This is a genomic window from Serratia sp. LACPHL-BACT-2024-00286 (assembly GCF_043109535.1).
In the GTDB taxonomy this organism is placed as follows: domain Bacteria; phylum Pseudomonadota; class Gammaproteobacteria; order Enterobacterales; family Enterobacteriaceae; genus Serratia; species Serratia sarumanii.
The window spans coordinates 55,995-168,312 of sequence record NZ_JBICNA010000006.1 but is presented as its reverse complement, the minus strand read 5'-3'; the positions used below and the strand labels follow the sequence as shown (position 1 = coordinate 168,312).

The following is a 112,318-nucleotide window of genomic DNA, read 5'->3' as shown; positions in this document are numbered from 1 at the left end:
GCCCGATATCTCAGTGCGACCCGCGGTTAGCAGCTGCGGTTGCAAATAAGATGGGGCCATCCAATCCGGCATCAAGGGGCAAGGCGAAAAAAATTTCTTTTTTTTATCGTCATTCAGATCATTGTTTCCGGCTGCGGGGATCATTATGATGCGCGCGCTCTGGTGGAAAACTTCGATTTTTTGGCCATTCAGACCATTTATTATTTTACTTCGCTGTTTCCGTTAATTTTCTGTTATCGCAGAGGACTTATGCACACCAACAAGTTGGCGAATCCCGGCCCTCTCGGCCTGATGGGCTTCGGGATGACCACCGTCTTGCTGAACCTGCACAACGCGGGCTTTTTCCCACTGAACTCCGCCATCATCAGCATGGGGATTTTCTTCGGTGGCCTGGCCCAGATCCTGGCCGGTCTGCTGGAATACAAGAAGGGCAACACCTTCGGCATGACCGCCTTCACCGCCTACGGCAGCTTCTGGCTGAGCCTGGTCGGCCTGCTGCTGCTGCCGCGTCTGGGCCTGGCTGAGGCCACCGAGGCGCACGTGCTGGGCATCTACCTGGCGCTGTGGGGCATCTTCACCCTGTTCATGTTCTTTGGCACCCTGGGCGCCAACCGCGTACTGCAGTTCGTGTTCGCCAGCCTGACGCTGCTGTTCGCCCTGCTGGCCGTCGGCAACATCACCGGCAACCACGCGCTGCTGACCTTCGCCGGTTATGAAGGCATCATCTGCGGCGCCAGCGCCATTTACCTGGCGATGGCCGAAGTGCTCAACGAGCAATACGGCCGCACCGTGCTGCCGATTGGCGAACCGGCCCCGGCACGCGTCGCGACCTCACCGGTCACCGCATAATCGCCCTTCCCTGACGAAAAAGCCCTGCATTGCAGGGCTTTTTTTTAGCTGTAGGAATCGGCTTGCCGCTCCCCGGCTTCGCTGTTCAGGTCGCGATGCAGGTAGACGCCGAGCAGCAGCCCGATGAGCGACAGCGCCAGCACGTAGTAAGCGGGTGCTAACGGGGTTAATTTCATGATCAGCGTCACAAAAATAGGGGTTAAACCGCCAAAAATAGCGTACGAGACGTTATATGAGAACGAGATACCGGTAAACCGCACTTCCGCCGGGAAAGCCCGCACCATCACGTACGGCACGGCCCCCACCACGCCTACGCTGAACCCCACCAGGGCATAGCAGGCGAACAGCATTTCCGGGCGCACGCCCACCGTTTGATAGAACAGCCAGCTGCAGCCGGCCAGCAGCACGCTGCCGACCACCAGCGTTTTGCTGGCGCCGAAGCGATCGGCCGACAAACCGGCGACGATGCAGCCGGCGATCAGCATGATGGTGGCGATGCTGTTGGCCTGCAGCGTCAAGGCCGGCGCGATGCCGAACTGCTTTTGCAGATAGGTCGGGGTCATCAGGATCACCACCACGATGCCGGCGGAGAGCAGCCAGGTCAGCAACATCGACACCGCCACCTCCCGTTTGTGGTTGAGCACCACCGACTTCAGCGGCAGCTCTTCGGCCAGCGCTTTACGCGCCTGCATCTCGATGAAGATCGGCGTTTCCTGCAGCCAACGGCGCAGGTACATCGCCACCAGGCCGAACATGCCGCCCAACAGGAAAGGAATGCGCCAGCCGCCGCCGGCAATGCTCTGCGGGCTGAGCGTGGTGTTGATCACCGTCGCCACCACCGAGCCCAGCAGGATTCCTACCGTCAGCCCGGCGGTCAGCGTGCCGCAGGCGAAGCCGATGCGCCGGCGCGGCACGTGTTCGGCGACGAAGACCCAGGCGCCCGGCACCTCACCGCCGATCGCCGCCCCCTGCAGCACGCGCATCAACAGCAGCAGCAGCGGCGCAGCGATGCCGATGCTGGCGTAGGTCGGCAGCAGGCCCATCGCCAGCGTCGGCAACGCCATCAGCAGAATGCTCAGGGTAAACATCTTTTTGCGGCCGACCAGATCGCCAAAGTGCGCCATCACGATGCCGCCCAGCGGACGGGCCAGATAGCCGGCGGCGAAGATGCCGAAGGTTTGCACCAGCCGCAGCCATTCCGGCATGTCCGCCGGGAAGAACAGATCGCCGACCACGGCGGCAAAGAACACGAAGATGATGAAGTCGTAAAACTCCAGCGCGCCGCCCAACGCGGCCAACGTCAGCGTTTTGTAGTCTTGCCGGTTCAGCCGGCGATTATTGTCGTGAGGCATAGGGCACCGTCGGTAAAGGCTGTAAAAATAAAAGCCGCAGGCTTTCTGTAAAAGAATCCTTACTATAGCGGCAAATTATTTTCACACCAGACGTGCTGAAGCCGATCTCGCAGAACGCTGAAATTTAGAGGTTTATCTCGCGACGCGCGCTCTTTGGCCGAAATGCTGCTACCACCGCGGCGTGCGTTTCGACGTAAGGCCCGTCGAGCAGTTGAATGCAATAAGGCACGCTGGCGAAGATGCCGTGCACCACCGCATTGCCCTGCTCATCTTTTACCCCTTCCAGCGTTTCCTTGATCGACTTCGGCTGGCCGGGCAGGTTGATGATCAGCGCCTGCTTGCGGATCGCCCCCACCTGGCGAGAAAGAATTGCCGTTGGCACATAGTGTAGGCTGATCTGACGCATTTGCTCGCCGAAGCCAGGCATCACGCGATCGGCGATCGCCAGCGTGGCGTCGGGGGTGACGTCGCGTCGCGCCGGCCCGGTGCCGCCGGTGGTCAGCACCAGATGGCAACCCATTTCGTCCACCAGCTCGCACAGCGTCTGTTCAATTTGCGTCTGCTCATCGGGGATCAGCCGGGTTTCCAGCTTGAACGGCGTCGCCAGCGCGCCGCTCAGCCATTCCTCCAGCGCCGGAATGCCTTTATCCTGATAAACGCCGCCGGAAGCGCGGTCGGAAACGGAAACCAAACCAATACGTAAAATATCCATGCGTAACCTCTACAGCCTGATGGGGTCCGAACGGGTTCGTCCCCGTTCTGTTGTCATTGCCGAGAGTATAAGGGCTTCCCCCGCCGGCGGGAGCGTCGGGCATAAAAAAAGGTGGCCTGAGCCACCTTTTTACTGCGCGATCTGCCGGAATTACAGCAGGTCGGCGATCATTTTTTCCAGTTTGCCCTGGTCTACGGCGAACTTGCGGATGCCGTCGGTCAGTTTCTCAACCGCCATCGGATCCTGGTTGTGCTGCCAGTAGAACTCAGGTTCGGTCAGTGCGGCAGGACGCGCCTTCACTTCACCGGTGTAAGACAGTTTACGCTCCAGCGCGCCTTCGCTCTCCGCCAGCTCTTTCAGCAGCGCAGGGGCGATGGTCAGACGGTCGCAGCCGGCCAGTTCGATGATTTCGCCAACGTTACGGAAGCTGGCGCCCATCACCACGGTGTTGTAACCGTGCTGTTTGTAGTACTGGTAAATCTCGGTCACGGAGATCACGCCCGGATCTTCATGCGGGGCGAACTCTTTCTTGTCGCCGTTGGCTTTGTACCAGTCGAGGATACGGCCGACGAACGGCGAGATCAGGTAAACGCCGGCTTCGGCACAGGCGCGAGCCTGAGCGAAGGAGAACAGCAGCGTCAGGTTACAGTTGATGCCTTCTTTCTCCAGCTGCTCCGCCGCGCGGATGCCCTGCCAGGTCGAGGCCAGTTTGATCAGAATGCGATCGTTGCTGATGCCGGCTTCGTTGTACAGCTTGATCAGGCGCTTGGCCTTGGCCACGCTGGCATCGGTGTCGTAAGACAGACGTGCATCCACTTCGGTGGAGATGCGGCCCGGAACCAGTTTGAGGATTTCCAGACCGATGTTGACCGCCAGCTTGTCGGCGGCGTCGGCGATTTGCTGCTCGCGATCGCTGCTCTGGCCGCGCGCCCAGGCGATGGCTTCGTCAATCAGTTTACGGTATTCAGGAATTTGGGCTGCATTGAGGATCAGCGAAGGGTTGGTTGTGGCGTCCTGCGGTTGATACAGCTTCATTGCCGCGATATCACCCGTATCTGCAACCACCGTGGTCAGCTGGCGCAGGGAAGTTAATTTGTCGGTCATGTTGGCATTATCTCATCGTTTGTGCATGAACTTTTGGCATCGTTCAACCATGCCCTGCCCTGATAATAACATGCGCCAAGCCCGGTGCAAGGCTGGAAAACCGCGGCGCGCAGGCATCTGTTTTATCCTTGGGCGAGCAACCGTTTACGCCGATATCTTTCGCCATTACCGAGCGGATGGAAAGGCAATAACGTGCTATTGTCCGAATAAATTATGTTAAATTCGAAAAAATTGATGCAATTCGTCCGCTAATCTGCGAAAAATCTTAATCGACTGACGCCGGACAGATTCCAGCTAAGCTCTTGTAAAAAATAGGCCAATGTTTTTCACCTGCGGTGGATGCTGCAAGGTGCGCATTAAATTTCGATAAAAGGAGGGATCCCTTGACGGACCTGATGAATTTTATAAACAACATTTTGTGGGGGTCGGTACTGATTTATCTGCTGCTCGGCACCGGCATCTACTTCACGTTGCGCACCCGCTTTATCCAGCTCCGCCACTTCAGCCACATGTTCTCGGTGTTGAAAAACAGCAATAAGAGCGACAGCGCCGGCATCTCCTCTTTCCAGGCGCTGTGCACCACGCTGGCGGCGCGCGTCGGCACCGGCAACCTGACCGGCGTCGCCATCGCCCTGACCGCCGGCGGCCCCGGCGCCATCTTCTGGATGTGGGTGGTGGCGTTTATCGGCATGGCCACCTCCTTTGTGGAAAGCTCGCTGGCGCAGCTCTACAAAACCAAAGACGATAACGGCAACTACCGCGGCGGCCCGGCCTACTACATGGAAAAGGGCCTCGGCATGCGCTGGATGGGCGTGCTGTTCTCGATCTTCCTGATCATCGCTTTCGGCCTGGTGTTCAACGCCGTGCAGGCCAACTCCATCGCGCAGGCCTCCGCCGTCGCCTTCCATTTGCAGCCGCTGCACGTCGGCATCGGCCTGGTGCTGCTGAGCGGCGTGGTGATCTTCGGCGGCATCCGCTCCATCGCCAAAGTGGCCGAGCTGGTGGTGCCGCTGATGGCCGGCGCCTACCTGTTGCTGGCCCTCTGGGTGATTGGCCATAACATCGAACACATGCCGGCGATCCTGACGCTGATCTTCAAAAGCGCCTTCGGCCTGCAGGAAGCCGCGGCCGGCGCCGTCGGTTACGGCATCTCCCAGGCGATGACCCAGGGCGTGCAGCGCGGCCTGTTCTCCAACGAAGCCGGCATGGGCTCGGCGCCCAACGCGGCGGCGTCCGCTTCGCCTTATCCGCCGCATCCGGCCTCACAGGGCTATGTGCAAATGCTCGGTGTGTTTATCGATACCATCGTCATCTGCAGCGCCACTGCGGCGATCATCCTCTCCTCCGGCATTCTCGATCAGCCGACCGACAGCATCAGCGGCATCGATCTGACCCAGCGCGCGCTGTCGACCGCCGTCGGCAGCTGGGGGGCGCCGTTCGTCGCCATCGCCATTTTCTTCTTCGCCTTCACCTCGATCATCGCCAACTACGCCTATGCCGAGAGCAACCTGGTGTTCCTCGAGCACAACCATCCGGGCGGCCTGCTGATTTTCCGCTGCGTGGCGTTGGGCATGGTGATGTTCGGCGCGCTGGCGGAGCTGCCGCTGGTGTGGAAAATGGCGGATACCTCCATGGCGCTGATGGCCATCACCAACCTGACGGCCATCCTGTTGCTGTCGCGGGTGGCGCTTAAGCTGGCCGACGACTACCATCGCCAACGCCGTCTGGGCAAGCTGCCGACCTTCGACGCCAACCGTTATCCGGAGCTGAAGTCGCAGCTGGAGCCGGGCGTGTGGGACGACCAAAAGCCGCCGCGCTGAGTTTTCCGGGGCGCGTGCGGTGCGCGCCCCTGCCTATTGGACCGATTGCCCCTTTTTCCCGCGCTTTTTGCTACAGTATCCGCACTTGGATAAACAGGATCTGGCCATGCTCGTTATTATTTCCCCTGCAAAAACTCTCGATTACGACAGCCCGCTGGCGACAGAACGCTTCACGCAGCCCGAAATGCTGGACAAGTCGAAACAGCTGATCAAAATTTGCCGCGAGCTGACACCGGCGCAAATCGCCAGCCTGATGAGCATCAGCGACAAGCTGGCCGGGCTGAACGCCGCGCGCTTTAGCGAGTGGCAGCCGAAATTTACCCCAGACAATGCCCGTCAGGCGCTGCTGGCGTTCAAGGGCGACGTTTACACCGGCCTGCAGGCGCAGGATTTCAGCGAAGCCGATTTCGACTTCGCCCAGCAGCATCTGCGCATGCTGTCCGGCCTGTATGGCGTGCTGCGCCCGCTCGATCTGATGATGCCGTACCGGCTGGAGATGGGCATCAGGCTTGAAAACCCGAAAGGCAAAGACCTGTACAGCTTCTGGGGCGATAAAATCACCCAAAAACTCAACGAAGCGCTGGAGCAGCAGGGCGACGACGTGGTGGTCAACCTGGCGTCCGACGAGTATTTCAAGGCGGTGAAGCCGGCCAAACTGCACGGCGCGCTGATCAAACCGGTGTTCCTCGACGAGAAGAACGGCAAGTACAAGGTCATCAGCTTCTACGCCAAGAAAGCGCGCGGGTTGATGAGCCGCTTTATCATCAAAAATCGCCTGACGCGCAGCGAGCAGCTGGTGGACTTCAACCTGGAAGGCTACGCCTTCGACGAAGCCGCCTCGCAGGGCAATGAACTGGTGTTCAAACGCCCGGAGCAGGCATAAAAAAAGCCGTCGCAAGACGGCTTTTCGCATTCTAGCCTGCCGAACCTCAGGCCGGCAGCGCCATCAGGAACTTGCGCAGCTCGGCAAAGCCGGCCGGCAGCGTGTGCGACAGCAGCGGCAGATCGGCCCGCAGCGCCAGCGCTTTCGGCAACGGCAGCTCCTGGCCGAGGATCGCTTCTACGCTCTCTTTAAACTTGGCCGGGTGCGCGGTGCCGAGGAACAGACCGAACTCCCCTTCCTGCAGCCTATCGCGCAGCGCGCGATAGGCAATGGCCGCGTGCGGTTCGGAGATATAACCCAGCTCGGCCAGTTCACGCATCGTTTCCCGGGTGGTCTCATCGCTGACCGCCGCGTGGCCCAGCTCTTTCAGCTGCCAGACCTTACGACGGAACAGCTCTTCCACGCGCGGCCAGTTGTTCGGCTGGCTGACGTCCATGGCGTTGGACAGCGTCGCGACCGTGGCGTGCGGCTGCCACTGGCCGCTGGTCAGGAAGCGCGGCACGGTGTCGTTGGCGTTGGTGGCGGCAATAAAGCGCTTCACCGGCAGGCCCAGCGACTTGGCCAGCAGCCCGGCGGTCAGATCGCCGAAGTTGCCGCTCGGCACCGAAATCACCAGCTGATTGCGCGCTTCCTGCGGCAGCTGCGCCACCGCTTCGAAGTAGTAGCAGATCTGCGCCAGCAAGCGGCTGATGTTGATCGAGTTGGCCGAGTTCAGGTGCAGCGCGTCCTTCAATTCCCGATCGTCGAACGCCTGCTTCACCAGCGCCTGGCAAGCATCGAAGTCGCCGTCGATCGCTACGGTGTGAATGTTGCCGCCCAGAGTACAGAACAGCTTCTCCTGCAGCGGACTGATTTTGCCCTGCGGATAGAGGATCACCACCCGGACGTTTTTCAGGCCGTAGAAGGCGTGCGCCACGGCGGCGCCGGTGTCGCCGGAGGTGGCGGTCAAAATGGTCACCGGCTGATCGCCGGCCACTTCCGCCAGCATCTGCGCCATAAAGCGGCCGCCGAAGTCTTTGAACGCCAGCGTCGGGCCGTGGAACAGCTCCAGGCAGGAGACGTCTTCGGTCACTTTCGCCACCGGCGCCGGGAACTCAAAAGCGGCCTGCACGCGTTTCTTCAGCGCCGCTTCCGGCACCTCTTCGCCGATAAAGGCCGACAGAATGCGGCTGCTGCGGGTGACAAAGTCCTGCTCCAGCAGCTGGTCTATCTCGGTCAGTTCGAACTCCGGCAGCTCCAGCGGGAAGAACAGCCCCTGCTGCTTGCCCAGGCCTTGTTTTATCGCCTGCGCGAAGCTGACCTGCTCGTTGTGATCCTTAAGGTTGTACAGTTTCATGCGTTATCCCAGTAGTCGAGCGCCTGCGGTATCCAGACGGCAAATATGAACAAAACCTTCGTCGTTTTGCAGATAGTGTTGTTGCAGCCAGGCGGCCATGCGCTGCGCGGTGGCGCCGTCGTTGCAGACGGCGAACAGCGTCGGGCCGGAGCCGGAGATGCCGCAGGCCAGCGCGCCGATGTCCTGCGCCGCCTTGCGCGCTTCGGCGAAGCCCGGCAGCAGCCGGGTGCGGTACGGTTCGGCGATCACGTCCTGCATCAATTTGGCGGCCAGCTGCGGCTGACGGGTGTGGCAGGCATGGATAAAGCCGGCCAGATAGCGACCGTGGCTGATGCAATCCTGACGACGGTATTGCGCGGGTAAAATGGCGCGCGCTTCGGCGGTGGAGACCTTGATGCCCGGATAGGCCATGACCCACAGCCAATCGTCGAAGCACGGCACCTCCTGGCTGATGATGCCTTCTTCTTCCAGCATCAGCTGCAGGCCGCCAAGGTAGCAAGGCGCCACGTTATCGTAATGCACGCTGCCGGAAATGCGGCCTTCCAGCTCGCCCATCAGGCCGAGCAGCGTCGTCTCATCCAGCGGCCGATCGCAGAATTCGTTCATCGCCATCAGCCCGGCCACCACCGAACAGGCGCTGGAGCCCAGCCCCGATCCGATCGGCATGTTCTTTTCCAACCGCATCGCCACCGGCACTTCGCGGCCGATCTCTTGGCAGAAGCGCTCCCAGCATTGATAAACGATGTTCTCTTTCGGCTCGGCCGGCAGCTTGCTGACGAAGCGCCCGGCATTCTGCAAACTGAACGTCTCGGCGGCTTCTACGCTGACGCAGTCGCCCAGCAGCGTGCCGTCGATCGGCGAAACCGCCGCGCCCAGCACATCGAAACCGACGCTGACGTTACCGATCGAGGCCGGTGCATACACCTTAACCATATTAAACTCCCAACTTCCATGACAGTGTGCGCAGCAGATCGGCGAACACGCCCGCTGCGGTCACATCGTTACCGGCGCCGTAGCCGCGCAGCACCAGCGGCAGCGGCTGATAGTAGCGGCTGTAGAAGGCCAGCGCGTTCTCGCCGTTCTTCACTTTATACAACGGATCGTTGCCGTCCACCGCCTCGATGCGCACCTTGCAGCGGCCTTCGTCGATCAGGCCGACATAGCGCAGCACCTTGCCTTGCTCGGCGGCGTTGGCCACGTTGCGCGCGAACTCTTTATCCAGCTCCGGCAGGCGCGCCAGGAACTGATCCACGTCGCCCGACGCGTCGAAGGACGGCGGCAGCACCGACTCGACCTCGATATCGCTCAGCTCCAGCTTGTAACCGGCCTCACGCGCCAGGATCAGCAGCTTGCGCGCCACGTCCATACCGGACAGATCGTCGCGCGGATCCGGCTCGGTGTAGCCGTTGGCCCGGGCCTGCAGGGTCGCCGCCGACAGCGATAGCCCTTCGTCCAGCTTGCCGAAGATAAAGGACAGCGAGCCGGACAGGATGCCGGAGAAGCGCACCAGCTCATCGCCGGCGTTCAGCAGGTTTTGCAGGTTCTCAATCACCGGCAAACCGGCGCCGACGTTGGTGTCGTAGAGGAACTTGCGGTGCGAACCGGCGGCCGCCGCGCGCAGTTGCTGATAATAGTTCATCGACGAGGTGTTGGCCTTTTTGTTCGGCGTCACCACGTGGAAACCGTCCGCCAGGAAGTCCACATACTGATCGGCCACCGCCTGGCTGGAAGTGCAGTCGACGATCACCGGGTTCAGCAGGTGATACTCCTTCACCAGCCGGATCAGGCGGCCGAGATTGAACGGCTCCTGCGCGCCGGCCAGCTCGTCGCGCCAGCTGTCCAGCGCGATGCCGTGCACGTTGGTCAGCATCACGCGTGAATTGGCGATGCCGCACACCCGCAGGTCGATATGCTTTTGCTTCAGCCACGGCTGCTGGCGGTAGATCTGCTCGATCAGCGCTCCGCCAACGCCGCCGACGCCGATGACGAACACTTCGATCACCTGATCGGTGTTGAACAGCATCTGGTGACTGACGCGCACGCCGGTGGTGGCGGATTCATTGCTGACCACCACCGAGATTGAACGCTCGGAAGAGCCCTGGGCGATGGCGACGATATTGATGTTGGCGCGCGCCAGCGCGGAGAAGAAGCGCGCGGAGATGCCGCGCAGGGTGCGCATGCCGTCGCCGACTACCGAGATGATCGCCAGGCGTTCCATCACGTCCAGCGGATCCAGCACGCCGTCTTTCAACTCCAGATAGAACTCCTCCTCCAGCGCGCGGCGCGCGCGCAGCAGTTCGCCCTGCGGCACGCAGAAGCTGATGCTGTATTCGGAAGAGGATTGGGTGATCAGCACCACCGAAATGCCGGCGCGCGACATCACGGCGAACACTCGCGCGGCCATGCCGACCATGCCTTTCATGCCCGGGCCGGAGACGTTGATCATCGCCATGTTGTTCAGGTTGGTGATGCCTTTCACCGGCATCGCGTCATCGGTGCTGTCTTTGCCGATCAGCGTGCCGGGGGCCTGCGGGTTGGAGGTGTTTTTAATCAGGCAAGGGATTTGGAATTGGGCAATCGGCGTGATGGTGCGAGGGTGCAGCACTTTGGCGCCGAAATAGGAGAGTTCCATCGCCTCCTGATACGACATCGACTTCAGCAGCCTGGCGTCCGGTACGGTGCGCGGATCGCAGGTATACACGCCGTCGACGTCGGTCCAGATCTCGCAACAGTCGGCGCGCAGGCAGGCGGCCAGCACCGCGGCGGAATAGTCGGAGCCGTTGCGGCCCAGCACCACCAGTTCACCCTTGTCGTTACCGGCGGTGAAACCGGCCATCAGCACGATGTGGTCGGCCGGGATCGCCGCCGCGGCGATGCGTAGCGTGGACTCGGCGATGTCCACCGTGGACTCCAGGTAGTGGCCCTGCGCCAGCAGTTTCTCCACCGGGTTGATCACCGTGACCGGGTAGCCCTTGGCGCGGAACACCCCTTCCATGATGGCGATGGAGAGCTTTTCGCCGCGGCAGATGATCGCCGCGTTCACGCTGTCCGGGCACTGCCCCAGCAGCGAAACGCCGTGCAGCACCTGTTTGAGCTGCGCGAACTCCTGATCGACCACGCCTTTCAAGCGATCGTATTCAAAGCCCGGCAGCGCCTGCGCCAGGCCGCTCAGCAGATCGGCAAAGATCCGCTCGGCGTCGCTGATATTCGGCAGAATGTCCTGGCCCGCCACCGTTTTGTCGATCATCGCCACCAGATGGTTGGTGATCTTTGCGGGGGCGGACAAGACCGTGGCTACCTGTCCCTGACGCGCATTACTCTCCATGATGTCGGCAACGCGCAGAAAACGTTCTGCATTCGCCACCGAGGTTCCGCCAAATTTCAGCACTCGCATGTGTAATCTCTCCGAATTTAAGCCGAAAAAAAAGCCCGCACTGATTAGGTGCGGGCTTTTTTCTGTGTTTCCTGTGCGCGTCAGCCCGCCCCGTTACCTGTGGTATCGGTGGTGGTAATAATTGTGGTTTTCAGGCTGATGTTGCGCATGTTGTCTGTCTGTCTCATGAAATACTCTGTCCCCTCTATTGGTTAAAGCAATCGCTATCCCAAGTCAAACTATTTCTTTTTTTTGCTTATTTTCCGTTCAGCGACGGTAATGCGCGATGCAACAGGTGAAAAGCAAAACGACAGAACAAAAAAACAGCTTAAAGCCGATTTACCAGTGGATCACGCTGGGTAACCGTCTGATGGAGCCGCTATCACTTGGCGAGTTTTTTTTCGATGTCGTGCAGCAGCGTATGCAACATCGCCGTATCGCGCTGTTGCAGCACGCCGAGTCGCTGGTGCAGCCAGTCGCGCAATTTTTGGTCATCGCCGACATCCAATGCGTTCAACAAGGCATCGGCGCGGTGGCGCAGCGCCTTGAGCTGCCCTTCCGACGCCACCGTTTCCTGCGGCGTGCTGACGCCCATCAAGCTCGCCAACTGGTAGCAGTACACCATCACCGCCTGGCCCAGGTTAAGCGACGGATAGTCCGCCTGCATCGGCACGCCGGTCAGCAAATCCGCCAGCGCCAGTTCTTCGTTGGTCAGGCCGGAATCTTCGCGGCCGAACACCAGCGCGGCCTGGCCGACCCACTGCTTGCGCTCGCTCAGCTGTTCCAGCAGCTCGGGCGGCGTGCAGTAGTAGTGAAAACGCGCGCGGCTGCGGGCGGTAGTGGCGACGGTGAAATCCACGTCCGCCAGCGCCTGTTCCAGCGTGGCGAACGTTTGCACGCCGTCGAGGATCTCGCCGGCCCCGTGTGCCACCCAGCGCGCCGCCGGCTGCAGGTGCGCCTCGCTGTCAACGATGCGCAACGACGTGAAGCCCATGGTTTTCATCGCGCGCGCCGCCGCGCCGACATTTTCCGGCCGCGCCGGAGCCACTAAAACAATATGAAGTTGCATCACTCTTCCACCGAAGGCAGGCCTGCGTTTTGACGGTGGCGCAGCGCCCGCTTATATTTACAATTGCGTAACAATAAACGCGTTAATAGCAACAAACAAGATTAAACGGCTCGTTGAGCTAATAAACCCGTCGTAATAGTCATTATTCGTGCTTATGTTTTACTGCATTTATTTATCAATGAGTTAAAACAAAGCGATGATCAATAAACGAATAATTGTATCCTATCGGGCCGGATAATGCTGAATCGTTCACAGAATTTGAGGTTCTGTGACTTAAACTGGCATTTCTGTAAGTGTTTTTCACAAATCTGTTAACGTGCTACAATTGAATTTGATATATGTCAACAAAGCGTAGTTTTGTTGGGTGATGAATTCGGCACGCGCTGTTATATTGCTGTTAATGGGGTTAGGATATGCGCCAATTTGGCACCCCAGGGGTTGTAGGGAACAGCATCCCCACCAGGCTAGCGATCTTGTTGACATGAGATGGAAAGTGCATCAAGAACGAGTTTACGTACTTTAGTCATTTGCTGAGAGGGAACGTGGCGCTATCTCTGCCCTCCTCTAAGAAAACAAAGACTTCTGTACTTCCGATTTTCTATTTTGTTGGCAATTTTAGGTAGCAAATATGCAGACCCCGCACATTCTGATTGTCGAAGACGAGTTAGTCACTCGTAACACCCTGAAGAGCATTTTCGAGGCGGAAGGCTACATTGTTCATGAAGCCAATGATGGTGCAGAGATGCACAATATCCTGTCTGAAAATGATATCAATCTGGTCATCATGGACATCAACCTGCCAGGCAAAAACGGCCTGCTGTTGGCGCGCGAACTGCGTGAACAGGCCAGCGTCGCCTTGATGTTCCTGACCGGTCGCGATAACGAAGTGGACAAAATCCTCGGCCTGGAAATCGGCGCCGACGATTACATCACCAAGCCGTTCAACCCGCGTGAGCTGACCATCCGCGCGCGCAACCTGCTGTCGCGCACCATGAACCTGGGCAGCCTCGGCGAAGAGCGCCGCCTGGTCGAGAGCTACAAGTTCAACGGTTGGGAGCTGGACATCAACAGCCGCTCGCTGATCAGCCCGGCCGGCGAACAGTACAAGCTGCCGCGCAGCGAATTCCGCGCCATGCTGCACTTCTGCGAAAACCCGGGCAAGATCCAGTCCCGCGGCGAACTGCTGAAGAAAATGACCGGCCGCGAGCTGAAGCCGCATGACCGCACAGTGGACGTCACCATCCGTCGCATTCGCAAACACTTCGAATCGACGCCGGACACGCCGGAAATCATCGCCACCATTCACGGCGAAGGCTACCGCTTCTGCGGCGATCTGGAAGAGTAATTCCGGCCTGCCGTCATGAAAACGGGGTTCAGCATGCTGAACCCCGTTTTTTTATTTCGTCTCAGCCCACGGCATGATCGGCACCGCGCTCAGGGCATTCTTCGGCGAACCGTCGATCACCTTGTCGGAGTAGCTCAGGTAAATAAGCGAATTGCGCTTGGCGTCGTAGAAGCGCACCACCTGCAGCTTCTTGAACACCAGCGAGGTGCGTTTCTGGAATACCACCTCGCCTTCCGACTTGCCGTTTTTGATCTTGTCGCTCAGTTCGATAGGCCCCACCTGCTGGCAGGAAATGGCCGCGTCGGCGGTGTCTTCCGCCAGCCCCAGACCGCCTTTGATGCCGCCGGTTTTGGCGCGGCTGATATAACAAGTTACATTTTTAACATCCGGATCGTCGAACGCTTCCACCACGATTTTGTGGTCCGGCCCCAACAATTTAAACACGGTATCAACGGAGCCCACCTGCTCCGCCTGCGCGCTGCCAACGGTTGCGCAAACCAAACCGAATAAAAATATCCAGCCTTTTTTCATTTACTTAACTCCGATATAACCTTGCCGCAAAAATAGGTTCGGCGATCGCCATTATTTATGTCTAAGCTCACGGAATCGGTTTTTTACGGGTCCGCACCGTCCGTTTTAGCACAGAGCGTGACAAAAATCTTTGAGAGTCGCGGAGTAAAAAAATTGCTATGATGCGGCGTCGTTATTTCTTTGCGCCCACTACGGTGTACCCCAATCCAACTCTGGCGCGGCAAGCGCAGCAGAGGCAAAGAGTGCAACGCATAATGGCTCATGGATCGGTCTGATAGCGCAGCACCAGCGTGACGAATCAACAGTTCGGGTTCCTACCCCCAAGCTTTACGAGGAAGATCTATGGATCAAGCCGGTATCATTCGTGATCTGCTTAGCTGGCTGGAAAGCCATTTGGACCAACCCTTGTCGCTGGATAACGTGGCGGCCAAGGCCGGCTACTCCAAATGGCACCTGCAACGGATGTTCAAAGATATTACCGGTAACGCCATCGGTGCTTACATCCGGGCAAGGAGGCTGTCCAAAGCCGCCGTCGCGCTGCGTTTGACCAGCCGGCCGATTTTGGATATCGCCCTGCAGTATCGCTTCGACTCGCAGCAGACCTTCACCCGCGCCTTCAAAAAACAGTTTGCGCAAACGCCGGCGCTGTACCGCCGCGCCGAGGACTGGAACGCATTCGGCATCTGCCCGCCGATCCGTCTGGGGGCTTTCACCCTGCCGCAGCCGGAATTCGTCTCGCTGCCGGACAAGCGCCTGGTCGGCCTGACCCAAAGCTACTCCTGTACGCTGGAACAGATCACCACCGTGAGCACCGAGCTGCGCTCGCAGTTCTGGCGTCAGTTCCTCGGTGACGTCGAAACCCTGCCGCCGGTGCTGTACGGGCTGCACCACTCGCGGCCGAGCCAGGAAAAGGACGACGAACAGGAAGTGCTGTACACCACGGCGCTGGAGCCGGATCAGGTGCCTGACAAGGCGCAGGAAGGCCAGCCGCTGGTGTTGCCGGGCGGTGAGTTTGCGATGTTCAGCTACGAAGGGCCCACTGAGGGCCTGCAAGACTTTATTCTGACGGTCTACGGCACCTGCCTGCCGGCGCTCCAGCTGACGCGCCGCAAAGGGCACGACATCGAACGTTTCTACCCGAAAGGCGAGCGCCGTCCGCATCAGGCGCCTATCGAGATCAAGTGCGACTACCTGATCCCGATTCGGCGTTAACGCTGCAGTTCGTCCAACGCGGGCATGTCCAGATGCGTGACATCGCCCGCGGTCTCCACGATCCAGCCGGAAGCCAGCCACGGGCTCTGCTGGTGATCGACGCGCGACAGTGAACAGTTGCGCAAGCGCAAACGGCGTTCCGCATAGGCCGGCAGCCCCAGCACCGTACTGATCAAACACCCCAACGCGATGCCATGGCTGACGAGCAGCGGTTTGCTGCCTTCCGGCAGCATCAGGCAGCTCTCCAGCGCGGCGCGCATGCGCTCGCCCAGTTCCTCCATGGATTCGCCTTGAGGGATACGGCCGTCAGGAGTACCATCGACCATCTGTTTGCGCCACTGCTCTTCCTGCGGCGTCAAACTGTCGATCAGGCGTTCTTCCAGAACCCCCATGTGCAGCTCACGCAAACGCGGATCGCCTATCACTTCGCAGCCACAGGCTTCGGCGATGATCTGCGCGGTGCGGCGCGTGCGCCCCAGATCGCTGGTAATGATGTGCGTAATGCCTTCCTTACTGACGCGCCTGGCGACCAGACGGGCCTGGTGTTCACCCATGGCGGTTAACGGGCTGTCGGACTGACCCTGGATGCGGCGAGCCGCGTTCCATTCCGTTTCGCCATGGCGAACGAGGTATACCTGTAACATTTTTGTTTTCCGTTATACTGCGTGAAATTTGCGTTTATCCCCGGCCCGGCGGCGCTTTTGCCGCTGCCCGGCGTATCGGCCAGAAGGATATCAAACCCGTTATGTACCATGTTGTCGCTGCAACTACCAACCCGGCAAAGATCAAGGCTATTCAACTCGCCTTCGATGACGTCTTTGGCGCGAACCAATACCGCATTGAATCCGTTGACGTCGCCAGCGGCGTCTCGCTGCAGCCGATAGGCAACCACGAAACCCGCACCGGCTCGCGTCAACGCGTCATGGAAGCGCGCCAGGTCAGGCCCGAGGCCGATTTTTGGGTCGGCGTGGAAGCCGGGATTGAAGAGAATATGACCTTCGCCTGGATGACCATCGAGAACCCGCACATCCGCGGCGAATCCCGCTCGGCGAGCCTGATGCTGCCGGAAGTCATCTTACAAGGTATTCGCGCCGGTCGCGAATTGGGCAGCGAAATGGCGGCGATCACCGGCAATGCCGAGGTGAAGCGCCAGGGCGGCGCCATCGGCGTCTTCACCGACGGCCGGCTGAGCCGCACCAGCGTTTACCACCAGGCGCTGCTGCTGGCGCTGGTGCCGTTTCACAACGCCATCTATCAGCAATAGCACCGATCCCGCTAGGGCGCGTCGTGCAACAGCTGCTGCTCAAGCCACTGTTTCAGCTCGGGTGAAGCCGCTTTCAGGCTGTTCGAGCCGCGGGTGATGGTGGCGATCCCCGCGCCCAGTTCATTTTTCAGCTCGCGCTGGCTCATCTCGCCGCGCATCAGTTCCTGAATGATCCGCACCCGGGTGCCCAGCGCGGTGCGCTCGTCCGGCGTCAGCATCAGCTGCAGCAACGGTTGATGCAGCTCTTGCGCAAACGAATTCTGCAGCAGCGCGACGAAGCGCAGCCAATCCTCATTGCCTTGTTCTGAAAGAGCGGGGTCGTTTAACGATAATTGCGTCATGGCAGCCACCATACTATTTAACTAGTACAGCAGCATACCATAGGGCCGTCAAAATCAATAACGTCTCTGCCACTCGGCGTCGGTCAGCACCTTGGCCGGCCGGTGCGTCAGATAACGGTAAAACGCATCGTAGGCCAGCACATTCTTGACGTAGCCGCGGGTTTCAGAGAACGGAATGCTTTCGATGAACGCCACCGGATCGATACGCCCCGCGCTGTTGCCCAGCCACGTGTTCACCCGTGACGGGCCGGCGTTATAGGCGGCGCTCGACAGGATGCGGTTGCGGCCGAACTGCTGATAGACCGACTCCAGATAGCTGGTGCCGATGGTGATGTTGGTCTGCGGATCGAACAGCTGGCTCGGGCCGACGTAGCCGGGAATATTGAACATCTGCACCGTATGCTGCGCGGTGCGCGGCATCACCTGCATCAGGCCGGAAGCGCCAACCGGCGACTGCGCCTTCGGATTCCAGGCGCTCTCCTGGCGCGCTATCGCCATCGCGTAGCTGGTGGTGATCCCCTTGTCATCGGTGGCGCGGCGGAACTCCTGCGGCCAGGCGACCGGGAAGCGCTCCTCCAGATGATCCCACAGCTTGCCGACGATGGTCGCCTGCACGCTCAGATCGGCCCATTTTTGCTCAAAGGCGTAGCGCGCCAGCGCCTCTTGTTCCGGCCGGCTGCGGCTGGCGACGTAGGAGCCCCACTCGCTGCGGGCCAGGTTGTCCATGTTCCAGTACATCAGCTCGCGCACCCGGGCAACCTCCGGCCCGTCGACCAGCGACGCGCGCGGCTTGGCCGCCACCGCCACCATCACCGGATAAGTGGCGTTCAGCTTCTGCGCCGCCGCCATCGGATAGAAGCCGCGTTCGGTCATCAGGTTACGCAATATCTCCTCGCCTTCGGCGCGTTTGCCTTCGTCCATCAACTGACTGGCGCGCCAGTAGCGCCACTCATCCTTGTTGCGCGACGCCTCCGGCAGGCGGGCCAGCCAGGTCGCCACGCCCTGCCGATCGCCGTTGCCCAACGCCATGCGCACCCGGCGCTCCAGCAGCGAAGGCGAACGGCTGCGCAGAATCACCCGATCGCGCCACTGCGCCTGTTCATAGGTGGCATCGCTGCCCATCAGGCGCCAGGCCACCGCCTCTTCCAGCCCCAGCCGCTCGTCGTCGCTCATTTTCTGCAGCCGCGCGAGCGTCGGGATCATCGCCCGCGCGTTTTCCACATCCTGCCGCGCCAGGCGTTCAAAGGCGATGCCGGTGGCGGCGCGGGTAAAGTCGGTCGGCCCCACGCTGCGGGCGAAGGCTTCCACGGTGGTCGGATCGTTTTGCAAGCGCACCAGGGCGTTGCCCATGGTTTGGTAGTCGGCCGGCAGCTGGCTGTAGAGGTTGCTGACCAGCGAACTGTTGCCCTCCTTCAACGCCAGCTTCATGCGCGCCAGAATATCCAGCGGCGTCTGCTTGCCTGCGCCGCGCCAGACGCTGAACAGCCGATCGCAGGCGCCCGGCAGCGTTTTGCCGTTCAGCCACAGTTCGTCGGCGCCGCTCCAGGCCGCCTGCTGATCGCCGGTGGCCCACTTGGCGTAGTAATAATTGCAGCGCGCCGCCACCGGTTTGGGCGGCTGCGGGCTGAAGGCCAACAGGGTGCGCCAGTCTTCGCGCCGCGCCAGCTCATTGACGAAGCGCGGGGCCAGTGATTTCGCCGGCGGCAGCGTCGGGTTGCGTTTGATAAAGTCGTTCACCTCGGAGAACCCCGCCTGGCTCAGATCCTGTGTCAGCTCGCGGTATTCCAGGTAAGGATAAAGCGGATAATCGCGCAGCGTCGGCATCAGCTGCGCCACCACGCCCATCTGATTGCCGTCCCATGCCTGTTTGATCTGCTGGTAGCGCTGACGTTGCGCATCCAGAGAATCCGCCAGCGCCGCGCCTGAAAACGCCGTCAGGCACAGGCCCATTGCCAACAGCCGTCGCTTGTCCACCTTGACCATCCTCGCTCTTTCCTCACTGGTTGGACCGCAGGAGCCGCCCAGCTCCCCGGTGACCGCCGCGCCACGGCGCAGCGGGACAAAATAAAGCCGGGCGCACGGCCCGGACGCAGATATCTACCATAGACAGCGCAATCGCTCATCCATTCAATACTGTAGAAGAAGAAGTGTATCGCCATGACGGGAGCCAGGTAAAAAACGTTTACTTTGGCTGACAAATCAGGCCGACGGGATATTTCCAGCCACCGGATTTTTATTAGCCACCCCGGCATTTATAAGAGAAGTAAAATAATTTTTAATTATTAGCTATGACATTATTGCATTTTCGAGATGACGCCGCCGTTGCGCAAATCGCCTGACAGCTGGCCAAACGCGCCAACTTTGCAGAAAAGCGGTGGCAAACCCGGGTAGGCATTTTTATACTATCAAAAATAAGTAGGATAATTCCGAGAAAACAGCACATAAAGCGCCCAACGAAGACATCTTATAATACAATCCGCGCCAATTATGGGTGAGATAGTGTTCATTAGGCAGTGCGACTGACAGCTTTCAGCAAAACGATTGTCCCTTCAAGCGGGCCGAACTTTTCCTTGTCAGGCCACGGCCTGCGGGCGGTGGAGCAGGCCGGAATGGCGGGTGAAGATGGCGAATAAGACCGCGATAGCGATGCGTTGCGCAAAAAGCCCCGTGCCGGGCTTCCTTGGCGCACGTCTGAATATCGGTCGCCTGCTGCTGATCGTGTTGTTGGTGCTGCTGACGTTGTCCGGGCCTGCGCGCGCCGCCGATGATCCCTATCAAAAACGCACGCACGCCGTGACGACCGTGGTGGTAGGCATCATCAGCTACGCCCGCTGGTCGCGTGAACCCAATCCGATCCGCTTGTGCGTGACCGCACCCACCCAGTATGCCGAAGGGCTGTTCGATCCGATCCTGCTGAGCGCGCCGCGTCCGATTAAAGCCGAGCGTGTGCCGTTCGACAGCCCAACGCTGAGTACCGGCTGCGATGTCATCTACTTAGGGAACATCACCGCCGCGCAGAGACAAAATTTCATGCAGCGCATTTCCGGCAACTCCATTCTCAGCATCAGCGAGAACGATAGCGAATGCTCCGCCGGCAGCGCATTTTGCCTGCAGATCGATGGGGACCAGGCCAGTTTCAAGGTCAACCTGGACGCTCTGGCGCGCAGCGGCGTGCGCGTTCACCCCAACGTGCTGCAGCTGGCACGCAAACAGGCGCCGCCGCTATGAGGCTGTTGCACAGAAACCGCGCCGGCAATGCGCGCCCGACGCTGGGCCGAGTGCTGCAGCGGGTACATCTTGGGCTGGCGCTGATCGCCGTCGGCACCGCCGGCATCTTTTTGACGCTGGTGGCGCTGTTTGCGCTGCGCGCCTATGCCGACCACAACCTGCACCTGATCGCGCGCTCCATCAGCTATACCGTCGAGGCCGCCGTGGTGTTTGAAGACGGCGTCGCCGCGCGTGAGGCGCTGATGTTGATCGCCTCCAACGAAGAGATCCTGGAGGCACGCATTCTGGATAATAAAGGCAAGATGCTGGCCAGCTGGCGCCATCCCTCCGACAGCCCGCTGCACGGTCTGGAGCAGATGGTTGCGCACTGGGCGCTGCCCGAGCCGGTCATCCTGCCTATTTCTCACGGGGGCAAACAGGTCGGCCAGGTCTGGTTGAGCGGCAACGGCGGCAGCCTGTTGCGTTTCCTGTTGCGCGGCCTGGTCGGCATGCTCGCCTGCATGGTGCTCAGCACCCTGTGCGCCCTGGTGTTGTCGCGCCGTATGCTGGTCGGCATCGTCAGTTCGCTGGACGACATCGCCAACGTGGCGCACGCGGTGCGCCGCGATCGCACCTTCGGCCTGCGGGTGCCGTCGGCGCCGATCGCCGAGCTGCATGAGCTCAGCAACGATTTCAACGGCTTGCTCGACGAGCTGGAGGCCTGGCAGGCCCATCTGAAGCAGGAGAACGACTCGCTGGCTCACCGGGCGACGCACGACAGCCTGACCGGCTTGCCGAACCGCGCCTTCTTCGAAGGGCGGCTGAGCCGGGCGCTGGGCGATATCGAACCGCCGGCGAAATTGGCGGTGCTGTTTATCGACGGCGATCGCTTCAAGGAGGTGAACGACAGTTACGGCCACGCCGCAGGCGATGCGGTGCTGACCACCATTGCCGGGCGCATTCGCGCGCAGCTGCGCGAGACCGATCTGGTCGCGCGTCTGGGCGGGGATGAATTCGCCGTGCTGCTGGCGCCGGTACACGGCACGGAAGATGTCCTGCAGATCGCTGACAACATCATCGATTGCATGACGCAACCGGTCATTTTGCCGAACGACGAGGCGGTCATTACCTCTCTGAGTATCGGTATTGCGCTGTACCCTGATCACGCGTCGACGCCTCAGGGTCTTTTGCACGAAGCTGACGATGCGATGTATCAGGCAAAGCATCGTTATAACGGAGGCTGGCGGCTGGCTATACATAAATAAGAGCCCCGGCTATAACACTTGAACTAGGGATTTTGACTATGATACAGCAACTGTTTAAAGGTCGTTTTTCACTGCTGACGATGGTGTTCGTCGCCCTGCTGGCGCTCGCCGGCTGCCAGAGCAAACCGCAGGGCCTGACGGCCGAGCAGATCGCGCTGCTGCAATCGCAGGGCTTCAAACTGACCGATAACGGCTGGGAGTTCGGCCTGTCGGATAAAGTGCTGTTCGGCAACAACATCGGCAAGCTGAACCCGGAAAGCACCGAGACGGTGCAGAAGATGGGCCGCGCGCTGCTGAGCGTCGGCATCACCAAGTTCCGCCTGGACGGTCATACCGACAACTACGGTGAAGACAGCTATAACGACCAGCTCTCCCTGCGCCGCGCCGATGCGGTGGCCGATCTGCTGGCCAGCGTCGGCATTCCGCGCGCCAATATCGAAACCCGCGGCATGGGCAAACGCGATCCCGTTGCCGACAACCGCACCTCCAGCGGCCGCGCGGAAAACCGCCGCGTCGCGATCGTCGTCACGCCATAAGCCACCAATATGCGCCTTTATCGGCGCATAAACGGTTATACTTAGCGATCGCTGAGCGATGTCTGGGATCCGAGATCGAAACGGGCTACACTCATGCCGCCAGACATCCTATAAATACTGATATAGAGAGGCTTAGAGCAACGTGGCTCAATACGTCTATACCATGCACCGCGTCGGCAAGGTGGTACCGCCGAAGCGTCATATTTTGAAAAACATCTCCCTGAGCTTCTTCCCCGGGGCCAAAATCGGCGTACTGGGCCTGAACGGCGCCGGTAAGTCCACCCTGCTGCGCATCATGGCCGGCATCGATACCGATATCGAAGGGGAAGCGCGCCCGCAGCCGGGCATCAAGATCGGTTACCTGCCGCAGGAGCCGCAGCTTAACCTCGAACACACCGTGCGTGAGTCGGTGGAAGAAGCGCTGGCGGAAGTGGTCGGCGCGCTGAAGCGCCTGGACGAAGTGTACGCGCTGTACGCCGAAGAAGGCGCAGACTTCGACAAGCTGGCCGCCGAACAGGGCCGCCTGGAAGAGATCATTCAGGCGCACGACGGTCACAACCTCAACGCCCAACTGGAACGCGCCGCCGACGCGCTGCGCCTGCCGGACTGGGACGCCAAAATCGCCCACCTGTCCGGGGGTGAACGCCGCCGCGTCGCGCTGTGCCGCCTGCTGCTGGAAAAACCGGACATGCTGCTGCTTGACGAACCGACCAACCACCTGGACGCCGAGTCCGTGGCCTGGCTGGAACGCTTCCTGCACGACTTCGAAGGCACCGTGGTAGCGATCACCCACGACCGTTACTTCCTGGATAACGTGGCCGGCTGGATCCTCGAACTGGACCGCGGCGAGGGCATTCCATGGGAAGGCAACTACTCTTCCTGGCTGGAGCAGAAAGACGCGCGTCTGGCGCAGGAAGCGTCCGCCGAAGCCGCTCGCCGCAAGTCGATCGAGAAAGAGCTGGAGTGGGTGCGTCAGGGCGCCAAAGGCCGTCAGTCCAAAGGCAAGGCCCGTTTGGCCCGCTTCGAAGAGCTGAACAACACCGAATACCAGAAACGTAACGAAACCAACGAACTGTTCATTCCACCTGGCGCACGCCTGGGCGACAAAGTGGTCGAAGTCAGCAACCTGCGCAAGTCCTACGGCGACCGCCTGCTGATCGACGACCTGTCGTTCTCGGTGCCGAAAGGGGCAATCGTCGGCATCATCGGCCCGAACGGCGCGGGTAAATCCACGCTGTTCCGCATGATGTCCGGCCAGGAACAGCCTGATTCCGGCAGCATCGTGCTGGGCGACACCGTCAAGCTGGCCTCCGTCGATCAGTTCCGCGACAGCATGGACGGTTCGAAAACCGTGTGGGAAGAAGTCTCCGGCGGGCAGGACATCATGCGCATCGGCAACACCGAGATGCCGAGCCGCGCCTATGTCGGCCGCTTCAACTTCAAGGGCGTCGATCAGGGCAAACGCGTGGGCGAGCTGTCCGGCGGTGAGCGTGGCCGTCTGCACCTGGCCAAGCTGCTGCAGGTTGGCGGCAACGTGCTGCTGCTCGATGAACCGACCAACGACCTGGATATCGAAACCCTGCGCGCGCTGGAAAACGCCCTGCTGGAATTCCCTGGCTGCGCCATGGTGATCTCGCACGACCGTTGGTTCCTCGACCGTATCGCCACCCACATCCTGGACTACCAGGATGAAGGCAAGGTGGAATTCTTCGAAGGCAACTTCACCGAGTACGAAGAGTACAAGAAGCGTACGCTGGGCGCCGACGCGCTCGAGCCGCACCGCATCAAGTACAAGAAGATCGCCAAGTAATCCCCAAGGCGCCGCATGCGGCGCCTTTTTTTATGCCCGCGCCCGACGATAGTCGCGCGGTGAGCATGCCATCACGCGCTTGAACGCGTGGCTGAAAGCGCTGTCGGAATCGTACCCCAAACGCTGCGCGATAGCGGAGACCGGTTCGCCGCCGGTACGCAGCGCCCGCGCCGCCAGCAGCATGCGCCAACGCGACACATACTCAAGCGGCGCCATTCCCGCCTTCTGCTTGAAGCGCAGCGCCAACGTCGAACGGGAAACGCTCGCCGCATCGGCCAATGACGCCACCGTCCAGCGCCGGGCTGGATCGGCGTGTACTGCCTGCATCGCGGCGCCGATGCGCGGATCGAACAAGGCGGGCAGCCAGCCGGAGGCCGCGCCCTCCTCCCTCGTCAGGTAAATCCGCAGCGCCTGGGTCAACATGATTTGCCCCAGGTGATGCGTCATCAGCGCGCTACCCGGCGAAGGCTTTAACAGCTCGTCCGCCAGCCGCTGCAGCGCCCATTGCAACACGGCGGCCTCTTCGGTGCCGCCTCGGATCACCATCAACGCCGGTAAACTCCCCAACAACCGCTCCACTTCCTCACCGAAGGTAAAACTCCCGCCGATAAACAGGCACGTGTCTCCCTCGCCGCAGCGCGCCACGCCGTTTTGCGCCTGCAGATAAAGCGCATCGGCGTCGAGCGCCGGCAGTGACAAGTCGCTGCCGACGGTCAGCGGCAGGCTGCGAGTCAGCAGTAAACAGTCGCCGGCCGCCAGCCACAGCGGTTCTGCCAGCCCTTCCGCCGCCAACCAACAGCCGCCGCGCACCACCGCGTTGAACTTCCCGCCTTGCGGAGCGGGAAAATGAACGGCCCAGTCGCCGCCGGCCTTCAGGCCGCCGAAAAACGCATTCTGGCTGTTCAGTGGCGCCAGCACTTCCGATAAAGGATCCATACCCTCTCCCCATAAAGATCTTGCAAGAGCATAACCCGCGCGATGCGCTGGCCGAAGACTTTAGGACGATGGCGACAGAAATTAGGTTTTTGTTGCATTCATCCGCCGGATAACGCCGATTTACACTCCCTGTGTCACAGCCAACCACAGCGAGGAATCCCCAATGAACAAACAAACGCCCATCGGCTCTGGCTTCAACGCCACCACCACCGCCGCCGACGTGCTCAAAGATCGTCAACTGGCCGGCATGACGGCGCTGGTCACCGGCGGCCATTCCGGCCTGGGGTTGGAAACGACTCGCGCATTGACGCAGGCGGGAGCACAGGTGATTGTCGCCGCCCGCGATCCCGTCATCGCCCGCACTCGTCTGGCCCTCGCCGGTATCAGCAACGTCGACATTTATGAGCTTGATTTGGCCGATCTGAACAACATTAGAGAGTTCGCGCAACATCTTCTGGCGACCGGCGTCCACCTCGATATGGTGATCTGCGGCGCCGGCATCATGGCCTGTCCTGAAACCCGCATCGGCCCAGGCTGGGAGGCTCAATTCGCGATCAACCACCTGGGGCATTACGCGCTGGTGAACCACCTCTGGCCGGCATTGGCGGGCGGCGCCCGCGTTGTCGTCATCTCCTCTTCCGGCCACCATGCCAGCGCCATACGCTGGAATGACGTGCAGTTTCACAGCGGCTATGACAAGTGGCGGGCCTACGGCCAGTCGAAAACCGCTAATGCGTTATTCGCCGTGCACCTCGACAAACGAGGACGAGCCGCCGGTGTACGCGCCTTCACGCTGCATCCCGGCATGATCCCCACGCCACTGCAGCGTTACCTCTCGCAGGAAGAGATGCTCGCATTGGACTGGATCGACGCCGACGGCAAACCCGCCCACCCGGAAATGCTGAAAACGCCGCAACAGGGTGCGGCAACCCAGGTGTGGGCGGCGACATCGCCTCAACTCAATGGCCTTGGCGGATTGTATTGCGAAGACTGCGATATCGCCCGGCGCAACGATGACGAGGGCCTTTCCTTCAGCGGCGTAAAAAGCTACGCCGTCGATCCTGAACAGGCCCAACGCCTGTGGGAATTGTCGGCGCAACTCACCGGCATCGACATCTTCGGCAAGATTTAAACAGGAGCCCCCTATGCAGAATCGCCAAATCATCCTCGGCAAACTCCCACAGGGAAAGCTGACCGTCGATTGTTTTCAGACTCGCGAGACCCCGATGCCGATCCCCGGCCCCGGAGAGGTTCTGTTGCGCACGCTTTACGTGCCTTTGGATGCGGCCAGCAGAGCCTGGATGCAGGGCGTCACCTATCGTTCCGGATTGCAGCCAGGAGACATCATGGCCGCGACGACGCTGGCCGAAGTCGTCACGTCGCGCTCTCCCCTGCTGGCCGCCGGCGATATCGTGTTGGCGGAAACCGGCTGGCAAACCTTCACGGCCCTGCCGGCGGCTGAGGCGCTCAAACAGCCGGACATCGTTCCGCATACGCACTTGCTCAGCGTTTACGGCGTACCCGGACTCACCGCTTACTTCGGCCTGCTGGAATGCGGACGCCCCAAGGCCGGTGAAACCGTCGTCATTTCCGCCGCCGCAGGGGCGGTAGGCATGTTCGCCGGACAAATCGCCCGGCTCCACGGCTGCCGCACGGTGGGCATTGCCGGCGGCGCCGCCAAAACGGCTCTGCTGACGGACAGGCTGGGTTTCGACGCGGCGATAGATTATAAGGCGGGGAATCTGCATGACGGCCTGCGCCGCTCGTGCCCCAACGGCATTGACGTGCTGTTCGACAACGTCGGCGGCGATATTTTGGCGGCCTGCCTGCCGCACATGGCGAAACAGGGGCGCATTGTTTGCTGCGGCGCGGTGTCGCAGTACGATACGGCCTCCCCACCGGCCGCGCCGGCCGGGATCCCCGGTTTGCTGATCGTCAACAGCTTGACGATGCGGGGGTTCCTGTTGGCCGACTTCCTTCACCGACAAGAACAGGCGCTGACGGCGCTCACGGCCTGGGTCGCGGAGAAGAAATTAGCGGTCATCGAAGATCTGATCGCCGGTTTTGAGCTGCTGCCCGCGGCCCTGGTTGGCCTGCTGGCGGGGGAAAACACAGGAAAGCGCATCGTGCAAGTGACGTAATATCTTGTTTAACCCAGGAGCGGCCTGGGCTTCCTTGGTTCTTATTCCCGCGGCAGCTCGCGGGCGTAGTCGTCGAACGCCGGATGCTGCAGCACCACATCGATGAAGCAGGCCAGCGCCGGGGAATTCAGCTTGCGGCTCGGGTAAACCAGATACAGCTCGTTGCCCTCCGCGCGCCACGCCGGCAAGACTTCCACCAACAGCTTCTGCGCCACCACCTCGCGGCTGAGAAACGCCGGCAACAGCGTGATCCCCGCGCCGGCGATAGCGCATTCACGCGCATACAGCAGGTTGTCGGTGGTGTGCGCCAGCGGCAGCTGCCAGCGGTAATAGTCATCGCCGCAGCGCAGGTTCCAGGCCGTCCAGGCGCGGTGGGCAATGCAGCGATGCTGTTGCAGCTGCTGCGGGTGTTCGATCGGCGGATGCTGCGCCAGATAAGACGGCGCGGCCAACAGATAGCGCGGCGCATACCCGAGACGGCGACCGATCAGCGAAGAATCCTGCGGCTTGCCGGTGCGCAGCGCGGCATCGTAACCTTCCTGCACCAGATCCACCATGGCGTCGGACACCGACACCTCCAGCGAAACGTCCGGATACTGGCGCTGAAAATCCGCCGCCAGCCGCGCCACTAGGGTCGCCCCCAGCCCGGCGGGCGTTGAAATGCGCAGGCGGCCGCTCGGGTTATCGCGCAGCCGCTGCAACGCCAGATCGGCGCGTTCCGCGGCGGACATCATCGCCTGACAATGTTCCAGATAGCGCTCACCGGCGAAGGTCAGGTTCAGCTGGCGCGTGGTGCGATTGAGCAAGCGCAGCCCCAGCGTCTGTTCGAGCTGGCTGATGCGCTGGCTGACGCTGGATTTCGGCAACCCGACGCGCTGCGCGGCGGCGGTGAAGCTGCCGCACTCCGCCACCAGCGCGAACAGCGCCATGTCCTGCAGCTGTTTGAATTCCATTGTTCACCTTAAACGAACACTCTGTTAGATATTGTCCATCTTATCACCCCACTGCCGCGGGTCTACACTGGGGACATCATTTAAAAGGAGCACAATCATGTCGATAAAAGCCATTGCCGTAGACCCGCAGAACCCCGCCGGTTTCATCGAAATCTCACCGGAGATGCCGGTTCCCGGCCAGTACGATCTGCTGGTGGCAGTGAAAGCGGCGTCGGTCAACCCGGTGGACACCAAAGTGCACGCCGGTCTGCAAAAGAGCGGCCTGCAGCAGCCGCGCATCCTCGGCTGGGACGCCAGCGGCGTGGTGGTAGACGTGGGCAGCGGCGTCAGCGGCTTCAAGCCCGGCGATGAAGTGTGGTACGCCGGCGACATCACCCGCCCCGGCAGCAACAGCAGCCACCAGCTGATCGACTCACGCATCGCCGCGCACAAGCCGCGCAGCCTGAACTGGGCCGAGTCCGCCGCCCTGCCGCTCACCGCCCTCACCGCCTGGGAAGCGCTGTTCGAACACCTGAACATTCAGGATGCGCCGGAGCACAAGACGCTACTGATCATCGGCGGCGCCGGCGGCGTCGGCTCGCTGGCCATTCCGCTGGCCGCGCTGCGCAGCAAGGTGAAAGTGATCGCCACCGCCTCAAGGCCGGAATCCGCCGCCTGGTGCCGTGAGCGCGGCGCCGATCTGGTGGTGGACTACCGCGATCTGAAGGGCGAGCTGGCGCAGCACGGCATCGAGCAGGTGGATTACATCCTGTGCCTGAACGATACCGACGGCCACTGGCCGGCGATGGCCGAGCTGGTCGCGCCGCTGGGCCATATCTGCACCATCGTCGAGAACGCGCAGCCGTTGGATCAAAACGCGCTGAAGCTGAAGAGCGCCGCGCTGCATTGGGAGTTCATGTTCACCCGCAGCATGTTCACCACCCCGGACATCGCGCAGCAGGGCCAGATCCTCCAACAGGTGGCGCAGCTGCTGGACGAGGGCAAGTTGAGCACCACGCTGAGCGAAACCCTGCACGGGCTGTCGGTAGAAACGCTGACCGCCGCGCATCAACGGCTGCTCGGCGGCCATATGCAAGGCAAGCTGGTTATCGCTTACTAAGCCTGAATCGCGGCGGCGTTTTGCGCCGCCGTTACTGCGGACGAACGAAGCCGACGCACAGCGCTTGCTCGTCGGCATGCGGATCGGCGCGGAACGTCAGCGTCTGCTGCCAATCGAGGCGCATCTTCGGCCAGTGGGCCAACTCGCCGCCGAAGTCGCTGCGCGCGCAGTCTTCACCCAACCGCCCGAACAGGGCGACGCCGTGCTGCGCAATCTGCGGATAGCTGATGTTGACGTTGTAGATATTCGGGCGCGTATGATTAGACCAGCGCGTAATGGTCTGCGGCCGGGAGCCGGCGTACACCGTCATCCACTGCGACAGGTATTCGCCGCCGACGTAGCGCAGGCTGACGCCATACCGCTCCTGCCACAGCCGCTCCACTCCGACGCTGAACGCCTTGATACCCACCATTTTCTGGCCGGCGTTGCGCACGTTGCCCAGCATCACCGCGGCATACCCCAGATAGACCGCCAGCGCCGCGCACATCAGCCCGATGGTCGCCGCGCGCAGCGAACGCACCGGCGGCTGGCGCACGCAGCCGACCAGCAGCGCGGGCGCCAGCATGAAGAACGGCTGCAGCCACTCGGTCAGCCGGCCGCCGACGTTGAAAGAGAACCAGAAGGTAATGATGCCGAGCGGCAACAGGTAGACCCACAGCAACACCCGCATCGGCAACGCCGCTGGCCAGGCCATCACCGCCCCGCTGCGCCGCAGGATCACCCACAGCGCGAGCGACGGATAGAACACCAGCAGCAGCGACTGCAGCATATCGAGGTTGAGCTGCATCTTGATCTGCGAATCCACCCACTTGAAGGCGGCGAAGTCATGGTTCCACAGCCAGAACAGGTTCGGCAGCACCAGCGCCAACCAGATCGCCACCGCCAGATAGAACTGCGGCTGGCGATAGCAGCGGCGGATCTGCGGTACGAACAGCGTCGACAGCGCCGCGAAATAGACGAAGGCGAAGGTCGAGTATTTCGCCATCATCGCCAGACCGGCCACCAATGCGAAAGCCGGCCACCAGTTGGCCGAACGCGAGATCGCCAGGTGGAAGAACAGCGCCATCCACGGCCACAGCATCACCAACAGGTAATTGTCGTTGTAGGGAATGATGTCGAAATTGATGATGCCGGACAGGTTGAGCGTCAGCAGCGCCATCCAGGCCAGCGAGGTGCTGCCGCTCAGGCGGCGCGCCAATAGCCAGACGCCCAACATGCCGATGGCGATGGCGATGAAGTGCCCGCCATACCAGTACAGGTTCAGCGGCAGCCACGGGAGCCAGATCGCCGGCTGCATCGCCGCACCGACCAGCCAAGGATTTTTCGGTGAGCCCCACTCGGCGTTGAGGCCCCAGTTGAGCGCCTCGACGGCGTCGTAAGGCAGAGTGGGATCGAGATGAACGGTCAGCAGCGTCCAGGCTGCGGCATAGCAGATCAACCAGAGAACGAGTAAGCGATAAGACATGTCTTCTTCTGAGCGTTATTGTAAAGAAAATCTTAACCTAGTCGCTACCGAATGAACCATGTTTAAACAAGCCGTTAAATGTGCGCCACAGAGGCGTTTCTGCCGCCGCGACCGCACATTCCGCTAATTTTCTCAGCCTGCGGCGTGGCGATGGGCGGGCGCATTCGCCAACCGGCCGGCGTCCGCCGCCAGCAGCTGCTGCACCAGCTCGACGCAGCGCAGGAAACGCTCTTCGTAATCGCTGGACTCGACGTGCACATACTCGATGTTGTTGGCGCGCAACATCTCCTCCAGCAAATGCTGGAACGCCAGGCGATCGGCGACGCTGCCAAGGCTGCGCAGGCCGTCCGCCACCCACGGCGTGTTGTTTTCCAACAGGATCACCAGATCGAAACGGTATTCGTCGATCAGCGCCTGCACGAAGGGGTGTTCACGCCCCTCGTACTTTTTGCAAAACGCCTGGGTGGTGACGAAATCGGTATCGATAAACGCCACCTTGTTGGCGTACTTAACCGCGAAATCCACGTATTGCGCCTGCCCGAGAGCGATTTTGTCGTAGTCGGAGTACTGCAGCGCCATCTCGTCGCCGCCCAGGTGCGAAAACACGTAATCGCGGCCATATTCCCAGGCGCTGGTGGTGTTGAAGATGTTGGCCAGCTTGTTGACCAGCGTCGACTTGCCGCTCGACTCGCCGCCGAGGATCGCCACGGTGCGCACGAAGAACGGCTTCACCTCGGTCGGGATGTAGTCCCAATAGCGGAACGGATCCTGGCGGATCTGATTGCCGCTGATGTTCATGAACGAACGCTCGGGATCGACCAAGATGGTTTCGATGCCCAGATGCTCGCGGTAGCGCGGCGCATCCTGCGCTTCGCTGGAATAGATGAAGCTCGGCACGATGCCCTTTTGTTCCATAAAGGCCTTCATGCCGTCGCTCCACACGTTCCAGCCGTGCGGATAGGGTTCGATGCCCTGCTCGTCGAACGAGTGGATATGGATGTTTTTCTGGTACTTGAAGGTCTGCAGCAGCCAGCGCAGGCGATCGCTGACCGTTGGCTGTTGCGACATCGAACTGTTCTCGAACAGCTCGCGATCGCGCGGTTCATCGTGGCACAAGATAACGTGAAGTTCGTCCACCTGACTGCAGGCGCGCTGGATCAGATAGATGTGGCCGGTGTGCAGCGGGTAAAATTTACCAAACACCACGCCGACTTTGACCTCTTTACGCGGGAACTCCAGCCCGAGAAAACGGTGCAGCGCCTCGAGCTTTTGCGCGCTCGGGCTTTTGATTTTGTCGTTCAACAGCTGGCTCAGATAGCCCTTGGTCATGCCGCTGGCATCCGCCACCTGCTGCAAAGTACAGCCCTTTTGCTTAATGGACGTCTTCAGGTAATCAAATTGCGGCATGGCCACCTCCGTTTAGTATGCTAAACAAAATAGCATATCTTACTCGCCGTCGGCGACATTAATAAAACTCTTCCAGCACGTCGAGCGCGTCCGCCAGCTTCTTGACCCCAAACACCTGCATGTTGGCCGGCGGCTTCTTCGGCATGTTGCCGTGCGGCACGATGGCGCGCTTGAAACCGTGCTTGGCCGCTTCGGAGATGCGCTCCTGGCCGCTCGGCACCGGACGGATTTCTCCCGCCAGCCCCACTTCGCCGAACACCACCAGATCGTTCGGCAGCGGCCGATCGCGCAGGCTCGACACCAACGACATCAGCAGCGCCAAATCGGCGCTGGTCTCGCTGACCTTCACCCCGCCGACCACGTTGACGAACACGTCCTGATCCGACATCTGCAGCCCGCCGTGCCGGTGCAGCACCGCCAGCAGGATCGCCAACCGGTTCTGCTCCAGGCCCACCGCCACGCGGCGCGGGTTGGACATCATCGAGTGATCCACCAGCGCCTGGATCTCCACCAGCAGCGGCCGGGTGCCTTCCCACACCACCATCACCGAACTGCCGGAAGTGACTTCATCGCCGCGGCTGAGGAAGATCGCCGAAGGGTTGCTGACTTCGCGCAGCCCCTGTTCGGTCATGGCGAACACCCCCAGCTCGTTGACCGCGCCGAAGCGGTTCTTGTGGCTGCGCAGGGTGCGGAAGCGGGAATCGGCGTCGCCGTCCAGCAGCACCGAACAGTCGATGCAGTGTTCCAGCACTTTCGGCCCGGCCAGCGAGCCGTCTTTGGTGACGTGGCCGACCATGACGATCGCCACGCCGCGCGTCTTGGCGAAGCGCGTCAGGTAGGCGGCGGTTTCGCGCACCTGGGCCACGCTGCCCGGCGAAGACTGAATGTCCGCCATGTGCATCACCTGGATCGAGTCGATCACCATCAGCTTCGGCTGTTCCTGCTCGGCGATCAGGCAGATCTGCTCGATGCTGGTTTCCGACAGCATGTTCAGGCCGCCGGTCGGCAGCCCCAGACGGTGAGCGCGCATCGCCACCTGCTGCAGCGACTCCTCGCCGGTGACGTACAGGGTTTTCATCTGTTCGGACAGTTTGCACAGCACCTGCAGCAACAGGGTGCTCTTGCCGGCGCCGGGGTTGCCGCCGATCAGAATGGCGCTGCCGGGCACCACGCCGCCGCCCAGCACGCGATCGAACTCGAGAAAGCCGGTGGTGAAGCGCGGCAGCGCCTCAAGGCTGATTTCCGACAGCTTCTGCACCTTGCTGACGCCGGCGTCGCCGGCATAGCCGCTGAGGCGATCGTTGCGCGCCGCTGCGGGCGACGCGGCCAAACGCACTTCCGTGATGGTGTTCCAGGCATGACAGGCGCTGCACTGCCCCTGCCAACGCGGATAGTCCGCCCCGCACTCATTGCACACAAATGCCCGTTTTGCCGCTTTTGCCACGTCTACCTCAATCTTTCGTTATCGCACTTCGTGTTTCAGGCTGCCGGTGAGAATGCACAGCACGCCCATCAGATCCGCATGCCGGATCGCCACCTGCGCTTTTTCATACACTTTCGGCTTGGCGTGGTAGGCGATGCCCAACCCCGCCGCCTGCATCATTTTCAAATCGTTGGCGCCGTCGCCGATGGCTACGGTCTGCGCCAGCGGGATCTCCAGCTTCTCCGCCAGCCGCAGCAGCGTATCGGCTTTGAACTGCGCGTCCACCACCGGCCCCAGCACTTCGCCGGTCAGCTTGCCGTCGCGGATCTCCAGCTCATTGGCCGCCGCCGCCACCAGCCGCAGCCGGTTGCGCAGGTATTCGGCGTAGTAGGTGAAGCCGCCGGAGGCGATCGCCACATGCCAGCCCATCGCCTGCAGCTTGCCCACCAGGCTGGTCAGCCCCGGCATCAGCGGCAGCTCGTCGCGCACCTGCTTGAGGATGTTGGCGTCGGCTCCTTTCAGCGTGCCGACGCGCTGGCGCAGGCTGGCGGTAAAGTCCAGCTCGCCGCGCATCGCGCGTTCGGTGACTTCCGCCACCTGTTCGCCGACGCCCGCCAGCTTGGCGATCTCGTCGATGCACTCGATCTCGATCGCCGTCGAATCCATGTCCATCACCAGCAGCCCCGGCGTGCGCAGGTGCGGGATCTTGCCGAGCGGCGCCACGTCCAGCCCGCTCTCCGCCGCCAGCAGCTTGGCGCGCGGCGTCAAGGTGCCCGCCAGGCGCACCACCTGATAGTCGTCCACGCCCCAGGCGGTGACGATCACCATCGCCGCGCCCAGCTTGCGTTGGAATTGTGTAATGCGCGCCTTGTCCAGCTTTCTGCCGTATAACAGCCATCCGGTATTGCCCGCCCGGTAGTCCAGCGGCATCACTTCGTCGCCGCTGAGCGAAAGGGGAAGACCCGGCCATTGAGAGATCTCCGCCGGAAGATCGCAATAGGTCAGACTGTTTGACATCATTGACTCCTGAATGGACAAAAACGCTGCATGATAAAACGACGCATCAAGCTATCCTATCGCCAGCGGTTCTGGCAACATAAAGTGTCCCCGATGCCCAAGGAACCTGCATGGCTCGCGCTAAACTGAAATTTCGCCTGCACCGTACCGCTATTATCCTGATTTGCCTGGCTTTGCTGGTGCTGCTGATGCAGGGTGCCTCTTATTTTAGCCTGAGTCACCAAATGGCGCGATCCGAACAGGTCGAAGAGCTGGCGCAGACGCTGACCAAACAGGTCGCCTACAGCCTGGCGCCGCTGCTGGACGACGACGGCAACAACCCGCGCATCGACGCCATCCTCAAGCAGCTCACCGATCACAGCCGCATTCTCGACGTCAGCGTGTATCAGTTGGACGGCACGCTGGTCTCCCACGCCGGGGAGCAGATAAGTATACGCGATCGCCTGTCGCTCGACGGCAAACGCGCCGGCAGCTACTTCAACCACCAGTTGGTCGAATCCATTCAGGGCAAAGACGGCCCGATCGGCTTTATCCGCATCACCCTCGACACCCACGTGCTGGCGACCGAGTCCAAGCAGGTGGACAACACCACCAACCTGCTGCGCCTGATGATCCTGCTGGCGCTGGCGATCGGCATCATTCTGGCGCGCACCCTGCTGCAACACCGCCGCAGCCGCTGGCAGCAGTCGCCGTACCTGTTGACCGCCAACACGCCGTTGGCAGAAGGCAATACGGTGGAAGACGACGAAGAGGATGCGCCTGAGGCAAAACAGGAAGCGCCGAAGCAGGGGTAACTCAGGCCAGGCGCTGAATGTGATCGTGCCGTTTATTGTCCTTTCGGTGAATAGATTGCCCGTAACGGCTTCATCAATAACCAGTTGAAAGGTAAAGCGTTAGCCAAAACTGGCCAAGCGGAATGAATAGATTGATGGGCGGGCGCCATGATGACGCCCGCCGGGGTATTACGCTTTGTCGCCCAGCAGCACGGATTCCAGCGCGATAACGATCATTTCGTTAAAGGTGGTCTGGCGTTCCGCCGCCGTGGTCGCTTCGTGACGCAGGATGTGGTCGGACACGGTGCAGATGGTCAGCGCCTTGCAGCCGAACTCTTCGTACAGCTCTGCCGCCACGCCGTAGATGCCGGCCGCTTCCATTTCCACGCCCAGGATGCCGTACTTCTTCATCACCTGGAACATGTCCGGATCCGGGGTGTAGAACAGATCGGCGGAGAAGATGTTGCCCACGCGCGCCGGGATGCCCTGCGCCGCCGCCGCGTCGACCGCGTTGCGCACCATGTCGAAGTCGGCGATCGCCGCGTAGTCGTTGTCCTTGAAGCGCAGACGGTTCACCTTGGAGTCGGTGCACGCGCCCATGCCGATCACCACGTCACGCAGTTTGATATCGTCACGCACCGCGCCGCAGGAGCCCACGCGAATGATCTTCTTCACGCCGAATTCTGCGATCAGCTCGCGCGCATAGATGGAGCAGGATGGGATACCCATGCCGTGGCCCATTACGGAGATGCGGCGGCCTTTATAGGTGCCGGTGAAGCCCAACATGCCGCGCACGTTGTTCACTTCCACCGCGCCTTCCAGGAAGGTTTCGGCGATGTATTTTGCACGCAGCGGATCGCCCGGCATCAGTACTACGTCAGCGAAATCACCCATCTCAGCATTAATGTGCGGCGTAGCCATAATTTTCTTCCTTTAGAAATCTTATTTAATAAAAACGTCAAACATCTAAGCCTTGAATTTCGAGTTGCAGCTAGGCAGCTAGCGGGTGAATCCCCAGGAGCTTACTTGAGTAAGTGACTGGGGTTCACGCGTGAAGCTAACAACGCTGCGGCTTGAAAGACAGGGCTTAGAACATGCTCTTACCGTAATCCATCGGCGACAGGCCAAAGTAATTGGCAACGGTCTGGCCGATGTCGGCGAAGGTCTCGCGGTGGCCCAGCGAGCCCGGTTTCACTTTCGGGCCGTAAACCAGCACCGGGATGTGCTCGCGGGTGTGGTCGGTGCCCGGCCAGGTCGGGTCGCAGCCGTGGTCGGCGGTGAAGATGATGATGTCTTCGTCTTTCACCAGCTTCAGCAGCTCCGGCAGGCGGCGGTCGAACAGCTCCAGCGCGGCGGCGTAGCCCGCCACGTCGCGGCGGTGGCCATAGGAGGAGTCGAAGTCCACGAAGTTGGTGAACACGATGGTGTTGTCGCCGGCCTTTTCCATTTCGATCAGGGTCGCGTCGAACAGCGCGTCGATGCCGGTCGCCTTCACCTTCTTGGTGATGCCGACGTTGGCGTAGATGTCGGCGATTTTACCGATCGACACCACTTCGCCGCCCTTCTCGTCCACCAGCTTTTTCAGCACGGTCGGCGCCGGCGGCTCTACCGCCAGATCGTGACGGTTGCCGGTGCGCTGGAAGTTGCCCGGCTTGTCGCCGACGAACGGACGCGCGATCACGCGGCCGATGTTATACCCGCCTTCGGTCAGCTCTTCACGCGCGATTTCGCACAGCTCGTACAGGCGATCCAGGCCGAAGGTTTCTTCATGGCAGGCGATCTGGAATACCGAGTCGGCGGAGGTGTAGAAAATCGGCTTGCCGGTTTTCATGTGCTCTTCACCCAGTTGATCGAGGATCACGGTGCCGGATGAGTGGCAGTTGCCCAGGTAGCCCGGCAGCTTGGCGCGTTCGACCAGTTTGTCCAGCAGTGCCTGCGGGAAGCTGTTGTGCTCGTCCTTGAAATAGCCCCAGTCGAACAGCACCGGCACGCCGGCGATTTCCCAGTGGCCCGACGGCGTGTCTTTACCGGAAGAGAGTTCGCTGGCGTAAGCGTAAGCGCCGATGATGTCGGCGTTGCGATCCAACCCCTGCGGGAAGTTGCCGGTGGACTCTTCCGCCGCTTTGCCGAGGCCCAGACGGCTCAGGTTAGGCAGCGTCAGCGGGCCCTGGCGGCCCACGTTGGCCTCACCGCGCGCGCAAACCTCGGCGATGTGGCCCAGGGTGTCGGAACCCTGATCGCCAAAACGTTCGGCGTCTTCGCTGGCGCCGATGCCGAAGGAGTCCAATACCATAATAAATGTGCGTTTCATCTGTGCTCTCCTGCGTGTTCTCACGCTTTGGACGGCCGCGAAAAAGCCGCGACCGTTCCTGATTCTTGGGTTATTCCGTGATGCGCTTATACACCACCGGCGTCGCTTCCGGCGCCTTGTCGCTCAGCGTCATCGCGCTGCGCACCGCATCGGCCGCCTGCTGCCAGCTCTCTTCATCGTTGGCGTGGATCATCGCCAGCGGCTGCTGGGCATCCACTTTCTCGCCCAGGCGCGCCACCTCGGTCAGGCCAACGCTGTAATCGATGGCGTCGCTCGCCCGGCGACGGCCGCCACCCAGCGAAACCACCGCCATGCCCAGCGCGCGGGTATCCATGGCGCTGACGATGCCCGGCTTTTCAGCATACACCGGCTTGCTCAGCGTTGCCGCCGGCAGATAGCTATCGTAGCGTTCGACGAAGTCTATCGGCCCCTGCTGCGCCGCCACCATGCGGCCAAACACCTCCGCCGCCTTGCCGTTGTCCAGCACCGCCTGCAGTTTGGCGCGCGCGTCGGCCTCGTCTTGCGCCAGGCCGCCGGACAGCAGCATCTCCACGCACAGCGCCAGCGTCACTTCCAGCAGGCGCGGGTTGCGGTATTCGCCGGTCAGGAAGCGCACCGCTTCACGCACTTCCACCGCGTTGCCGGCGCTGGAGGCCAGCACCTGGTTCATGTCGGTCAGCAGCGCGGTGGTCTTGCAGCCCGCGCCGTTGGCCACGCCGACGATCGCCTGCGCCAAATCTTGCGACAGCGCATAGGTCGGCATAAAGGCGCCGGAGCCAACCTTCACGTCCATCACCAGCGCATCCAGCCCTTCCGCCAGCTTCTTGGCCAGAATGGAGGCGGTGATCAGCGGGATCGAATCCACGGTGGCGGTGATGTCGCGGGTGGCGTAAAAACGTTTGTCCGCCGGCGCCAGCGAGCTGGTCTGGCCGATGATCGCCACGCCGACGTCCTGAATGATTTTGCGGAAGGCGTTATCGTCCGGGAAAATATTGAAGCCCGGAATGGCTTCCAGCTTGTCCAGCGTGCCGCCGGTATGCCCCAGGCCGCGGCCGGAGATCATCGGCACATAGCCGCCGCAGGCCGCCACCATCGGGCCGAGCATCAGCGAGGTCACGTCGCCCACGCCGCCGGTCGAATGCTTGTCGACGATCGGGCCGTTCAGCGCCAGGCTTTTCCAGTCCAACACGGTGCCGGAATCGCGCATCGCCATGGTGAGCGCCACGCGCTCCGGCATGCTCATGTCATGGAAATAAATGGTCATCGCCAGCGCGGCGATCTGCCCTTCCGACACCACGTTGTCGCGAATGCCGTTGATGAAAAAGCGGATTTCCGCTTCGCTTAACGGCTGGCCGTCGCGTTTCTTACGAATAATTTCTTGAGCCAGGAACAAGGCATCCCCCTGTGTCGCCGAGAGTCGGTGCAGACGGGCGCGCCTGGCGCCCGCCAACGAAATCGATCAGTAGCCGCCGCCGGCGGTCTGGGTCTGGTGGCCCAGCGCGGCCAGCAAGCTGGCCAGCAGGCTGGAAGCGCCAAAGCGGAAATGCCGCGCATCGGCCCAGCCTTCGCCCAGAATACGATCGGCAAGCTGCAGATAATGCAGCGCATCCTCTGCGGTGCGCACGCCGCCGGCCGGCTTGAAGCCCACCGTCTTCGCCACGCCCATATCGCGGATCACCGACATCATCAGCTCGGCGCTTTCCAGCGTGGCGTTGACCGGCACCTTGCCGGTGGAGGTCTTGATAAAGTCCGCCCCGGCCTTGATGGCGATCTCGGACGCCTTGCGGATCAGATCGGCCTGCTTCAGCTCACCGGTTTCGATGATCACTTTCAGCAGCACGTTGGCCGCCTGGCAAGCCTGCTTGCACTGTTTCACCAGCTCAAAGCCGACCTGTTCGTTGCCGGCGATCAGCGCGCGGTAAGGGAACACCACGTCTACTTCATCCGCGCCATAGGCGATGGCCGCGCGGGTTTCCGCCAGCGCGATGTCGATATCGTCGTTGCCATGCGGGAAGTTGGTCACGGTGGCGATGCGGATATCCGGCGTGCCTTGCTCGCGCAGCGCCTTACGCGCCACCGGGATAAAACGCGGGTAGATGCAGATGGCCGCCGTGTGGCCGGCCGGGCTGTTGGCCTGACGACAGAGCGCGATCACTTTCTCGTCGGTGTCATCATCATTCAGCGTGGTTAAATCCATCAAATTCAGCGCACGTTGCGCTGCTGCGGTTAATTCGGTCATAAAACTCTCCAACTGAGTACCTGGGTGTTGGCGAGCGGACTTGGTTCCATGAAGATAGCGCTGGGGAACGGCGTTCCCGCGGCGGCAACTGAGATCCTTCTCACCGCACATGGCCACCCGCCTTGCGGCCGGCCAGTAATAGCTATTTGAACACGAATGCCGGAGGCGATTCGCGTTCATCGTCACACTATATGAAATAGCACTGTAACAGACCGGAATTATATGTGAAGAGCATCACAAAATAACGCGATATCGTTCACAAATTCGCTAAAGAAGCGGCTGAAGATCGCGGGTGCGGCACGCACCCGCGTTGCTTAGAGTATAGGCGGAGTCCCGCGATCGGTCGTGCCGTCGCGGGCCTCGGGATGGCTTACAGCGCCAGGAAGAATCCGGCGATGGTGGCGCTCATCAGGTTGGACAGCGTGCCCGCCGCCACGGCCTTCAGACCGAAGCGCGCGATGTCGTGGCGACGATTGGGCGCCATGCTGCCCAGACCGCCCAGCAGGATCGCCACCGAGGAAAGGTTGGCGAAGCCGCACAGCGCGAAGGAGATGATCGCCTTGGTGTGGGCCGACAGCACCTGCAGGCCTTCCGCCGCCACTACGTCGTCCGGACGCAGATAGGCGCCGAAGTTCATGTAGGCGACGAACTCGTTGACGATGATCTTCTGGCCGATGAACGAACCGGCGGTCATCGCTTCGCTCCACGGCACGCCGATCAGGAAGGCGATCGGCGAGAACACCCAGCCGAGGATCAGTTCAAGCGACAGCTGCGGATAATCGAACCAGCCGCCGATGCCGCCGAGAATGCCGTTAAGCAAAGCGATCAACGCGATAAACGCCAGCAGCATCGCACCGACGTTCAGCGCCAGCTGCATGCCGGAGGCCGCGCCGGAAGCCGCCGCGTCGAGCACGTTGGCCGGACGATCCTCTTCGGCGATCAGCTTCATCGCATCGTCTTTATCGTGGGTCTGCTCGGTTTCCGGCACCATCAGCTTGGCGAACAACAGCCCGCCCGGCGCGGCCATGAAGGACGCGGCGATCAGGTATTCCAGCGGCACGCCCATCTGCGCATATCCCGCCAGCACCGAACCGGCCACCGAGGCCAGGCCGCCGCACATCACCGCGAATAGTTCTGATTGGCTCATGGTGGCGATATACGGACGCACCACCAGCGGCGCTTCGGTCTGGCCAACGAAAATGTTGGCGGTCGCCGACAGCGATTCGGTGCGCGAGGTGCCCAACAGCTTTTGCAGCCCGCCGCCCAGCACGCGGATCACCAACTGCATGATGCCGAGGTAGTACAGCACCGCAATCAGCGAGGAGAAGAACACGATCACCGGCAGGACGCGCAGCGCGAACACGAAGCCGCCGCCGCCGAACACCTCGAACATCTTGTCGGACACCAGCCCGCCGAAAATGAACGAAATGCCCTGATTGCCGTAGGCGATAACGTTTGCCACGCCGTTCGACATACTGCCGAGGATGCTGCGGCCCAGCGGCACATACAGCACCAGCGCGCCGATGCCGACCTGAATGATGAACGCCCACGCGACGGTGCGCAGTTTGATGGCCCGGCGGTTGCTGGAGAGCAGCACCGCAATGGCGATCAGCACCGCCATGCCGACTAGGCTCATGATGAGTTGCATGCAAAGTTTCCCTGTTGCAAAAAATAAAATACATCCCTGCTCATAAAGAGAGGTCTGCTATTGGAGAGTTTCGGGGGGATTATACTGAGCGAGGTCACTCTCGCACCGATTTATGTCACAAATGCATACAACGAGACGCAAATGAAAATCTTATAACGTGACGCAGGTCACGTTACCACCTCATCAATCCGGCATGGCAAACAGCGCCTGAGCATTGCGCTGCAGATGGGCGGCGATCTCGTCGGCCGGTTCCGGCCGCAGCTCGCACAGCGTTTGAAACACCTCGGCGGCGCGTTCGGGGCGATTCGGCTGCCCCTGATAGCCGGCCAGCGGCATGTCCGGCGCATCGGTCTCCAGCAGCAGTGCCTCGAGCGGCAGCTGCGCCATCACGCCGCGCGTTTTCTGCGCCCGCTCATAGGTGATGGTGCCGCCCACGCCGATGTAATAGCCGAGGCGGATAAAGGCCTGCGCCTGCGACAGGCTGCCGGCGAAGCCGTGCACCACGCCGCGACGCGGCAGCTGCATGCGCCGCAGCGCCGCGGCCAGCTGATCGTGAGTGCGGCGCGAGTGCAGGATCACCGGCAGGTCATGCCGTTTCGCCAGCTTCAGTTGGGCCAGCAGCACGCTTTGCTGGCGCTCGAACTGCGGGTTGTCCATATACAGATCGAGCCCGATCTCCCCCACCGCCACCAGCTTGCGCGGCCGTTCGGCCAGCAGCGTCGCCAGTTGCTCCAACTGCGGCTCATGATGCTGCGCGATATACAGCGGGTGCAGCCCCAGCGCGGCGAACAGCGGCGCGTGATCCTGCGCCAGCCGCAGCACCCGCGCGAAGCGATCGGCGGTGACCGTCGGGACGATGATGCGCGTGACGCCGGCGCTTGCCGCCCGCACCAGGCTCTCGCCCTCATGCCCGGTAAAGGGCGGGAAATCGAAATGGCAGTGGGTGTCGGTAAAGGCATAGCTCACAGCGCGCCCCCTTCACCCGGCGGCAGATCGCCCGGCAGAATGATCTTCGGCGCAGCCACCGCGGCCTCCGGCTGCGCGCCAAGATCGGACGGCATGACGATGTCGGTCACGATCGGCGAAGGCATTCTGACGTTCTCCGGCTGGATCAGGCGGCGCGACAGCGCTTTTTTCACCTTGATGCCGTCCGGCTCCGGCTGCGCCATCCACTGGCCGACGGTGGCCAGGAAATAGCGGCCGCAGCGGCGCCCCAGGTGATAATCCTGATTGAGCGACCCCAGTCGGCTGCCCAGCGCATTGCTGGCCAGCGGCTTCGGCGGGAAGATCTCGAAGATGCGCAGCTTGCCCGGCGGCTTCTCGATAAAGCGCTGGATGCGGTGATAGCTTTGCTCGTGATGCTGCAGGATACGCACCATCTGCTGCAGGCTGCTGTCGCTCAGCCAGTGCTCCATGCGCTTCATCCACTGCGGGGTGTAGTACATCTGCGAAGGCACGGTGCGGATCACCACGATGGTGTCGGCGCCGCGGCGATAGGCCTCTTCCACCGGGATCGCATCGCTGATGCCGCCGTCCTGATAGCTGATGCCGTCCAGCTCCACGCCCTGGCGATAGAAGCCGGGAATGGCGCTGGACGCCTTGATGGCCGGCAGCCAGCGCTCGCGCTGCGCGGGCAGATAGGTCGGTTCGAAATCGTCGCTGCGGCAGGCACACAGCAGAAACTCGCGCCCGTCGGTAAAGTGCCGTTCCGCTACGTCCATCGCCAGCGGCATCTGCGCCGCTGCCGTATCAACCAGCCAATCGAGATCGATCAGATGCCCGCCGCGCACGAAGCGCAGCGGATTGAAGAATTGAGCCGAGGTGGTGTAACGGGTGATCACCCGGCGCGCGTAGCCCACCTGTCCGCAAATGTAGGCAGACAGATTCTGGGCGCCGGCCGACGTGCCGATCAGCAGGTCGAATGGGTTAAAGCCCGCGCGCTGAAACTCGTCCAGCACGCCGGCGGTGAAAATGCCGCGCTGGCCGCCGCCTTCGCAGACCAGCGCCATCTTGCCTGGCCGAAAGGGCTTAGACGCCAGCGGTTCTATATTGCCGAGCGTGATGGGTATTCTGTATCCCAACTTGGCATCCTCAGTGAGATGTTTTCTCCGAGGATACCGCGTCTCGCTCTCTTCCGTAATCCTCTTGCAGCACGCCGGCGAGGAAATCATTGCTGCCGGCCAGCCAGACGCAATCGCTGCCGGACCATTCGGCCAATGCCTGCCATACCTGGCCTTTCAGCTGTTTCCAGCGCCCGACGATGATGTCGCTGTTCATGGCCGGCCCTCCCCGACGTGAGAAAAGGAATTAAGCTTTGTTACAGTTTGCAGGAAAATACCGGCCGGCTAAGGGCGCCGGCGGCCGGTGAACAGGCTGACCAGGAACAGGATAATGCCGACGACAAACACGATTTTAGCCGCCCAGGCGGCGGTGCCCGCCAGCGAACCGAACCCCAGTGCCGCAGCGATAAGCGCGATGACTAAAAAGATAATGCCCCAACGAAACATAAGCTTCTCCTTACCATTGTGAAAAAATTCGCTGCTGTCTACCGCCCCGACAACGGGGCGTCGACGGCAAATCAGTTTCTTTTTTTGGTGGTACATGTCGGGCCGCCTTCACGGCCCGACCGATGCGGCTTGTTGTTACTTGTTACGGGCGCCTGGCGGGATTACGGCTTGACCACCAGGTCGTTTTTCACGCTTTTCACGCCGTCGATGGCCTTGGCGATGCTTTCCGCACGCTCAGACTGCGCCTGCGTTTTCACCTCACCGGAAAGCTGCACCACGCCATCGGTGGTTTCCACTTTCACATTGCGCGACGGTACGATGTCATCGGCCAGCAGCTTGGCTTTCAGCTCGCTGGTGGTGGCGGTGTCGCCGGCATACGATTTGATCGACTGGTTGGCTTCATCTTTCACGTGCAGCTTGTCGCTGACGGTCTTGACGCCTTCCACCTTGCCGGCGACAGCGACCGCATGCTCCGCCTGCGCCTGGCTGCCGACGAACCCGCTCAGGGTCACGGCGCCTTTTTCGGTTTTCACCGAAATGTCGGAACTTTTGATGGTTTTATCTTCCACCAACGCACTTTTAACTTTAGCCGTTATCGCGCTGTCATCCATGTAACCGTCAACTTTTTTCATGGAGCTATCGATTTTGGCACCGGCACTGTCCGCGGCGTTAGACGCCTTGTTGAGCAGACTCTCTTCGGCCAGCGCACTGCCGCTGACCAACACAGAACCCAATACAACAGCCATCAGCGAGTGTGCAAATTTGGTCTTTTTCATCGATCTCTTCCTTTTGTTGGGGGCTCACAACGCCAGAGCGCCGGAACCCTGCGGCCACCTTCACGCGGCCTTCTCGGTAAATACTTCATCATCGCTATACGATTAAGCGTTCACGACAGGAATACAGCAACGGCCGTGCCAACTTAAAAAACACCTTAAAAATCAAAGAAAACAAATCAGACGTTGGATTTTTAGCCAAAAAACTGTCGCCTATTGACGACAGGCTAAGTCACACAAAACTGAAATATAGCTATCTCATTGATATTTAAAGACACTGACTGTCTCCTATCGGCAACACATCAGAATAACTCACCAAACAAATAGCGTATTGCAGTGATTTACTCTCAAGCAATGTGCGGACATCCCGTTAAAGATAGACCATTAGACGGAAAATGCAGGCCGAACGAACATCGCCTGGTGACCTAGGTTCGCAGGAAAAATATGAGGGGGTTTATTAATTAGCGCAGTGGGAATAGGAGAGGCGTGCAGGGCGCACTGGGCGCCCTGCCGATTGATCAGTGTTCGCGCGTCTTGCGGAAGGTCACATCAGGATAACGTTCCTGCGTCAGGTTGAGGTTCACCATGGTCGGCGCGATATAGGACAGGTTGTCCCCGCCGTCCAGCGCCAGGTTGATCTCGTTCTTGCGCTTGAACTCTTCGAACTTCTTCACGTCGTCGCACTCGACCCAGCGCGCGGTCGACACGTTGACCGACTCGTACAGCGCTTCCACGTTGTACTCGCTCTTCAAGCGCGCTACCACCACGTCGAACTGCAGCACACCGACCGCACCGACGATCAGATCGTTGTTGGCGATCGGACGGAACACCTGCACCGCGCCCTCTTCGGACAGCTGCACCAGCCCCTTCAGCAGCTGTTTCTGCTTCAGCGGATCGCGCAGGCGAATGCGGCGGAACAGTTCCGGCGCGAAGTTCGGGATGCCGGTGAACTTCATGTCTTCACCCTGGGTGAAGGTATCGCCGATCTGAATGGTGCCGTGGTTGTGCAGGCCGATGATGTCGCCCGGATAGGCTTCTTCCACGTGCGAACGGTCGCCGGCCATAAAGGTCAGCGCGTCGGAGATCACCACGTCTTTGCCGGTGCGCACCTGGCGCAGCTTCATGCCCTTCTCGTAGCGGCCGGAAACCACGCGCATAAAGGCCACGCGGTCGCGGTGTTTCGGATCCATATTGGCCTGGATCTTGAACACGAAGCCGGTGAATTTCTCTTCCGCCGCCGTCACTTCGCGGGTGTCGGTTTTGCGCGGCATCGGCGCCGGCGCCCAGGCCACCAGGCCGTCCAGCATGTGATCCACGCCGAAGTTGCCCAATGCGGTACCGAAGAACACCGGGGTCAGCTCGCCGCTCAGGAAGGCTTCCTGATCGAATTCGTGGGAAGCGCCCTGCACCAGCTCCAGCTCATCGCGCAGCTGCGCCGCCAGATCTTCACCCACCGCCGCATCCAGCTCCGGGTTGTTCAGGCCCTTGACGATGCGCACTTCCTGAATGGTGTGGCCTTTACCGGTCTGGTACAGGTAGGTTTCATCCTTGTACAGGTGGTAAACACCCTTGAACAGCTTGCCACAGCCGATTGGCCAGGTGATGGGCGAGCAGGCGATCTTCAGTTCGCGCTCGACTTCATCCATCACTTCCATCGGATCGCGGATATCGCGGTCCAGTTTGTTCATGAAGGTCAGGATCGGCGTGTCGCGCAGACGGGTAACCTCCATCAGCTTGCGGGTGCGATCCTCAACGCCCTTGGCGGCGTCGATCACCATCAGGCAGCAGTCGACGGCGGTCAGAGTACGGTAAGTATCTTCGGAGAAGTCTTCGTGCCCCGGGGTATCCAGCAGGTTGACCAGGCTGTCGCGGTACGGGAACTGCATCACCGAGGTGGTGATCGAGATCCCACGCTGCTTTTCCATTTCCATCCAGTCGGATTTGGCGTGCTGGCTGGAGCCGCGGCCTTTTACCGTACCGGCGGTCTGGATCGCCTGTCCGAACAGCAGCACTTTTTCGGTAATGGTGGTTTTACCGGCATCGGGGTGCGAGATGATGGCGAAAGTTCTTCTTTTGGAGACTTCGCGGGCAAATTCACTAGGAGACATGGTTTTCAGGTTCTACGGTTAGTCCGCCCTGCGACATCATCAGAACGCGCCGATCGCGGCGCCGGGCAAAGCGGTGAATAAAAGATAACAGCCGGGCATTTTCGCCGATTTGCCAACCGGTGACAATCAATGCTTTTACCGGCCGGGCGGATTACGCCAGCGGCAGCGCCATCACGATCGCGTCTTCGCGGCCGTGGGCGCTCGGGTAATAATTGCGGCGCACGGTAACCTCGTTGAAACCGAGATCTTCATACAGCGCGATCGCCGCCTGGTTGGAGGCGCGCACTTCCAGCCACAGCGTGACCACGCCGCGGCTCTCCAGCCGTTCAATCAACGCGTTGAGCAGCAGGCGGCCAAAGCCACGGCGCTGGTACTGCGGATGAATGGCGATGTTGAACAGCGTGGCTTCGTCCAGCACGATCTGCGTGATGGCGAACCCCGCCATCTCCCCGTCGGCGCTCAGCTTCAGGTTAAGGTAGCGATCGCCCTGATTGCTGGCGAAGGTGGTTTCCGTCCAGGGAAAAGCGTGGCTGGCTTGCTCAATGGTGAAGGCCGTGGCCAGGTCGGCCGCCGTCAGGGTAGAAATCGTGTTCATGATGACAAATCTGCTGCCAGAGGGCGCGTTTGGCCCCCGCGTCTTGGGAAAGCTCGGCCAGCGCCGGGCTGTGTAGCTGCGCGCCGGCGACCGCAAGCGGTTCCGCCACGCCCAGCCGCCAACTGTTGCATGCGGTCTCTTCAGGCAGCATCGCCGCCTGTTCCGGCGTCAGGCTGTAAGTTTGCGCCGGCGTCAGCCCCAGGCTGCGCAGCACGTCGCAAAACAGCGGATCGTCCGGTGCGGGCAGCATCTGCGCCACCACCAGCAGGCGCGCCTCGGGCGGCAGACTGACCGCCACTTCGCCCTGCAACACGCCCGGGCGGCGCAATGTCCACTGCGTAATACCCAGTTGTTGTAACAGCCAGTCGCGTTTTGATGCCATGCCGATTCCTACCCGTTGTGGTGCGCCATGCCTGCCATGCGCCGCGCTATGCTAACAAACCCGCGCAGCCCGCGCCAACAAACCCGTCGAACATATCGCCACAAAGCTCTATAATCCCCGGTCTCATTTCCAGGAGCCAATATCTGATGTCTGCATTAACCCCCGCCAGTGAAGTCATGCTGCGCCACAGTGATGAATTTATCGAACGCCGCGTGCTGTTTGCCGGCGACCTGCAGGACAGCCTGCCGGCCCAATTCGAGGCCGCGGACGTGCGCGTCCACACTCAGCAATACCATCACTGGCAGTTACTGAACCGGACGATGGGCGATAACGTGCAGTTCGGTTTGACCGTCGATCCCGCTTTCGTCGCCGACTGCGACACGCTGGTTTACTACTGGCCGAAGAGCAAGCAGGAAGCGCAATTCCAGCTGTGCAACATCCTGGCGCTGCTGCCGGTGGGCGTAGACGTGTTCGTGGTCGGTGAAAACCGCAGCGGCGTGCGCAGCGCCGAGCCAACGCTGGAAGGCCACGTTGCGCTGGTGAAAATCGACAGCGCGCGCCGCTGCGGCCTGTATCACGGCCGCCTGGACGCGCAGACCGAATTCGACCTGAACGACTGGTGGGACAGCTATCAGCTGCACGATCTGGAAGTGAAAACGCTGCCGGGCGTGTTCAGCCGCGACGGCCTGGACGTCGGCAGCTCACTGCTGCTGTCGACGCTGGAAAAACACATGAAAGGCAAGGTGCTGGACATCGGCTGCGGCGCCGGCGTGATGGCCTCGGTGATGGCCAAGCTGTCGCCGAAGGTGAAACTGACCCTCAGCGACGTCAACGCCGCCGCGGTGGAATCCAGCCGCGCGACGCTTGCCGCCAACGGCATCGAAGGCGAAGTGATCGTCAGCAACGTTTACTCCGACATCACCGGCCGTTTCGACATGATCATCTCCAACCCGCCGTTCCACGACGGTCTGCAGACCAGCCTGACCGCCGCCGAAACCCTGATCCGCGGCGCGGTGAAACACCTGCCGATCGGCGGCCGGCTGCGCATCGTCGCCAACGCCTTCCTGCCGTACCCGGACATTCTGGACGCCACCTTCGGCAGCCACGAAGTACTGGCGCAGAACGGCCGCTTCAAGGTGTATCAGGCCACCGTCGGCCGCCCGCCGCGCGCGCCGAAGAAGAAATAATTCGCCGTTGGCGGAAAACGACAGAGCGCGGCCTGAGGCCGCGCTTTTTTTTAGCCGTTGATATAGGCCATCGACTCAGCGCCGTAGCGATCGCCGGCCGCCGCACTCAGCGGAAACACCGCGTCTATCACCGCCAGCTCGGCCGCGCTCAGCGTTATCTCCGCCGCCGCGACGTTCTCTTCGAGGTAGCGACGGCGTTTGGTGCCGGGGATCGGCACGATGTGCTCGCCCTGCGCCAACACCCAGGCCAGCGCCAGCTGTGAAGGCTTGACGCCCTTTTGCGCCGCCAGCTCCCCCACCTTCTCCACCAGCGCCAGGTTGCGGGCGAAGTTTTCCCCCTGGAAGCGCGGGTTGCCGCGGCGGAAATCGTCCTCGGCCAGATCCTCCGGCCGCCGGATAGCGCCGGTGAGGAAACCGCGCCCTAACGGGCTGTAAGGCACAAAGCCGATGCCGAGGCGCTCACAGGCCGCCAGCACGCCCTGTTCGGCATCGCGCGTCCACAGCGAATACTCGGTCTGCAGCGCGGTGATCGGATGCACCTTGTGCGCCCGCTCCAGCGTGGCGACCGACGCCTCGCTCAGGCCGATATGGCGGATCTTGCCTTCGCGGATCAGATCCGCCATCGTGCCCACGACGTCTTCGATCGGCACCTGCGGATCGACCCGATGCTGATAATAAAGATCGATCTCTTCTACGCCCAAGCGCCGCAGGCTGCCTTCCACCGAGCGCCGGATATACTCGGGCCGGCTGCTGACGCCGCGCGCCGAAGGATCCGCCGGATCGCGCAGGATGCCGAACTTGGTGGCCAGGAACACCTGTTGCCGTTTGCCCTTGATCGCTTCCCCCACCAACTCCTCGTTGGTGTGCGGGCCATACATGTCGGCGGTGTCGAGCAGCGTGACGCCCAGCTCCAGCGCCCGGTGCAGCGTGGCGATGGCTTCCTGCCGATCGGCGCCGGTGGAGTAGAAGTCGCTCATGCCCATGCATCCCAACCCCAGGGCGGAGACGAGGGGGCCGTGAGAACCCAGTTTACGTTGTTGCATTGTGCTGCCCTCATGCGATGAACGGATAACGCAGCAAAGTCTGGTTGTTTACGCTACAAAGATAAATAATGCAGATTGCACATCACTGTTCAAAAATCACCAACAATCCGGAGTGGACATGGATCAGGTTCAAGCCATGCGCATTTTTACCCGCATCGTCGAACTGGGCAGCTTCAGCCGGGCGGCCGAGCGCCTGCAGCTGCCGCGCGCCACAGTCAGCAACGCGTTGAAACGGCTGGAGCAGCGGCTGGGCGTGCGCCTGCTGATCCGCACCACCCGCCAGGTGCAGGTGACCAGCGAAGGCAGCCTCTACTATCAACGCTGCGTACAGTTGCTGGGGGCGCTTGAGGAGGCGGACACGCTGTTCAGCCACCATAAGCTGCAGCCGTCCGGCAAAGTGCGCATCGATATGCCCCATTCGCTGGCGCGCCAGATTGTCATTCCGGCGCTGGACGACTTTTACCGGCGCTATCCCGACATCACCCTGGCGCTGGGCGCCAACGACACCCACGTCGATCTGTTGCGCGAAGGCGTGGACTGCGTGCTGCGCGCCTGGGAAACCGAAGACGACAGCCTGGTGGCGCGGCGCATCGCCCAGTTGCCACAGGTCACCTGCGCTTCCCCCGCTTACCTGCAGGCCTGCGGCACGCCGCTCGACATCGATAGCCTGGAGTCGCACCGCGCGGTGGGGTATTTTTCCCTGGCCAGCAACCGCGATTACCCGCTGGAATTCTGCCGCGGCGGCAAAGTGGAACTGCGCGAACTCCCCGCCCGGCTGAGCGTCAGCGGCGCCGACGCCTACATCGCCGGCGCGCGGGCCGGCATGGGGTTGATTCAGGCGGCGCGCTATTCGCTTGCCCCCTGGCTGGAACGGGGCGAACTGGTGGAAGTGCTGGCGGACACGCCGCCGCCGCCGATGCCGATTTACATCATGTATCCGCCCGGCCGTTTCCTGGCGCCACGGGTCAGGGTGTTGATTGATTGGCTGATTTGGCTGTTTGACCAGCGGAAAAGCGGCGATATGGCTGTTTTTCCAGCAAACGCCCGCAATGCGGGGAAATAACTGTTGACGTGCCCGCCAAAATCTCTAGAATTCGCCTCCGTGGTAACGTTACTCCGGTAATGTTTCTGGTACGCGAAGGTGGCGGAATTGGTAGACGCGCTAGCTTCAGGTGTTAGTGTCCTTACGGACGTGAGGGTTCAAGTCCCTCTCTTCGCACCAAATAACCACATGATTTATATTGCACTCAGCATCGATGCGAAGGTGGCGGAATTGGTAGACGCGCTAGCTTCAGGTGTTAGTGTTCTTACGGACGTGAGGGTTCAAGTCCCTCTCTTCGCACCACGCTGGCGACGTAATATAAATCAAAGCAACAACATCGACTGTGCGAAGGTGGCGGAATTGGTAGACGCGCTAGCTTCAGGTGTTAGTGTCCTTACGGACGTGAGGGTTCAAGTCCCTCTCTTCGCACCAATTGATGATCTCTCCGGTAGTTCCTTCGAAAAAATCCCAACGCATTGATGAAAAACACGCCTAAGCGTGGTTTTGTCGTTTCCGGCGTTTTACCCGAAGCTGAAGTTGAGGCTGACCGCCGCCAGGCCGCCCGCCAGCGCCATGCAGGAAGGCAGCAGCAGATAATGACGCAGCCGGCTGTTGAACAGCATCACCAGCGTCGCCAACATCGCTATCACGATCAGGCTGCGCAGCTGCATCATATCCAGATCGATCAAGGCCAGCAGCGGCATCAGCGCGCATGGCAGCAAAACGCCCCAGGCGCTGGCCAGGCGATCGCCGAGGCACCAGCTGACGCCCCACAGCCCGCATGCGGCAATCATGGCAGTGAGCATGACAACCCCCTCAAGTGATAATGATAACCAATATCATATAACACTTTTTTGGCCGCCGCATCATTTTCGCTGCGATGACCAAACCCAGATGACACCAGCAGGAAAAAATGATAATTTGACATAAGAAAATTCCTAGTCCTGTTTGCATGATAATAATCACAACGGTCAACCATGCAATTCAAGTGGATATTTCGCGCCAAGGGAATGCTTCTCAACCTTAATTATTCGACAGTACGACTTTGCAAAGAGTGACCTCCGTATGAACGCCCGTTCTTATCAGGAATTACTGAACAGCAAGCAGCGCCTGGCATTATTTCTTTTTCTAATGATGAATGCCGCCTCTTCCATATTTACGTTATTGTTCCCTTTTAGGGATGTCCCTTCTTTTACTCTGCCTTTATTATGCATCCCGTTATTTTGTCTGGCGGCGGCGCTATTTTCTCTGCATACGCCGCGGCAATACCTGTACAAACTCAACCTGTTCGCCAGCGTGCTCGGCCTGCTGTGGGCTGCGCATATCTACGTTAAAAGTCAATATTGCCTGCCGAATAACCAAGATTTTTTATTAATTAGTTTGTTCAGCATCTTTTTTATCAGCGCTATTTCTCTGACGGACAACTTTACCGCCTTTTGTTTACACGCCGTGCCTTCCGCAATGATGATCCTGGCTTTAGACGGTATGCATAATACCCTGCGGATATTATTCACCACGCTATTACCTATTATTGCTTTCTCCATTCATCACCTGATGTTGAAACGCAGTGAAATCTTTACCCACGCGCTGGTGGCCAACCTGTATAACGAGCGGGACAAATTCAATAATTTGAGCATGCTCGATCCCCTGACCGGCCTTTATAACCGTCGCGGGCTGGAGAATAAGATCAACATGCTGCTGGAACCGCAAACCGGCCGCCACTACGTGCTGCTGCTGGATATCGACCACTTCAAGGTCTACAACGACAGCTACGGCCACGCCATGGGAGACCGGGCGCTGGTGCAGGTGGCGATCGCCATCCGCGATGCGGTGCGTTCGCGCGACATCGTGGTGCGCTACGGCGGGGAAGAGTTTTTGGTGCTGCTGACCAACGTGCACGAAGGCTACGCGGCGCAGCTGGCCGAACGGGTGCGCCAACGGGTGGCGGAACTGAATATCCCGCACGGCGCCAGCTCGCAGCACAGCGGTACGCTGACGCTCAGCGCCGGCATCTCGGCATTGGAAAAACTGGACGTCGAATCGGCGATCGGCGCGGCCGACGCCGCGCTCTATCTGGCGAAGCACAGCGGCCGCAACAATATTCAGCTGGCGCAAAACGTCCAGCCCGCCCTGCTGCTGCCGCAGGAGTAAATACCCTTCCCGGTTAAGCGGCCGTTGGCCGCAAGCCGTTCAGCAACAGCGACAAACCGGCCAACGCCTGCTCCAAAGCGGTTTTCTCATCCGGCTGGTGCGCGATCCAAAGCGCGGCATCCATCAGGCCGCCGTTGATCAAATGCGCCAGCGATTCCGGCTCGGCGACGGCGATGCGCCCCTGCGCCATCAACGCCTGCAATGCGCCCGTCATCCAGACAATGCATTGCAGCTTACTGGCCTGCAAATATTCAGCCCCCAGCACCGAAGGTGAATCGCGCAACAAAATGCGTTGCGCTTGCGGCTCCGTCATCATGATCAAATAACCGCGACAACGCGCCGCAAACGCCTCCCAGTCATCCGCCGTACGCGCGGTAATGTCGGCAAGACGCGCATCCATTTCAGCATCAATCGCCTTCACAACCGCCAGGAACAACCCCTTTTTATCGCCAAAATGGTGATAGAGCGCACCGCGCGTCATGCCGGCTTGCGCGGTGAGTTCATCCATCACCGTCTCGGCATACCCCACGCTGCCGAACTGCTGACGGGCGGCCGCCACCAGTTTTTGTCGGGTTTCTTCAATCATTTCTGCGCGCGCTTTACGTGCCATGGGTCCACTCCCGCCTCGTTATTGATGAACGTTATAATTGACATACGCTATGTATGTCAATTAACGTAACATACGTGGCGTATGTCAATGATGGCCATTGAGCGAATACTGAGCCGCCAACTTCTGGAGCCCTTTCCATGGCAAATCCTTATTTCAACCTGTTCAACGCCCCGGGCAGCAAGGCGTTTTCCTCTGCCGGGCTGATCGCGCGCCTGCCGGTCTCGATGACCGGTATCGGCATCATTACCATGCTCTCACAGGTACGCGGCTCTTATTGGTTGGCGGGCGCGGTGGCGGCGACGTTCGCCTTTTCCATGGCGCTGCTTGCGCCGCAAATCGCGCGCGCGGCGGATCGTCACGGCCAAAGCCGCGTGCTGCCATATGCCACCGGGATCAGCACGCTCGCCCTGCTACTGCTGTTGCTCTGCACCCACTATCGGGCGCCGGACTGGACGCTGTTCGTCTTCGCCGCGCTCGCGGGCGGCATGCCCAGCATCTCCGCGATGGTCAGAGCCCGCTGGAGCGAAATTTATCGCGGCACGCCACAGCTGCACACGGCATTTTCATTCGAGTCCGTGTTAGATGAAGTGGCCTTTATCGTCGGCCCACCGATCGCCGTGGGGCTTAGCGTTTCACTCTTCCCAGAAGCCGGTCCTCTGGTGGCCGCGCTGCTTCTGGTGGCGGGCGTTGCGGCATTCGCCTCGCAAAAAAGCACTCAGCCCCCGGTCTACACCCGCAATAACCAGCGGCAGCGCGCCATCCTGGCCATGCCGTCAATGCAGATCCTGCTGCTGGCGCTGATCGCCCTGGGCACCATCGTCGGCACCGTGGACGTCATCAGCGTGGCCTTCGCCGAGCAGCAAGGACAGCCGGCCGCCGCCAGCATCGTGCTGTCGGTTTACGCGTTCGGCTCCTGCCTGGCCGGGCTGATTTTCGGCGCAATGAAGATCCCCGTCCCCTTGCCTCGCCTGTTCTTATACGCGGCGTTCGCCACCGCCTTCACCACCCTGCCGCTGCTGTGGGTGCACGATGTCTTGACGCTGGCGGCGGCGATGTTTGTCGCCGGACTGTTTTTTGCGCCGACCATGATCATTGCCATGGGGCTGGTTGAAAACATCGTGCCGCCCTCCCGGCTGACGGAGGGGTTAACCTGGATGGTCACCGGCCTGGGGATAGGCGTGGCGCTCGGCGCCGCATTGGCGGGCCTGGCGATCGATGCCGCAGGGATAGCGGCCGGCTTCGGCGTCACGCTCACCGCCGGGCTGATCGTGCTGCTGGTGGCGGCCGGCGGCTACCGCTTAATGCGGCGAACGCTGGCCTTGAAAGCGGCGTGAATCGCTCGCGCTAAGCGGTTTCCCAAATCGCCTTGCCCTGCCAGCGCCGTTCGATCGCCGCCAGGAACAGTTTCACCTTGGGGGAGAGATGGCGCCGGCTGGGATAGACGGCGCAGATCGGCGGCCCCGGGCGGCAATAGCGCTCCAGCACCGGCACCAGCGTGCCGGCCGCAATCTGCTCGCCGACCAGAAACGCCCCCACCTGGCACAGGCCGGCTCCGGCGACGGCCGCATCCCGCAAGGCCTCGACGTTGTTGAAACGCATCCGGCCGCGCACCGGCTGTTCGTGCAGTTGGCCGTTGACCAAATAGCGCCAGGGCGCCGGCAGCCCCTGATGGCTGAAGACCAGCGTCTCGTGATCGCCCAGCGCCTCCGGTTTTGCAGGCGTGCCGTGCCGCGCCAGATAATCCGGCGCCGCGCAGGTGATCAGGCGATGTGGCGCGAGCACCCGCCGCACCAGCCGGCTGTCGTCGTTGCCGCCGACGCGGACAGCCACGTCGATGCCGTCGCGCACCAGATCGCTGTAATCGTCGGAGAAGCTGACGTCGGCGTCCACCTCCGGCCACTGCGCCAAAAACTCCCGCAGAATCGGCAGGATATGCAACCGCCCCAACGAAACCGGCAGATCCAGCCGCAGCCGCCCGCGTGGGGTTTGCCGCCGCGTATTGAGCGCCGTTTCCGCCTCTTCGGCCTGCGACAGGATGCGCTGCGCATACTCGTAAAACACCGCGCCGTCTTCGGTCAGGCTGACGCTGCGCGTGGTGCGCTGCAGCAACCGGGTGGCCAATCGCTCCTCCAATCGGATCACGCATTTGCCCGCCGCCGAGCGGGAGATGCCCAGCCTCTCGGCCGCCAGCGTGAAGCTGCAGGCGTCGGCGACGCGAATGAACACCAGCAGGTCGGTCAGGTTATCCAACGGCATAGACGGTAAATTAGCCACGATTTGTCCCCAATGTTGCGCATTCAGGCCAGTTTATCAGCCATTTTGGCGCGGATACACTGAGGCTCTTCATCTGTTGGGAGAGTCATTATGAGTGCCTTACACGCCGGCGGCGGCGCAAAACCCTGGCTGGCAACCTTCGCCATCGGCCTATCCACCTTTACCGTCGTCACGGCAGAAATGCTGCCCGTCGGGCTGCTGACCCCGATAGTCAGCACCTTGAACGCATCGATAGGCCGCGCCGGGCTGCTGATTTCCCTGCCTGCCCTGTTCGCCGCGCTGTTCGCCCCGCTGGTGGTGCTGGGCGCCCGGCGCACGGATCGCCGCAGCCTGCTGATCGTCTTTCTGCTGCTGCTGATCGCCGCCAACCTGCTGGCCGCCGCCGCTACCTCCATGGCGCTGCTGTTCGCTGCGCGCATCCTGCTGGGCTTTTGCATCGGCGGTATCTGGGCCATCGCCGGCGGATTGGCGGAACGTCTGGTGCCGCCGTCCTCCGTCGGATTGGCGCTGTCCGTCATCTTCGGCGGCGTAGCGGCGGCCTCGGTGCTCGGCGTGCCGCTCGGGGTGTTCCTCGGCGAAGCGCTGGGCTGGCGCATGGCGTTTCTGGCCGTCGCCGTCCTGGCGGCGCTGACCCTGCTCCTGCTGCTGTGCGTGCTGCCGCCGCTGCCGGTCACGCAGGCGGTGAGCTGGCGGTCGTTCACCGCGCAGCGCGCGAATCGCCGGTTGCTCTTCGGGCTGCTGCTGACGTTTCTGCTGGTCGCCGGCCACTTTATGGCCTACACCTTTGTCCGCCCGCTGCTGCAGACGGTCGCCGGCATCGAGAGCCGCTGGGTGGGGGCGCTGCTGTTCGCCTACGGCGTCGCCGGTATCGTCGGGAATTTCATCGCCGGCCAGGCCGCCGCCAAACGGCTGCGCCGCACCCTGGCGCTGATCGCCTTCGGGCTGGCGCTCGCCGTCCTGCTGCTGCCGCTGCTGGGCCGCGCGCCGCTGAGCGGCGGTGCCTTCCTCCTGCTGTGGGGCATCGCCTACGGCGGCGTTTCCGTTTCGCTGATGGCGTGGATGCTCAAGGCGGCACCCGACGCGGTCGAGGTCGCCTCTTCGCTGTATATCGCGCTGTTTAATATGGCGATTTCCTGCGGCTCGCTGGCGGGCGGGCTGGTGGTGGACGCCGGAGGCTTGACGATAAACGGCGTGCTATCCGGCATCGTGCTGCTGCTGGCGCTGGCGATCCTGATGCGAACGCGCCCACAGGCGCTGACAACGGCGGCGAAGGCCGATTCGCCGCCGGGGTGAATCAGGCGCGGCGCTGCCGCAGGCCGTAAATCAGCACCACCGCGAAGCACAGCAGCGGCAACAGATAAGAGAGCGCGGTGCTGTAACGGTCGGCCAGCGCCCCCATAAAGTACGGCATGATGGCGCCGCCGACGATCGCCATGATCATAAAGGAGCTGGCGCGCTTGGTGTGTTTACCCAGGTTTTTCACCCCCAGGGCGAAAATGGTTGGGAACATGATCGACATAAAGAAGAACACCGCGATCAGCGCCACCACCGACACCCCGTCGACGCTCAGCATCACCACGCCGCACAGCGCGATGTTGATCAGCGCATAGGCCGCCAGCAGCGTCGCCGGTTTGACTCGCCCCATCAGCCAGGTGCTGAAGAAGCGCCCGACCATAAAGCAGATCATGGCGATCGACAGCAGGTAAGAGGCGCTTTGGTTAGACACATCGCGCCAGTGTTCGGTGGCGTAGTTGATGAAGAACGCCCCCACGCCCACCTGCGCCGCCACGTAGAAGAACTGCGTGATCACCCCGCCGACGAAATGCGGATGCTGCCATAATCCCTGCGCTATCACGCCGTGCACCGGTTTTTCCTCTTCGCGGATCGCCGGCAGCCGGGTGCGGCTGAACAACAGCGCGATCAGCAGCACCAGCACGGCGATCGCCACATAGGTCATCTTCACCGCGCTCTGATCGCCGCCGCCGGCGGACTGGCTGGCGGAGAAGAATAGCGTGCCGCCGATCAGCGGGCCGATAAACTGCCCGAGGCCGTTGAACGACTGGGCCAGGTTGAGCCGCCGTTCGGCGCCCTGCGCGTCGCCCAGCACCGTGGCGTACGGGTTGGCGGCCGTTTCCAGGCAGCCCAAACCGCTGGCGATAACGAACAGCGCAAACAGGAACACGCCGAAGCTGTTGGCCGACGCCGCCGGCACGAACAGCAGCGCTCCCAGCGCATACAGGCACAGCCCGACCAGAATGCCCGCCTTATAGCCCTTGCGGTCCATAAAGTACCCGGCAGGCAGCGCCACCAGGAAATAGGCGCCGAAATAGGCCGCCTGCAGCAGCCCTGATTGCGCCTTGGTGACGTGCAACGTCTCCTGAAAATGTTTGTTTAATACGTCCAGCAGGCCATAGGACAGCCCCCACATGAAGAACAGGCTGGTGACCAGGATAAAGGCCCAGCGCAGATTGGCGGTCACGGAGACGCCCGGCTGCGCGGAGGCCGCGCTTTTTTCAGCAAGCATGGTGATACCCTCGTATCGTCTGGCGATGATGATGTTGGCGTTATTGCTGTTGCAGAGAAAATATCCGCGCCATTTCCACCCATTTTTCGCCCTGCGGCGTCCAGGGGGTGGCGGCCTGGTAGTGCCACATCAGCGCTTCCCATCGCTGTACTTCGGGGTTGTTCAGGCTGGCGGCGTCAAAGCGCGCAGCGTCGAAATCGGCGCTGACCTCCACGATCATGAACAGCCGGGTGCCCAACCGGTAAATCTCCATGTCCAGAATGCCGTGCTCGCGCAAATGCGCGGCGATGCCCGGCCAGATGCGCTGATGATGCTGCAGGTACTCCGCAATCAGCGCCGGTGAGTCAATCAGATCGAGCGCCTGGCAGAAACGGCGCCGCCCTGCCGCCGCGCCGCTCACGTCAGCGCCCGATCGAGATGCAGGTAGCCGCCGTCCACCGACAGCCACTGCCCGGTGGTATGAGATGACCGCGACGACAGCAGAAACGCCACGGTATCGGCGATCTCCTGCGGCGTGGTCATGCGCTGCCCGAGCGGAATGCGCGCGGTGATTTTCGCCATCTGCCGCTGCGGCTCGGCGAAGGTGTTGAGCCAGCGCTGGTACTGCGGGGTGATCACCTCCGCCGGCACCACCGCGTTCACCCGCACGCCGTCATGGCGCAGCGACACCGCCCATTCGCGCGTCAGCGCCAGCACCGCGCCCTTGGCGGCGGTGTAGCCGCTGGTGCCGCCCTGGCCGCTGAGCGCGGTCTTGGAGGCGATATTGACGATGGCGCCCCGGCTCTCCTGCAGCGCCGCCTGGCTCAGGTGCGCCATCAGGTAGTAGTGCACCAGGTTCTTTTCCAACGAGCCGACGAAGGCTTCGCGCCCCGCCTCCAGCCCGACACCGTCGTTGACCCCGGCGTTATTCACCAGCCCGTCGATGCGGCCGAAGGCCGCCAGCGTCTGGCTGACCGCGCGGCGGCAGGCCGCCTCGTCGCACAGTTCGGTGAGGATCACCTCGGTACGCGGCTGCAGCCGCTGCAAATCGGCCAGCAGCGCCGCCTCCGGCGCGGCGTTGGTGACCAGCACCGGGATCGCCCCTTCCTCGGCCAGCACATGTGCAATCGCCGCGCCGATGCCGGCACCGCCGCCGGTGACCAGCACCACCTTATCTTGCAGATACAGATCCATAACCAGACTCCGTTAAACCGTAAATTCGCCAGGCGGTGTCGCCCCAAATCGCCGCCTGCTCGGCGGCCCCCAGCGTCGACAGCGCCCGTTCGCACAGTTGCACCACCTGGCGGTAATCGCCGGCCAGCAGGCACACCGGCCAGTCGGAGCCGAACATCAGCCGCTGCGGGCCGAACGCCTCCAGCGCGGCGTCGAAGAACGGCAGCAGTTCTTCCGCCCGCCACCGGCCACCCGGCGCCTCGGTGATCAGCCCCGACAGCTTGCAGGCCACGTGCGGCAGCGCCGCCAGCGGCCGGATTTGCTGCGCCCAGTGCCGCGCGCCGCGCGCGATATCCGGCTTGCCGAGATGATCCAACACCAACCAGTGCTCATCGTGGCGGGCGGCGAACGCCGCCGCGGCCGCCAGATGCCGGTGCGTCACCAGGATCTCGTACACATACCCGGCGCGCTGCAGCGTTTGCATGCCGTGCCCCACTTCCGGCCGCGCCAGCCAGGCCGCCGGATCCGCTTCGTCCTGCACCTGATGGCGCACCCCGCGCAACGCGCTATAAGGCCGCAAGGCCTCCAGACGCTGCGCCAGCTGTGGCGAAGCGATATCCAGCCAGCCCACCACGCCGCATACGCCCTCGCTCTGCTCAGCCAGCGCCAGCAGGGCCAGCGTCTCGTCCTCGCTGGGGCGCGCCTGCACCGCCAGCGCGCCGTCGAACCCCTGTTCCTGCAACAGCGGCCGCAGCCGGGGCGGATCGAAATCCTGCCGCAGCACGCTCATCCGCTCGTCGATCCACGGGTAGTGCCGTGGCTGATAGCGCCAGAAGTGCTGATGAGCGTCGATGCGCGGCATGCGTTCCTCCCGCCTCACCCGCGGAACCGATACTGCTCGATCGACGAGAGATGCATCTCGATCGAATAGCCGGGGCGGCTCGGCGGCATGTAGGCCGCGCCGTTGATCACGCAGGGATCGACAAAGTGTTCATGCAGATGATCGACGTACTCGATCACCCGGCCTTCGTGGCTGCCGGCAATGCACAGGTAGTCGATCATCGACAGGTGCTGCACGTACTCGCACAGCCCGACGCCGCCGGCGTGCGGGCAGACCGGCAGCTGGTATTTGGCTGCCATCAGCATCACCGCCAGCACTTCGTTGACGCCGCCGAGACGGCAGGCATCGATCTGCACCACGTCTACCGCGCCGCGCATGATGAACTGCTTGAACATGATGCGGTTCTGGCACATCTCGCCGGTGGCCACCTTGACCGGCGCCACCCCTTCGCGGATGCGGCGGTGCCCTTCCACGTCGTCCGGGCTGGTCGGCTCTTCGATAAACCAGGGTTTGGCGAACGCCAGATGCTTCACCCACGGAATGGCTTCGTCCACCTCCCACACCTGGTTGGCGTCGATCATCAGCCGGCGATCCGGGCCGATCACCTCGCGGGCGATGCGCACCCGGCGGATGTCATCTTCCAGATCGCGCCCGACCTTCAGCTTCAGGTAGGAGAAACCGGCGTCGACCGCTTCCTGGCACAGGCGACGCAGCTTGTCGTCCGGATAACCCAGCCAGCCGGCGGAGGTGGTGTAGCAGGGATACCCCTCCTGCAGCAGCCGCGCCAGGCGCTCTTCTTTGCCCTCGGCACGCTGTTTCAGCAGCGCCAGCGCTTCCTGCGGCGTGATGCAGTCGGTGATGTAACGGAAGTCGATGCAGCGCACCAGCTCCTCCGGCGTCATCTCCGCCACCAGCCGCCACACCGGCTTGCCGACCGATTTGGCCCACAGATCCCACACCGCGTTGACCACCGCACCGGTCGCCAGGTGAATGGCGCCCTTGTCCGGCCCGATCCAGCGCAGCTGGCTGTCGCTGGTGAAGCGCCGCCAGAAGGCGCCCATGTCGGCGGCGATATCCTCCAGCCGCTCGCCGACGATCTGATGTTCCAGCGCGCGGATAGCCGCGCAGCAGATCTCGTTGCCGCGGCCGATGGTGAACGTCAGCCCGTGGCCGCTGAGATCCGCGCGATCGGTCTCCAGGATCACGTAGGCGGCGGAATAGTCGGGATCCGGATTCATGGCGTCGGATCCGTCCAGCCCCAGCGACGTGGGGAAACGAATGTCTTCAACCCGCAGTGCGGTAATGGTGGTCATGGCGGCGCTCCCGGTTAGGCCTGTACGGTTTGCTGGCGCTGTTCGCCCAGCCCTTCGATGCCCAGACGCATCGTCTGGCCCGCCCGCAGGTAGATGGGCTGCGGTTTCTGCCCCATGCCGACGCCCGGCGGCGTGCCGGTGGAGATCACGTCGCCCGGCTGCAGGCTCATAAAGCGGCTGAGGTAGCTGACGATCTGCGGAATGCGGAAGATCATGGTGCTGGTGTTGCCGTCCTGATAGCGCTTGCCGTCCACCTCCAGCCACAGGTTCAGGCTGTGCGGATCGGCGATCTCGTCGGCGGTGACCAGCCAGGGGCCGATCGGCCCGAAGGTGTCGCAGCCTTTGCCCTTGTCCCAGGTGCCGCCGCGTTCAATTTGATATTCGCGTTCTGAAACGTCGTTGATCACGCAGTAGCCGGCGACGTGGCGCATGGCGTCCGCTTCGCTGATGTAGCGCCCGCCCTGGCCGATCACCACGCCCAGCTCCACTTCCCAGTCGGTTTTCTGCGAGCCGCGCGGGATCTCCACCTGGTCATAGGGGCCGACCACCGCGCTGGTCCATTTGTTGAATACCACCGGTTCCTCAGGAATGGCCGCGCCGGTTTCCGCCGCGTGATCGGCATAGTTCAGGCCGATGCAGATAAACTTGCCGATGCCGCCGACGCAGGCGCCGAGGCGCGGCTGCCCTTCGACCAGCGGCAGCGCGGCGCTGTCCAGAGCGCGCAGTTTGGCGAGCGACGCCGGCAATAACGCGGCGCCCCCCACGTCGGCGATATGCTGCGACAGATCGCGCAGGCGGCCCTGCACATCCAACATGCCGGGGCGCTCTTGCCCGGGTTGCCCGTAACGTAAAAGTTTCATGCGTTCCTCTCTCAAAAATGGCGGCTCAGTTGCTCCAGCCGCCGTCGATGATCTGCACCGTGCCGGTGGTGTACGAACTGGCGTCGGAGGCCAGATACAGCGCCAGTTGGGCGATTTCCTCGGTGGTGCCGATGCGCCCGATCGGCTGACGGGCGACGAACGCCTGATACACCTCTTGCTCGCTGCGCCCCTGCTCGCGCGCCTGCTCGGCAATGCGCTGGCGCAGCGACGGCGACTCCACCGTGCCGGGGCAGATGGCGTTGCAGCGGATGCCCTGCGTGACGTAGTCCGCCGCCACCGAGCGCGTCAGGCCGATCACCGCCGCCTTGCTGGCGCTGTAAGCGAAGCGGTTCGGCACCCCTTTCACGCTCGAAGCCACCGAGGACATGTTGATGATCGAGCCTTTGCCGCGCGCCAACATGCCCGGCAGGAAGGCGCGGATCATGCGGAACATCGCGGTAACGTTGAGATCGAGCGCGAACGCCCACTGATCTTCGCTGCAATCGAGGATCGATCCGCTGTGCACCACGCCGGCGCAGTTGAACAGCACGTCGATCGGGCCGATCGCTTCCGCCGCCGCCGCGATGGCGGCCGGATCGGTGACGTTCAGCGTCAGCGCGCGGATCCCGGCGCAGCCCTGCAGGCGCTCGAGGTTGATGTCGCTGGCGATCACCTCGGCACCGGCGGCGGCGAACAGCCTGGCGGTGGTAAAACCGATCCCTTGCCCGGCGGCGGTGATCAGTACGCGTTTCCCGGTTAAATCCATCTTGACTCCTCGGCCTAAAGGTCTAATGGTCAGGCCACTAAAGGCGGTTAAAGGTCAGGCCTCTAACATGACAAAAGACGCTTTACGCGTTATCGTTGGGGGAAGAAGTTAATAAAACAGCCTTGAAACCGCATTTCAATTAACCATTTTTTTACACTTGAATAACGATTACTCAAGCGCCTTGTCGCATAATTGTGCGCCAAATCACTGAACGCCGAATCGTCAAAGGTCAAAAATGCCGATTACCCGACTGGAAAACCCAAGAATTTACAGACAGATAGCAGACCAGCTCAAACGTCTGATCGAAAATAACGAATTTCCGCCGGGCAGCCGCCTGCCCTCGGAGCGCGATCTCGCCCAGCAGTTGCAGGTCAGCCGCGCGTCGGTGCGCGAAGCGCTGATCGCGCTGGAAGTGATCGGCCTGGTGGACGTCAAGGTCGGCAACGGGGTGATCGTGCGCTCGCAAACGCCGCTGGCGCCGTCGCAGGAGCCGGTGATGGCGCAGGCCGGCCGCAACCAATGGGCGGAGATCGACGACGAACTGAATATCGAACTGGATTTCAACGCCGAGCTGCCGCCATTTTCACTGCTGCAAACCCGCCTGTTGATCGAACCGGAGACCGCCGCGCTGGCCGCGCGCCACGCCACCGACGAAGAGCTGGCGGGCATCCGCGCCGCCTACGAGCAGAACTGCCGCGATAACCGCGCCGGCTCCGCCACTCACCCCGGCGATCGGCTGTTCCACATCCGCATCGCCCAGGCCAGCGGCAACCCGGCCTATGCGTTCATTATCGGCCACCTGCTCGGCCACCGTTACGGCAGCATGTTTCGCGTGCTGCAGCGCCACTATACGCCGGACGACATGCCGCACCGTTCCGAGCTGGAACACCGGGCGATCCTGGCGGCGATCGAAGCGCGCGACGTGCGCGGCGCCCGCAAGGCGATGAAGGCGCACCTCGATGAAGTGATCGCCATTTTCGCCCGCGCGCAGTAGGCCGCCGGCGGTTAAAAAATTTATCGTCACCGCTCTTTTTTCTACATGCAGCCGGGGCCTGAGCGCATTACACTGGGCGACGAATAACGCCCTTTCCCGCTGCATTGTTAAATGGATAACGACCGTTGAAGAACTCTGTCTCCGCTTTATTGCTGGCGCTGGGCCTGTGCGCCGCGCCGCTGGCCGCGCTGGCCGCCCCCCCGCAGCTGGCTTCGCAAATCGTCGACCAGTATGCCGAACATATTTTCTACAACAGCGGCGCCACCGGCATGGCGCTGGTGGTGATCGACGGCAATCAGGTGGTTAACCGCAGCTTTGGCGATACCAAACCCGGCAACAACCTGCGCCCGCGCCCGGATTCGCTGATCCGCATCGCTTCGATCACCAAGCTGATGACCAGCGAAGTGATGGTGAAAATGGCGGCGGCAGGCCAGGTCAAACTGACCGACCCGCTGCGCAAGTACGCCCCCAAAGGCGCCTATGTGCCGGCTTACAACGCCGGCCAACCGATTACCCTGCTGAACCTGGCGACGCACACCAGCGCGCTGCCGCGCGAGCAGCCGGGCAAAAAGCCGCCGAAAACGCCGGTGTTCACCTGGCCGACCAAGGCCCAGCGCTGGCAGTGGTTGGCGCATGCCAACGTCACGGTGCCGCCGGGCGTACGCGCCGCCTACTCCAATCTGGCGTATGACCTGCTGGCCGACGCGCTGTCGCGCGCCGCAGGCAAGCCTTACAACGCGCTGCTGAAAGAGAAAATCACCGCGCCGCTCGGCATGGTCGACACCACGCTGACGCCGAGCCCCGAACAGTGCTCGCGCCTGATGGTGGCGGCGGCCGGCCCGAGCGCCTGCCGCGACACCACCGCCGCGGCCGGCAGCGGCGGCGTCTACTCCACCCCGCGCGACATGCAGCGCTGGATGCAACAATTCCTCTCCTCCAGCGCCAGCGGCCCACGCAAAGCCACCGCCGCCAGCGAGCAAACCATGTACTTCCAGCGCCACGATCTGGTGTCGCTGAAGGGCATGGACGTGCCGGGGCAAGCGGATGCGCTGGGGTTGGGCTGGGTGTATATGGCGCCGAAGGACGGGCTACCGGGCATCATTCAGAAGACCGGCGGCGGCGGCGGGTTCATTACCTACATGGCGATGATCCCGGCGAAAAACGTCGGGGTGTTCGTGGTGGTGACCCGCTCGGAGCTGAGCAAGTTCACCAACATGAGCGATCCGGTCAACCGCCTGGTGAGCGATCTGGCGGCTAACAAGAGTTGAAACGCGGGGCGCAGCGGGCTGCGCCCCAACGCCTCAGGCCGGCACCGCCATCGGGTGGATCACCGAATGGAAATTGCGCTTGAAGTAGATCAGCCCGTTGCCGGCTTCGCTCAGCGCGATCTGCTTGATCTGCACCAGGTACATCTGGTGGGTGCCGATGCTCTGGATCTGCTCGATCTCCCCTTCCAGGCTGGCCAGGGTATTGCGCAGCACCGGCTGCCCCAGCGCGCCGAGCTGCCACTCTTCCAGCCGGAAACGATCTTCCATGCTGACGCCGGTCATGCCGGCGAAGTGGCGCGCCATCAGCTCCTGTTCGTGGTTGAGCACGTTGACGCACAGCCTGCGGTTTTCCTGAAACACCGGGTTCATCGCGCTGTTGCGGTTGATGCACACCAGCAGCGTAGGCGGCGTATCGGTTACCGAGCACACCGCCGTGGCGGTGATGCCGCAGCGCCCCGCCGGGCCGTCGGTGGTGACGATATTCACCGCCGCCGACAGGCTGGCCATGGCGTCGCGAAAGCGCAGGCGCTGTTCATTTTCCTGAGACATACAACCTCCTCCTGAATTACTTCAGCAGATTATCCAACTGATTAATATCGTCATTGTTCCGCAGGTGCGGCACCTTCCAGCCGTGCTGATCGTAATCGGCCAGGCACTTGTCGACCATCTGCATCATGCGATCCATGTTGCCGGATCCCTGCGCGTGGCGCAGGCACTGCAGGCGGATCTCATCCTGGCTGCCGGCGTAGTTGATCTCATACAGCTCGTGGCGGCCGCCGAATTCGCTGCCGATCGCATCCCACATCAGCTTGAGGATCTTGATGCGTTCGACGTGATCCATACCGTCCGATCCGCGCACGTAGCGCGCCAGGTACTTGTCGATCTCCGGGTTGTTCATGTCGCGCACGCTGGACGGCAGGTAGATCAGGCCGCTGGTGACGTTCTTCTCGATGATGTGTTTCACCTTGGTGTAGGCCATCGGCGCCATCACGCGGTAGGTTTGCAGCGCGGCGGAATCCGGCAGGTAGGCGCCGTTTTCCCATTTTGTGGCTTCGGCGCACATCGCGTCGCTCAGCGACCAGAACAGGTTGCGCCAGGCCACCACTTCGCCCAGATCGGCCTGCACGCCGCGGAACTCCAGCACGCCGGTGCACGATAGGCTCTTTTGCAGCAGCGCGGTGATGAAGTCCATCTTCACCGCCAGGCGCACGCAGGCCTGCAGCGGGAACAGCCGGGCGAAACCGCCCTGGGTGCTCCAGCGCCGGCAGCGGTCGAAATCGCGGTAGATCAGCACGTTTTCCCACGGGATCAGCACATGATCCATAATCAGGATCGCGTCGTTCTCGTCGAAGCGGCTGGTGAGCGGGTAGTCGAACGGCGATCCGGTGGCGCCGGCCACCAGCTCGTAGGAGGCGCGCGAAATCAGCTTCACCCCTTCGGCGTCCATCGGCGCCACGAACATCAGCGCGAAGTCCGGGTTATCGCCCATCACCTGCGCCGAACCGAAGCCGATGAAGTTGTAGTGGGTCAACGCCGAGTTGGTGGCCACCACTTTGGCGCCGCTGACCACGATGCCGGCGTCGCTCTCTTTCTCCACCTGAATGTAAACGTCCTTCACCTCGTTGACCGGCTTGTGGCGGTCGATCGGCGGGTTGACGATGGCGTGGTTGAAATAGAGCCCGGTTTCCTGAATGCGTTTGTACCAGTGGCGCGCGTTGTCGGCGAACTGGCCGTAGAACTCCGGATAAGCGCCCAGCGCGCAGCCGAAGGCCGCCTTGTAGTCCGGCGTACGCCCCATCCAGCCGTAGCTTTGGCGCGACCAGTCGGCGATGGCGTCGCGCTGCTGGCGCATCTCTTCCGGGCTGCGGGCATAGCGGAAGAACTTGTGGGTGTAGCCGCCGTTGCCGGTGTCGGTATTCCAGCACAGGCGATCCTGGCTGGCCGGATCGTGCAGCGCGTCATACAGCTGGCCGACAGACGCCGCTGCGTTGCGGAACGCCGGGTGGGTGGTGACGTCTTTCACGCGCTCGCCGTAAATATAGATTTCGCGGCTGTCCTGCAAACTTTTCAGGTATTCGGCGCCGGTGAACGGGCGTTTGCTGTCGGCACGAAAGTCTTCTGGTTTCATCGGGTCTTCCTCGTCATCGGCATTTTTCAGGCCGTGGATCCGGCCATTTGTTAAAATAATGTTTTCTTTTGGTTGCTTAATTGAAGCTGCCAAAGCCGGTTTCGAGAAGAGACTTTTGCGGCAATCGCCGGTACTTTTCAGGTCAGTTTGCCGCTTTCGCGGCAAACTGTGATCGCGGTTACGAAAGGGTGTGTTGCGCCGCGCGGTAGGTCGAGGGGGAACAGCCTTCCAGCCGATTGAAAAAACGGGCGAAATAGGCCGGATCCTTGAAGCCGAGGCTGTAGGCGGTTTCATGCACCGTGCAGGCACTGAACAGCAGCATGCGTTTGGCCTCGCGCAGCAGCCGATCGAAGATCAGCCGCTTGGGCGGCCGGTTGGCGAAGCGCCGACACAGGTCGTTGAGCCGCGATTCGGTCACCCCCAGCGCCTGCGCATACTCCGGCACCGGCAGGTGCTCGCGAAAACGCTCGTCCACCATCTTGTTGAACCGCTGAAACAGCTGCAGTTCGCCGCGCACGCCGCTGTTGGCGTTGTCTTCCAGCGCGGTGTTGCGCAGCAGCAGCGTGAACACCGCCTGCGCCAGCAGCGCCAGCGTCTGTTCGCGCCCGGCCAGGTTCTGGCCGAACTCGCGGCGGATCAGCGCCCAGTAGTGGCTGAGCGCCGTCAGCTCCTGCGGCGCGTCGGCCAGCGACAGGCAGATGCCCGGCATGTCCAGCGCCAGGTTGCTGCCGGGATACAGGCGCTCCAGCAGCGGCCAAATCAGCTCCTGGCGCACCGTCAGCACGTGGCCGTCGCTGTCCGGTTCGGTAAAGAACGCATGCGGCACCGACGGCGGCGTGAGGATGAACAGCGGCGCCTGCACCGAATAGTGCTGATCGTCGAGCTGCAGCTCTATCTTGCCGGTTTCCAGGAAATGCACCTGGAAGAAGCAGTCGTGCCAGTGCACCTGCATGTCGCGGCCGAAGAATGCCGCCAGCCCGGCGAAAGTTTCGTAGTGCACCTCGTCGGCGGCGTAGCGCGCGTCATACTCTTTGCAAATATCGATGTTGGCGATAAAGCCGGTACTTTTCCGCACCTCATGACCTCCTGCAATCATGCCCACTTGCGCATCAAGGCGTCGCCCTCGGGCGCGAATCCTTCATCGGGATGCGCCACACCAGCACGGCGCCGACGATCAGCAGCGCCGAGACGAAATACAGCCCGGAGTTAAAGCTGCCGGTCAGATCCTTGAACCAGCCGATCAACAGCGGGCTGAGCGCCGATCCGATATTGCCGGTGGCGTTGATCACCGCGATCCCCACCGCGCGCGCTTCCAGGCTGATCGACTGATCCGGCGTGGTCCAGAAGATCGCCATGGCGGTAAAGGAGCCGACCGAGGCCATCACGATCCCCAGCAGCTGGATCAGGCTGTGATCGGTGGCGGACGCCAGCAGCCAGCCGGCGGCGGCGAACAGGTATGGCAGCGCGGTGTGATGCTTGCGCTCCTGCAGCCTGTCGGATCGTTTGCTCCACCACACCATGCCGGCGATGGTGCAGATCTGCGGGATCGCCGCCAGAATGCCGATCGTCACGTTGCTGCTGCCCTGGTTGAAGCTTTGCAGGATCTGCGGCGTCCAGATGTTGATCGCGCTCAGGGTGTTGGTCAGGCAGAAATAGGCCAGCGTGTACATCAGCACGATCGGCGTGAAAATCTCGCGCCACAGGCTGCGTTGCTGCAGCGCGCGGTGGCTGCTCGGCCCGTTGGGCTGCACCAGCTGCAGCTTGTCGGCCTCCATCATCGCCTGCAGGCTGGATTTTTCCTCGTCGGTCAGCCACTTGGCCTTGGCCGGCGTATCGTCGAGGTAAAACCACACCACCACGCCCAGCAGCACCGACGGAATGCCTTCCAGCAGGAACAGCCACTGCCAGCCCTTCAGATTCATCACCCCGTCCAGCGCCAGGATATAGCCGGAGACCAGCGAACCGATCGCCATGGTCACCGGCATGGCGATCATGAACAAAGCGTTGGCGCGGGCGCGGTAGAACGCCGGGAACCAGTAGGTGAGGTACACCAGAATGCCCGGCAGGAAACCGGCCTCGGTGATGCCGACGATCATGCGCAGCACGTAAAGGCTGGTTGGCCCGGTGGCGAACATGGTGCAGGTGGAGGCGATGCCCCACAGCACCATGATGGTGGCGATCCAGCGCCGCGCGCCGACCCGGCTCAGCATCATGTTGCTCGGAATGCCGAAGATCACGTAGGTGACATAGAACAACGTCGCCGCCAGCCCGAACATGGTCGAGCTGAGGCCGAGATCTTTGCCCATCGTCAGCCCGGCGAAGCCGATGTTGATACGGTCGAGGAAAGAGAAAACAAACAACACGAACAGGAAAATGATCAGGCGCCGAAACAACTTTTTAATCACCGATTGCTCGGCGGCGGTTAACGCTTTATGTTGCTGCGCCGGGTTGGCCGGCGGCAGCGAATCGACGTGGTTCATGGTTCAGTAAACTCCCGATGAAGGCGCTTGCACCCCGCCCTGTTTGAACTCGTCAGCCAGGGCTTCCGCCGCCCGCGCCAGCAGGGTGGTGTCCACCCCCACCGCGACGAACAGCGCGCCGGCTTCCAGATAGCGCTGCGCCAGTGCCTTGTTGGCCATCAAAATGCCGGGCGCCTTGCCGGCGGCGCGGATGCGGGCAATCGCGTCGTCGATGGTGCGCTGCACCTCCGGGTGCTGCGGATTGCCGGCGAAGCCCATATCGGCGCTGAGATCCGCCGGGCCGATAAACACGCCGTCCACCCCTTCCACCTGCAAAATGGCGTCGAGGTTTTTTACCGCTTCGCGGGTTTCAATCTGCACCAGCACGCACATCTGCTCGTCGGCCTGCTGCAGGTAATCGGGCACCCGGTTCCAGCGCGAAGCGCGCGCCAGGGCGCTGCCGACGCCGCGTACGCCGTGCGGCGGATAGCGCGTGGCGCGCACCGCATCGCGCGCCTGTTCGGCGTTTTGAATCATCGGGATAAGCAAGGTTTGCGCGCCGACGTCCAGCAGTTGCTTGATGATCACCGCGTCGTTCCACGGCGGCCGCACCACCGGCCGGCTCGGGTAAGGCGCGACCGCCTGCAGCTGCCCCAGCACCGTCTGCACGTTGTTGGGCGCATGTTCGCCGTCGATCAGCAGCCAGTCGAAACCGGCGCCGGCCAGCAGCTCGGCGCTGTAGCTGCTGCACAGCCCGAGCCACAGCCCGATCTGCGGGCGTTTTTCCTGCAGCGCACGCTTGAAGTGGTTGGTTAACATCGCATTCTCCCTGACAAGCGGGCGCGGCGCGTGGCCCCCCGCCCGGTTTATTGCGGCCCGGTTCGCCGAGCCTGCTTATTAGACAAAGCGGCAGCTGATGCAGCCCATCGGGCCGTAGTCGACGTGGAAGGTGTCGCCGCGCCGCGCCGGCACCGGCCGGGTGAAGGAGCCGCCGAGGATCACCTGCCCCGCTTCCAGCTCCACCTCATACGGCGCCAGCTTGTTGGCCAGCCAGGCCACGCCGTTGGCCGGGTGGTTGAGCACCGCCGCCGCCACGCCGGACTCTTCAATCACGCCGTTGCGGTACAGCAGCGCGGCGATCCAGCGCAGGTCCAGCGCATCCGGCTTGATCGGCCGCCCGCCCATTACCACCCCGGCGTTGGCGGCGTTGTCGGAGATGGTGTCGAATACCTTGCGCGGCCGCTGAGTCTCGGGATCGACGTTGTGGCTGCGCGCGTCGATGATCTCCAGCGCCGGAATGACGTAGTCGGTGGCGTTGTAGACGTCGAACAGCGTGCAGTTCGGCCCGCGCAGCGGCTTGGCCAGCACGAACGCCAGCTCCACCTCCACCCGCGGCACGATAAAGCGATCGATCGGAATGTCGCTGCCGTCGTTGAAGAACATGTCGTCCAGCAGCGCGCCGTAGTCCGGCTCGGTGATCTGCGAGCTCACCTGCATGGCGCGCGAGGTCAGGCCGATCTTGTGGCCCTTGAGCTTGCGCCCCTCGGCGATCTTCAGCTCCACCCACTGCCGCTGAATGGCGTAGGCGTCCTCGATGGTGATCTCGGGATGATCGAGCGACAGCGCGCGGATCTGTTCACGACTCTTTTCCGCCTGATGCAGGCGCTGTACGGCGCGGTTAACCTGCTCTTTATCCAGCATTTACGACCCCTTATTCACGCCTTGTTGAACAGCGCGTGGACATTGTTCTGTTTGTAATTCAGCACCGGATCCAGCTCTTCCATAGTGAAAGAGAGCGCCAGGTAACGCTGCGCCATCAGCGCGGCGAAGTGTTCCTTGATCAGCGCAAACAGCATCTCGCCCACCTGCTGCCGGCTTTCCAGACTACGGCCGTGGCCGATCTTCAGCGTCATGTGCACGAAGGCGTAGTCCTGCTTGCCGTCGGCCATCTGCCAGGTGTCGAGCCAGAGGGCGCGGCTGCGTACGCCGGCCAGCGGAAAGATGCCGGTCGCCGCCAGCGCCTCGTTGACCTTGGCGAACAGGGTGGGCAAATCCGCCTCGCGGCGGATGTTGTCGGTACATTCAGCGTAAAAATGGGGCATAGCGTTCTCCAGACGGCGCATAGGCGCGGGCGCGGCCCGCGCAGCGGCATTTACAGCGTATTGCCAAGTTTGAAACCTTTTTCCGTATCGCCCTCACGGGTGTAGGAAAAACCGTCTGCGCCGATGGTGACGGCCATTTCGCTGGGCGCGCTGCGTTCGATGACCGGCTGCGGCTGCCCATCGAGATCCAGCACCAGCGATCCTTCGGTATACCAGCTCGGCACCACCGGATTGCCCCACCAGTCGCGGCGCTGGTTGTCATGCACGTCCCAGGTCACGGTCGGGTTGTCCGGATCGCCGGTGTAGTAATCCTGCGTGTAGATCTCCACGCGGTGGCCATCGGGATCGCGCAGATAGAGGTAGAACGCGTTGGAGACGCCGTGACGGCCGGGGCCGCGTTCGATCAAATCGGATTTGCGCAACGCGCCGAGCTTGTCGCAGATGGCCAAAATATTGTGCTTTTCATGGGTGGCGAAGGCGATGTGATGCATGCGCGGCCCGGCGCCGCCGGTCATCGCGGTATCGTGCACCGTCGCCTTGCGGCGCATCCAGGCGGCATAAACCACGCCGTCTTCATCGCGGATATCTTCCGTTACGCGGAAGCCCAGCCCCTGGATGTATTCCACGGCGCGCGGCACGTCAGGGGTGATTTGGTTAAAGTGGTCGAGGCGCACCAGCGCGCCCGGCGTATACAGATCGTAGCGCCAGGCCAGACGCTCGACGTGCTGCACGTCGTAGAAAAACTCATACGGGAAGCCGAGCGGATCCTCGACCCGCACCGCATCGCCGATGCCTTTGGCGAACCCGTTCACCCGCCGCTCGGTGCGGCAGCCAAGCGCCTTGAAATACGCTTCGGCGCGATCGACGTCTTCCGGCGTGCGCACGCGGAAAGCAAACGCCGCAACGGCGGCGACCGGGCCTTCGCGCAGCACCAGGTTATGGTGAATGAACTCCTCCATCGAACGCAGGTAGAGGGTTTTGTCATCCTCGGCGGTCACGACCAGGCCGAGGATATCGACGTAAAATTCGCGTGCGGCTTTAAGGTTCGTGACCTGAATTTCCATGTAGGCACAGCGCACGACGTCGGGAGCAGGGACAGCATTAGTGGTAAGTTTTGTCGTCATTGTTCTCATCTCTTTCGTTATTATTGTGGCCCGAGGCTTAGACGCCCCATTTCGGGATCGGGTGGTCGCCCATGGAAATGCACACGTTCTTCATTTCGGCGAACACTTCGAAGCTGTATTCGCCGCCTTCGCGGCCGGTGCCGGAGGCTTTCACGCCGCCGAACGGTTGGCGCAGATCGCGTACGTTTTGGGTGTTGACGAAAACCATGCCCGCTTCGATGCCGCGGGCCAGGCGCAGAACCTTGCTCACATCCTGCGTCCAGATGTACGACGCCAGGCCGTATTCCACGTCGTTGGCCATGCGCAGGCCGTCTTCTTCCGACTTGAACGGCAGCAGGCAGGCCACCGGCCCGAAGATCTCTTCCTGCGCCACGCGCATCCGGTTGTCGACATCCGCCAGCACCGTCGGGCGCAGGAAGTTGCCGTGGCTCAAACCGGCCGGTTTGTCCGGGCCGCCGGCCAACAGGGTCGCCCCTTCTTCCACCCCGAGGCGGATATAGCCGGAGACTTTTTCCCAGTGCTGCGGGCTGATCAGCGCCCCCACCTGGGTGTTGGGATCTTGCGGATCGCCCACGCGCAGACGGTTGGCGCGCTCGGCGAAGCGTTTGACGAATTCCGGGTAGATGCTCTCCTGAATGAAGATGCGCGAACCGGCGGTGCAGCGTTCGCCGTTGATCGAGAAGATGGTGAACAGCGCGGCGTCGAGCGCCCGCTCGATGTCGGCGTCTTCAAAGATCAGCACCGGCGACTTGCCGCCCAGTTCCATGGAAAACTTCTTCAGCCCGGCGCTTTCGATGATGCGGCGGCCGGTGGCGGTGCCGCCGGTGAAGGAGACCGCGCGCACGTCTTTATGGCGCACCAATGCGTCGCCGGCGGTGGCGCCATAGCCCTGCACCACGTTCAGCACCCCGGCCGGAATGCCGGCTTCCAGCGCCAGCTCGCCCAGGCGATCGGCGGTCAACGGCGACAGTTCGGACATCTTCAGCACCGCGGTGTTGCCCAGCGCCAGGCAAGGCGCGGTCTTCCAGGTGGCGGTCATGAACGGCACGTTCCACGGCGACACCAGCGCGCACACCCCCACCGGCTGCACCAGCGTGTAGTTGAGCATCTTGTCGTCCACCGGGTAGGTCTTGCCGTTCATCTGCTGGCACACCTCGGCGAAGAACTCGAAGTTGTGCGAGGCGCGCGGGATCAGCACGTTTTTGGTCTGGTGGATCGGCAGGCCGGTGTCGGCGGTTTCCAGTTCGGCGATCTGCGGCACGTTCTGGTCGATCAGCTCGCCCAGGCGGCGCATCAGACGCGCGCGCTCTTTCATCGGCGTGTTGGCCCACTTGGGGAACGCCTCTTTCGCCGCCGCCACCGCCTGGTCTATCTCCAGCTGGCCGCCGGAGGCCACTTCCGCCAGCACCTCGCCGTTCGCCGGGTTGGTGGTGGTGAAATACTCTTTGCTGGCGACGTTCTTGCCGTTGATCCAATGGTTGATGGTTTTCATTAGCACTTCTCCTGCAACTTTTGGCGTGAAAGCCAAAAAAGGGACTGAGTAATTTTTAACCTAAAATCTCTTTGCATCTGTCCACATCTCTCTGTAATTTGTTACGCCATGAAACGTGCCTATAAGTTCCGGTTCTATCCCTCAACTGAGCAAATTCAACTTTTAGCTCATACATTTGGCTGCGTACGTTTCGTTTATAACTTCATCCTGAATTGGCGCACCGATGCCTTTCGTCAACGGCAAGAAAAAGTCAGTTATGCCCAAGCTAGCGCACGATTAACCATCCTCAAGAGAACACCTGAATTCGCTTGGTTAAATGACGTTTCATGCGTCCCACTCCAGCAATGCTTACGCCACCAACAGACTGCTTTTAAAAACTTCTTTGAAGGTCGAACTTCATATCCGGCCTTTAAATCCAAACGCCACAAGCAAGTCGCTGAGTTAACCGCCAGTGCTTTTAGGTACCGAGAAGGACATCTATACATAGCGAAAAGCAAAACGCCTCTGAACATCCGCTGGTCGCGTAAACTGCCGTCGTCCCCTTCGACAGTCACTGTGAGCAAGGACTCTGCAGGTCGATACTTCGTCAGCTGTCTATGCGAAGTCCAGCCGGAGCCATTACCTGTTACGTCATCAATAGTGGGAATAGATGTTGGTCTAACTCGTCTATTGGTCACGGACAGCGGATTTAAAGCTGACAACCCACGCAATACAGCCAAGAATGCCAAGCGGCTTGCATTGCTACAGCGCCGATTAAGCAGGAAACAACTGGGTTCCAAAAACCGCACTAAAGCTCGCCAAAAAGTTGCCCGGTTGCATGCAAAAATTGCGGATTGCCGCCTGGACAACCTGCATAAGTTGTCCCGCACACTCATTAACGAAAACCAAGTTGTGTGCGTCGAGTCGCTAAGCGTGAAAAACATGATGCGTAATCCACAGTTGGCAAAAAGCATTGCTGATGCAGGCTGGTCGGAACTCATCCGACAGCTCAGGTATAAAAGTGAGTGGGCTGGCCGTCGTCTCATCGCGGTCGACCCATTCTTCCCATCATCTAAGCGCTGTTCCTGCTGCGGATACACCATGCAAGTTTTACCCCTGAATGTTCGCTTTTGGCTGTGCCCCAAATGTCAGAGTTACCATGACCGCGATATCAACGCGGCCCGAAATATCAAAGCTGCCGGGCTGGCAGTGTTAGCCCATGGAGCGACGGTAAATCCTCAAGTCGCGTGATGCGGCCTTGGTTCGTTGCACTGAAATGGGAACCCTTGTTTCTTTGAAGCCAGGGAAGTCAACGCAGGCTCTCCTCGTAATCTTTTTCACTGATAATGTGGTTAACCAGACGGCCGATGCCCTCGATCTCCACCACCACTTCGTCGCCCGGCTGCACGTCGGCCAGCCCTTTCGGCGTGCCGGTAGCGATCATGTCGCCCGGCTGCAGCGTCATGAATTCACTCAGGTAGGCGACCAGGAACGGAATGTCGAAAATCATGTCGGCGGTGCTGCCGCGCTGGCGCAGCTCGCCGTTGACGTAAGTGCTGAGCGCCAGCCGGTGCGGATCGGCGACGTCGTCGCGATCGACGATGTACGGCCCGATCGGCGTCAGGGTGTCGCGGCTCTTCACCCGCAGATTCGGCCGGTAGTAGTTTTCCAGGTAATCGCGGATGGCGTAGTCGTTGCACAGGGTGTAACCCGCCACGTACTCCATGGCGTGCTCGCGGCTGACGTTGCGCGCGGTCTTGCCGATCACCGCCACCAGCTCGGCTTCGTAATGCATGTACTCCACGCCGGCCGGGCGCACCGACACCTGGCGGTGCCCGGTCAGTGTGTTCGGCGCCTTGAGGAACACCAGCGGCTCTTCCGGCGCCTTGAATTCCAGCTCGCTGGCGTGGTCGGCATAGTTCAGCCCGAGGGCGAACACCGTGCCCTGCGCCGGCGGCAGCCATTCCACTTCGCGTTCCTGCAGCACCTCGCCGTTCGGCAGCGTGACGCGCAGCTGGTCGTCCACCTGGACGTTGACGGCCTGGCCATGATGGCGAATACGGGCATGTTTCATGATGCGGCTCCTGCTTGGGTGACGCGGTTGGTCAGCGTGGGCAGGCCGGCGGCGCGCACCGTCACCTCATCCCCCGGTTTGATCTCCACCCGCTGGTGCGGGGTGCCGATCAGCACCGCATCGCCCGGCTGCAGGGTGATGAAATCGCTGATGGCGGCGATCAGCTCCGGCACCGAGCGCACCAGATCGGCGGTGGACCAGCGATCCTGCTCCACGCCGTTGATCTCGGTGACGATCTCCAGCCGATCGGCAGCCTCCAGCTGGCCGATCTCCCCCAGCGGGCAGAACCCGTCGCGGCATTTGGCCTTGATCGCCGGGCGATAGAAGCTGCTTTCCGGCAGGCTGACGTCGTTGGCCAACGCGTAGCCGGCCAGATAACGGCTCACCTGCTCAACCGGCACCTTGCGCGCGGTATCGCCGATGATCACCGCCAGCGTGCCGCCGCTCTGCACGGTTTCACCGGCCGGAAACGGGATCGCCCCGCCGTTGGCGAGGTGAGTGTTGCGCGGTTTGATAAACCACACCGGAGTTTTGGGCGGGGTCTGATACGGTGGCTGGTGAAACGCCTGATCCCAGGCGTCCAGTTGGCTGCGGTGGTTCAGCGCAACGGAAAATACGGTGCCTTTCATGCGAACTCCTCCAATGGCAAAACATGACAACCGGCATTCATTAATATATTAATGATTACTTTTATACGCTGTGCAGCTTTTACGCAACGCGCTTGGAGTGATTTGTGATCGTGATAACAAAATATTCACAAATAACGAACATTAGCGTGATTATTCAACGTATTAATCATTTTTCTCGCCATTTTTCGCTGCGGCACGCATTTTTGCTTTATCCCTACGGGTAACTTTGGCTACTATTAAGTTATTAACAAAATCGGGCTTTGCGGGGCGGGCGCCCCCATAACGAGCGCCGTAACAACGAACACCTTGATAGCTAAGGCCAAACTTATGCATGAATCGTTAACCATCGCCCTGCTGCAGGCGCGTGAAACCGCCATGGGGTTCTTCCGCCCGATCCTGAAAAGCCACAATTTGACCGAACAGCAGTGGCGCATCATCCGCGTGCTGGCCAACAGCCGCTCGATCGAATTCCACGAGCTGGCGGCGGAAACCTGCATCCTGCGCCCCAGCCTGACCGGCATTCTCTCGCGCATGGAGCGTGACAAGCTGATCTTCCGCCTCAAGCCGGTCAACGATCAGCGCAAGCTGTACGTGTCGCTGACCCAGCAGGGCCAGGATCTGTATGAAGTGGCGCGCCACCAGGTGGAACAGGGCTACGCCGAGATTGAAGCCGCCTTTTCGCGGCAGAAAATGGACCAGCTGATGGCGCTGCTGGACGAGCTGATCACCCTGGGCGACAGCCTGCCCGCCAACGTCACCGCGCATCCCACTAAGAAGTGATTTAACCAACCGGAATTCTCAAATTAATTGGCGTTGCAGCCAACAACGCTGCAGCGTCAGGTAAGCAGAGAATTCGTTTCCGGCAGCAGCGCGCCGCCGTCCACCACCAGCGTCTGCCCGGTGATGTAGGCCGCCGCCGGCGAGGCGAGAAACACCATCGCCGCGGCGATGTCTTCCGGTTCCCCCAGCCGCCCGAGCGGCACCGAGGCGGCGATCGCCTGATTCACCTGCGCGTCGCCCAGGTTGGCCATCGCCGGCGTGCGGATCATCCCCGGCTCCACGCCGTTGACGCGAATTTTCTCCGCCGCCAGCTCCAGCGCCGCCGCGCGAATAAACCCGTTCACCCCGGCCTTGGAGGCAGCGTAGTGCGCCAGCCCCGGGTAGGCCACCCGCGGGCCGGTCACCGACGAAGTCACCAGAAGGCAGCCGCCGCCCCGGCGGCGCATCCACGGCAGCGCCGCCTGCGCCAGAAAGAACGGCGCCATCAGATTGACGCTCAGCGTGCGTTGCAGCAGGGCCGCGTCGATAGCGGGGAACGGCGTCAGCGGAAAGTAAGCGGCGTTGTGGATCACCACGTCCAGCCGTTGATGCCGCTCGCCCACCATCGCCACCAGCTCGGCGACCTGCCCCGGTTCGGCCAGATCGCAGGCCAGCGCCTGCACGCTCAGCCCTTCGTCCCGCAGCGCCTGCGCCGCCGCCTGCGCCTGCGGCAGCTGCACGTCCGCGATCGTCACCTCGGCGCCCAGGCGGGCAAAGGCGCTGACGATCGCCAGCCCAATGCCCTGCGCGCCGCCGGTCACCAGCACCGCCTGCCCCGCGAAGGCGTCGGCCGCATAGGTTGCGCTCATCGCCCTATCCTCGCGGGTGGCGTGTGGTGTTCAGCACCTGCGCATGGGCACCGACCGCAAAGTTGCTCAGCGCGCTGAAATCGCTGCCCTGATAACCGAGGATCTTGCCGTCGGTGCGCATGCCCTGCAGATCGATCATCACCACGCCCAGCGTCGGGATGATCTTCTCGCGCCAGACGAACAGATAAAGCTGCTCAGCCACCTTCACGTAGTGGCAGCGATCGACGTCCGCCAGCCCTTTCTCCACCCCGTCCAGACACTGCCAGGCGTAGAAGTTGTCGTTCAGGTAGATGTGCTCGTACCGCTCGGTCGGGCTGTAGGTGTACATATTGCGCATGCCGATCAGCTCATCGGTAAAGCCCGGCGGCGCCACGTCGGCGTCGTCCAGCGTACCGAAGCGGAATTCGGCCCCGACCGCGGTCAGCGGCAGCCCCTGCTCCACCCGGCTGAAAGCATCGAGCCGCGCCTGCGCTTCGTCCGGCAGCTGACCATATACCGCGGTGAAGTTGCCCTGATTGCGGTCGCATACCAGCGTAATGCTGGCATTGGCGCGGGCGGGATCGAGAAAATCGATAAACAGCACGCCGGGGCGAATGCTGGTGGCGCGATAGGCGACGCCGCGCCGTTCGCCCCACTCCAGCGTCTGCTCGTCGGTAAACCGGCAGCGCTGCGTCGCGCCGTCGCTAAAGCGCAGCGTCAGCGTGCTGCCCGCCAGCCCGTGCTGCCGTTCCAGCGTATTGCTGTGCGGCGCAAAGCCTTCCGCCAGCGCGCCAACCTGAATGAATACCGCTTCTGAACTCATGGAAATGCTCCTTACAGGGAAGTGAAAGCCAGGGTCGGCACATCAACGATGGTGGAGCCGCCGTCGGCCACCAGCGCCGCGCCGGTAATGATTGAAGCTTCGCTGGAACACAGGAAACGGCAGACGCGAGCGATCTCCTCGGCGCTGGCCGGACGGCGCAGCGGCACGTCGCGGCAGACCATCTGGTAAGCCTGCTCCAGCGAAATCTGATGGGCGTCCATCAGCAGTTGCATCTCTTCGTCCGCCATCGGCGTGGTCACCCAGCCCGGGCACACCGCGTTGGCGCGCACGCCCAGCGGGCCATAGTCGCGGGCGATGGAACGCATCAGCCCGATCAGCGCGTGCTTGGCGGTGACGTAGCCGCAGACCTCCGGCCCGGCGGCCAGCGAGGCGATCGACGCGACAAACAGCAGGTTGCCGCCGCTTTTAATCAGCTCCGGCAGGCAGGCGCGCGCGCTGGCGAAGGCGCTGTTGAGGTTGCTGTCCATCGCCCCTTGCCACTGTGCGTCGGTCATCTCGGTGATGCGCTTGAAGCCCATGCCGCCGGCGCTGCCGATCAGGCAGTCGATGCGCCCGGCGTCGCGCAGAATGGCCGGCAGCAGCGCGTGGTTCCAGCTCTCGCCGCTGGCGGCATCGCCCACCAGCGCCTGCGCGCCGATCTCTTGCGCCAGCGCCGTCAGCGGTTCCGGGCGGCGGCCGATGATGAACACCCGATCGCCCTGCGCCGCCAGCAGACGGGCGCAGGCGGCGCCGACGCCGGTGCCGCCGCCGGTAATCACAACCACTCTATTCATGATTCAGCTTCTCCATCAGTTGGCCGAGCATCAGCAGGCTGCTCAACAGCAGCCGCCGCTGTTCGGCATCCAGCCGCAGGTAGCGGCGGCCGGCCGGCAAACGGCTGACCACCTCCGACGCGGCAAAATGCTCGATATCCACCTGCCAGCGCCCGTCGTTCACCGTCAGCCGCACGCGGCGAAAATCCAGCTGCGCCAGCGTCTCGCCGATCTGCGGGTAGCGCTGCAGGCCGTCCAGCACCCGCTGCGCGGCCGCGTGGCGCTGGCGCAGCAGATAACGCACCCCGCGCCGCCGCAGCCAGCCGCCGGTCACCACGTCCAGCGTCAGCGGAAGCTGAATCGCGCACGCGCCCTGCAACCGAAAGCGGTGGCTGACGATATGCGCCATAAACAGCCCCTGCACCTGTTCGCCGATCTCGATCTGCGGCCCCTGCGGCAGCGTCAGCCGCAGCAGGCCCGGCGCCAGGCGTTCGCACGCGTAGGGTTCCAGGTTGCGCGCCAGACGATCCAGCGCGGCGCCCGGCCGATAGCCCGACGGCGCTCGCCGCCAGGCGCGATTAAGTGAGGGAAGTAAGCCGATCAAACTGCGCCTCCTCGTTTTCACCTTTGGCGAACGCGTTCTCCAGCACCTGCTCGACCGGCACCGGCTTGAACGGATTCACTTTCTGCACGCACAGCGTCCAGAACAGCGCATAGGCGGCGGTCAGGCCGATCATCCAGCCGAAGGGAATGTAGATGTCGCTCGGGTTCATTCCCGGCGGCGTGATGTAAACGATGGCCAGCACGATGCCGACGCTGGAGACGATCTGCGGCAGCGGGAACCACGGCGATTTATAGGCGCGCGGCAGATCGGGGCGGCGTACGCGCAGGATCACCACCGAGCAGGTCACCAGCAGGTAGGCCACGCCCCAGGCGCACACCGCCGCCAGCACCAGCGGAATGATCCTGTCGAGGTTGCCCTGAATGGCGAAGGCGTGTACGCAGGGGATCAACACCGCCACCAGAATGCCGACCACCGGCGTTTTAAAGCGCGGGTGCAGATAAGCGAACATGCGCGGCAGCGCGCCGTCCAGCGCCATGCCGTACAGAATGCGCGGCACCGCCGCCATCAGCGTATTGATGGTCGCCGCGCCGGCCAACAGCAGGCCGACGCCGAGCCAGTATTTGCCGAACTGGCCCATTACCTGGCCGGCGAACGCCGGGATGGCCATCGGCGTTTCCAGCAGGCGCGCGCCGCTGGCGGCGTCGATCACCACGTTTTCCACCTGGTGGCTGAGCGCCGCGCCATACAGCGCCATGCACACCGCCACGCCGCACAGCCCCAGCGCCATCGCGCGCGGGATCACCCGATCGCAGCGTTTGATCTCCGGCGCCATCGGCGTCACCAGCTCACAGCCGACGAACATGAACATCGCCATGCCGATCAGGCTGAACACCGCGAAGGGATCGTTCAGGCTCAGCGTGCTGCCGAACCAGCCCTCGAGCGGCACCGCATGCGGCGACAGCAGCCCGACGATGCCGAAAATCACCAGCGTGCTCCACATGGCGAAGGTCAGCACGATCTCCGCCTTGCCGAAGGCCTCGATGCCGAACGCGTTGAGCAGGCCGAATACGATGACCAGCCCGACGCCGACCATCCAGGAGGCGTTGTGGCTTTCCATCAGGGTGTTGAGGTGCTCGAAGTTCACCAGCGCCATGATGCCGGAGAGAATGGTCTCGGCGGTACCGGCGAAGATGTGCACGATCAGGTAGGCCGACAGCGCGCCGGTAATGGCGAAAAAGCGCCCCATGCCGCAGGAGATGTAGTCGTAAACCGAACCGGAGGTCGGCAGCAGCGCCGCCGCTTCGGAGAAGGTGGTGAGCTGCGCCTGCATCATGATGAAGGCGATCAGCATCGCCAGCGCGAAGGTGTCGCCGCCGATGCCGAAGCCGCTGGTGACCGTCAGGATCACCGGGCTGGCCATGATCACCCCGACCGAACTGGCCAGGGTGGTGGGAAAGCCGACCTTGCCTCGAGCCAGGTGGGCGTGCAACCGCGACGACAGGTTCATGGTTATTTCCTCTTATAGTTTTGGCCTGATGCATGCAGGTGCTTGCAGGTTTTTCACCGCCAGCGGCGGTCATCTCACTATAGAGAGGAAAGGAAAATGCTGACTATCGTCCTTAAGGACGAGACGGTTTCAACCTGCGGCCGCGCTCACGGCGGCGCGCCACTGCATCGCTCCCTGCGGGCTGCGCGGGTAGGCACGCAGCGGCGCCAGCAGCGCGGAAAAGAAGGCGTAATAGCCGGCGCACAGCCGGTTGTAACGATCTTCGCCCACATGCGCCGGGCAGCCGCCCTGGCAGACGCTTTTCACGCTGCAGCGTTGGCACTCGCGGCGCAGGCTCTTGTTTTTACCGAACGGCATCTCCGCCGCCCTTGCCGCCAGGGTGGCGAGCGGCGTGTGGCGATCGGCATGGCCGAGCAGGTGCTGCGCGTTGATCAGATGATCGCAGGCGTAAAGCCGCCCGTCCGGCTCCATCACCAGATTGCCGCCGCAGCGTTCGGCGTGTACGCAGCTGGGGCTGACGTGGGTGAAATACTGCGCGTAGACCTGCTCGATGTTCATTACGAAGACCTGGCCAACGTGCCCGCGGCTGCGCCAGCGGCGGTACACCGCCAGCATGAAGCGCCCCCAGTTGGCGGCGCTTAGCCCATAGCCGGCGGTGGGCGCATCCCCTTCCAGCATCAGCGGCTGGAACTGCAGATAGCGCGCCCCGATCGCCACCGCATGATCGTAGATCGCCTCGGCGCGATCCGCGACGCCGTCGTGCACCACCATCAGCAGGTTGAAGTCGATCTGATAGCGCTGCAGCAACGCAATGCCGCGCAGCGCGGCGTCATAGCTGGCACCGCCGCGCTTGTCCGGCCGGTGGGCGTCCTGCACCTCGCGATCGCCGTCCAGGCTGACGCCGAGGATAAAGTGATGCTGCCGGAACAGCCGGCACCAGGCGTCGTTCAGCAGGGTACCGTTGGTCTGCAGGCTGTTGCTGATCCGCACACCCGGCGGCGCGTAGCGGCGTTGCAACGCCAGCGCCCGCTTGTAAAAACCGATCCCCGCCAGCAGCGGCTCACCGCCCTGCCAGACGAAGTTGATCTCGCGGCTGTAACGCGGCTGGGCGGCGATGTAGCCGCGGATAAATTCCGCCAGCAGGTCGTCGTCCATCTTGCGCGTCCGCTCCTGCTGGCGCTGCGGATAGTAGCAGTAGCGGCAGCCCAGGTTGCAGCCGGCGCCGATCGGCTTCACCAACAGATGAAAAGGCGCCGCCGCGCGCGGTTCGCTCTCTACCGGGATCTGCTGCGCGCGCAGCTGGACCAGGTTCATGGCGCCGCCTGCGGCAACGGTTTGTGGGTCAACGGATCCAGGCCGATGTAGTCGCCGGTGCTGGCGTCGACGCCGAGGTAGTCGATCGCTGCGCCTTTGGCTTCAATGACCATGCCCTGCTGCGCAAAGCGGCGATACGCCTCGCTCAGCCGTTTGACTCGCTCCGGGTTGGTGGCGGCCAGATCGCGCGTTTCCAGCGGATCGTCATGCAGGTTGAACAGCCCCCACGGCGCCATCTGCGCCGTCGGCCCGGCCTTCACCAACCGCCGCAGCTTCCAGACGCCGTCGACATAGGCGGCCTGGTTATGCAGCTCCACGCCGTAGGTCGCGCGCGGCACGCGGTCAGCCTCGCCGCTGAAATAGCGTTTGAAGCTGACGCCGACCATCGGCAGCGTCGGTTTGGCCTTCAGCGGTTTGTTGGCGTCGATGCCGGCATAGTCATACAGCGTCGGGGCGATGTCATACACCGCCATCGGCGTGCGGTCGATGCCGCCGCGCCCCTTCAGCCGCGGCGCGGAGATGATGAAATCGGTATTGATGCCGCCCTGCGCGCTGGTGGTTTTGTGGTAATTGGCGTACGGCGCGTTGCTGACGTTGGCCCAGTGCGGCCCGTAGGAGATGAACGAGCCCTTGCGGCCGAGGTTGGCGTAGCTGTTGTCGAACTGCCGCCAATACTCCGGCTTCGAGCCGTAGTAAAAGCCGCTGGCGGGGTTGGCGCCGTTGTCGGTGGCGAACACGATCACCGTATTTTGGTCGCGGCCGGTCTGCTTCAGGGTGTTCAGCACCGCGCCGACCTGATCGTCCATGTAAGCGATCATCGCCGCGTACACCTGCATGGTCTTGGCTTCATATTTTTGCTGCTCGGGCGTCAGCGCGTTCCAGGCCTTATCCAGCGCCAGCGTCGGCATCGGCGTACGCTCGGAAATCAGCCCCAGCGCTTTCAGGCGCTGAATGCGCTGCTGATAGACCTGCTGGTAACCGGCGTCGTATTTGCCGTCGAATTTTGCGATCCAGTCATCCGGCGCCTGCAATGGATCGTGCGGCGCGGTGAAGGCCAGATAGGCGAAGACGGGCTTATTTTGCGGCGTATCGCGGATCCACTGTTCCAGCTGATCGGCATAGGCCTTGCTGGAATAGAAATCTTTGGGCAACGACACGCGTTTGCCGTTCAGAGTGTAGAAGGTGTGGAACGCCTCCACGGTGCCCAGCGGTTTCGCATCGTCGAAATGGCTGGTGCCGCCGCCCATAAAGGCGAAGGCGCGCTCGAAGCCGCGATCGGTCGGTTTGGCGCCGTCGACATAGCCCAGGTGCCATTTGCCCGCCATCATGGTGGCGTAACCCGCGTCGCGAAAACGCTCCGGCAGCGTGGTCACGCGGTCGGTCAGGCGCATTTCATAGCCCGGCTGCGCGGCGGTGCTCTCATACCACCACATGCCGCCCATGCCGGCCTGCTGATTGGTATTGCCGGTCATCAGCATCGACCGCGCCGGCGCCGACATCGGCGAGGTGTAGTACTGGCTCATGCGCACGCCCCGTTCGGCCAACGCCTGCAGGTTGGGCGTCGGTATCTCGCCGCCGAACGGGCTGATGTCGGAGTAGCCCATGTCGTCCACCAGAATGATCAGCACATTGGGGCGATCGGCGTCCGCCCCCTGTGCCAGACCCGATAAGGCGCCGCTCAACGCCACCGCCAACGTTTTTTTCTGCATCGTTTGTTCCCCGTATGGTCATGCGGACTGAACAACCCGACGCCTCAGCCCGAGAAAGGTCATCATTTTTTCGTCTTATACGTTTGGCGCCGCCTGGCGCTATCTTCAATTCGCAGTGTAGGAAGCGGCGGAAAAGCCTGGCTATCGTTCTTAAGAACGAGGGACGACGGCGACGGCATCGGCTGTAGCACGCGCAGGGCGGCGAGGGCTTCGTCCGGGCAAACATTGAAAAGCGCTGTAAATTCAGCGGGAAAAGCGGTGAATTATTTCATTAACCTATTAATGAAAATCGCGATAAATCCGAACCGAAAAGCCCTGATTAACGCAGTGTCATCTTGTTATTTATGTGTTTTATTGCAATCGGCCTCACGTTGTTAATATGTTTTTATTGTGTTGCCAAATTGCTACAACTATGCTTGTATCGTTCATATATTGACCGCCAACCTTCTCCAGATTGAACGATAAAGGGAGGAACACGAATCATGCACAGCACAGCATCCGATGCCTTTATCAACAGTTGTTTGGCGACCATTACGCACCTGATCCCGGTGTCCGCCGGGGTGTTTTATCTGGTCGATCGCGACCTGCGGCCGGATCACTACATCCTGTACGGCATGCCCGATAAAACGCATCAGCAGTATCTGAACCACTTCCAACAGATAGACCCGCTGCAACCGGCCAATTTCCATCGCCAGGACATCACCATGGTCGGCATGAGCCCGGCGGCGATCGCCGGCAACCGCCGCTATTACCACGACTTTATGCTGCCGAACGACATGCGCGACATGACGGAGATCTTCATCCGCCAGCGCAAGCGCATCGTCGCCGGGGTATCGCTGATCCGCGATACGCCGTTTACCGAAGTGGAGCGCGGCCGCCTGCGCGCGGTGCTGCCGCTGATCGAGCTGGCGACGCGCGATCTGCTGCCCGACGGCGAGGCGCAGATGCTGACCGCCAAAGAGCAAGAGATCGTCAACCTGGTGCGCGAAGGCGCCAGCAATAAGCGCATCGCCCTGAAGCTGGGCATTTCGCTGTCCACGGTGAAAACCCATATGCGCAATATTTTCGCCAAAACCGACGTGGTGAACCGCACCGAACTGGTCGCCGGCGGCTTTCTCGCCCACGGTTAACGCCCGATAACGGCCGCCGCTGCCGGCGGCCGGGAAATAACGCCAGAACGTATTCGCCATTTATGGCGCGGCCTCCCCCTGCCCGCAATCGGGCCGGGCGGGATATTTCATCGTCACTCAACGCTTGGGGAAAAGGTTTATGTCCAGTGATTCGGTTTCCGCGCCCGCCGTCGGCGCGGCGCTCCCCTGCCCGCCGCGGCTGCTGACCGCCATTATCGTCTTCGCCGCCATCGCGCCGGGCATTCTGATGACCGCCCCCGCCGTGGCCGCCCAGCTCGCCGCGCAGTGGCAGCTCGGCCCGGCGCAGATCGGCCACCTGTTCTCCACCGAACTCGGCGCCATGAGCCTGGCCACGCTGCCGGCGTGGTGGTGGATCGGGCGCATCAACTGGCGGCGGGTCGCTACGCTGTCGGCGCTGGTGTTTATCGCCGGCAACCTGGCTTCGGCGCTGGCACAGGATTTTACGCTGCTGCTGCCGCTGCGCTTTATCGCCTCGCTGGCGGGTGGCACCCTGATGATCCTGTGCATCACCTGCGCCGCCGGCACTGCCAATCCCAGCCGGGTCTATGCCTTCTGGGTGCTCGGCCAGCTGGTGCTGGGCGCGGTCGGGCTGCTGGTGCTGCCACCGCTGTTCGCGCACTTCGGCCTGATGGCGGTCTACCTGATTCTGGCGGCCATCATGCTGTGCTGCCTGCCGCTCATCCCGGCGTTCCCCAACGGTTTCACCGCTGCCCGCGCCGCCCGCAGCGGCCCCGCCGCCTCGCTGGCGCGCAAGCTGTGCGCCGTGCTGGCGGTGCTGACCTTTTACATCAGCCTGAGCGCGGTCTGGACCTTTATCGGCGGCATCGCCGCCGGCGCCGGGCTGTCGCCGGCCCACAGCGGCCAGGTGCTGGCCGTCGCCACCTTGCTCGGCATCGTCGGCGCGGGGGCCGCGGCGCTGATCGGCGCGCGCTTCGGCGGCGGACGCCCGATCGTGCTGGGGTACACCCTGCTGCTGGCCAGCGTGGCGCTGCTGACGGGCCAGCCCCTGCTGCTGCGCTTCGCCCTGGCGGCCCTGCTGTTCAAATTCACCTGGACCTTCGTGCTGCCGTTCATTCTGGCGCGCGTCGCCGGGTTGGATAACGACGGCAAGCTGATGAACGGCATCAACCTGGTGATCGGCGGCGGCATGGCCATCGGTCCGACGCTGGCCGGCTCTCTGATCGAATCTTCCGGCGGTTTCGACGCCTTGCTGTTCGGCGCGCTGGGCTGCGCGCTGCTGTCGCTGCTGTTGATTTCGCTGGCTTCACCGCGCGCACCGCGCCGTATAACAGGAGGAAAAAGGTGAAAAGAACAACCGGTTTCTTGTTTGATGAACGCTGTTTCTGGCACAGCACCGGCCTGCACGCCACCACCCTGCCGGTCGGCGGCTGGGTACAACCGCCCTCGGGCGCCGGCCACGCCGAGTCGCCGGAAACCAAACGGCGCATGAAGAACCTGATGGACGTGTCCGGCCTGTCGCGCCAGCTCACCCTGCTGAGCGCCGAACCGGCGACGGAAGAAGACCTGCTGCGCATTCACCCCGCCCACTACCTGCAGCGTTTCAAACAGGTGAGCGACAGCGGCGGCGGCCTGCTGGGAGAGGAAGCACCGCTGGGGCCGGGCAGCTATGAGATCGCCAAACTCTCCGCCGGGCTGGCCTGCGCGGCGGTGGAGGCGGTGCTGCAGGGCGAGCTGGATAACGCCTATGCGCTGTCGCGCCCGCCGGGCCACCACTGCCTGCCGGATCAATCGATGGGCTTCTGCTTCCTGGCCAATATTCCCATCGCCATCGAGCGCGCCAAGGCCCGCTACGGCCTCGGCAAGGTGGCGGTACTCGACTGGGACGTGCACCACGGCAACGGCACCCAGCACATCTATTGGCAACGCGGCGACGTGCTGACGCTGTCGCTGCATCAGGACGGCTGCTTCCCGGCGGGCTATTCCGGCGAGCAGGATCGCGGCGAAGGCGCCGGGGCGGGCTGCAACGTTAACGTGCCGATGCTGGCCGGCGCCGGCGACGACGGCTACCTGCACGCCATGCGGCGCATCATCATCCCGGCGCTGGAAAAATTCGAGCCGGAGCTGATCATCGTCGCCTGCGGTTACGACGCCAACGCCCTCGATCCTCTGGCGCGCATGCAGCTGCACAGCGACAGCTTCCGCGCCATGACCGCGCTGGTGCAGGACGCCGCCGACCGGCTGTGCGGCGGCAAGCTGGTGATGGTGCACGAAGGCGGCTACGCCGAATCCTACGTGCCGTTCTGCGGGCTGGCGGTGATGGAACAGCTGAGCGGCGTGCGCACTGAAGTGCAGGATCCGCTGCTGGCGTTCATCCAGCAACAGCAGCCGCGCGACGCCTTCAACCGCTTCCAGCGCGAAGCGCTCGACGAACTGGCGCGCCAGTTCGGCCTGTAATCCCCTCTCTGCGGGCGCCGCACCCGGCGCCCCTGACAACTTCGTCGCCAGCCGCTACGCTGAAGGGCAACCCTACCACCATGAGAACAATAAGATGCCCGAACAAACCGTCAGCTTTATCAAAGGCCGTCACGGCGACATCGCCGTGCATGATTGGGGAAATGACCAGCCGCGCTATCTGGCGCTGCTGATACACGGCTACGGCGAGCATCTCGGCCGTTACCAATACGTGGCGCGCACGCTGCAGGCGCAGGGCGCGCGGGTGTTTGGCCCCGACCATCTCGGCCACGGCCTGTCGCAGGGCGAGCGCGTGCTGATCGAGGATTATGACGCCGTGGTCGACGACGTGCAGCGCGTGGTCAGCCATTTCCGGCAGCAATACCCCACCTTGCCGCAGGTGGTGATCGGCCACTCGATGGGCGGCATGATCGCTACCCGCTACGTGCAGCGCTATGGCGAGGAGGTGCGCGCGCTGGTGCTGTCCGGCCCGCTGCTTGGCGACAGAACGGCGATCTCCGATCTGGCCGAACTGCCGACGATCCCCGACGCGCCGTTGGATACCGCCACCCTGGCGCGCGATCCGGCGGTTGGCGCGGCGTATCAGGAAGATCCGCTGGTGTGGCACGGGCCGTTCAAGCGCCCCACCCTGCGCGCCATGCAGCGGATCCTCGCCGCCATCAACGCCGGGCCGGGCTTCGGCGCGCTGCCCACGCTGTGGATCCACGGCGACGACGATCGGCTGGTGCTGATGAGCGAAACGCAAACCGCGCTCGATCGTCTGCGCGGCGACGATTTCGAACGGATGATCAATGCGGGCGGGCGGCACGAGAGCTTTAACGAAACCAATAAGGATCGGATCCTCAAGCGGGTGACCGATTTTATTGCGCGGGCGTTAGGCTAAGGCGCTCCCCCTCAGCGGGCCGAGGGGGGCATGACGGCGTCAGCCCTCGACGATGGCGAGGTAGTGTTTGACGAAGCGATCCGAGGTGATGTCCCAGCGCACCGGGGTGCCTTTCTCGACGAACCAGGAATCGCCGGCCTGATACTGCATCGATTCGCCGGTGCGTTCGTTGGTCAGGGTCGCGCTGCCTTCCCACACCGTGGCGTGCTCGGCGAACGGATACTCCATCACGAAGCTGCCGCGGGTGCAGCTGAACACGCCGCAGTTCAGGTTGTCGGTCGGCTCGCCGAAGATGCTGGCCACGCCGACGGTCGGCGTGCCGGCGATCACCGTGGCGCCCAGGTTGCTGACGCTGCCGATCTCCAGCAGTTCCGGCAGCGGTTGTTTAAGCAGTAACGGTTTCATGTCATTCTCCTCTGAGGGTTAACGGCGGCCTTTCCAGTAGCCGGATGTCTGGTGCCAAACCTTACCGGCGGTGGTCATCACCCGCCGCAGCTTGTCCTTGCCGAAGATGTTGACGTGCGGGATCGAGCTCATCAGATCGTAGCGATCGGATCCTTCGCTCATGCCTTCCGCCAGCACCTTGCACACGATGTGGCTCGGCGTCACGCCAAAGCCGGAGTAGCCCTGCACGTAAAACACGTTGTCGCGATCCGGCAGCGTGCCGATCTGCGGGAACAGGTTGGCGCTGCAGCACAGCGGGCCGCCCCAGGCCAGATCGATCTTCACGTCTTTCAGGTACGGGAACACTTTCAGCATCAGGTTGCGGTTCCAGGCCTTGAGATCCGACGGGAAGTATTCGATCAGGCGGGTGGCGCTGCCGAACAGCAGCCGGTTTTCGTTGGTCACCCGGTAATAGTCGATCACCGGGCGGATATCGCTGTAGGCGCCGCGGATCGGGCTGATCTGGCGGATCAGATCGTCAGACAGCGGCTCGGTGGCCAGCTGGAAGGCGTAGGTATTGATGGTCTTGCGATAAATCTGCGGCTCCATGCCGTTGAGGAAGCCGTTGCAGGCCCACAGCATCTTGTTGGCGCGCACCGAGCCCATGGCGGTGCGCACCGTGATGCGCGGCCCGTACTCCACGTTGAGCACGCTGCTGTTCTCGAAGATTTTCACCCCGTAGCCGCTCAGCGCCTTGGCTTCGCCCAGCAGCAGGTTGAGCGAATGCACGTGGCCGCCGCCCATGTGTTTCAGCGCGCAGCTGTAAGCGTCGGAGCCCACCACCTGCTTCACCTCCGCCCCGGTATAGAGCTCAATTTCCTCCTGCGGCGCTACCGCCCTGAACTCCTTCAGCCAGCCGCGCAGGGTCTTCTCCTGGCGCGCGTTGCTGCCGAGGTAGCCGTAGCCGAAGCAGAAGTCGGCGTCGATATCATATTTCTTGATGCGCTCGCGGATAATGCCGGCGCCGAGGTTGCTGATTTTGAAGATGGTTTCCAGTCCGGCCGGGCCAACGTGGCGCTTGATCTTCTCCAGATCGTGGCCGATGCCGGCCATCACCTGGCCGCCGTTGCGCCCGGTGCCGCCGTAACCCAGATAGCGGCCTTCGAGAATGGCGATGTTGGTGATGCCCTTCTCCGCCAGCTCCAGCGCAGTGTTGATGCCGGAGAAGCCGCCGCCGATGATCACCACGTCGACGTCCAGATCCTCTTCCAGCGTCGGGAAGCGCAGATCGTATTTTTTGGTCGCCGCGTAGTAGGTTAAGGACTCGATTTCGTTGTTCACTGCCGCACTCCCGATTGCCTATGCCATGACATCGGATTATCGGGAGCCGTGGGATCGTCCGCTATATCCCCTTAGGGACATTCGCTACAAAAAATTAACATTCACGCGCTGCGACGCTGCGGGGCGGTCAGCAACAGGCTGAACAGTTCGGCCTGCGAGCCGATGTTCAGCTTGCCGTAGATGTTCTTGCGGTGATTTTTTACCGTGCCGAGGCTGATGAACAGCCGGTCGGCAATCTGCTGCGAACCGCAGCCGGCGAGGATCAGATCGACAATCTCGCGCTCGCGCGGCGTCAGCAGATAACGCGCCTGCGCGCCATCGTCGTTCCCCGTGTCGGCCTCGGCCGGCGCCGCCACCACTTCGCCGTGCAGCCGCGCCACGCTTTTCACCAGCGTCAGCGCGCTGCGCAGATCCGCCCGCTGCGGGTAGCGCACCGCCACCGTGCGGCGCGCCGAGCCGAAGAACACCCCCAGCCCGCGCTCCGGCGTCAGCTGCAGCAGCACGCCGGCCTCGTCGTGCCAGCCGGTCTTGCGATAAAAATTACGGTAATAGTCGCTGTGATAAAACCCGCAGGGCGCCAGCTGGCGCAGCGTGAGTACCTCGCCTGCGCCGCCGTCGTTCAGCGCACGGTAAAACGGATCCTGCAGATAGGCGCCCTGTTGGTAGATCTGGTTGACCGCATCGCTGTTTTCCCGCTCGGTTTTGATCAGGCAGCGCGGCGGCCGGCCGCGTTCGAAGGCATAAACGATGGCGTTGTCGAAGGCGAAAAACCCTTCCAGCCAGTTCAACAGGCTGGGATAAAAGCGCGGGCTGGCCACCGCATCGATCACCGCAGACAAGCGTTCAACCTGAATATCCATACCCGCCTCGCCATTATTAATACATTAACAATCTACCGATTTCGGATGGGGTTGGCCGCATGACGGCCGGTACTGTTAAAAAAAGCATCAGGCGCGCCGAAATGCAAGAACGCGATCGTTTACATGTTAAACAACTCACAAGTTGCCGCAGCGGGGAAAGCGGTGGCCGCTCTGCGCCCGCTGGCTTATGCTGTGGCATCGCGCCCTGCAACGCCGTCAAGGAGACCTCATGTCCGTCAGCCACATCATCGCCAACCGCCAGACCTGGTTCGGCCACGGCAGCATCCGGCAACTGCCGCCGCTGCTGCTTGCCGATCCGCAGCCAACGCTGCTGTTCAGCTGCCGATCTTTTCTCAACGGCCCGGTGTACGCCGGCCTGCGCGAATCGCTGGCGCCACTGTTCATCGGCACCGAGATCGTCAGCCACGAGGCGTCACCGCAGGAAATTGACGCCTGGGTGGCGCGCTGGCGCGGCCAGGCGCGGCGCGTGGTGGCCATCGGCGGCGGCAGCGTGCTGGACGCCGCCAAGGCGTTCTCCGCGCTGGTGGAGCATCCGCTGCCGACGCTGCGCTATATGGAAAAGGTGGGCGACAGCAAAATCAGCGGCGCCACCCTGCCGCTGATCGCCATTCCCACCACCGCCGGCACCGGCAGCGAGGTGACGCAGAACGCAGTGATCACCGACACTCAGGTCAGCAAAGTGAAGGCCTCGCTGCGCCACAATAACTTCGTGCCGCACACCGCCATTCTCGATCCGCAGCTGCTGGCGGGCGCGCCGGACAAGGTACTGGCCTACTGCGCCATCGACGCCTTCACCCACCTGTTCGAGGCCTATCTGTCGAAAACCGCCGGCGCCATGACGCGCGACATGTCGCTGAGCGGCATCCGCCACTTCCTTGCGGCCTGGCCGGCGCTCAACCGCAGCGATGCGGCGCGCGAAGCGATTATGCAGGCTTCCTACCTCGGGGGGCTGACGCTGAGCGCCGCCGGGCTGGGGGTGATCCACGGCATCGCCGGCGAGATCGGCGCGCTGCGCGACTACCACCACGGCCAGGTCTGTGGCCGCCTGCTGCTGCCGTTCCTCGCCCTGCTGGAAAGCAGCGAACAGCCGCAGCAACGCGCGCTGATGGCCGAGCTGGCCGCGCGCCTGTATCCGCACTGGCAGGGCAGCCCGGAGAGCTACCTGACCGATTTCATCACCCGCCACGCCATCGCGCCGTTCTGGCAGGACGATTTGCCGATTTCCGGCCAGGAACTGGCGGTGGCGCTGGACAAATCCAACAGCAAGAATTCCTGGATCGACTATGCGCCGGCGCAGCGGCAACGGATGATCGAAGAGGCATTTCGCGTCGAATGACTATTTCTACTCTAAATAGTTGGAGCGGCATCCCGGCGGCAAGAGGCGGCTCGCCAGGAGCTTACTCAAGTCAGTGACTGGCGTACGCACTCGCAGCCAACACAGATGCAGTTTCAAGTATGACGGGTATAATCAGATCAACGCACTAGCAGGAGTTAAGGAAATGGGCATCATCGGCTGGATCTTCGCCGGCATCGCGGTCGGCATCCTGGTCGGCGCGCTGATCAAAATCTTCGGCAAGAAGAAAGAGCAGTAAGCGTCACGCTGTTCCGTGGGCCGCCAGCAGGCACTCATGGAACAGCTTCACCACCCGCTGCGGCACCGGCGAGCGGCGCAGCACGCTGGAGTATTCGCAGTGATAGCGGAACAGCGCCGGTTTGATCGCCCGCATCAGGTTCTGCGCCACGAAAAACGCCGCGTAGTGATCCGGCAAAAAGCCGACGTATTTGCCGGAGAGGATCAGCGTGGCGATCGACTCCTGCGCGAACCCCGTCGCCTTGCGATGCAAATGTTGCTGCAGGCTCAGTTCCATATTCGGCGAATGGTAGCCTAATCCCGCGAAGGCATAATTGTGCAGCAGATCCCAATTTAATGTTTCATGGGGGGCGGAAAATAATTCATGCTGCGCGCCGCAATATAAGAACATCCTCTCACTGAATAACGAATGATAAGATAAACTTTCCGCGCTGCGGTGCATGGGAATAACGCCAACCTGAAATTGCCCGTCAATTACGCCGCGTTCAATGGTATTAATCGGCTCCACGTACATTTGCAAAGAAACCTCCGGCGCGCGCTCGCTGAATAACGCGATGGCTCGGCCGATCTGCGCCTGCGGATTGCTGACCGTATGGTCGAATATCGCCACGTGCAGCTGCCCGCCCAGGCGCTGGTGTACCTCGTCCACCCCGCGCCGGAACGCCTCGGTGGCCGCCAGCAGGTTGACCGTTTCCTGGTAGATCAACAGCCCCTCGTCGGTGACCGCAAAGCCCTCGCGCCCGCGCTGACACAGCGTCAGACCCAGCCGCTGTTCCAGATCCTTGATGTGCTTGCTGATGGTCGACAGGCTGATGTTCAGCTCCAGTTCGGCGGCGCTCATGCCGCCGCAGTCGACCACGGCCTTGAATACCCGCAGCAAACGCAGATCCATATCCGACAATTGCCCTAACAGCGCACGCTTTTTTACTTGCATAAAACCTTAAGTAAGTTTCGACATATGATTATTCACAGTAGAGAACAAGCGGTACATAGTCAATTTCGCACAACAATTCGTTAACAACTCGGTTTATTTCATTAATCGCTCTTATTTTCCTGTTCGGAGGAAAACATGGCCGCTGAAAATCACCCGCTAAATAGTCTCGATGCCGAAGGGTTAGAGGCCCATTGGATGCCTTTTACCGGCAACCGTAATTTTAAAGCGCAGCCGCGCATCATTACTCAGGCCGCGGGGGCGTATTACACCAGCCATGACGGCAGAAAGATTTTCGACGGCCTGTCCGGATTATGGTGCTGCGGATTGGGGCACGGCCGGCAGGAAATCACCGATGCCGCCCAGCGCCAGCTGGCGACGCTGGATTACTCGCCGGCGTTTCAGTTCGGCCACCCGCTGTCGTTCGAACTGGCCAACAAGATCAAGGCACTGACGCCGGCAGGGCTGGATTACGTGTTCTTCACCGGCTCCGGCTCGGAAGCGGCGGACACCTCGCTGAAAATGGCGCGCGCGTACTGGCGCGCCAAAGGCCAGGCGGGCAAAACCTGCTTTATCGGCCGGGAAAAGGGCTATCACGGCGTTAACTTCGGCGGTATCTCGGTCGGCGGCATCGCCGGCAACCGCAAGACGTTCGGCGCCGGCGCCGAGGCGGACCACCTGCCGCACACCTTGCTGGCCGGCAACGCCTTTTCGCGCGGCATGCCGCAACAGGGGGCGGAGCTGGCGGAAGAGCTCAACCGCATCATCGCGCTGCGCGACGCCTCAACGATCGCCGCGGTGATCGTCGAACCCTTCTCCGGCTCCGCCGGGGTGATCGTGCCGCCGGTCGGCTACCTGCAGCGCCTGCGCGAAATCTGCACCCAGCATGACATCCTGCTGATCTTCGACGAAGTGATCACCGCCTTCGGCCGCTGCGGCGCGATGACCGGCGCCGAGGCGTTCGGCGTCACGCCGGACATCATGAACATCGCCAAACAGGTGACCAACGGCGCGCAGCCGATGGGCGCAGTGGTGGTGCGGCCGGAGATCTACCAAACCTTCATGAACGGCGGCGAGCCGGACTACCAGCTCGAATTCCCGCACGGCTACACCTACTCCGCCCACCCGGTCAGCTGCGCGGTCGCGCTGGCGACGCTGGACATCCTGCAGCGCGAACAGATGGTGGAGCGCGTACAGGCGCTGGCGCCCTACTTCGAGCGCGCGGTGCACAGCCTGCAGGGAGCCAAACACGTCGCCGACATTCGCAACATCGGCCTGGCGGCCGGCATTACGCTGGCGGCGCGGCCGGGCGAACCGGCGCGGCGCCCCTTCGAGGCGGCGATGCGCTGCTGGGAAAGCGGATTTTACGTGCGCTACGGCGGCGACACCCTGCAGCTGGCGCCGCCGTTCATCAGCAGCGAAGCGCAGGTCGATGCGCTGATCAACGCCGTCGGCGACGCCCTCAACGCCACCGAATAAGGAGAGAACCATGACCATTACCCATTGGATCAACGGCGAGCACGCCGCCGGCGGCGAACGCAGCCAGCCGGTTTACGACCCGGCCACCGGCCAGTCTGCGCAGGAGGTGCAGCTGGCCGACCGCGCCACGGTGGAGCGCGCCATCGCCGCCGCCGAACAGGCCTATCCCGCCTGGCGCGACACCCCGCCGCTGAAGCGCGCGCGCATCATGATGAAGCTCAAGGATCTGCTGGAGCAGCACGCCGACGCCATCTGCCAACTGATCACCGCCGAGCACGGCAAGGTGCTCAGCGACGCCCTGGGCGAACTGCAGCGCGGCATCGAGAATATCGAATACGCCGGCTATGTGCCGGAACTGCTGAAGGGCGAACACAGCAAAGAGGCCGGCCCGGGCATCGACAGCTGGAGCGAGTTTCAACCGCTGGGGGTGGTGGCGGGCATCACGCCGTTCAACTTCCCGGCGATGGTGCCGCTGTGGATGTGGCCGATGGCGGTCGCCTGCGGCAACACTTTCGTGCTGAAGCCTTCCGAGCGCGTGCCTTCTGCCGCGCTGTATATCGCGAGGCTGGCGACGGAGGCCGGGCTGCCGCCGGGGGTGCTCAACGTGGTCAACGGCGATCGCGAAGCGGTGGAGACGCTGCTGCATGACGGGCGCGTCAAAGCGATCAGCTTCGTCGGTTCGACGCCGGTGGCGGAACACATCTATCACACCGGCTGTGGGCAGAACAAACGGGTGCAGGCGCTGGGCGGCGCCAAGAACCACGCGGTGGTGCTGCCGGACGCCGATATCCCCGGCGCGGTCGGCGCGCTGATGGGGGCCGCCTTCGGCTCCTGCGGCCAGCGTTGCATGGCCATCCCGCTGGTGGTGGCGGTGGGCGACGGCACCGCCGAAGCGCTGATCGCCGGGCTGCGGCAACAGATGGCCGCCATGCGCGTCGGCCCCGGCAGCGACAACCGCAACGACATGGGGCCGCTGGTGACCCAACAGCATTATCAGAAGGTAAAAGGCTATATCGATCAGGGCGTGGCCGAAGGCGCCGAGCTGCTGGTGGACGGCCGCGAACTGAGCGTGACCGGCGCGGACGGCCGCCCCAGCCAGGGCTATTTCCTCGGCCCGACGCTGTTCGATCGCGTGACGCCCGGCATGCGCATCTATCAGGAGGAGATCTTCGGCCCGGTGCTCGGCGTGGTGCGCGCGGCGTCGCTGCCGGAGGCGATGGCCTTGATCGACGCCCACGAATACGGCAACGGCACCTGTCTGTTCACCCGCGACGGCGAGGCGGCGCGCTACTTCTCCAGCCGCATTCAGGTCGGCATGGTGGGGATCAACGTGGCGCTGCCGGTGCCGGTGGCCTACCACTCGTTCGGCGGCTGGAAGCGCTCGCTGTTCGGCGATCTGCACGCCTACGGCCGGGACGCCGTCAGGTTCTACACCAAACGCAAGACCGTGACCCAGCGCTGGCCGTCCTCCGGCGATGCCCGGCGAGCCAGCTTCAGCTTCCCGTCGGGATAAAAATAACAAACTTATCCCCAACGAATTTCAAGTTGCAGCCAGGCGGCAAAGTCATTCGTCTCCAGGAGCTTACTTAAGTAAGTGACTGGTGCGAATGATCTGCGGCCAACAACGCTGCGGCTTGAAAGGCGCAGGGGATTTTCCGCGTGCTCCATTTGATTCCTGCGTACAGCCTGTGCAGCAAAACAATAATTCACTCACACGTTAATGGAGTCGTTATCCCATGAAAGAGTCCGCCCCTGAACACACCTTCAAAGGCAATCTCAGCGTCCTCGACGTGGTGATGATCACCGCGTCCGGCGTGACGCCGGCCAGTTCGATCTTCGTCATCGCCCCGCTGGCGATCGCCAACGCCGGCAGCGGCGCCTTTCTGTCGTTTCTGATCGCCGCCTGCGTCGCCGCCGCCATCGCGCTGTGCTATGCCGAACTCGGCGCCGCACACCCCAGCGCAGGCGGCGAATACAGCATCATCAAGCGCCTGTTCGGCACCCTGTGCGGGTTGCAGACCTATCTGTTTATCCTCAGCGCCTCGCTGTTCGTGCCGGCGGTGCTGGCCACCGGCGCGGTGCCCTACCTGAACACCGCGCTGGGCACCCAGTTCGACGCCTCGACCGCCGGCATGCTCACCGTGCTGGTCGGCGGCATCTGCGCCATTTTCAACATCAAGGCCAACGCCCTGCTGACCGGCGCCTTTCTGGTGGTGGAAGTGGCGGTGCTGGCGCTGATCGCCTGGCTCGGCTTCAGCCACCCGCATCAGAGCACGGAGATCCTCACCGCGCCGGTGATGCTGGACGCGCAGGGCAGCCTGGCGCCGGTGTCACTGCCGCTGATCGTCGCCATGGTCGGAGTCGCGCTGTTCTCCTACAACGGCTACGGCGCGGCGGTGTACATGGCGGAAGACATGCGCGAACAGGGCAGGCCGATGGCGATCGCGATCATGCTGACGCTGGCCATCGTGGTGCTGGTGGAACTGGTGCCGTTCACCGCCCTGCTGATCGGCTCGCCGTCGTTGACGGAGATGGCCAAACAGGCCGATCCGGTCGGCTATGTGGTCACCCAGCTCGGCGGCCCGACGCTCGCGCGGGTGGTAAGCGGCGCGATTTATCTGTCGGTGTTCAACGCCATCATCGCCATCGTGGCGCAGTTCAGCCGCATGATGTTCGCCAGCGGGCGCGACGGCTTCTGGCTGCCGGCGTTTAACCGGGCGCTGAAAATCATCCACCCGCGCTTCGGCACTCCCTGGATCGCCACCCTGCTGTTCGGCGTGCCGTCGGCGCTGCTGGCGTTTTGCTCCGATCTCGAATCGCTGACCTCGTTCACCGTGATCCTGCTGCTGCTGGTGTACATCATCATGGCGGTGGCGGCGCTGATCAGCCGCCGTCGCCGCCACTTCCACCACCCGTACCTGATGCCGCTGTGGCCGCTGCCGGTGGTGGTGGCGCTGCTGTGCTGCCTGTACGTGCTGTGGACGATTTTGATCGCCAGCAGCCTGAAAGACTTTATTATCATTGCCGGCATCATCGGCTTCGGGCTGGCGCTGAACCATCTGCGCGGCCGCCAACCGGCGCCCCTCGCCACCCCCTCAATAGAAGGAGAATAACCATGACGCAGCGCGCTCAGGATCTGGGCATTATCATCGGACAGGGCACGCCCGGCCCGCTGAACGCCATCACCGACGTGCCCGGCGTGCGCGTCGGCCATGCCAGCATCCATGCCGATTTGGCGGACGGACGCAGCGTGCGCACCGGCGTGACGGTGATCGAACCGCGCCCCGGTTCCGCCCGCCATGCCCCCTGCTTTGCCGGGGTGCACGTGCTGAACGGCAACGGCGACGCCACCGGCCTGGAATGGGTGCGCGAAGCGGGCCTGCTGACCAGCCCGGTCGCCTTCACCAACACCCACAGCGTGGGCGTGGTGCGCGATGCGCTGATCGCGCTGGAGCGTGAAACGCTGCCCGCGGGCGACAACGCGGTGTATTGGAATATGCCGGTGGTGATGGAAACCTTCGACGGCCTGCTCAACGACATCAACGGCTTTCACGTCAAGGCCGAGCACGTGCGACAGGCGCAGCAGGCGGCCTGGGGCGGCTTGCCGCAGGAGGGCGCGGTCGGCGGCGGCAGCGGCATGATCTGCCATGAATTCAAAGGCGGCAGCGGCACCGCGTCGCGCCGCTTGCCCGCCGATCAGGGCGGCTGGACGGTGGGCGCCATCGTGCAGGCCAACCACGGCAAGCGCGAGTCGCTGCTGGTAGGCGGTTATCCGGTAGGCCGGCACCTGGGGCATCTCCCCTCGCCGTTCACGCCGCAGTTGCCGCATCCCGGCATGGGCTCCATCGTGGTGGCGCTGGCGACCGACGCGCCGCTGCTGCCGCACCAGTGTGCGCGGCTGGCGCAGCGCGCCAGCATCGGCATCGCCCGCACCGGCGGCGGCACCGAGGATTCGAGCGGCGATATTTTCATCGCCTTCGCTACCGGCAACGACGGCCTGCCGCCCGCCGACTACGCCAACAAAGGCGCCTTCACCACGCCGCTGCGCATGGTGAACAACGACTATATTTCGGCGCTGTTCGCCGCCGCGGCGGAAGCGGTGGAAGAAGCGATCGTGAATGCGTTGCTGGCGGCCAATACCGTCAGCGGCAACGGCCACCGGGCGGAAGGGTTGAGCGCCGAGCAGCTGGTGACGGCGCTGGAGAAGGCCGGCTGGCGGCGCTAAAAAACACAGGGCGCGGAGGTGAACCGCGCCCTGCTTATCAGGATTCGCCGCCCGGCTTGGGCGGCGGGTAGTCGTAATCCAGCCGCAACGGTTCGGCGTAGACGCTGTTCCACAGCTGTTGGTACAGCTTGTCCAACCGCCCGCTCATCGCCGCGCTGTGCATCACCAGCTCCAGATTGCGCGAGTTGTCCAGATAGCCGCCGGTCCAGTTGCTGGTGCCCACCCAGGCAATCTCATCGTCGATGGTCATCAGCTTGCTGTGGATGACGCGGGCGAACGGAATGAAGCCGCTGCTGGCCGGCGGAATGGTCACCACCTTGATCTGCACATTCGGCACCAGCGCCAGGCTCTTCAGCCAGGCAATATCCGGCTTTTTGGTGTTCCAGTTGGCCACCATCAGCTCGATCTGCACCCCGCGCGCCGCCGCGCTGCGCAACGCGTTGTCGATCACCGCATAGAAGGGGCGGCTGCGTTCCGGGCCGAACGACAGCGGCGCGTAGTCCATCACCTGCACCCGCACCCGCCGCTTGGCGCCGGCCAGCAGGCGCGGCAGCTCGGCCTGTGAGTCAATCACCCCCGCCGGGTTGTAGGCGCGCGGGCTGGCCGCCAGATAGTTGCCCTGCGGCTGCGCCGTCGGCGGCGAATCGGGCAGCGCCGGCACCGGCTTATCCTGCGCCAACAGCGCCTGCGCCTGCCAGTCCTGTTCGAAGATCGCCTGAATCTGCCCCACCACCTTAGCGTCGCTGATGCGCAGCCCGGTTTCGTGAATGTGTTCCAGCGCACGCCAGTCGAAGTTCTGGCTGCCGACGAACGCCTGCTCGCCGTCCACCAGCAGATATTTGGCGTGCAGAATGCCGCCGCTCAGCTTCTGGTAAGGAATGATGCGCAGCTCCAGATTGGGGATCGCCTTCAGCTGTTCCAGCGTCTCGGCGGTAGACATGCGAAGGCCCTTCTCTTCCAGCAAAAAGCGGATTTTCACCCCGCGTTCGCCGGCCGCCTTCAGGTGCTGCAGCACGCCGTCCAGCAGCGAACCGTCCTGATTCGCCACGTAGAACTGCCCCAGATCGATGCGGGTTTTCGCCGCGTCGAACATCTCGCGCCACACCTCGGCGGTGTTGCGCAGATCGTCGGCCTGCAGCGCGGTTTCCACCGGTGCGGTGTACACCAGCTCATAGCCGGGAATAGCAAAACGCGCCGCGGCGCTCTGGCTCATCATCAACAAACAACCGCCCCACAATGCCGTATAAAGGCGGCCGAGCGGCCGCCGTACTGGATGGCCATTAGGCATAGCGCGGCGCCCCGCTGTCAACCCATTGTTCGCCGCTGCCGCTCTCCGGGCGGCTGGCCGGTTGGCCGGCGCGGATCAGCAGCACCTTCAGCAGTTCGTTGATGCGCTCCATGCGGCTCTGCAGGAAGTTGTTGGCCACCAGGCACAGCAGCGCGATGGCGATGCCGAGGCCGGTGGCGTACAGCGCGGTGCCCATCCCGGCCGACACCAGGCTCGGCTCGGACACCCCCGAGGCGGCCAGCGCCTTGAAGGTTTCGATGATCCCCATCACCGTGCCCAGCAGCCCCAGCAGCGGCGCGGCGGTGACCACGGTTTCCAGCAGCCACAGGCCGCGCGCCATCGGCGGCTTGCTCAGCAGGTACTGGGCGTCGATCAGATCGCCGATCGCCTCGCGGTCGCCGGCGCGGTGTTTCTGCGCCAGTACCGGCGCGATCACCGTCATCGGCAGGCTGTTGCGCTGGGTCAGCTCGTCCGGCAGATCGGCGGCGCGGCGCACGTCCGGCGTCAGCGCCTGCTCCAGCCGGCGCGCCTGGCGCTGGGTGTAGGCGAAGTACAGCGTGCGTTCGATGATGATCACCAGCGCAATCGCCAGCGCGGCGTACATCACGTAGAAAATAATGTCGTGCAACAGATTGGCGTCCATACAGGGGTCCTCTTCCCCGCGCCCGGCAGGCGGCGGGGCATTCAGTTAAAAGGTGGCTTCCAGCGAGACGCTGAAGGTGCGTTCTTCGCCGACGTTGTAATACGGCGTGCTGGCCCTCACGCCGCCGTAAGGCGCCGCGTTGAAGGTGGTGGTGCGCACCGAGGTCAGGTATTCCTTGTCAAACAGGTTGCTGATGCCAAAACGCAGCGCGGCGCTTTTGACGATTTTCTTGTCCACCGGCAGATGCACCCCCGCCGCCAGATCGAACACCGTGCGGCCGCCGATCTTCTCGTCGTTGGTCAGATCGCCGTAGAACGCACTGACGTACTTGCCGCTGACGCTGCCGTAATACAGCCCGTCGTCATAACCCAGCGTCATGTTCAGCAGGTTTTTCGGCACGTTCGGCACCTCTTTGCCGGAGGTCGGCAGCGGCAGCCCGCCGTTGCTGACGATGTCGTTCTTCTGCTTCGATTCGGTGTAGGTATACGAGGTGTAGTAGTTGAAGTTATGCGGCAACTGGCCGCTCCACTCCAGCTCCAGCCCTTTGTTCTCCACGTTACCGATGTTCATCATCTCGTAGTCGCCGGCCGCGTTGGTGGTGGAGATTTGGCGATCGCTGTAGCGCATGTAGAACAGCGTGGCGCTCAGCAGCATGTCCTCTTGCTGGAAACGCCAGCCCAGTTCGTGGTTCCAGCTTAGCTCAGGCTTGGTGCTGAGCGAGTCGCCGACGTTGTACAGCACGTAGTTGGGCGGCGTGCGCATGTTGCGCGTCAGGTTGTAGAACACCTGGTTTTCCTGGTTCACCTTATAGCTGGCGCTGAAGTTCGGCAGGAATTCATGATAGGTGGCTTTGCGCTTCTCCGGCACGTTGTACAGGCTGCCGCGGTTGTCCCCTTTGCGCTCCACATACTGATAGGCCAGGCCGCCGACGAAGGTCCAGTCCGGCGTGGCGAACCAGGTATCCTGCAACCACACCTTCTGCGCCGGGGTGATGGTGTACTGGTTGCGCCCCTGCACCGTATTGCCGTTGGCGTCCTTCACCTGATCGGAGCCGCCAGGTTTTCCCCAAATCTGCGCCGGGTTGCCGTCGTCCTTGATGCTGATGAACGGCTGGGTTTGCAGCTGGCGCGCACGCTCATACCAGTAGCCGATATCCAGGCTGTGCTGCTCGTTGATGTCCCACTTCAGCTTGGTGGTGATGCCCGGCCGCCAGGTTTGGGTCCACGACGGGCGGTAATAGGTGTTGGACTGCAGGTTGCTGAGGTCATACTGCCCGGCTCTGTCCGACGTGCTGGACAATACCGATGCCGTCTGGCCGTTGAAACTGCCGCCGTTGCCCCAGTAGTAATACGGCTGCAGGGTCAGCGACAGGTCGTCGCGCAGCTGCAGTTTCTGGGTGAACGATAGCGTGAAGTTCTCGAACGGGTTGCGTTCGATCTTGTAATACTTGTTCAACTGCCCTTTGCTGTTGTACTCCGGCGTGGTGGCGTAATCGGTACCACGCCCATCGTTTTGGAACTGCGCCTTGCTCAGGGTGTTGTAGTTGGTGTTGTTCTGGCGGTTGTACTTCATCACCAGATTGCTGCTGTTGCCGTTGCCGTCTTCATACAGCGAGTTCATCTCGAACTTGTCGGAGTACAGGCGCCCTTCGCCGCGCCACTTCTTCGCCTCGGTGTGCGAATAAGATATCCAGTTGCTGAAACCGTTGTATTCGCCGGTCTCCAGGCGGGCAAAGGTTTTGCTCAGATTATTGCTGCCCAGCGTCTGCTTGAGGAAACCGCCGAAGTCTTTCGCCGGGCGGCGCGTCACCAGGCCGATGTTGCCGCCGCTCGAGCCGATGTGCGGGCCGTCCGCTTCGGAGGAGCCCTGGGTGACGAACACCTCTTCCAGGTTCTCCGCATCGCCCAGCAGGTTCGGGTATACCGCGTAGTTGCCGGAGTCGTTGATCGGGATGCCGTCCATCGACAGGCCGATCTGATCCGAGTTCATGCCGCGCATGGTGTAGTCCACGCCGCTCAGGCCGCTGGCGTCGTTGCTGTTGACGTTCAGGCCCGGCGTGTATTTCAGCTTATCGATGGCGTTGGCCGCCGACGGCATTTTATCCATCGCTTCTTTGGTGACGGTGGAGCGCGCCTTGGCGCTGTCATCCTGCACCATCATGCCGCCGCCGAGCGACTGCCCCTTGACGCTGATGGTGCCGACATCGGTGGCGTCGGCCGCCAGCGCGGCGCCCGGCAGCATCGCCGACATCACCGCCAGATAGATCCCAGAACGATTAAACGATTTCATTGTGTGCATCCCATAAAAATCAAACGATTAACCCTTGCGCTAAGGCGCCTGATAATTGAACGTCGCGGTAAATCTTTTGGTTGTTTGCCCGGCGAACGCCTCGCTCGGGAACGGCTTTACTGAACTGATGCTTTGCAGGCTGCTCATCGCCGCGCGGTTCAGCAGCATGCTGGCGGCTTTGTTGGCGATGCCGGAAGAGAGCACCCGCCCGCTGCGATCGACCTCCAGCCACACTTCGACGTTGCCCTGCGGGCGCTCGAGCGAAGCCTGGCGCCCGCTTGGGTAGCGCTTGCGCTGTTCCAGCTCGCGGCGCAAGGCCAGCAGATAGCCGTTTTCGATCGCCTGCGCATTCACCTTCGGCGCGGCCGGTGCGGCCGGTGCGGGCTGCGCCGCCGGTTTGCTGACCAGCGCGCGCGGGGCGGCGGGCGCCGGCGTCGGTTTAGGCTTCTCTACCGGTTTGGCTTTCTCTTTCACCGGTTTGGGTTTGGGCTTCGGCTGCGGTTTCGGCACCGGCTTGGCTTCCACGATCGGTTCCGGCGCCGGCACTACCGGTTCGGGGATCGGCTCCGGCTCGGGCGGCGGCGGTTCTGGCTGGGGCTCCGGCGGCGTTTCCGGTTGAGGTTCAGGCGCCGGTTCAGGCTCCACCAGCGCCAGTTCGATGGCGGTTTCGTCGTAGCGCGGCTGGATCTTCAGCGCCGCCTGCTGGCTGGCGAACAGCAGGCAACCGGCGACAATCAGCGCCGGCAACCAGCTGAAAAGATGACGTGAGCGATAGAGCAGATACATGTCACAGCTTCCGTGTCGCGATGGAGACGGAGAAGAAACCGCCCTGGCGCAGGTTGTCCATCACCGCCACCAGCCGCTCGACCGCCACGCCCTTGTCGCTGTTGACGATGATGGTGGTGGTCTGGTTGGCCTGCTGCTGTTGCTTCAGCGTGTTGACCAGCGCGTCGAGCGCGATCGGCTGGCCATCCAGCTGCAGCTGTTCGTCGGCCCCCAGCGTGATGATCGCTTTCTTCTGCGGTTTCAGCTGCTGCGCGCTGCCGGCGGACGGCAGCTGCGTTTTCAGCCCGAGCGCAGGAATGACGTTCAGGCTAATCAAGACGAAAAACACCAATAAAAACATCATCACGTCGATCATCGGGATCAGTTCGATGTGCGCTTTGTTCTTTTTCGGTTCGTTCCAGTTACGCATGACACTCCCTCCCAAAAGCGAAGCAGCCAATATAGGAGGGGTTTGTTTACCTTTTGTTACGCTTGTGTGATCTTATTTTCACAGTGTGGATTTTTTGCGAGAATTTTTTCAATGGCAGGCGATAACGGAAGAGATATAACTTATTAATTAGCTATAGTTTTTATTGGAATAATTGCGAGGCGGGCATTTCAGAGAACCAAAGCCAGAGGGGATAATGTGATAATAGTGACAGCCCAAACGGTCACTACAACAAGACCTCAAGCCCGTGCTTGCGTACGATCGAAAGCAGCTTAAGCGACACGCCGCCCGGCCGTTTCACCCCCGTCTCCCATTTCTGTATGGTCGACACGCTGGTATTCAGATAACGGGCAAAAACCGGTTGGCTTAAACGTAACTGCTCGCGCAACGCTTTGATCTCCTGGGGCTGCAACATCTCGACCGGAGCAAGGCAAGACTCATCAAAACTGCGTAGGGTTTCCAGAGAAATGGCGCCAGCACGATGCAATCCTTCAGCGGCGCTGTGAATCGCCTCAAATGCCTGACTCCGAAACGTTTTTTCCTGCTTCATGGCAAATCTCCACCCATTCTTTTTTCACAACCTGGGACTCGACCTGGTCGTCGCTCAACGCGCCAAACTGCATCGCTAACTTGCGAAAAGCGTGTAATTCTGCCCCTGTAATATTGGTCTGGGCCTGCTTGGCAAACAAAAAAACAAACACCCAGTGCCGACCATTTTTCGCTAATACCAACGCGCGGTCGCGATTATGATTAAGACGTTTTTTAAATACGCCACCGCCTAAATCTGCAGCCAAACCTCGTTGCACGTCTTTTACTGCCCGACACAACGCCTTATCGGTGATGCCGTGAGCCCGAGCTTTCCTGCTAAACCAACAAGTTTTAAATGTACGCATTGCGATGGGCTTCCCGTAAAAACGTAGCACTTAGTGAGACACTTTTCCAGTGCATTCCTCCCCGCCAGCATCGCTTTAAACATTGATGACGACCACCATGAGAAACCCGATTTGCATGATGACGCGCATAATGACTTCTTTCAGTGCAACGTTGAGGGCATCATTGCGCACGCACACGCAACAGCATGTTTTACCGGCATAAAAAAAGACGCCCGCAGGCGTCTTCTTGGCATTTTCACTGAGGCCGGAAGGCAATCAGTTCACTTTCACCGGCATACCGGAACGGGCCTTGATCGCCGCGTCCACTTCGCTCTGGTTGACGCCGGCGTCCATCAGTACTTTGCCGACCGGCGCGGAGATGGTCAGCGGCACCGGATCTTTGGATTGCAGCTGCTCTTCGTTGGCCGACAGCGGGTTGTGCACTTCCACGTAGCGCGAGCCGTCCGGTTCGACGGTGGCTTTCATCGGTTCGTTGATGAACTGCACGCGGGTGCCGACCGGCACGTTCTCGAACAGGTACTTGATGTCGTCGGCGCGCAGACGCACACAGCCGTGGCTCACGCGCAGGCCGATGCCGAAGTTGGCGTTGGTGCCGTGGATGGCGTACAGGCGGCCGACATACAGCGCATACAGCCCCATCGGGTTGTCCGGGCCGGCCGGGAACACCGCAGGCAGGATCTCGCCGTCGGCCGCGTACTCGGCGCGCATCTTGGCGGTCGGCGTCCAGGTCGGGCCGTCTTTCTTGCGCTGCACGGTGGTGGTCCAGTTCAGCGGGGTGTCTTTGCCCAGCTGGCCGATACCGATCGGCAGCACCACCACGGTGTTGGAGCCTTTCGGGTAGTAGTACAGACGCATCTCGGCGCTGTTGATGATGATGCCTTCACGCGGCGCGTCCGGCAGGATCAGCTGCTGCGGGATGGTCAGGGTGCTGCCGGCCTTCGGCAGGAACGGATCCACGCCCGGGTTGGCTTCCAGCATGTTGCTCAGCCCCATCTGATACTGGGCGGCGAAGCTTTCCAGCGGCAGTTTGCTGTCTTCCGGTACGGTGATTTGGATATTTTCGCCCACCAAACGGCTGTCTTTTGGCGGCAGCGGGTAAACGACGGCGAAGGCAGCCTGGCTGAATGCAACCAGTGCCGTAAACAGGGTTAATAACGCGCGAATGCTCATTTTCATCTTCGTGTTGGTCAAGGCCACTGGCGATTAGGGGGATCGGTTTCTACGGCCACTTTTACCCCGATGGATTTCAGCCGGCAGCCAAGCGCTGCGGCCTGAAAAACAGGGGGGATTTGACCGGATGCGCATTATATGTGCACATCAATCAAAGTGTGAACCATTACCGATGTAATATCGCAATTTTTTGTAACCTGAAGCGCCACGAAGGAGATTTTTTGCGAGAACCGCCGCCTAACCGGCGGCGGCCAACGCTTCTACCCGCCGGATCGGGATCAGATATTCGCAGCGGATCGCCGCGCCGCCGAGCGGGCAGCGGCCCTCCTGCGCCGGGTAGAAAAGCTCGATATCCTGCCCCGGCCGACGGATGGCGTTCATCTGCGGCATCGCGGTGTCATACAATCGGACGATAAAGTTTTGTAACCCTTCCTCCTGCCCTTGATAGGTGAAGCGGGCATACTCACCCTGTTCGATAGTCACCCGCTCCCCCATCGCCCCTTCGTCCGGCAAAGCAGCGGTGTAGGCCATGCGCGGGTTACCCCGGCGTTGCCGATCGACCTCCAGGCTGGTGAGGCCGTATACCACCTCCGGCAGCGCCTGCGGCGGCAGCAGCTGCCGCCAGGCGTGGCGGCGCAGCTCGCACTTGGAGGCCGCCAACTGCCCCAGCGTAAAGCTGCGCCGCTGGGTATGGCCCACCAGCTGCATGGCGGGCAGCGTCACGATATCGGCCTGCGGCAACGGTGTTTCGGTCAGCCGCAGCGGCGGCTGCAGGCCATAGCTCGACCAATCCTGGCTGCGGCGATAGCTGGCCGGCGGCAGACCGAACTGCTTGCGGAAGCAACGGGTGAAGGTCTGCTGCGAATCGAACTGGTAAGTGTCGGCGATGCAGGCCACGCTGGTGCCGGTCAGGCGCAGTTCGCGCGCGGCGGCGGTCAGCCTTCTGCGGCGCGCGTACGTGCCGAGAATATGGCCGGTATGCTGCTTGAACATCCGCTGCAAATGCCACTTGGAGTAGCCGGACTTGGCGGCAATGTCGTCCAGCGTCAGCGGCTGATCCAGGCTCTGCTCGATCCAGGCCAGCAGCTGTTCAATCACCTGTTGCTGGTGCATGGTATTCCCCTTATTTTAACAATAACGTCTGCGCCAATACCCGGCCTGCGGCTTCATCGGCGGCCACCAGCACCGGATAGCCCCAGAACTTGGCGCCGTATTCGGCGAACTCTTCCGCCGCCGCGCGTTTGGCGTCGTCCGGCTCCAGCATGATCATGCCTTTCACCCACAGCTTCAGCGCCTCGCGGTTATCGCGCTTCCACAGCGCGACCTGGGTGCGGGCATCGCGGTCATGTTCTTGTTCTTCATCGCCGACGCTGCGGTCGGTCATCAGGACAAAAGGCTCGGCGCGCGCCAGCAGCGCGCTGAATTCGGCCAGCTCGGCCTGGGTATCGCGCCCGTTTTGGCGCATCCATACCAGCGGAAAATCGGCAGTATCCAATGACATAATCAGTTTCCTCAGGAAATGGTTTAGGGCTGGCGCTTACTTTATCGGCACCGGAGCTAGACCGCATTGCGCAATCAGGACATAATACTTTTCAATTCCGCCAAATTGAGAATTGTTCTCATGAAAGTACAGATCCCCCGCCGCTGTCTGGATATCGATCAGGTGCCGCGCCCGCTGTTTGCCCTGCAAGGTTCGACCCTCGAGCAGGATTGGGAAATCGAGCCGCACCGCCACCAGAAGGCGCAGCTGATTTACACCGTGCGCGGCATGATCCGCTGCGAAGTGGAGAATGGGCTGTGGCTGGTGCCGCCGCAGTGCGCGCTGTGGATGCCGGGCAACGTGTTGCACAACGCCCAGGGCGCCGGCTCCACCGAGGCCTACTGCCTGTTCGTCGATCAACATGCCGCCGCCGGTCTGCCGCAAAACTGCTGCACGCTGTCGGTCTCGCCGCTGCTGCGCGAGCTGCTGCTGCAGGCCACCACCTTCGAACCGCTCTACGACGAACAGGGCGCCGAAGGGCGCCTGACGGCGGTGTTGCTGGATCAGCTGGTAGCCGCGCCGATCGAAAATCTGCACCTGCCGGTATCCGACGACGCGCGCATCCGGCAGTTGACCGAAGGCATGCTGAGCTGCCCGGCGGACAAATCCACCCTCGGGCAGTGGGCGCAGCGCATCGGCATGAGCGAGCGCTCCCTCAGCCGCACCTTGCAACAACAGATGGGCATGAGCTTCGGCCACTGGCGGCGCCAGCTGCACGTGATGCTGGCGCTGCAGCGCTTGACGCAGGGCGAGAGCGTGCAGACGGTGGCGCTGGATCTGGGCTACGAGAGCGCCAGCGGCTTCGTCACCATGTTCAGAAAGGCGGTAGGCAAACCGCCGGCGCGCTACCTGGCGGAGCGCAACGCCTCTGGAGAAACCCTGGGCGGCGCAATTACCATGTGAAAAAGCCGGCGCAGGCGCCGGCTTGGAGCAGGTGAAAATCAGAAGTCGTAGAACACCGTAATCCAGGTGGAGTCCGGCTCGTTGTCGCTGCTGTTGGCCAGCGTGCGCTCCACATACACCGACAGACCGTAACCGATGGTGGTGCCCGCGCCGAGGTAAACGTGGTTGGCGTGATACGCCTCGTGCCCCTTCAGCCGCAGCGAGTCCGCCGCCACGTAAGGCTGGATCGATTTGAGGAACGGCTTGTCGATATTGAAGGTGTAACCGACAAAGCCTTCCAACCCGTAGCCGTCACCGGCGAAGAAGTGCGACAGCGTGCGCTGGCGGGTGCTCGGCACATAGTCTTTGTAGTAGCTGGCGGTGCCGACGATGTACCAGTTGTTCGGCTGCCAGGTCAACGCGGTGCCGGACAGCTGCTGGTGATAATCCTTTTCGTTGTACAGATTGTCTTTGATCTTCGCGTCGGTATAACTGTAGGCCGCGCTGAAGGTGAAATCCTTCGTCACCTTGTAATCGAAGCCCAGCCCGCCCCCGCCCTTGCGGCGATAAATCAGGTTATCCGCGGTGTGCAGATCGTCTTCCGGCAATAAATAGTTGGCGTACAGCGTTACCGGCCCGAAATCATTGGTGTACTTGATGCTGTTTTTCGGTTTATTGCCGCCGTCGTAGTCGCCGGAAATACCGATGCCGGTGCCGCCCGCGTGGCCATCGTTATCCCAGACGTCGCTTTTGATGCCGACCACCGAATAATAGATGCCGTATTGATGGCCGTAGGTCAGGGTGCCGTAACGATCGTCTTTGAAACCGGCGTACAGCTGGCGCTGATAGTCGCGCTTGCCGTCTTCGTTATAGTGCCCGTCCCAGCTGAGCGCGTGCGCCAGATCGACGCCCCACTCGTAATAGCCGATGATCGAGGTGTTCTGCGTCAGCGCATAGTCGCCGCTGAAGCGAAAACGCGTGCCGCCGTCGTGGCCGTTTTTGTCA

108 protein-coding genes, 3 tRNA genes and 1 other annotated feature (1 of these 112 running past the window's edge) are annotated in these 112,318 nt (G+C 62.1%); of the genes, 36 read left to right on the top strand and 75 right to left on the bottom strand.

All coding sequences use genetic code 11. The features are described 5' to 3' along the window. Window positions 1-249 precede the first annotated feature (249 nt). Window positions 250-849, top strand: a complete 600-nt coding sequence (gene satP, locus ACF8MC_RS18850) for an acetate uptake transporter (protein WP_033638663.1) — start codon at window positions 250-252, stop codon at window positions 847-849. Window positions 850-893: 44 nt separating this feature from the next. Here satP and ACF8MC_RS18845 read toward each other — a convergent pair whose 3' ends face one another. The 3 genes from ACF8MC_RS18845 to tal form a co-directional block, all read right to left on the bottom strand. Continuing rightward, window positions 894-2,201: an MFS transporter gene (locus ACF8MC_RS18845; protein WP_033637050.1), complete on the bottom strand. Its 1,308-nt coding sequence runs from the start codon at window positions 2,199-2,201 to the stop codon at window positions 894-896. 124 nt (window positions 2,202-2,325) lie between these two features. Then, complete coding sequence (mog, locus tag ACF8MC_RS18840; protein WP_004932980.1) at window positions 2,326-2,913, bottom strand: molybdopterin adenylyltransferase; 588 nt, start codon at window positions 2,911-2,913, stop codon at window positions 2,326-2,328. A gap of 150 nt (window positions 2,914-3,063) precedes the next feature. Continuing rightward, window positions 3,064-4,017, bottom strand: coding sequence for a transaldolase (tal, locus tag ACF8MC_RS18835; RefSeq protein WP_033637049.1), 954 nt, complete (start codon window positions 4,015-4,017; stop codon window positions 3,064-3,066). A 383-nt stretch (window positions 4,018-4,400) separates the two neighbouring features. On the opposite strand from tal, the gene ACF8MC_RS18830 reads away from it, so the two are divergent. Both ACF8MC_RS18830 and yaaA read left to right on the top strand, forming a co-directional pair. Next, window positions 4,401-5,837, top strand: coding sequence for a sodium:alanine symporter family protein (locus ACF8MC_RS18830; protein ID WP_033637048.1), 1,437 nt, complete (start codon window positions 4,401-4,403; stop codon window positions 5,835-5,837). A 106-nt stretch (window positions 5,838-5,943) separates the two neighbouring features. Then, the gene (gene yaaA / locus ACF8MC_RS18825; protein ID WP_033638662.1) at window positions 5,944-6,720 is read left to right on the top strand and encodes a peroxide stress protein YaaA; all 777 of its coding nucleotides are present in this window, start codon (window positions 5,944-5,946) and stop codon (window positions 6,718-6,720) included. 46 nt (window positions 6,721-6,766) lie between these two features. On the opposite strand, the gene thrC is transcribed toward yaaA, so the two are convergent. The 5 genes from thrC to ACF8MC_RS18800 all read right to left on the bottom strand — a co-directional run bounded on the left by thrC (window position 6,767) and on the right by ACF8MC_RS18800 (window position 12,498). Beyond that, window positions 6,767-8,056 (bottom strand): threonine synthase, encoded by a 1,290-nt coding sequence (gene thrC / locus ACF8MC_RS18820; protein ID WP_033637047.1) that lies wholly within the window; start codon window positions 8,054-8,056, stop codon window positions 6,767-6,769. Between the two features lie 3 nt (window positions 8,057-8,059). After that, window positions 8,060-8,989, bottom strand: a complete 930-nt coding sequence (gene thrB, locus ACF8MC_RS18815; RefSeq protein WP_047569370.1) for a homoserine kinase — start codon at window positions 8,987-8,989, stop codon at window positions 8,060-8,062. 1 nt (window position 8,990) lies between these two features. Further along, on the bottom strand, window positions 8,991-11,450 hold the full coding sequence (gene thrA / locus ACF8MC_RS18810) for a bifunctional aspartate kinase/homoserine dehydrogenase I (RefSeq protein ID WP_033649141.1): 2,460 nt from the start codon (window positions 11,448-11,450) through the stop codon (window positions 8,991-8,993). A 24-nt stretch (window positions 11,451-11,474) separates the two neighbouring features. Beyond that, window positions 11,475-11,592, bottom strand: a sequence feature (Thr leader region). Then, on the bottom strand, window positions 11,531-11,599 hold the full coding sequence (gene thrL / locus ACF8MC_RS18805; RefSeq protein WP_086581142.1) for a thr operon leader peptide: 69 nt from the start codon (window positions 11,597-11,599) through the stop codon (window positions 11,531-11,533). (Overlaps the previous feature by 62 nt.) A gap of 212 nt (window positions 11,600-11,811) precedes the next feature. Beyond that, entirely contained in the window at window positions 11,812-12,498 is a 687-nt protein-coding gene (locus tag ACF8MC_RS18800) for a tRNA/rRNA methyltransferase (protein ID WP_164105384.1), read from the bottom strand. Window positions 12,499-13,126: 628 nt separating this feature from the next. Here ACF8MC_RS18800 and arcA point away from each other — a divergent pair. Next, window positions 13,127-13,843 (top strand): two-component system response regulator ArcA, encoded by a 717-nt coding sequence (arcA, locus tag ACF8MC_RS18795; RefSeq protein ID WP_004933003.1) that lies wholly within the window; start codon window positions 13,127-13,129, stop codon window positions 13,841-13,843. 51 nt (window positions 13,844-13,894) lie between these two features. Here the strand turns inward: arcA and creA are convergent, their stop codons facing one another. Continuing rightward, complete coding sequence (creA, locus tag ACF8MC_RS18790) at window positions 13,895-14,374, bottom strand: protein CreA (RefSeq protein WP_033637043.1); 480 nt, start codon at window positions 14,372-14,374, stop codon at window positions 13,895-13,897. Window positions 14,375-14,716: 342 nt separating this feature from the next. On the opposite strand from creA, the gene robA reads away from it, so the two are divergent. After that, window positions 14,717-15,586 carry an MDR efflux pump AcrAB transcriptional activator RobA gene (robA, locus tag ACF8MC_RS18785; protein WP_392423699.1) on the top strand — a complete coding sequence of 290 codons (870 nt, stop codon included), beginning with the start codon at window positions 14,717-14,719 and terminating at the stop codon, window positions 15,584-15,586. Here robA and gpmB read toward each other — a convergent pair. Further along, window positions 15,583-16,230 carry a 2,3-diphosphoglycerate-dependent phosphoglycerate mutase GpmB gene (gene gpmB, locus ACF8MC_RS18780; protein ID WP_025305227.1) on the bottom strand — a complete coding sequence of 216 codons (648 nt, stop codon included), beginning with the start codon at window positions 16,228-16,230 and terminating at the stop codon, window positions 15,583-15,585. The genes robA and gpmB overlap by 4 nt on opposite strands. 101 nt (window positions 16,231-16,331) lie before the next feature. Here gpmB and yjjX point away from each other — a divergent pair, with 101 nt between their 5' ends. Further along, window positions 16,332-16,850: an inosine/xanthosine triphosphatase gene (yjjX, locus tag ACF8MC_RS18775; protein WP_033637040.1), complete on the top strand. Its 519-nt coding sequence runs from the start codon at window positions 16,332-16,334 to the stop codon at window positions 16,848-16,850. Window positions 16,851-16,861: 11 nt separating this feature from the next. Here yjjX and trpR read toward each other — a convergent pair whose 3' ends face one another. Both trpR and sltY read right to left on the bottom strand, forming a co-directional pair. Continuing rightward, window positions 16,862-17,191, bottom strand: coding sequence for a trp operon repressor (trpR, locus tag ACF8MC_RS18770; protein WP_004933017.1), 330 nt, complete (start codon window positions 17,189-17,191; stop codon window positions 16,862-16,864). Window positions 17,192-17,245: 54 nt separating this feature from the next. Then, the gene (gene sltY / locus ACF8MC_RS18765; RefSeq protein WP_033637039.1) at window positions 17,246-19,174 is read right to left on the bottom strand and encodes a murein transglycosylase; all 1,929 of its coding nucleotides are present in this window, start codon (window positions 19,172-19,174) and stop codon (window positions 17,246-17,248) included. A 633-nt stretch (window positions 19,175-19,807) separates the two neighbouring features. Here sltY and ACF8MC_RS18760 point away from each other — a divergent pair. The 4 genes from ACF8MC_RS18760 (at window position 19,808) to ettA (ending at window position 24,009) form a co-directional block, all read left to right on the top strand. After that, window positions 19,808-20,419 carry a YfiR family protein gene (locus ACF8MC_RS18760; protein ID WP_369783288.1) on the top strand — a complete coding sequence of 204 codons (612 nt, stop codon included), beginning with the start codon at window positions 19,808-19,810 and terminating at the stop codon, window positions 20,417-20,419. Further along, a complete protein-coding gene (locus ACF8MC_RS18755; protein ID WP_164105386.1) occupies window positions 20,416-21,663 on the top strand; it encodes a diguanylate cyclase domain-containing protein in 1,248 nt (415 codons plus the stop codon). The genes ACF8MC_RS18760 and ACF8MC_RS18755 overlap by 4 nt, the downstream gene beginning before the upstream one ends. 38 nt (window positions 21,664-21,701) lie before the next feature. Then, entirely contained in the window at window positions 21,702-22,199 is a 498-nt protein-coding gene (locus ACF8MC_RS18750) for an OmpA family protein (protein WP_164050110.1), read from the top strand. Window positions 22,200-22,341: 142 nt separating this feature from the next. Beyond that, entirely contained in the window at window positions 22,342-24,009 is a 1,668-nt protein-coding gene (gene ettA / locus ACF8MC_RS18745) for an energy-dependent translational throttle protein EttA (protein ID WP_025159620.1), read from the top strand. A 30-nt stretch (window positions 24,010-24,039) separates the two neighbouring features. Here the strand turns inward: ettA and ACF8MC_RS18740 are convergent, their stop codons facing one another. Further along, window positions 24,040-24,945, bottom strand: coding sequence for an AraC family transcriptional regulator (locus tag ACF8MC_RS18740; protein ID WP_164105388.1), 906 nt, complete (start codon window positions 24,943-24,945; stop codon window positions 24,040-24,042). Between the two features lie 163 nt (window positions 24,946-25,108). Here ACF8MC_RS18740 and ACF8MC_RS18735 point away from each other — a divergent pair, with 163 nt between their 5' ends. Beyond that, window positions 25,109-26,077: an SDR family NAD(P)-dependent oxidoreductase gene (locus ACF8MC_RS18735; RefSeq protein WP_164105391.1), complete on the top strand. Its 969-nt coding sequence runs from the start codon at window positions 25,109-25,111 to the stop codon at window positions 26,075-26,077. 13 nt (window positions 26,078-26,090) lie between these two features. Next, window positions 26,091-27,086, top strand: coding sequence for an NADP-dependent oxidoreductase (locus ACF8MC_RS18730; RefSeq protein WP_164105393.1), 996 nt, complete (start codon window positions 26,091-26,093; stop codon window positions 27,084-27,086). 41 nt (window positions 27,087-27,127) lie between these two features. On the opposite strand, the gene ACF8MC_RS18725 is transcribed toward ACF8MC_RS18730, so the two are convergent. Then, the gene (locus ACF8MC_RS18725; RefSeq protein ID WP_060439106.1) at window positions 27,128-28,039 is read right to left on the bottom strand and encodes a LysR family transcriptional regulator; all 912 of its coding nucleotides are present in this window, start codon (window positions 28,037-28,039) and stop codon (window positions 27,128-27,130) included. A 97-nt stretch (window positions 28,040-28,136) separates the two neighbouring features. Here ACF8MC_RS18725 and ACF8MC_RS18720 point away from each other — a divergent pair, with 97 nt between their 5' ends. After that, entirely contained in the window at window positions 28,137-29,138 is a 1,002-nt protein-coding gene (locus tag ACF8MC_RS18720) for a zinc-binding alcohol dehydrogenase family protein (RefSeq protein ID WP_049213067.1), read from the top strand. A 31-nt stretch (window positions 29,139-29,169) separates the two neighbouring features. On the opposite strand, the gene ACF8MC_RS18715 is transcribed toward ACF8MC_RS18720, so the two are convergent. From ACF8MC_RS18715 to serB, 4 genes are all read right to left on the bottom strand, one after another. Beyond that, window positions 29,170-30,603 carry a glycosyltransferase family 39 protein gene (locus tag ACF8MC_RS18715; RefSeq protein WP_164105396.1) on the bottom strand — a complete coding sequence of 478 codons (1,434 nt, stop codon included), beginning with the start codon at window positions 30,601-30,603 and terminating at the stop codon, window positions 29,170-29,172. A 132-nt stretch (window positions 30,604-30,735) separates the two neighbouring features. Next, a complete protein-coding gene (nadR, locus tag ACF8MC_RS18710) occupies window positions 30,736-32,010 on the bottom strand; it encodes a multifunctional transcriptional regulator/nicotinamide-nucleotide adenylyltransferase/ribosylnicotinamide kinase NadR (RefSeq protein ID WP_164105398.1) in 1,275 nt (424 codons plus the stop codon). A gap of 58 nt (window positions 32,011-32,068) precedes the next feature. Beyond that, the gene (gene radA / locus ACF8MC_RS18705; protein WP_025159617.1) at window positions 32,069-33,454 is read right to left on the bottom strand and encodes a DNA repair protein RadA; all 1,386 of its coding nucleotides are present in this window, start codon (window positions 33,452-33,454) and stop codon (window positions 32,069-32,071) included. Window positions 33,455-33,472: 18 nt separating this feature from the next. After that, complete coding sequence (gene serB, locus ACF8MC_RS18700; protein ID WP_016929162.1) at window positions 33,473-34,450, bottom strand: phosphoserine phosphatase; 978 nt, start codon at window positions 34,448-34,450, stop codon at window positions 33,473-33,475. Between the two features lie 110 nt (window positions 34,451-34,560). On the opposite strand from serB, the gene ACF8MC_RS18695 reads away from it, so the two are divergent. After that, window positions 34,561-35,244: a YtjB family periplasmic protein gene (locus ACF8MC_RS18695; RefSeq protein ID WP_164105400.1), complete on the top strand. Its 684-nt coding sequence runs from the start codon at window positions 34,561-34,563 to the stop codon at window positions 35,242-35,244. A 168-nt stretch (window positions 35,245-35,412) separates the two neighbouring features. On the opposite strand, the gene deoD is transcribed toward ACF8MC_RS18695, so the two are convergent. The 13 genes from deoD to ACF8MC_RS18630 form a co-directional block, all read right to left on the bottom strand. Further along, complete coding sequence (gene deoD, locus ACF8MC_RS18690) at window positions 35,413-36,144, bottom strand: purine-nucleoside phosphorylase (protein ID WP_004933059.1); 732 nt, start codon at window positions 36,142-36,144, stop codon at window positions 35,413-35,415. Between the two features lie 166 nt (window positions 36,145-36,310). Next, window positions 36,311-37,534: a phosphopentomutase gene (deoB, locus tag ACF8MC_RS18685; RefSeq protein ID WP_033649124.1), complete on the bottom strand. Its 1,224-nt coding sequence runs from the start codon at window positions 37,532-37,534 to the stop codon at window positions 36,311-36,313. Window positions 37,535-37,604: 70 nt separating this feature from the next. After that, the gene (deoA, locus tag ACF8MC_RS18680) at window positions 37,605-38,927 is read right to left on the bottom strand and encodes a thymidine phosphorylase (protein WP_164105402.1); all 1,323 of its coding nucleotides are present in this window, start codon (window positions 38,925-38,927) and stop codon (window positions 37,605-37,607) included. A gap of 66 nt (window positions 38,928-38,993) precedes the next feature. After that, window positions 38,994-39,773: a deoxyribose-phosphate aldolase gene (deoC, locus tag ACF8MC_RS18675; RefSeq protein ID WP_033641793.1), complete on the bottom strand. Its 780-nt coding sequence runs from the start codon at window positions 39,771-39,773 to the stop codon at window positions 38,994-38,996. 370 nt (window positions 39,774-40,143) lie between these two features. Next, window positions 40,144-41,421, bottom strand: a complete 1,278-nt coding sequence (locus ACF8MC_RS18670; RefSeq protein WP_164105404.1) for a NupC/NupG family nucleoside CNT transporter — start codon at window positions 41,419-41,421, stop codon at window positions 40,144-40,146. A gap of 183 nt (window positions 41,422-41,604) precedes the next feature. Beyond that, window positions 41,605-42,387 carry a TatD family hydrolase gene (locus ACF8MC_RS18665; RefSeq protein ID WP_164105406.1) on the bottom strand — a complete coding sequence of 261 codons (783 nt, stop codon included), beginning with the start codon at window positions 42,385-42,387 and terminating at the stop codon, window positions 41,605-41,607. Continuing rightward, window positions 42,384-43,502 (bottom strand): patatin family protein, encoded by a 1,119-nt coding sequence (locus ACF8MC_RS18660; RefSeq protein WP_164105408.1) that lies wholly within the window; start codon window positions 43,500-43,502, stop codon window positions 42,384-42,386. The genes ACF8MC_RS18665 and ACF8MC_RS18660 overlap by 4 nt, the downstream gene beginning before the upstream one ends. 10 nt (window positions 43,503-43,512) lie before the next feature. After that, window positions 43,513-43,698: a stress response protein gene (locus ACF8MC_RS18655; RefSeq protein WP_033649120.1), complete on the bottom strand. Its 186-nt coding sequence runs from the start codon at window positions 43,696-43,698 to the stop codon at window positions 43,513-43,515. 68 nt (window positions 43,699-43,766) lie between these two features. Next, entirely contained in the window at window positions 43,767-43,928 is a 162-nt protein-coding gene (locus tag ACF8MC_RS18650; RefSeq protein WP_004857650.1) for a DUF1328 domain-containing protein, read from the bottom strand. Between the two features lie 161 nt (window positions 43,929-44,089). Then, on the bottom strand, window positions 44,090-44,704 hold the full coding sequence (gene osmY / locus ACF8MC_RS18645) for a molecular chaperone OsmY (protein WP_033637016.1): 615 nt from the start codon (window positions 44,702-44,704) through the stop codon (window positions 44,090-44,092). Between the two features lie 515 nt (window positions 44,705-45,219). Further along, window positions 45,220-46,809: a peptide chain release factor 3 gene (gene prfC, locus ACF8MC_RS18640; RefSeq protein WP_004933094.1), complete on the bottom strand. Its 1,590-nt coding sequence runs from the start codon at window positions 46,807-46,809 to the stop codon at window positions 45,220-45,222. Between the two features lie 151 nt (window positions 46,810-46,960). Continuing rightward, window positions 46,961-47,404 carry a ribosomal protein S18-alanine N-acetyltransferase gene (gene rimI / locus ACF8MC_RS18635; RefSeq protein ID WP_033649119.1) on the bottom strand — a complete coding sequence of 148 codons (444 nt, stop codon included), beginning with the start codon at window positions 47,402-47,404 and terminating at the stop codon, window positions 46,961-46,963. Then, a complete protein-coding gene (locus ACF8MC_RS18630; RefSeq protein WP_047569404.1) occupies window positions 47,349-47,786 on the bottom strand; it encodes a DNA polymerase III subunit psi in 438 nt (145 codons plus the stop codon). The genes rimI and ACF8MC_RS18630 overlap by 56 nt, the downstream gene beginning before the upstream one ends. 146 nt (window positions 47,787-47,932) lie before the next feature. On the opposite strand from ACF8MC_RS18630, the gene rsmC reads away from it, so the two are divergent. Continuing rightward, complete coding sequence (rsmC, locus tag ACF8MC_RS18625) at window positions 47,933-48,973, top strand: 16S rRNA (guanine(1207)-N(2))-methyltransferase RsmC (RefSeq protein WP_049213063.1); 1,041 nt, start codon at window positions 47,933-47,935, stop codon at window positions 48,971-48,973. 50 nt (window positions 48,974-49,023) lie between these two features. Here the strand turns inward: rsmC and ACF8MC_RS18620 are convergent, their stop codons facing one another. After that, complete coding sequence (locus tag ACF8MC_RS18620) at window positions 49,024-50,016, bottom strand: aldo/keto reductase (RefSeq protein WP_049213062.1); 993 nt, start codon at window positions 50,014-50,016, stop codon at window positions 49,024-49,026. A 118-nt stretch (window positions 50,017-50,134) separates the two neighbouring features. Between ACF8MC_RS18620 and ACF8MC_RS18615 the strand changes: the two genes are divergently transcribed. From ACF8MC_RS18615 to ACF8MC_RS18600, 4 genes are all read left to right on the top strand, one after another. After that, entirely contained in the window at window positions 50,135-51,079 is a 945-nt protein-coding gene (locus ACF8MC_RS18615; protein WP_049213061.1) for a LysR family transcriptional regulator, read from the top strand. 72 nt (window positions 51,080-51,151) lie between these two features. After that, a tRNA-Leu gene (locus tag ACF8MC_RS18610) sits at window positions 51,152-51,238 on the top strand. A 36-nt stretch (window positions 51,239-51,274) separates the two neighbouring features. After that, a tRNA-Leu gene (locus tag ACF8MC_RS18605) sits at window positions 51,275-51,361 on the top strand. 42 nt (window positions 51,362-51,403) lie between these two features. Beyond that, window positions 51,404-51,490 (top strand) — tRNA-Leu (locus ACF8MC_RS18600). Between the two features lie 89 nt (window positions 51,491-51,579). Here the strand turns inward: ACF8MC_RS18600 and ACF8MC_RS18595 are convergent. After that, complete coding sequence (locus ACF8MC_RS18595) at window positions 51,580-51,864, bottom strand: DUF1435 domain-containing protein (RefSeq protein WP_033637006.1); 285 nt, start codon at window positions 51,862-51,864, stop codon at window positions 51,580-51,582. 442 nt (window positions 51,865-52,306) lie between these two features. Here ACF8MC_RS18595 and ACF8MC_RS18590 point away from each other — a divergent pair, with 442 nt between their 5' ends. Beyond that, window positions 52,307-53,209 (top strand): GGDEF domain-containing protein, encoded by a 903-nt coding sequence (locus tag ACF8MC_RS18590; protein ID WP_370739131.1) that lies wholly within the window; start codon window positions 52,307-52,309, stop codon window positions 53,207-53,209. 13 nt (window positions 53,210-53,222) lie between these two features. Here the strand turns inward: ACF8MC_RS18590 and ACF8MC_RS18585 are convergent, their stop codons facing one another. Beyond that, window positions 53,223-53,819: a TetR/AcrR family transcriptional regulator gene (locus ACF8MC_RS18585; RefSeq protein ID WP_033648512.1), complete on the bottom strand. Its 597-nt coding sequence runs from the start codon at window positions 53,817-53,819 to the stop codon at window positions 53,223-53,225. 137 nt (window positions 53,820-53,956) lie between these two features. Here ACF8MC_RS18585 and ACF8MC_RS18580 point away from each other — a divergent pair, with 137 nt between their 5' ends. Further along, window positions 53,957-55,153, top strand: a complete 1,197-nt coding sequence (locus ACF8MC_RS18580; protein WP_033637003.1) for an MFS transporter — start codon at window positions 53,957-53,959, stop codon at window positions 55,151-55,153. A gap of 10 nt (window positions 55,154-55,163) precedes the next feature. Here ACF8MC_RS18580 and ACF8MC_RS18575 read toward each other — a convergent pair whose 3' ends face one another. Further along, complete coding sequence (locus ACF8MC_RS18575) at window positions 55,164-56,075, bottom strand: LysR family transcriptional regulator (protein ID WP_033637002.1); 912 nt, start codon at window positions 56,073-56,075, stop codon at window positions 55,164-55,166. Between the two features lie 108 nt (window positions 56,076-56,183). Between ACF8MC_RS18575 and ACF8MC_RS18570 the strand changes: the two genes are divergently transcribed. Further along, complete coding sequence (locus ACF8MC_RS18570; RefSeq protein ID WP_353038510.1) at window positions 56,184-57,386, top strand: MFS transporter; 1,203 nt, start codon at window positions 56,184-56,186, stop codon at window positions 57,384-57,386. 1 nt (window position 57,387) lies between these two features. Here the strand turns inward: ACF8MC_RS18570 and fucP are convergent, their stop codons facing one another. From fucP to ACF8MC_RS18535, 7 genes are read right to left on the bottom strand one after another with little or no spacing between them, the layout of a single operon-like run. Beyond that, window positions 57,388-58,617: an L-fucose:H+ symporter permease gene (gene fucP, locus ACF8MC_RS18565; RefSeq protein ID WP_164105689.1), complete on the bottom strand. Its 1,230-nt coding sequence runs from the start codon at window positions 58,615-58,617 to the stop codon at window positions 57,388-57,390. Window positions 58,618-58,657: 40 nt separating this feature from the next. Next, the gene (locus tag ACF8MC_RS18560) at window positions 58,658-59,017 is read right to left on the bottom strand and encodes an L-rhamnose mutarotase (RefSeq protein WP_033652860.1); all 360 of its coding nucleotides are present in this window, start codon (window positions 59,015-59,017) and stop codon (window positions 58,658-58,660) included. Further along, window positions 59,014-59,790 (bottom strand): SDR family oxidoreductase, encoded by a 777-nt coding sequence (locus ACF8MC_RS18555; protein ID WP_049212461.1) that lies wholly within the window; start codon window positions 59,788-59,790, stop codon window positions 59,014-59,016. Before ACF8MC_RS18555 ends, ACF8MC_RS18560 begins: the two co-directional genes overlap by 4 nt. Beyond that, window positions 59,768-60,631: an amidohydrolase gene (locus ACF8MC_RS18550; protein WP_164105687.1), complete on the bottom strand. Its 864-nt coding sequence runs from the start codon at window positions 60,629-60,631 to the stop codon at window positions 59,768-59,770. The genes ACF8MC_RS18555 and ACF8MC_RS18550 overlap by 23 nt, the downstream gene beginning before the upstream one ends. A 14-nt stretch (window positions 60,632-60,645) precedes the next feature. After that, the gene (locus ACF8MC_RS18545) at window positions 60,646-61,923 is read right to left on the bottom strand and encodes an L-fuconate dehydratase (RefSeq protein ID WP_049212466.1); all 1,278 of its coding nucleotides are present in this window, start codon (window positions 61,921-61,923) and stop codon (window positions 60,646-60,648) included. A gap of 14 nt (window positions 61,924-61,937) precedes the next feature. Then, entirely contained in the window at window positions 61,938-62,783 is an 846-nt protein-coding gene (locus ACF8MC_RS18540) for a fumarylacetoacetate hydrolase family protein (RefSeq protein ID WP_164105685.1), read from the bottom strand. A gap of 25 nt (window positions 62,784-62,808) precedes the next feature. Further along, the gene (locus tag ACF8MC_RS18535) at window positions 62,809-63,549 is read right to left on the bottom strand and encodes an SDR family oxidoreductase (RefSeq protein ID WP_016929185.1); all 741 of its coding nucleotides are present in this window, start codon (window positions 63,547-63,549) and stop codon (window positions 62,809-62,811) included. 235 nt (window positions 63,550-63,784) lie between these two features. Between ACF8MC_RS18535 and ACF8MC_RS18530 the strand changes: the two genes are divergently transcribed. Both ACF8MC_RS18530 and ampH read left to right on the top strand, forming a co-directional pair. Further along, window positions 63,785-64,543 carry a FadR/GntR family transcriptional regulator gene (locus ACF8MC_RS18530; protein ID WP_033636991.1) on the top strand — a complete coding sequence of 253 codons (759 nt, stop codon included), beginning with the start codon at window positions 63,785-63,787 and terminating at the stop codon, window positions 64,541-64,543. 125 nt (window positions 64,544-64,668) lie between these two features. Continuing rightward, window positions 64,669-65,811, top strand: coding sequence for a D-alanyl-D-alanine-carboxypeptidase/endopeptidase AmpH (gene ampH, locus ACF8MC_RS18525; RefSeq protein ID WP_047569437.1), 1,143 nt, complete (start codon window positions 64,669-64,671; stop codon window positions 65,809-65,811). 33 nt (window positions 65,812-65,844) lie between these two features. Here the strand turns inward: ampH and hpaC are convergent, their stop codons facing one another. From hpaC to hpaE, 9 genes are all read right to left on the bottom strand, one after another. Beyond that, window positions 65,845-66,360 (bottom strand): 4-hydroxyphenylacetate 3-monooxygenase, reductase component, encoded by a 516-nt coding sequence (gene hpaC, locus ACF8MC_RS18520; protein WP_033636989.1) that lies wholly within the window; start codon window positions 66,358-66,360, stop codon window positions 65,845-65,847. 16 nt (window positions 66,361-66,376) lie between these two features. After that, a complete protein-coding gene (hpaB, locus tag ACF8MC_RS18515) occupies window positions 66,377-67,939 on the bottom strand; it encodes a 4-hydroxyphenylacetate 3-monooxygenase, oxygenase component (RefSeq protein ID WP_164105683.1) in 1,563 nt (520 codons plus the stop codon). A gap of 178 nt (window positions 67,940-68,117) precedes the next feature. Beyond that, a complete protein-coding gene (gene hpaA, locus ACF8MC_RS18510; protein ID WP_164105682.1) occupies window positions 68,118-69,014 on the bottom strand; it encodes a 4-hydroxyphenylacetate catabolism regulatory protein HpaA in 897 nt (298 codons plus the stop codon). Window positions 69,015-69,048: 34 nt separating this feature from the next. Beyond that, on the bottom strand, window positions 69,049-70,419 hold the full coding sequence (gene hpaX / locus ACF8MC_RS18505) for a 4-hydroxyphenylacetate permease (RefSeq protein WP_033636986.1): 1,371 nt from the start codon (window positions 70,417-70,419) through the stop codon (window positions 69,049-69,051). A 3-nt stretch (window positions 70,420-70,422) separates the two neighbouring features. Further along, window positions 70,423-71,217, bottom strand: coding sequence for a 4-hydroxy-2-oxoheptanedioate aldolase (hpaI, locus tag ACF8MC_RS18500; protein WP_033636985.1), 795 nt, complete (start codon window positions 71,215-71,217; stop codon window positions 70,423-70,425). 78 nt (window positions 71,218-71,295) lie between these two features. Continuing rightward, window positions 71,296-72,099 carry a 2-oxo-hept-4-ene-1,7-dioate hydratase gene (gene hpaH / locus ACF8MC_RS18495; RefSeq protein WP_039567496.1) on the bottom strand — a complete coding sequence of 268 codons (804 nt, stop codon included), beginning with the start codon at window positions 72,097-72,099 and terminating at the stop codon, window positions 71,296-71,298. A 14-nt stretch (window positions 72,100-72,113) separates the two neighbouring features. After that, entirely contained in the window at window positions 72,114-72,500 is a 387-nt protein-coding gene (locus ACF8MC_RS18490; protein ID WP_086580959.1) for a 5-carboxymethyl-2-hydroxymuconate Delta-isomerase, read from the bottom strand. 50 nt (window positions 72,501-72,550) lie between these two features. Then, the gene (gene hpaD, locus ACF8MC_RS18485) at window positions 72,551-73,624 is read right to left on the bottom strand and encodes a 3,4-dihydroxyphenylacetate 2,3-dioxygenase (protein ID WP_004933173.1); all 1,074 of its coding nucleotides are present in this window, start codon (window positions 73,622-73,624) and stop codon (window positions 72,551-72,553) included. A gap of 37 nt (window positions 73,625-73,661) precedes the next feature. Further along, complete coding sequence (gene hpaE / locus ACF8MC_RS18480; protein WP_033636981.1) at window positions 73,662-75,116, bottom strand: 5-carboxymethyl-2-hydroxymuconate semialdehyde dehydrogenase; 1,455 nt, start codon at window positions 75,114-75,116, stop codon at window positions 73,662-73,664. A gap of 108 nt (window positions 75,117-75,224) precedes the next feature. On the opposite strand from hpaE, the gene ACF8MC_RS18475 reads away from it, so the two are divergent. Further along, window positions 75,225-76,346, top strand: a complete 1,122-nt coding sequence (locus ACF8MC_RS18475; RefSeq protein ID WP_161725329.1) for an RNA-guided endonuclease TnpB family protein — start codon at window positions 75,225-75,227, stop codon at window positions 76,344-76,346. Window positions 76,347-76,404: 58 nt separating this feature from the next. Here the strand turns inward: ACF8MC_RS18475 and ACF8MC_RS18470 are convergent, their stop codons facing one another. Together ACF8MC_RS18470 and ACF8MC_RS18465 are read right to left on the bottom strand one after the other, a co-directional pair. Beyond that, window positions 76,405-77,169 carry a fumarylacetoacetate hydrolase family protein gene (locus tag ACF8MC_RS18470; protein WP_033648528.1) on the bottom strand — a complete coding sequence of 255 codons (765 nt, stop codon included), beginning with the start codon at window positions 77,167-77,169 and terminating at the stop codon, window positions 76,405-76,407. Next, window positions 77,166-77,798, bottom strand: a complete 633-nt coding sequence (locus ACF8MC_RS18465; protein WP_033636979.1) for a fumarylacetoacetate hydrolase family protein — start codon at window positions 77,796-77,798, stop codon at window positions 77,166-77,168. The genes ACF8MC_RS18470 and ACF8MC_RS18465 overlap by 4 nt, the downstream gene beginning before the upstream one ends. A 327-nt stretch (window positions 77,799-78,125) precedes the next feature. On the opposite strand from ACF8MC_RS18465, the gene hpaR reads away from it, so the two are divergent. Beyond that, entirely contained in the window at window positions 78,126-78,578 is a 453-nt protein-coding gene (gene hpaR / locus ACF8MC_RS18460; protein ID WP_047569450.1) for a homoprotocatechuate degradation operon regulator HpaR, read from the top strand. Window positions 78,579-78,634: 56 nt separating this feature from the next. Here the strand turns inward: hpaR and ACF8MC_RS18455 are convergent, their stop codons facing one another. From ACF8MC_RS18455 to ACF8MC_RS18425, 7 genes are all read right to left on the bottom strand, one after another. After that, window positions 78,635-79,426, bottom strand: coding sequence for an SDR family oxidoreductase (locus ACF8MC_RS18455; RefSeq protein ID WP_164105680.1), 792 nt, complete (start codon window positions 79,424-79,426; stop codon window positions 78,635-78,637). Between the two features lie 4 nt (window positions 79,427-79,430). Further along, window positions 79,431-80,228, bottom strand: a complete 798-nt coding sequence (locus ACF8MC_RS18450) for a molybdenum cofactor biosynthesis F family protein (RefSeq protein ID WP_060430941.1) — start codon at window positions 80,226-80,228, stop codon at window positions 79,431-79,433. Between the two features lie 11 nt (window positions 80,229-80,239). Beyond that, on the bottom strand, window positions 80,240-81,022 hold the full coding sequence (locus ACF8MC_RS18445) for an SDR family oxidoreductase (protein WP_353038500.1): 783 nt from the start codon (window positions 81,020-81,022) through the stop codon (window positions 80,240-80,242). Further along, on the bottom strand, window positions 81,015-81,605 hold the full coding sequence (locus ACF8MC_RS18440) for a DUF3156 family protein (RefSeq protein ID WP_103798988.1): 591 nt from the start codon (window positions 81,603-81,605) through the stop codon (window positions 81,015-81,017). Before ACF8MC_RS18440 ends, ACF8MC_RS18445 begins: the two co-directional genes overlap by 8 nt. Beyond that, window positions 81,580-83,073 (bottom strand): APC family permease, encoded by a 1,494-nt coding sequence (locus ACF8MC_RS18435; RefSeq protein ID WP_033636966.1) that lies wholly within the window; start codon window positions 83,071-83,073, stop codon window positions 81,580-81,582. The genes ACF8MC_RS18440 and ACF8MC_RS18435 overlap by 26 nt, the downstream gene beginning before the upstream one ends. A 129-nt stretch (window positions 83,074-83,202) precedes the next feature. Further along, entirely contained in the window at window positions 83,203-84,387 is a 1,185-nt protein-coding gene (locus ACF8MC_RS18430; RefSeq protein ID WP_164105678.1) for an anaerobic sulfatase maturase, read from the bottom strand. Further along, a complete protein-coding gene (locus ACF8MC_RS18425) occupies window positions 84,384-86,096 on the bottom strand; it encodes an arylsulfatase (protein ID WP_164105675.1) in 1,713 nt (570 codons plus the stop codon). The genes ACF8MC_RS18430 and ACF8MC_RS18425 overlap by 4 nt, the downstream gene beginning before the upstream one ends. Window positions 86,097-86,578: 482 nt before the next feature. Between ACF8MC_RS18425 and ACF8MC_RS18420 the strand changes: the two genes are divergently transcribed. The 4 genes from ACF8MC_RS18420 to ACF8MC_RS18405 all read left to right on the top strand — a co-directional run bounded on the left by ACF8MC_RS18420 (window position 86,579) and on the right by ACF8MC_RS18405 (window position 90,563). Continuing rightward, window positions 86,579-87,226, top strand: a complete 648-nt coding sequence (locus ACF8MC_RS18420; protein ID WP_033636963.1) for a LuxR family transcriptional regulator — start codon at window positions 86,579-86,581, stop codon at window positions 87,224-87,226. Window positions 87,227-87,365: 139 nt separating this feature from the next. Then, on the top strand, window positions 87,366-88,553 hold the full coding sequence (locus ACF8MC_RS18415; RefSeq protein WP_164105673.1) for an MFS transporter: 1,188 nt from the start codon (window positions 87,366-87,368) through the stop codon (window positions 88,551-88,553). After that, a complete protein-coding gene (locus ACF8MC_RS18410; RefSeq protein ID WP_033636961.1) occupies window positions 88,550-89,662 on the top strand; it encodes a class II histone deacetylase in 1,113 nt (370 codons plus the stop codon). Before ACF8MC_RS18415 ends, ACF8MC_RS18410 begins: the two co-directional genes overlap by 4 nt. 94 nt (window positions 89,663-89,756) lie before the next feature. After that, window positions 89,757-90,563: an alpha/beta hydrolase gene (locus tag ACF8MC_RS18405; protein ID WP_164105671.1), complete on the top strand. Its 807-nt coding sequence runs from the start codon at window positions 89,757-89,759 to the stop codon at window positions 90,561-90,563. Between the two features lie 39 nt (window positions 90,564-90,602). Here the strand turns inward: ACF8MC_RS18405 and ACF8MC_RS18400 are convergent, their stop codons facing one another. From ACF8MC_RS18400 to ACF8MC_RS18390, 3 genes are all read right to left on the bottom strand, one after another. After that, window positions 90,603-90,968 (bottom strand): cupin domain-containing protein, encoded by a 366-nt coding sequence (locus tag ACF8MC_RS18400; protein ID WP_103774085.1) that lies wholly within the window; start codon window positions 90,966-90,968, stop codon window positions 90,603-90,605. An 18-nt stretch (window positions 90,969-90,986) separates the two neighbouring features. Next, on the bottom strand, window positions 90,987-92,288 hold the full coding sequence (locus ACF8MC_RS18395; protein ID WP_049194537.1) for an FAD-binding oxidoreductase: 1,302 nt from the start codon (window positions 92,286-92,288) through the stop codon (window positions 90,987-90,989). Window positions 92,289-92,389: 101 nt separating this feature from the next. After that, entirely contained in the window at window positions 92,390-93,148 is a 759-nt protein-coding gene (locus tag ACF8MC_RS18390) for a helix-turn-helix transcriptional regulator (protein ID WP_039567527.1), read from the bottom strand. Window positions 93,149-93,377: 229 nt separating this feature from the next. On the opposite strand from ACF8MC_RS18390, the gene ACF8MC_RS18385 reads away from it, so the two are divergent. Then, on the top strand, window positions 93,378-94,505 hold the full coding sequence (locus tag ACF8MC_RS18385) for an iron-containing alcohol dehydrogenase (RefSeq protein ID WP_060438132.1): 1,128 nt from the start codon (window positions 93,378-93,380) through the stop codon (window positions 94,503-94,505). A gap of 259 nt (window positions 94,506-94,764) precedes the next feature. Here ACF8MC_RS18385 and ACF8MC_RS18380 read toward each other — a convergent pair whose 3' ends face one another. Beyond that, window positions 94,765-95,694 (bottom strand): LysR family transcriptional regulator, encoded by a 930-nt coding sequence (locus ACF8MC_RS18380; protein WP_033648549.1) that lies wholly within the window; start codon window positions 95,692-95,694, stop codon window positions 94,765-94,767. 135 nt (window positions 95,695-95,829) lie between these two features. Here ACF8MC_RS18380 and ACF8MC_RS18375 point away from each other — a divergent pair, with 135 nt between their 5' ends. From ACF8MC_RS18375 to ACF8MC_RS18360, 4 genes are all read left to right on the top strand, one after another. Further along, the gene (locus tag ACF8MC_RS18375; RefSeq protein WP_043148194.1) at window positions 95,830-97,170 is read left to right on the top strand and encodes an aspartate aminotransferase family protein; all 1,341 of its coding nucleotides are present in this window, start codon (window positions 95,830-95,832) and stop codon (window positions 97,168-97,170) included. Between the two features lie 10 nt (window positions 97,171-97,180). Further along, window positions 97,181-98,683: a CoA-acylating methylmalonate-semialdehyde dehydrogenase gene (locus tag ACF8MC_RS18370; RefSeq protein ID WP_164105669.1), complete on the top strand. Its 1,503-nt coding sequence runs from the start codon at window positions 97,181-97,183 to the stop codon at window positions 98,681-98,683. A 223-nt stretch (window positions 98,684-98,906) separates the two neighbouring features. Continuing rightward, window positions 98,907-100,283, top strand: coding sequence for an APC family permease (locus tag ACF8MC_RS18365; RefSeq protein WP_164105667.1), 1,377 nt, complete (start codon window positions 98,907-98,909; stop codon window positions 100,281-100,283). A gap of 2 nt (window positions 100,284-100,285) precedes the next feature. Beyond that, window positions 100,286-101,395 (top strand): P1 family peptidase, encoded by a 1,110-nt coding sequence (locus ACF8MC_RS18360; RefSeq protein WP_164105664.1) that lies wholly within the window; start codon window positions 100,286-100,288, stop codon window positions 101,393-101,395. 37 nt (window positions 101,396-101,432) lie between these two features. Here the strand turns inward: ACF8MC_RS18360 and ACF8MC_RS18355 are convergent, their stop codons facing one another. The 10 genes from ACF8MC_RS18355 to ACF8MC_RS18310 all read right to left on the bottom strand — a co-directional run bounded on the left by ACF8MC_RS18355 (window position 101,433) and on the right by ACF8MC_RS18310 (window position 110,392). Continuing rightward, the gene (locus ACF8MC_RS18355) at window positions 101,433-102,683 is read right to left on the bottom strand and encodes a phospholipase D-like domain-containing protein (protein ID WP_164105662.1); all 1,251 of its coding nucleotides are present in this window, start codon (window positions 102,681-102,683) and stop codon (window positions 101,433-101,435) included. Next, window positions 102,676-103,326: a MotA/TolQ/ExbB proton channel family protein gene (locus ACF8MC_RS18350; protein WP_033636949.1), complete on the bottom strand. Its 651-nt coding sequence runs from the start codon at window positions 103,324-103,326 to the stop codon at window positions 102,676-102,678. The genes ACF8MC_RS18355 and ACF8MC_RS18350 overlap by 8 nt, the downstream gene beginning before the upstream one ends. 45 nt (window positions 103,327-103,371) lie before the next feature. Then, complete coding sequence (locus tag ACF8MC_RS18345) at window positions 103,372-105,615, bottom strand: TonB-dependent receptor (RefSeq protein ID WP_033636947.1); 2,244 nt, start codon at window positions 105,613-105,615, stop codon at window positions 103,372-103,374. A gap of 39 nt (window positions 105,616-105,654) precedes the next feature. Further along, window positions 105,655-106,401: an energy transducer TonB gene (locus ACF8MC_RS18340; protein ID WP_033636946.1), complete on the bottom strand. Its 747-nt coding sequence runs from the start codon at window positions 106,399-106,401 to the stop codon at window positions 105,655-105,657. A 1-nt stretch (window position 106,402) separates the two neighbouring features. Next, window positions 106,403-106,810 carry a biopolymer transporter ExbD gene (locus tag ACF8MC_RS18335; RefSeq protein WP_004933244.1) on the bottom strand — a complete coding sequence of 136 codons (408 nt, stop codon included), beginning with the start codon at window positions 106,808-106,810 and terminating at the stop codon, window positions 106,403-106,405. Window positions 106,811-107,054: 244 nt separating this feature from the next. Next, window positions 107,055-107,378 (bottom strand): DNA-binding transcriptional regulator, encoded by a 324-nt coding sequence (locus tag ACF8MC_RS18330; protein WP_047569482.1) that lies wholly within the window; start codon window positions 107,376-107,378, stop codon window positions 107,055-107,057. After that, on the bottom strand, window positions 107,341-107,721 hold the full coding sequence (locus ACF8MC_RS18325) for a type II toxin-antitoxin system RelE/ParE family toxin (RefSeq protein WP_164105660.1): 381 nt from the start codon (window positions 107,719-107,721) through the stop codon (window positions 107,341-107,343). Before ACF8MC_RS18325 ends, ACF8MC_RS18330 begins: the two co-directional genes overlap by 38 nt. Before the next feature lie 255 nt (window positions 107,722-107,976). Next, window positions 107,977-108,897, bottom strand: coding sequence for a L,D-transpeptidase family protein (locus ACF8MC_RS18320; protein ID WP_025305160.1), 921 nt, complete (start codon window positions 108,895-108,897; stop codon window positions 107,977-107,979). 231 nt (window positions 108,898-109,128) lie between these two features. Further along, entirely contained in the window at window positions 109,129-110,004 is an 876-nt protein-coding gene (locus tag ACF8MC_RS18315) for a helix-turn-helix domain-containing protein (RefSeq protein ID WP_033648560.1), read from the bottom strand. 10 nt (window positions 110,005-110,014) lie between these two features. Further along, complete coding sequence (locus ACF8MC_RS18310; protein WP_049202336.1) at window positions 110,015-110,392, bottom strand: hypothetical protein; 378 nt, start codon at window positions 110,390-110,392, stop codon at window positions 110,015-110,017. A 120-nt stretch (window positions 110,393-110,512) separates the two neighbouring features. Here ACF8MC_RS18310 and ACF8MC_RS18305 point away from each other — a divergent pair, with 120 nt between their 5' ends. Next, window positions 110,513-111,334 carry a helix-turn-helix transcriptional regulator gene (locus ACF8MC_RS18305; RefSeq protein WP_164105655.1) on the top strand — a complete coding sequence of 274 codons (822 nt, stop codon included), beginning with the start codon at window positions 110,513-110,515 and terminating at the stop codon, window positions 111,332-111,334. A 38-nt stretch (window positions 111,335-111,372) separates the two neighbouring features. Here ACF8MC_RS18305 and ACF8MC_RS18300 read toward each other — a convergent pair whose 3' ends face one another. Then, window positions 111,373-112,318: the 3' portion of a porin gene (locus ACF8MC_RS18300; protein WP_164105653.1), read on the bottom strand. 191 nt of this gene lie beyond the right edge of the window; only the last 946 of its 1,137 coding nucleotides appear in the window; its start codon lies off the right edge, out of view; its stop codon occupies window positions 111,373-111,375.

Excerpts from the sequence above, each read along its gene's own strand:
- ACF8MC_RS18735 (WP_164105391.1), top strand. The coding sequence starts at position 25,109 with ATGAACAAACAAACGCCCATCGGCTCTGGCTTCAACGCCACCACCACC.
- ACF8MC_RS18475 (WP_161725329.1), top strand. The coding sequence starts at position 75,225 with ATGAAACGTGCCTATAAGTTCCGGTTCTATCCCTCAACTGAGCAAATT.
- ACF8MC_RS18320 (WP_025305160.1), bottom strand. The coding sequence starts at position 108,897 with ATGAAAATGAGCATTCGCGCGTTATTAACCCTGTTTACGGCACTGGTT.
- ACF8MC_RS18425 (WP_164105675.1), bottom strand. The coding sequence starts at position 86,096 with ATGCAGAAAAAAACGTTGGCGGTGGCGTTGAGCGGCGCCTTATCGGGT.
- robA (WP_392423699.1), top strand. The coding sequence starts at position 14,717 with ATGGATCAAGCCGGTATCATTCGTGATCTGCTTAGCTGGCTGGAAAGC.
- ACF8MC_RS18540 (WP_164105685.1), bottom strand. The coding sequence starts at position 62,783 with ATGAAACTTTTACGTTACGGGCAACCCGGGCAAGAGCGCCCCGGCATG.
- ACF8MC_RS18375 (WP_043148194.1), top strand. The coding sequence starts at position 95,830 with ATGGCCGCTGAAAATCACCCGCTAAATAGTCTCGATGCCGAAGGGTTA.
- hpaB (WP_164105683.1), bottom strand. The coding sequence starts at position 67,939 with ATGAAACCAGAAGACTTTCGTGCCGACAGCAAACGCCCGTTCACCGGC.
- ACF8MC_RS18715 (WP_164105396.1), bottom strand. The coding sequence starts at position 30,603 with ATGTCTTATCGCTTACTCGTTCTCTGGTTGATCTGCTATGCCGCAGCC.
- deoD (WP_004933059.1), bottom strand. The coding sequence starts at position 36,144 with ATGGCTACGCCGCACATTAATGCTGAGATGGGTGATTTCGCTGACGTA.
- nadR (WP_164105398.1), bottom strand. The coding sequence starts at position 32,010 with ATGCCGCAATTTGATTACCTGAAGACGTCCATTAAGCAAAAGGGCTGT.
- ACF8MC_RS18755 (WP_164105386.1), top strand. The coding sequence starts at position 20,416 with ATGAGGCTGTTGCACAGAAACCGCGCCGGCAATGCGCGCCCGACGCTG.
- ACF8MC_RS18800 (WP_164105384.1), bottom strand. The coding sequence starts at position 12,498 with ATGCAACTTCATATTGTTTTAGTGGCTCCGGCGCGGCCGGAAAATGTC.
- ACF8MC_RS18720 (WP_049213067.1), top strand. The coding sequence starts at position 28,137 with ATGTCGATAAAAGCCATTGCCGTAGACCCGCAGAACCCCGCCGGTTTC.
- ACF8MC_RS18730 (WP_164105393.1), top strand. The coding sequence starts at position 26,091 with ATGCAGAATCGCCAAATCATCCTCGGCAAACTCCCACAGGGAAAGCTG.
- ACF8MC_RS18585 (WP_033648512.1), bottom strand. The coding sequence starts at position 53,819 with ATGGCACGTAAAGCGCGCGCAGAAATGATTGAAGAAACCCGACAAAAA.
- mog (WP_004932980.1), bottom strand. The coding sequence starts at position 2,913 with ATGGATATTTTACGTATTGGTTTGGTTTCCGTTTCCGACCGCGCTTCC.
- gpmB (WP_025305227.1), bottom strand. The coding sequence starts at position 16,230 with ATGTTACAGGTATACCTCGTTCGCCATGGCGAAACGGAATGGAACGCG.
- ACF8MC_RS18630 (WP_047569404.1), bottom strand. The coding sequence starts at position 47,786 with ATGGCATCAAAACGCGACTGGCTGTTACAACAACTGGGTATTACGCAG.
- osmY (WP_033637016.1), bottom strand. The coding sequence starts at position 44,704 with ATGAAAAAGACCAAATTTGCACACTCGCTGATGGCTGTTGTATTGGGT.
- ACF8MC_RS18315 (WP_033648560.1), bottom strand. The coding sequence starts at position 110,004 with ATGCACCAGCAACAGGTGATTGAACAGCTGCTGGCCTGGATCGAGCAG.
- ACF8MC_RS18545 (WP_049212466.1), bottom strand. The coding sequence starts at position 61,923 with ATGACCACCATTACCGCACTGCGGGTTGAAGACATTCGTTTCCCCACG.
- ACF8MC_RS18530 (WP_033636991.1), top strand. The coding sequence starts at position 63,785 with ATGCCGATTACCCGACTGGAAAACCCAAGAATTTACAGACAGATAGCA.
- ACF8MC_RS18330 (WP_047569482.1), bottom strand. The coding sequence starts at position 107,378 with ATGAAGCAGGAAAAAACGTTTCGGAGTCAGGCATTTGAGGCGATTCAC.
- satP (WP_033638663.1), top strand. The coding sequence starts at position 250 with ATGCACACCAACAAGTTGGCGAATCCCGGCCCTCTCGGCCTGATGGGC.
- ACF8MC_RS18345 (WP_033636947.1), bottom strand. The coding sequence starts at position 105,615 with ATGAAATCGTTTAATCGTTCTGGGATCTATCTGGCGGTGATGTCGGCG.
- ACF8MC_RS18360 (WP_164105664.1), top strand. The coding sequence starts at position 100,286 with ATGACGCAGCGCGCTCAGGATCTGGGCATTATCATCGGACAGGGCACG.
- ACF8MC_RS18650 (WP_004857650.1), bottom strand. The coding sequence starts at position 43,928 with ATGTTTCGTTGGGGCATTATCTTTTTAGTCATCGCGCTTATCGCTGCG.
- ACF8MC_RS18615 (WP_049213061.1), top strand. The coding sequence starts at position 50,135 with ATGGATCAGGTTCAAGCCATGCGCATTTTTACCCGCATCGTCGAACTG.
- ACF8MC_RS18695 (WP_164105400.1), top strand. The coding sequence starts at position 34,561 with ATGGCTCGCGCTAAACTGAAATTTCGCCTGCACCGTACCGCTATTATC.
- prfC (WP_004933094.1), bottom strand. The coding sequence starts at position 46,809 with ATGTCTCCTAGTGAATTTGCCCGCGAAGTCTCCAAAAGAAGAACTTTC.
- ACF8MC_RS18310 (WP_049202336.1), bottom strand. The coding sequence starts at position 110,392 with ATGTCATTGGATACTGCCGATTTTCCGCTGGTATGGATGCGCCAAAAC.
- arcA (WP_004933003.1), top strand. The coding sequence starts at position 13,127 with ATGCAGACCCCGCACATTCTGATTGTCGAAGACGAGTTAGTCACTCGT.
- ACF8MC_RS18420 (WP_033636963.1), top strand. The coding sequence starts at position 86,579 with ATGCACAGCACAGCATCCGATGCCTTTATCAACAGTTGTTTGGCGACC.
- ACF8MC_RS18325 (WP_164105660.1), bottom strand. The coding sequence starts at position 107,721 with ATGCGTACATTTAAAACTTGTTGGTTTAGCAGGAAAGCTCGGGCTCAC.
- rsmC (WP_049213063.1), top strand. The coding sequence starts at position 47,933 with ATGTCTGCATTAACCCCCGCCAGTGAAGTCATGCTGCGCCACAGTGAT.
- ACF8MC_RS18385 (WP_060438132.1), top strand. The coding sequence starts at position 93,378 with ATGTCCGTCAGCCACATCATCGCCAACCGCCAGACCTGGTTCGGCCAC.
- ACF8MC_RS18435 (WP_033636966.1), bottom strand. The coding sequence starts at position 83,073 with ATGAACCTGTCGTCGCGGTTGCACGCCCACCTGGCTCGAGGCAAGGTC.
- ACF8MC_RS18405 (WP_164105671.1), top strand. The coding sequence starts at position 89,757 with ATGCCCGAACAAACCGTCAGCTTTATCAAAGGCCGTCACGGCGACATC.
- ACF8MC_RS18550 (WP_164105687.1), bottom strand. The coding sequence starts at position 60,631 with ATGCCGCGCATCGACGCTCATCAGCACTTCTGGCGCTATCAGCCACGG.
- thrA (WP_033649141.1), bottom strand. The coding sequence starts at position 11,450 with ATGCGAGTGCTGAAATTTGGCGGAACCTCGGTGGCGAATGCAGAACGT.
- ACF8MC_RS18595 (WP_033637006.1), bottom strand. The coding sequence starts at position 51,864 with ATGCTCACTGCCATGATTGCCGCATGCGGGCTGTGGGGCGTCAGCTGG.
- thrB (WP_047569370.1), bottom strand. The coding sequence starts at position 8,989 with ATGGTTAAGGTGTATGCACCGGCCTCGATCGGTAACGTCAGCGTCGGT.
- ACF8MC_RS18620 (WP_049213062.1), bottom strand. The coding sequence starts at position 50,016 with ATGCAACAACGTAAACTGGGTTCTCACGGCCCCCTCGTCTCCGCCCTG.
- ACF8MC_RS18355 (WP_164105662.1), bottom strand. The coding sequence starts at position 102,683 with ATGCCTAATGGCCATCCAGTACGGCGGCCGCTCGGCCGCCTTTATACG.
- deoC (WP_033641793.1), bottom strand. The coding sequence starts at position 39,773 with ATGACCGAATTAACCGCAGCAGCGCAACGTGCGCTGAATTTGATGGAT.
- ACF8MC_RS18380 (WP_033648549.1), bottom strand. The coding sequence starts at position 95,694 with ATGCAAGTAAAAAAGCGTGCGCTGTTAGGGCAATTGTCGGATATGGAT.
- serB (WP_016929162.1), bottom strand. The coding sequence starts at position 34,450 with ATGTCAAACAGTCTGACCTATTGCGATCTTCCGGCGGAGATCTCTCAA.
- ACF8MC_RS18470 (WP_033648528.1), bottom strand. The coding sequence starts at position 77,169 with ATGAAACATGCCCGTATTCGCCATCATGGCCAGGCCGTCAACGTCCAG.
- tal (WP_033637049.1), bottom strand. The coding sequence starts at position 4,017 with ATGACCGACAAATTAACTTCCCTGCGCCAGCTGACCACGGTGGTTGCA.
- ACF8MC_RS18350 (WP_033636949.1), bottom strand. The coding sequence starts at position 103,326 with ATGGACGCCAATCTGTTGCACGACATTATTTTCTACGTGATGTACGCC.
- ACF8MC_RS18390 (WP_039567527.1), bottom strand. The coding sequence starts at position 93,148 with ATGGATATTCAGGTTGAACGCTTGTCTGCGGTGATCGATGCGGTGGCC.
- ACF8MC_RS18465 (WP_033636979.1), bottom strand. The coding sequence starts at position 77,798 with ATGAAAGGCACCGTATTTTCCGTTGCGCTGAACCACCGCAGCCAACTG.
- ACF8MC_RS18370 (WP_164105669.1), top strand. The coding sequence starts at position 97,181 with ATGACCATTACCCATTGGATCAACGGCGAGCACGCCGCCGGCGGCGAA.
- ACF8MC_RS18670 (WP_164105404.1), bottom strand. The coding sequence starts at position 41,421 with ATGCAACTCATCATGAGCCTAGTCGGCATGGCGGTGCTGATCGCCATT.
- ACF8MC_RS18655 (WP_033649120.1), bottom strand. The coding sequence starts at position 43,698 with ATGAACAGCGACATCATCGTCGGGCGCTGGAAACAGCTGAAAGGCCAG.
- ACF8MC_RS18415 (WP_164105673.1), top strand. The coding sequence starts at position 87,366 with ATGTCCAGTGATTCGGTTTCCGCGCCCGCCGTCGGCGCGGCGCTCCCC.
- ACF8MC_RS18455 (WP_164105680.1), bottom strand. The coding sequence starts at position 79,426 with ATGAGCGCAACCTATGCGGCCGACGCCTTCGCGGGGCAGGCGGTGCTG.
- ACF8MC_RS18365 (WP_164105667.1), top strand. The coding sequence starts at position 98,907 with ATGAAAGAGTCCGCCCCTGAACACACCTTCAAAGGCAATCTCAGCGTC.
- ACF8MC_RS18570 (WP_353038510.1), top strand. The coding sequence starts at position 56,184 with ATGAGTGCCTTACACGCCGGCGGCGGCGCAAAACCCTGGCTGGCAACC.
- yaaA (WP_033638662.1), top strand. The coding sequence starts at position 5,944 with ATGCTCGTTATTATTTCCCCTGCAAAAACTCTCGATTACGACAGCCCG.
- hpaD (WP_004933173.1), bottom strand. The coding sequence starts at position 73,624 with ATGACGACAAAACTTACCACTAATGCTGTCCCTGCTCCCGACGTCGTG.
- ACF8MC_RS18335 (WP_004933244.1), bottom strand. The coding sequence starts at position 106,810 with ATGCGTAACTGGAACGAACCGAAAAAGAACAAAGCGCACATCGAACTG.
- hpaC (WP_033636989.1), bottom strand. The coding sequence starts at position 66,360 with ATGTCTCAGGAAAATGAACAGCGCCTGCGCTTTCGCGACGCCATGGCC.
- ACF8MC_RS18845 (WP_033637050.1), bottom strand. The coding sequence starts at position 2,201 with ATGCCTCACGACAATAATCGCCGGCTGAACCGGCAAGACTACAAAACG.
- hpaX (WP_033636986.1), bottom strand. The coding sequence starts at position 70,419 with ATGAACCACGTCGATTCGCTGCCGCCGGCCAACCCGGCGCAGCAACAT.
- ACF8MC_RS18430 (WP_164105678.1), bottom strand. The coding sequence starts at position 84,387 with ATGAACCTGGTCCAGCTGCGCGCGCAGCAGATCCCGGTAGAGAGCGAA.
- ACF8MC_RS18450 (WP_060430941.1), bottom strand. The coding sequence starts at position 80,228 with ATGAGTTCAGAAGCGGTATTCATTCAGGTTGGCGCGCTGGCGGAAGGC.
- trpR (WP_004933017.1), bottom strand. The coding sequence starts at position 17,191 with ATGACGCAATTATCGTTAAACGACCCCGCTCTTTCAGAACAAGGCAAT.
- hpaH (WP_039567496.1), bottom strand. The coding sequence starts at position 72,099 with ATGCTGGATAAAGAGCAGGTTAACCGCGCCGTACAGCGCCTGCATCAG.
- ACF8MC_RS18740 (WP_164105388.1), bottom strand. The coding sequence starts at position 24,945 with ATGGATCCTTTATCGGAAGTGCTGGCGCCACTGAACAGCCAGAATGCG.
- ACF8MC_RS18445 (WP_353038500.1), bottom strand. The coding sequence starts at position 81,022 with ATGAATAGAGTGGTTGTGATTACCGGCGGCGGCACCGGCGTCGGCGCC.
- ACF8MC_RS18575 (WP_033637002.1), bottom strand. The coding sequence starts at position 56,075 with ATGCCGTTGGATAACCTGACCGACCTGCTGGTGTTCATTCGCGTCGCC.
- yjjX (WP_033637040.1), top strand. The coding sequence starts at position 16,332 with ATGTACCATGTTGTCGCTGCAACTACCAACCCGGCAAAGATCAAGGCT.
- ACF8MC_RS18400 (WP_103774085.1), bottom strand. The coding sequence starts at position 90,968 with ATGAAACCGTTACTGCTTAAACAACCGCTGCCGGAACTGCTGGAGATC.
- ACF8MC_RS18490 (WP_086580959.1), bottom strand. The coding sequence starts at position 72,500 with ATGCCCCATTTTTACGCTGAATGTACCGACAACATCCGCCGCGAGGCG.
- ACF8MC_RS18725 (WP_060439106.1), bottom strand. The coding sequence starts at position 28,039 with ATGGAATTCAAACAGCTGCAGGACATGGCGCTGTTCGCGCTGGTGGCG.
- thrC (WP_033637047.1), bottom strand. The coding sequence starts at position 8,056 with ATGAAACTGTACAACCTTAAGGATCACAACGAGCAGGTCAGCTTCGCG.
- rimI (WP_033649119.1), bottom strand. The coding sequence starts at position 47,404 with ATGAACACGATTTCTACCCTGACGGCGGCCGACCTGGCCACGGCCTTC.
- ACF8MC_RS18340 (WP_033636946.1), bottom strand. The coding sequence starts at position 106,401 with ATGTATCTGCTCTATCGCTCACGTCATCTTTTCAGCTGGTTGCCGGCG.
- hpaI (WP_033636985.1), bottom strand. The coding sequence starts at position 71,217 with ATGTTAACCAACCACTTCAAGCGTGCGCTGCAGGAAAAACGCCCGCAG.
- ACF8MC_RS18305 (WP_164105655.1), top strand. The coding sequence starts at position 110,513 with ATGAAAGTACAGATCCCCCGCCGCTGTCTGGATATCGATCAGGTGCCG.
- deoB (WP_033649124.1), bottom strand. The coding sequence starts at position 37,534 with ATGAAACGCACATTTATTATGGTATTGGACTCCTTCGGCATCGGCGCC.
- ACF8MC_RS18535 (WP_016929185.1), bottom strand. The coding sequence starts at position 63,549 with ATGGATTTAACCGGGAAACGCGTACTGATCACCGCCGCCGGGCAAGGG.
- ACF8MC_RS18750 (WP_164050110.1), top strand. The coding sequence starts at position 21,702 with ATGATACAGCAACTGTTTAAAGGTCGTTTTTCACTGCTGACGATGGTG.
- ACF8MC_RS18555 (WP_049212461.1), bottom strand. The coding sequence starts at position 59,790 with ATGGATCTGTATCTGCAAGATAAGGTGGTGCTGGTCACCGGCGGCGGT.
- hpaR (WP_047569450.1), top strand. The coding sequence starts at position 78,126 with ATGCATGAATCGTTAACCATCGCCCTGCTGCAGGCGCGTGAAACCGCC.
- ACF8MC_RS18580 (WP_033637003.1), top strand. The coding sequence starts at position 53,957 with ATGGCAAATCCTTATTTCAACCTGTTCAACGCCCCGGGCAGCAAGGCG.
- hpaE (WP_033636981.1), bottom strand. The coding sequence starts at position 75,116 with ATGAAAACCATCAACCATTGGATCAACGGCAAGAACGTCGCCAGCAAA.
- fucP (WP_164105689.1), bottom strand. The coding sequence starts at position 58,617 with ATGCTTGCTGAAAAAAGCGCGGCCTCCGCGCAGCCGGGCGTCTCCGTG.
- creA (WP_033637043.1), bottom strand. The coding sequence starts at position 14,374 with ATGAAAAAAGGCTGGATATTTTTATTCGGTTTGGTTTGCGCAACCGTT.
- sltY (WP_033637039.1), bottom strand. The coding sequence starts at position 19,174 with ATGGTCAAGGTGGACAAGCGACGGCTGTTGGCAATGGGCCTGTGCCTG.